The sequence below is a fragment of the Mycobacterium florentinum genome (assembly GCF_010730355.1).
GTDB lineage: Bacteria > Actinomycetota > Actinomycetes > Mycobacteriales > Mycobacteriaceae > Mycobacterium > Mycobacterium florentinum.
Map to the genome: position 1 here is coordinate 1603796 of NZ_AP022576.1, position 112279 is coordinate 1716074.

The 112279-nt window shown below is 67.4% G+C and carries 112 protein-coding genes and 3 pseudogenes (2 of these 115 cut by a window edge); 49 read left to right on the top strand and 66 right to left on the bottom strand.

Annotation, left to right across the window (positions count from 1 at the left end; genetic code table 11):
* The 4 genes in view from G6N55_RS07555 to G6N55_RS07570 are tightly spaced (at most 13 nt apart) and all read left to right on the top strand, a layout consistent with a single transcriptional unit that may run on beyond the window.
* Positions 1-656 carry the 3' portion of a hydroxypyruvate isomerase family protein gene (locus tag G6N55_RS07555; RefSeq protein WP_085227104.1) on the top strand. It extends 205 nt beyond the left edge of the window, so only the last 656 of its 861 coding nucleotides appear in the window; its start codon lies off the left edge, out of view; its stop codon occupies positions 654-656.
* Positions 620-1546 carry a 2-hydroxy-3-oxopropionate reductase gene (locus G6N55_RS07560; RefSeq protein ID WP_139827070.1) on the top strand — a complete coding sequence of 309 codons (927 nt, stop codon included), beginning with the start codon at positions 620-622 and terminating at the stop codon, positions 1544-1546. Before G6N55_RS07555 ends, G6N55_RS07560 begins: the two co-directional genes overlap by 37 nt.
* Entirely contained in the window at positions 1543-3336 is a 1794-nt protein-coding gene (gene gcl / locus G6N55_RS07565; RefSeq protein WP_163667228.1) for a glyoxylate carboligase, read from the top strand. The genes G6N55_RS07560 and gcl overlap by 4 nt, the downstream gene beginning before the upstream one ends.
* Positions 3337-3349: 13 nt before the next feature.
* Positions 3350-4120: an IclR family transcriptional regulator gene (locus tag G6N55_RS07570; RefSeq protein ID WP_264001401.1), complete on the top strand. Its 771-nt coding sequence runs from the start codon at positions 3350-3352 to the stop codon at positions 4118-4120.
* Here G6N55_RS07570 and G6N55_RS07575 read toward each other — a convergent pair.
* From G6N55_RS07575 to G6N55_RS07585, 3 genes are read right to left on the bottom strand one after another with little or no spacing between them, the layout of a single operon-like run.
* Positions 4117-4425, bottom strand: coding sequence for a PE family protein (locus G6N55_RS07575; protein ID WP_085226526.1), 309 nt, complete (start codon positions 4423-4425; stop codon positions 4117-4119). The two genes, G6N55_RS07570 and G6N55_RS07575, sit on opposite strands and share 4 nt — an antisense overlap.
* A gap of 12 nt (positions 4426-4437) precedes the next feature.
* Positions 4438-5619: a pyruvate kinase gene (gene pyk, locus G6N55_RS07580; RefSeq protein ID WP_085226525.1), complete on the bottom strand. Its 1182-nt coding sequence runs from the start codon at positions 5617-5619 to the stop codon at positions 4438-4440.
* Between the two features lie 17 nt (positions 5620-5636).
* On the bottom strand, positions 5637-6662 hold the full coding sequence (locus tag G6N55_RS07585) for a 2-dehydropantoate 2-reductase (protein ID WP_085226524.1): 1026 nt from the start codon (positions 6660-6662) through the stop codon (positions 5637-5639).
* A 186-nt stretch (positions 6663-6848) separates the two neighbouring features.
* Between G6N55_RS07585 and G6N55_RS07590 the strand changes: the two genes are divergently transcribed.
* The 5 genes from G6N55_RS07590 (at position 6849) to G6N55_RS07610 (ending at position 11909) form a co-directional block, all read left to right on the top strand.
* Positions 6849-7940 carry a Re/Si-specific NAD(P)(+) transhydrogenase subunit alpha gene (locus G6N55_RS07590; protein WP_085226522.1) on the top strand — a complete coding sequence of 364 codons (1092 nt, stop codon included), beginning with the start codon at positions 6849-6851 and terminating at the stop codon, positions 7938-7940.
* Positions 7937-8251: an NAD(P) transhydrogenase subunit alpha gene (locus tag G6N55_RS07595; RefSeq protein WP_085226520.1), complete on the top strand. Its 315-nt coding sequence runs from the start codon at positions 7937-7939 to the stop codon at positions 8249-8251. Before G6N55_RS07590 ends, G6N55_RS07595 begins: the two co-directional genes overlap by 4 nt.
* Positions 8248-9636, top strand: coding sequence for an NAD(P)(+) transhydrogenase (Re/Si-specific) subunit beta (locus G6N55_RS07600; RefSeq protein ID WP_085226518.1), 1389 nt, complete (start codon positions 8248-8250; stop codon positions 9634-9636). The genes G6N55_RS07595 and G6N55_RS07600 overlap by 4 nt, the downstream gene beginning before the upstream one ends.
* Positions 9637-9739: 103 nt before the next feature.
* A complete protein-coding gene (locus tag G6N55_RS07605; protein ID WP_085226516.1) occupies positions 9740-10915 on the top strand; it encodes an NAD-dependent formate dehydrogenase in 1176 nt (391 codons plus the stop codon).
* Between the two features lie 289 nt (positions 10916-11204).
* Positions 11205-11909 (top strand): GntR family transcriptional regulator, encoded by a 705-nt coding sequence (locus G6N55_RS07610; RefSeq protein WP_085226514.1) that lies wholly within the window; start codon positions 11205-11207, stop codon positions 11907-11909.
* On the opposite strand, the gene G6N55_RS07615 is transcribed toward G6N55_RS07610, so the two are convergent.
* Complete coding sequence (locus G6N55_RS07615; RefSeq protein ID WP_085226512.1) at positions 11879-13264, bottom strand: OFA family MFS transporter; 1386 nt, start codon at positions 13262-13264, stop codon at positions 11879-11881. The genes G6N55_RS07610 and G6N55_RS07615 overlap by 31 nt on opposite strands.
* 316 nt (positions 13265-13580) lie before the next feature.
* On the bottom strand, positions 13581-14810 hold the full coding sequence (gene frc / locus G6N55_RS07620; RefSeq protein ID WP_085226511.1) for a formyl-CoA transferase: 1230 nt from the start codon (positions 14808-14810) through the stop codon (positions 13581-13583).
* 588 nt (positions 14811-15398) lie between these two features.
* Between frc (G6N55_RS07620) and G6N55_RS07625 the strand changes: the two genes are divergently transcribed.
* Positions 15399-16658 carry an OFA family MFS transporter gene (locus G6N55_RS07625; protein WP_232078942.1) on the top strand — a complete coding sequence of 420 codons (1260 nt, stop codon included), beginning with the start codon at positions 15399-15401 and terminating at the stop codon, positions 16656-16658.
* 106 nt (positions 16659-16764) lie between these two features.
* Here the strand turns inward: G6N55_RS07625 and frc (G6N55_RS07630) are convergent, their stop codons facing one another.
* From frc (G6N55_RS07630) to G6N55_RS07640, 3 genes are all read right to left on the bottom strand, one after another.
* Positions 16765-18021, bottom strand: a complete 1257-nt coding sequence (gene frc, locus G6N55_RS07630; RefSeq protein ID WP_085226507.1) for a formyl-CoA transferase — start codon at positions 18019-18021, stop codon at positions 16765-16767.
* A gap of 81 nt (positions 18022-18102) precedes the next feature.
* The gene (gene oxc, locus G6N55_RS07635) at positions 18103-19827 is read right to left on the bottom strand and encodes an oxalyl-CoA decarboxylase (protein ID WP_085226505.1); all 1725 of its coding nucleotides are present in this window, start codon (positions 19825-19827) and stop codon (positions 18103-18105) included.
* Between the two features lie 173 nt (positions 19828-20000).
* Positions 20001-20993 (bottom strand): LysR family transcriptional regulator, encoded by a 993-nt coding sequence (locus G6N55_RS07640; protein ID WP_085226503.1) that lies wholly within the window; start codon positions 20991-20993, stop codon positions 20001-20003.
* 165 nt (positions 20994-21158) lie between these two features.
* Here G6N55_RS07640 and G6N55_RS07645 point away from each other — a divergent pair, with 165 nt between their 5' ends.
* From G6N55_RS07645 to G6N55_RS07655, 3 genes are all read left to right on the top strand, one after another.
* Positions 21159-21659, top strand: coding sequence for a PAS domain-containing protein (locus G6N55_RS07645; protein WP_232078943.1), 501 nt, complete (start codon positions 21159-21161; stop codon positions 21657-21659).
* A 73-nt stretch (positions 21660-21732) separates the two neighbouring features.
* On the top strand, positions 21733-22479 hold the full coding sequence (locus tag G6N55_RS07650; protein ID WP_085227100.1) for an enoyl-CoA hydratase: 747 nt from the start codon (positions 21733-21735) through the stop codon (positions 22477-22479).
* Between the two features lie 202 nt (positions 22480-22681).
* Complete coding sequence (locus G6N55_RS07655; RefSeq protein WP_085226500.1) at positions 22682-23263, top strand: hypothetical protein; 582 nt, start codon at positions 22682-22684, stop codon at positions 23261-23263.
* Between the two features lie 7 nt (positions 23264-23270).
* Here G6N55_RS07655 and G6N55_RS07660 read toward each other — a convergent pair whose 3' ends face one another.
* From G6N55_RS07660 to rimP, 6 genes are all read right to left on the bottom strand, one after another.
* A complete protein-coding gene (locus G6N55_RS07660) occupies positions 23271-24281 on the bottom strand; it encodes a DHH family phosphoesterase (protein ID WP_085226498.1) in 1011 nt (336 codons plus the stop codon).
* A complete protein-coding gene (gene rbfA / locus G6N55_RS07665; RefSeq protein WP_085226496.1) occupies positions 24256-24753 on the bottom strand; it encodes a 30S ribosome-binding factor RbfA in 498 nt (165 codons plus the stop codon). The genes G6N55_RS07660 and rbfA overlap by 26 nt, the downstream gene beginning before the upstream one ends.
* Positions 24753-27602, bottom strand: a complete 2850-nt coding sequence (gene infB / locus G6N55_RS07670; RefSeq protein WP_085226494.1) for a translation initiation factor IF-2 — start codon at positions 27600-27602, stop codon at positions 24753-24755. Before infB ends, rbfA begins: the two co-directional genes overlap by 1 nt.
* Before the next feature lie 63 nt (positions 27603-27665).
* Complete coding sequence (locus G6N55_RS07675; protein WP_179968130.1) at positions 27666-28028, bottom strand: YlxR family protein; 363 nt, start codon at positions 28026-28028, stop codon at positions 27666-27668.
* Positions 28029-28159: 131 nt separating this feature from the next.
* Entirely contained in the window at positions 28160-29215 is a 1056-nt protein-coding gene (gene nusA / locus G6N55_RS07680; protein WP_085226492.1) for a transcription termination factor NusA, read from the bottom strand.
* A complete protein-coding gene (gene rimP, locus G6N55_RS07685) occupies positions 29212-29745 on the bottom strand; it encodes a ribosome maturation factor RimP (RefSeq protein WP_085226490.1) in 534 nt (177 codons plus the stop codon). Before rimP ends, nusA begins: the two co-directional genes overlap by 4 nt.
* 205 nt (positions 29746-29950) lie before the next feature.
* Here rimP and G6N55_RS07690 point away from each other — a divergent pair, with 205 nt between their 5' ends.
* Entirely contained in the window at positions 29951-30493 is a 543-nt protein-coding gene (locus G6N55_RS07690; protein ID WP_085226488.1) for a hypothetical protein, read from the top strand.
* Positions 30490-30936 (top strand): ferritin-like domain-containing protein, encoded by a 447-nt coding sequence (locus G6N55_RS07695; RefSeq protein ID WP_085226486.1) that lies wholly within the window; start codon positions 30490-30492, stop codon positions 30934-30936. Before G6N55_RS07690 ends, G6N55_RS07695 begins: the two co-directional genes overlap by 4 nt.
* An 82-nt stretch (positions 30937-31018) precedes the next feature.
* Here G6N55_RS07695 and G6N55_RS07700 read toward each other — a convergent pair whose 3' ends face one another.
* Both G6N55_RS07700 and G6N55_RS07705 read right to left on the bottom strand, forming a co-directional pair.
* Positions 31019-32767, bottom strand: a complete 1749-nt coding sequence (locus tag G6N55_RS07700; protein ID WP_085226485.1) for a proline--tRNA ligase — start codon at positions 32765-32767, stop codon at positions 31019-31021.
* Positions 32768-32812: 45 nt separating this feature from the next.
* Positions 32813-33379 carry a CGNR zinc finger domain-containing protein gene (locus G6N55_RS07705; protein ID WP_163667231.1) on the bottom strand — a complete coding sequence of 189 codons (567 nt, stop codon included), beginning with the start codon at positions 33377-33379 and terminating at the stop codon, positions 32813-32815.
* Positions 33380-33561: 182 nt separating this feature from the next.
* On the opposite strand from G6N55_RS07705, the gene G6N55_RS07710 reads away from it, so the two are divergent.
* Positions 33562-34425: an SDR family NAD(P)-dependent oxidoreductase gene (locus tag G6N55_RS07710; protein ID WP_085227096.1), complete on the top strand. Its 864-nt coding sequence runs from the start codon at positions 33562-33564 to the stop codon at positions 34423-34425.
* A gap of 86 nt (positions 34426-34511) precedes the next feature.
* Here the strand turns inward: G6N55_RS07710 and G6N55_RS07715 are convergent, their stop codons facing one another.
* The 7 genes and pseudogenes from G6N55_RS07715 to mqo all read right to left on the bottom strand — a co-directional run bounded on the left by G6N55_RS07715 (position 34512) and on the right by mqo (position 43211).
* Positions 34512-36116, bottom strand: a complete 1605-nt coding sequence (locus tag G6N55_RS07715; RefSeq protein ID WP_085226481.1) for an MFS transporter — start codon at positions 36114-36116, stop codon at positions 34512-34514.
* A 22-nt stretch (positions 36117-36138) separates the two neighbouring features.
* Positions 36139-37346, bottom strand: a pseudogene (gene cobA / locus G6N55_RS07720) (uroporphyrinogen-III C-methyltransferase).
* Positions 37347-37380: 34 nt separating this feature from the next.
* On the bottom strand, positions 37381-38796 hold the full coding sequence (locus G6N55_RS07725; RefSeq protein ID WP_139827069.1) for a cobyrinate a,c-diamide synthase: 1416 nt from the start codon (positions 38794-38796) through the stop codon (positions 37381-37383).
* Positions 38793-39407, bottom strand: a complete 615-nt coding sequence (gene cobO / locus G6N55_RS07730) for a cob(I)yrinic acid a,c-diamide adenosyltransferase (RefSeq protein ID WP_085226476.1) — start codon at positions 39405-39407, stop codon at positions 38793-38795. The genes G6N55_RS07725 and cobO overlap by 4 nt, the downstream gene beginning before the upstream one ends.
* A 25-nt stretch (positions 39408-39432) precedes the next feature.
* Positions 39433-41271, bottom strand: coding sequence for a magnesium chelatase subunit D family protein (locus G6N55_RS07735; protein ID WP_085226474.1), 1839 nt, complete (start codon positions 41269-41271; stop codon positions 39433-39435).
* On the bottom strand, positions 41268-41738 hold the full coding sequence (locus G6N55_RS07740; RefSeq protein WP_085226472.1) for a GNAT family N-acetyltransferase: 471 nt from the start codon (positions 41736-41738) through the stop codon (positions 41268-41270). The genes G6N55_RS07735 and G6N55_RS07740 overlap by 4 nt, the downstream gene beginning before the upstream one ends.
* Positions 41739-41786: 48 nt before the next feature.
* Complete coding sequence (gene mqo, locus G6N55_RS07745) at positions 41787-43211, bottom strand: malate dehydrogenase (quinone) (protein WP_276072007.1); 1425 nt, start codon at positions 43209-43211, stop codon at positions 41787-41789.
* A 153-nt stretch (positions 43212-43364) separates the two neighbouring features.
* On the opposite strand from mqo, the gene G6N55_RS07750 reads away from it, so the two are divergent.
* Together G6N55_RS07750 and mtr are read left to right on the top strand one after the other, a co-directional pair.
* Positions 43365-44390 (top strand): alpha/beta hydrolase, encoded by a 1026-nt coding sequence (locus G6N55_RS07750; protein ID WP_085226470.1) that lies wholly within the window; start codon positions 43365-43367, stop codon positions 44388-44390.
* A gap of 4 nt (positions 44391-44394) precedes the next feature.
* Entirely contained in the window at positions 44395-45774 is a 1380-nt protein-coding gene (mtr, locus tag G6N55_RS07755) for a mycothione reductase (protein WP_085226468.1), read from the top strand.
* A 2-nt stretch (positions 45775-45776) separates the two neighbouring features.
* On the opposite strand, the gene G6N55_RS07760 is transcribed toward mtr, so the two are convergent.
* Positions 45777-46259 carry a Fur family transcriptional regulator gene (locus G6N55_RS07760; RefSeq protein ID WP_085226466.1) on the bottom strand — a complete coding sequence of 161 codons (483 nt, stop codon included), beginning with the start codon at positions 46257-46259 and terminating at the stop codon, positions 45777-45779.
* Positions 46260-46374: 115 nt separating this feature from the next.
* Between G6N55_RS07760 and nicT the strand changes: the two genes are divergently transcribed.
* From nicT to G6N55_RS07860, 21 genes are all read left to right on the top strand, one after another.
* On the top strand, positions 46375-47493 hold the full coding sequence (nicT, locus tag G6N55_RS07765; RefSeq protein WP_085226464.1) for a Nickel transporter NicT: 1119 nt from the start codon (positions 46375-46377) through the stop codon (positions 47491-47493).
* Between the two features lie 79 nt (positions 47494-47572).
* Positions 47573-47908, top strand: a complete 336-nt coding sequence (locus tag G6N55_RS07770; protein WP_085226462.1) for a hydrogenase maturation nickel metallochaperone HypA — start codon at positions 47573-47575, stop codon at positions 47906-47908.
* Positions 47909-47953: 45 nt separating this feature from the next.
* Positions 47954-48730, top strand: a complete 777-nt coding sequence (gene hypB / locus G6N55_RS07775; protein WP_085226461.1) for a hydrogenase nickel incorporation protein HypB — start codon at positions 47954-47956, stop codon at positions 48728-48730.
* 313 nt (positions 48731-49043) lie between these two features.
* Positions 49044-50099 (top strand): NADH-quinone oxidoreductase subunit B family protein, encoded by a 1056-nt coding sequence (locus G6N55_RS07780; RefSeq protein ID WP_085226459.1) that lies wholly within the window; start codon positions 49044-49046, stop codon positions 50097-50099.
* A gap of 70 nt (positions 50100-50169) precedes the next feature.
* Positions 50170-51969, top strand: a complete 1800-nt coding sequence (locus G6N55_RS07785; RefSeq protein ID WP_085226457.1) for a nickel-dependent hydrogenase large subunit — start codon at positions 50170-50172, stop codon at positions 51967-51969.
* A 3-nt stretch (positions 51970-51972) separates the two neighbouring features.
* Positions 51973-52884, top strand: coding sequence for a NifU family protein (locus G6N55_RS07790; RefSeq protein WP_085226456.1), 912 nt, complete (start codon positions 51973-51975; stop codon positions 52882-52884).
* Positions 52881-53522 (top strand): DUF5947 family protein, encoded by a 642-nt coding sequence (locus G6N55_RS07795; protein WP_085226454.1) that lies wholly within the window; start codon positions 52881-52883, stop codon positions 53520-53522. The genes G6N55_RS07790 and G6N55_RS07795 overlap by 4 nt, the downstream gene beginning before the upstream one ends.
* Complete coding sequence (locus tag G6N55_RS07800; RefSeq protein WP_085226453.1) at positions 53519-54160, top strand: DUF6084 family protein; 642 nt, start codon at positions 53519-53521, stop codon at positions 54158-54160. The genes G6N55_RS07795 and G6N55_RS07800 overlap by 4 nt, the downstream gene beginning before the upstream one ends.
* Complete coding sequence (locus G6N55_RS07805) at positions 54157-55512, top strand: hypothetical protein (RefSeq protein ID WP_085226451.1); 1356 nt, start codon at positions 54157-54159, stop codon at positions 55510-55512. The genes G6N55_RS07800 and G6N55_RS07805 overlap by 4 nt, the downstream gene beginning before the upstream one ends.
* Positions 55500-55619, top strand: coding sequence for a DUF6893 family small protein (locus G6N55_RS30305; RefSeq protein ID WP_372517572.1), 120 nt, complete (start codon positions 55500-55502; stop codon positions 55617-55619). The genes G6N55_RS07805 and G6N55_RS30305 overlap by 13 nt, the downstream gene beginning before the upstream one ends.
* Positions 55620-55636: 17 nt before the next feature.
* Positions 55637-56134 (top strand): hydrogenase maturation protease, encoded by a 498-nt coding sequence (locus G6N55_RS07810; RefSeq protein WP_085226449.1) that lies wholly within the window; start codon positions 55637-55639, stop codon positions 56132-56134.
* A gap of 1 nt (position 56135) precedes the next feature.
* Positions 56136-56399: a HypC/HybG/HupF family hydrogenase formation chaperone gene (locus tag G6N55_RS07815; protein WP_085226447.1), complete on the top strand. Its 264-nt coding sequence runs from the start codon at positions 56136-56138 to the stop codon at positions 56397-56399.
* 1 nt (position 56400) lies between these two features.
* A complete protein-coding gene (hypF, locus tag G6N55_RS07820) occupies positions 56401-58728 on the top strand; it encodes a carbamoyltransferase HypF (protein ID WP_085226445.1) in 2328 nt (775 codons plus the stop codon).
* Positions 58725-59444, top strand: a complete 720-nt coding sequence (locus tag G6N55_RS07825; RefSeq protein WP_085226443.1) for a HypC/HybG/HupF family hydrogenase formation chaperone — start codon at positions 58725-58727, stop codon at positions 59442-59444. Before hypF ends, G6N55_RS07825 begins: the two co-directional genes overlap by 4 nt.
* Positions 59441-60109 carry a D-sedoheptulose-7-phosphate isomerase gene (locus tag G6N55_RS07830; protein WP_085226441.1) on the top strand — a complete coding sequence of 223 codons (669 nt, stop codon included), beginning with the start codon at positions 59441-59443 and terminating at the stop codon, positions 60107-60109. The genes G6N55_RS07825 and G6N55_RS07830 overlap by 4 nt, the downstream gene beginning before the upstream one ends.
* Complete coding sequence (hypE, locus tag G6N55_RS07835) at positions 60106-61218, top strand: hydrogenase expression/formation protein HypE (protein WP_085226440.1); 1113 nt, start codon at positions 60106-60108, stop codon at positions 61216-61218. The genes G6N55_RS07830 and hypE overlap by 4 nt, the downstream gene beginning before the upstream one ends.
* Before the next feature lie 12 nt (positions 61219-61230).
* The gene (locus G6N55_RS07840) at positions 61231-61503 is read left to right on the top strand and encodes a HypC/HybG/HupF family hydrogenase formation chaperone (RefSeq protein WP_085226438.1); all 273 of its coding nucleotides are present in this window, start codon (positions 61231-61233) and stop codon (positions 61501-61503) included.
* 10 nt (positions 61504-61513) lie between these two features.
* On the top strand, positions 61514-62644 hold the full coding sequence (hypD, locus tag G6N55_RS07845) for a hydrogenase formation protein HypD (RefSeq protein WP_085226436.1): 1131 nt from the start codon (positions 61514-61516) through the stop codon (positions 62642-62644).
* Positions 62641-63372: a DUF6390 family protein gene (locus tag G6N55_RS07850; RefSeq protein WP_264001428.1), complete on the top strand. Its 732-nt coding sequence runs from the start codon at positions 62641-62643 to the stop codon at positions 63370-63372. Before hypD ends, G6N55_RS07850 begins: the two co-directional genes overlap by 4 nt.
* An 18-nt stretch (positions 63373-63390) precedes the next feature.
* Complete coding sequence (locus G6N55_RS07855) at positions 63391-64521, top strand: alkaline phosphatase family protein (protein ID WP_085226434.1); 1131 nt, start codon at positions 63391-63393, stop codon at positions 64519-64521.
* Between the two features lie 752 nt (positions 64522-65273).
* Positions 65274-66203 (top strand): PPE family protein, encoded by a 930-nt coding sequence (locus G6N55_RS07860; protein ID WP_085226432.1) that lies wholly within the window; start codon positions 65274-65276, stop codon positions 66201-66203.
* On the opposite strand, the gene G6N55_RS07865 is transcribed toward G6N55_RS07860, so the two are convergent.
* The 10 genes from G6N55_RS07865 to dxr all read right to left on the bottom strand — a co-directional run bounded on the left by G6N55_RS07865 (position 66200) and on the right by dxr (position 77288).
* On the bottom strand, positions 66200-66955 hold the full coding sequence (locus G6N55_RS07865) for a gamma-glutamyl-gamma-aminobutyrate hydrolase family protein (protein WP_232078944.1): 756 nt from the start codon (positions 66953-66955) through the stop codon (positions 66200-66202). The genes G6N55_RS07860 and G6N55_RS07865 overlap by 4 nt on opposite strands.
* A 5-nt stretch (positions 66956-66960) precedes the next feature.
* Positions 66961-67515: an alpha/beta hydrolase gene (locus G6N55_RS07870; RefSeq protein ID WP_085226429.1), complete on the bottom strand. Its 555-nt coding sequence runs from the start codon at positions 67513-67515 to the stop codon at positions 66961-66963.
* A gap of 62 nt (positions 67516-67577) precedes the next feature.
* Entirely contained in the window at positions 67578-69077 is a 1500-nt protein-coding gene (locus G6N55_RS07875; RefSeq protein ID WP_085226427.1) for a cobyric acid synthase, read from the bottom strand.
* Positions 69078-69090: 13 nt separating this feature from the next.
* Positions 69091-69948 carry a type I methionyl aminopeptidase gene (gene map, locus G6N55_RS07880; RefSeq protein WP_085226425.1) on the bottom strand — a complete coding sequence of 286 codons (858 nt, stop codon included), beginning with the start codon at positions 69946-69948 and terminating at the stop codon, positions 69091-69093.
* 148 nt (positions 69949-70096) lie between these two features.
* On the bottom strand, positions 70097-70684 hold the full coding sequence (locus tag G6N55_RS07885; RefSeq protein WP_085226423.1) for a DUF1707 SHOCT-like domain-containing protein: 588 nt from the start codon (positions 70682-70684) through the stop codon (positions 70097-70099).
* Between the two features lie 42 nt (positions 70685-70726).
* Positions 70727-72556, bottom strand: coding sequence for a penicillin-binding transpeptidase domain-containing protein (locus tag G6N55_RS07890; protein WP_085226421.1), 1830 nt, complete (start codon positions 72554-72556; stop codon positions 70727-70729).
* Between the two features lie 172 nt (positions 72557-72728).
* Entirely contained in the window at positions 72729-73583 is an 855-nt protein-coding gene (locus G6N55_RS07895) for a GNAT family N-acetyltransferase (protein ID WP_085226420.1), read from the bottom strand.
* Between the two features lie 55 nt (positions 73584-73638).
* Positions 73639-74811, bottom strand: a complete 1173-nt coding sequence (gene ispG, locus G6N55_RS07900; RefSeq protein ID WP_139827067.1) for a flavodoxin-dependent (E)-4-hydroxy-3-methylbut-2-enyl-diphosphate synthase — start codon at positions 74809-74811, stop codon at positions 73639-73641.
* A gap of 35 nt (positions 74812-74846) precedes the next feature.
* Positions 74847-76070 (bottom strand): M50 family metallopeptidase, encoded by a 1224-nt coding sequence (locus G6N55_RS07905; RefSeq protein WP_085226418.1) that lies wholly within the window; start codon positions 76068-76070, stop codon positions 74847-74849.
* A gap of 6 nt (positions 76071-76076) precedes the next feature.
* On the bottom strand, positions 76077-77288 hold the full coding sequence (dxr, locus tag G6N55_RS07910) for a 1-deoxy-D-xylulose-5-phosphate reductoisomerase (protein WP_085226416.1): 1212 nt from the start codon (positions 77286-77288) through the stop codon (positions 76077-76079).
* A 218-nt stretch (positions 77289-77506) separates the two neighbouring features.
* On the opposite strand from dxr, the gene G6N55_RS07915 reads away from it, so the two are divergent.
* Positions 77507-77761 carry a DUF2631 domain-containing protein gene (locus tag G6N55_RS07915; protein WP_085226414.1) on the top strand — a complete coding sequence of 85 codons (255 nt, stop codon included), beginning with the start codon at positions 77507-77509 and terminating at the stop codon, positions 77759-77761.
* 14 nt (positions 77762-77775) lie between these two features.
* Here the strand turns inward: G6N55_RS07915 and G6N55_RS07920 are convergent, their stop codons facing one another.
* From G6N55_RS07920 to pyrH, 6 genes are read right to left on the bottom strand one after another with little or no spacing between them, the layout of a single operon-like run.
* Positions 77776-78633 carry a cytochrome c biogenesis CcdA family protein gene (locus tag G6N55_RS07920; protein WP_085226412.1) on the bottom strand — a complete coding sequence of 286 codons (858 nt, stop codon included), beginning with the start codon at positions 78631-78633 and terminating at the stop codon, positions 77776-77778.
* The gene (locus G6N55_RS07925; RefSeq protein WP_085226410.1) at positions 78630-79139 is read right to left on the bottom strand and encodes a protein disulfide oxidoreductase; all 510 of its coding nucleotides are present in this window, start codon (positions 79137-79139) and stop codon (positions 78630-78632) included. The genes G6N55_RS07920 and G6N55_RS07925 overlap by 4 nt, the downstream gene beginning before the upstream one ends.
* A gap of 56 nt (positions 79140-79195) precedes the next feature.
* On the bottom strand, positions 79196-80290 hold the full coding sequence (gene rlmN / locus G6N55_RS07930; protein WP_085226408.1) for a 23S rRNA (adenine(2503)-C(2))-methyltransferase RlmN: 1095 nt from the start codon (positions 80288-80290) through the stop codon (positions 79196-79198).
* A gap of 29 nt (positions 80291-80319) precedes the next feature.
* Complete coding sequence (locus G6N55_RS07935) at positions 80320-81243, bottom strand: phosphatidate cytidylyltransferase (protein WP_085226406.1); 924 nt, start codon at positions 81241-81243, stop codon at positions 80320-80322.
* Positions 81244-81263: 20 nt separating this feature from the next.
* Positions 81264-81821, bottom strand: a complete 558-nt coding sequence (frr, locus tag G6N55_RS07940) for a ribosome recycling factor (RefSeq protein ID WP_085226404.1) — start codon at positions 81819-81821, stop codon at positions 81264-81266.
* Positions 81822-81833: 12 nt separating this feature from the next.
* The gene (pyrH, locus tag G6N55_RS07945) at positions 81834-82619 is read right to left on the bottom strand and encodes a UMP kinase (protein WP_085226402.1); all 786 of its coding nucleotides are present in this window, start codon (positions 82617-82619) and stop codon (positions 81834-81836) included.
* 373 nt (positions 82620-82992) lie between these two features.
* Here pyrH and mbp1 point away from each other — a divergent pair, with 373 nt between their 5' ends.
* Together mbp1 and G6N55_RS07955 are read left to right on the top strand one after the other, a co-directional pair.
* Complete coding sequence (gene mbp1, locus G6N55_RS07950; protein ID WP_085226401.1) at positions 82993-83232, top strand: microaggregate-binding protein 1; 240 nt, start codon at positions 82993-82995, stop codon at positions 83230-83232.
* A 249-nt stretch (positions 83233-83481) separates the two neighbouring features.
* On the top strand, positions 83482-84207 hold the full coding sequence (locus tag G6N55_RS07955; RefSeq protein ID WP_085227086.1) for a winged helix-turn-helix domain-containing protein: 726 nt from the start codon (positions 83482-83484) through the stop codon (positions 84205-84207).
* A 111-nt stretch (positions 84208-84318) separates the two neighbouring features.
* Here the strand turns inward: G6N55_RS07955 and G6N55_RS07960 are convergent, their stop codons facing one another.
* Together G6N55_RS07960 and G6N55_RS07965 are read right to left on the bottom strand one after the other, a co-directional pair.
* Positions 84319-84900: an MPT63 family protein gene (locus G6N55_RS07960; protein WP_085226399.1), complete on the bottom strand. Its 582-nt coding sequence runs from the start codon at positions 84898-84900 to the stop codon at positions 84319-84321.
* A gap of 296 nt (positions 84901-85196) precedes the next feature.
* Entirely contained in the window at positions 85197-85670 is a 474-nt protein-coding gene (locus tag G6N55_RS07965; protein ID WP_085226397.1) for a DUF1942 domain-containing protein, read from the bottom strand.
* Between the two features lie 199 nt (positions 85671-85869).
* Between G6N55_RS07965 and G6N55_RS07970 the strand changes: the two genes are divergently transcribed.
* Positions 85870-86289 (top strand): MarR family winged helix-turn-helix transcriptional regulator, encoded by a 420-nt coding sequence (locus G6N55_RS07970; protein WP_085227084.1) that lies wholly within the window; start codon positions 85870-85872, stop codon positions 86287-86289.
* A 6-nt stretch (positions 86290-86295) separates the two neighbouring features.
* Here G6N55_RS07970 and G6N55_RS07975 read toward each other — a convergent pair whose 3' ends face one another.
* Genes G6N55_RS07975 through rpsB form a run of 3 tightly spaced genes read right to left on the bottom strand, consistent with a single transcriptional unit; the run spans position 86296 to position 89400 of the window.
* Positions 86296-87705, bottom strand: coding sequence for an amidase (locus G6N55_RS07975; protein ID WP_085226395.1), 1410 nt, complete (start codon positions 87703-87705; stop codon positions 86296-86298).
* A 32-nt stretch (positions 87706-87737) separates the two neighbouring features.
* Complete coding sequence (gene tsf / locus G6N55_RS07980) at positions 87738-88553, bottom strand: translation elongation factor Ts (RefSeq protein WP_085226393.1); 816 nt, start codon at positions 88551-88553, stop codon at positions 87738-87740.
* Position 88554: 1 nt separating this feature from the next.
* Positions 88555-89400 (bottom strand): 30S ribosomal protein S2, encoded by an 846-nt coding sequence (rpsB, locus tag G6N55_RS07985; RefSeq protein ID WP_085226391.1) that lies wholly within the window; start codon positions 89398-89400, stop codon positions 88555-88557.
* 294 nt (positions 89401-89694) lie between these two features.
* On the opposite strand from rpsB, the pseudogene G6N55_RS07990 reads away from it, so the two are divergent.
* Positions 89695-90189, top strand: a pseudogene (locus tag G6N55_RS07990) (M23 family metallopeptidase); the annotation flags it as partial.
* 50 nt (positions 90190-90239) lie between these two features.
* Here G6N55_RS07990 and G6N55_RS07995 read toward each other — a convergent pair.
* The 3 genes from G6N55_RS07995 to G6N55_RS08005 are packed head-to-tail and all read right to left on the bottom strand — an operon-like array spanning position 90240 to position 93211.
* On the bottom strand, positions 90240-91136 hold the full coding sequence (locus G6N55_RS07995) for a tyrosine recombinase XerC (RefSeq protein WP_085226388.1): 897 nt from the start codon (positions 91134-91136) through the stop codon (positions 90240-90242).
* A gap of 32 nt (positions 91137-91168) precedes the next feature.
* Positions 91169-92329: a lactate 2-monooxygenase gene (locus G6N55_RS08000; RefSeq protein WP_085226386.1), complete on the bottom strand. Its 1161-nt coding sequence runs from the start codon at positions 92327-92329 to the stop codon at positions 91169-91171.
* A 24-nt stretch (positions 92330-92353) separates the two neighbouring features.
* The gene (locus G6N55_RS08005; RefSeq protein ID WP_085226384.1) at positions 92354-93211 is read right to left on the bottom strand and encodes a siderophore-interacting protein; all 858 of its coding nucleotides are present in this window, start codon (positions 93209-93211) and stop codon (positions 92354-92356) included.
* Between the two features lie 183 nt (positions 93212-93394).
* Here G6N55_RS08005 and G6N55_RS08010 point away from each other — a divergent pair, with 183 nt between their 5' ends.
* On the top strand, positions 93395-94147 hold the full coding sequence (locus G6N55_RS08010) for an IclR family transcriptional regulator (protein WP_232078945.1): 753 nt from the start codon (positions 93395-93397) through the stop codon (positions 94145-94147).
* A gap of 1 nt (position 94148) precedes the next feature.
* Here the strand turns inward: G6N55_RS08010 and G6N55_RS08015 are convergent, their stop codons facing one another.
* From G6N55_RS08015 to G6N55_RS08030, 4 genes are all read right to left on the bottom strand, one after another.
* Positions 94149-95336: a PPE family protein gene (locus tag G6N55_RS08015; protein WP_085226382.1), complete on the bottom strand. Its 1188-nt coding sequence runs from the start codon at positions 95334-95336 to the stop codon at positions 94149-94151.
* A 10-nt stretch (positions 95337-95346) separates the two neighbouring features.
* Positions 95347-95646: a PE family protein gene (locus tag G6N55_RS08020; protein ID WP_085226381.1), complete on the bottom strand. Its 300-nt coding sequence runs from the start codon at positions 95644-95646 to the stop codon at positions 95347-95349.
* A 132-nt stretch (positions 95647-95778) separates the two neighbouring features.
* Positions 95779-96867 (bottom strand): PPE family protein, encoded by a 1089-nt coding sequence (locus G6N55_RS08025; RefSeq protein WP_264001459.1) that lies wholly within the window; start codon positions 96865-96867, stop codon positions 95779-95781.
* A gap of 16 nt (positions 96868-96883) precedes the next feature.
* The gene (locus G6N55_RS08030; protein ID WP_085226379.1) at positions 96884-98266 is read right to left on the bottom strand and encodes an MFS transporter; all 1383 of its coding nucleotides are present in this window, start codon (positions 98264-98266) and stop codon (positions 96884-96886) included.
* A gap of 156 nt (positions 98267-98422) precedes the next feature.
* Here G6N55_RS08030 and G6N55_RS08035 point away from each other — a divergent pair, with 156 nt between their 5' ends.
* Both G6N55_RS08035 and G6N55_RS08040 read left to right on the top strand, forming a co-directional pair.
* A complete protein-coding gene (locus G6N55_RS08035; protein ID WP_085226377.1) occupies positions 98423-99679 on the top strand; it encodes a CaiB/BaiF CoA transferase family protein in 1257 nt (418 codons plus the stop codon).
* On the top strand, positions 99676-100590 hold the full coding sequence (locus G6N55_RS08040) for a beta/alpha barrel domain-containing protein (RefSeq protein ID WP_085226375.1): 915 nt from the start codon (positions 99676-99678) through the stop codon (positions 100588-100590). Before G6N55_RS08035 ends, G6N55_RS08040 begins: the two co-directional genes overlap by 4 nt.
* On the opposite strand, the gene dprA is transcribed toward G6N55_RS08040, so the two are convergent.
* The 4 genes from dprA to fdhD all read right to left on the bottom strand — a co-directional run bounded on the left by dprA (position 100583) and on the right by fdhD (position 104613).
* Positions 100583-101752, bottom strand: a complete 1170-nt coding sequence (gene dprA / locus G6N55_RS08045) for a DNA-processing protein DprA (RefSeq protein WP_085226373.1) — start codon at positions 101750-101752, stop codon at positions 100583-100585. The two genes, G6N55_RS08040 and dprA, sit on opposite strands and share 8 nt — an antisense overlap.
* Complete coding sequence (locus G6N55_RS08050) at positions 101749-103260, bottom strand: YifB family Mg chelatase-like AAA ATPase (RefSeq protein WP_085226371.1); 1512 nt, start codon at positions 103258-103260, stop codon at positions 101749-101751. The genes dprA and G6N55_RS08050 overlap by 4 nt, the downstream gene beginning before the upstream one ends.
* Positions 103260-103655 (bottom strand): YraN family protein, encoded by a 396-nt coding sequence (locus tag G6N55_RS08055; protein WP_085226369.1) that lies wholly within the window; start codon positions 103653-103655, stop codon positions 103260-103262. The genes G6N55_RS08050 and G6N55_RS08055 overlap by 1 nt, the downstream gene beginning before the upstream one ends.
* 136 nt (positions 103656-103791) lie before the next feature.
* Positions 103792-104613 carry a formate dehydrogenase accessory sulfurtransferase FdhD gene (gene fdhD / locus G6N55_RS08060; RefSeq protein ID WP_085226367.1) on the bottom strand — a complete coding sequence of 274 codons (822 nt, stop codon included), beginning with the start codon at positions 104611-104613 and terminating at the stop codon, positions 103792-103794.
* Positions 104614-104852: 239 nt separating this feature from the next.
* On the opposite strand from fdhD, the gene G6N55_RS08065 reads away from it, so the two are divergent.
* Entirely contained in the window at positions 104853-105620 is a 768-nt protein-coding gene (locus G6N55_RS08065; protein ID WP_085226365.1) for a GAF and ANTAR domain-containing protein, read from the top strand.
* A 1-nt stretch (position 105621) separates the two neighbouring features.
* Here G6N55_RS08065 and G6N55_RS08070 read toward each other — a convergent pair whose 3' ends face one another.
* The 4 genes and pseudogenes from G6N55_RS08070 to rplS form a co-directional block, all read right to left on the bottom strand.
* The gene (locus tag G6N55_RS08070) at positions 105622-105927 is read right to left on the bottom strand and encodes a DUF2469 domain-containing protein (RefSeq protein WP_007171389.1); all 306 of its coding nucleotides are present in this window, start codon (positions 105925-105927) and stop codon (positions 105622-105624) included.
* A pseudogene (locus G6N55_RS08075) lies at positions 105924-106749 on the bottom strand (ribonuclease HII). Before G6N55_RS08075 ends, G6N55_RS08070 begins: the two are co-directional and overlap by 4 nt.
* A gap of 2 nt (positions 106750-106751) precedes the next feature.
* On the bottom strand, positions 106752-107645 hold the full coding sequence (gene lepB / locus G6N55_RS08080; RefSeq protein ID WP_085226361.1) for a signal peptidase I: 894 nt from the start codon (positions 107643-107645) through the stop codon (positions 106752-106754).
* A gap of 78 nt (positions 107646-107723) precedes the next feature.
* The gene (rplS, locus tag G6N55_RS08085) at positions 107724-108065 is read right to left on the bottom strand and encodes a 50S ribosomal protein L19 (RefSeq protein ID WP_085226359.1); all 342 of its coding nucleotides are present in this window, start codon (positions 108063-108065) and stop codon (positions 107724-107726) included.
* Positions 108066-108409: 344 nt separating this feature from the next.
* Between rplS and G6N55_RS08090 the strand changes: the two genes are divergently transcribed.
* The gene (locus G6N55_RS08090) at positions 108410-109375 is read left to right on the top strand and encodes a hypothetical protein (protein WP_085226357.1); all 966 of its coding nucleotides are present in this window, start codon (positions 108410-108412) and stop codon (positions 109373-109375) included.
* On the opposite strand, the gene trmD is transcribed toward G6N55_RS08090, so the two are convergent.
* The 6 genes from trmD to G6N55_RS08120 form a co-directional block, all read right to left on the bottom strand.
* Positions 109372-110064: a tRNA (guanosine(37)-N1)-methyltransferase TrmD gene (gene trmD / locus G6N55_RS08095; RefSeq protein WP_085226355.1), complete on the bottom strand. Its 693-nt coding sequence runs from the start codon at positions 110062-110064 to the stop codon at positions 109372-109374. The two genes, G6N55_RS08090 and trmD, sit on opposite strands and share 4 nt — an antisense overlap.
* Positions 110065-110067: 3 nt before the next feature.
* Positions 110068-110601, bottom strand: coding sequence for a ribosome maturation factor RimM (gene rimM, locus G6N55_RS08100; RefSeq protein ID WP_085226353.1), 534 nt, complete (start codon positions 110599-110601; stop codon positions 110068-110070).
* A 12-nt stretch (positions 110602-110613) separates the two neighbouring features.
* Positions 110614-110856 (bottom strand): RNA-binding protein, encoded by a 243-nt coding sequence (locus G6N55_RS08105; protein ID WP_025736282.1) that lies wholly within the window; start codon positions 110854-110856, stop codon positions 110614-110616.
* Between the two features lie 9 nt (positions 110857-110865).
* Positions 110866-111420, bottom strand: a complete 555-nt coding sequence (rpsP, locus tag G6N55_RS08110; RefSeq protein ID WP_085226351.1) for a 30S ribosomal protein S16 — start codon at positions 111418-111420, stop codon at positions 110866-110868.
* Positions 111421-111632: 212 nt separating this feature from the next.
* Positions 111633-111950: a hypothetical protein gene (locus tag G6N55_RS08115; RefSeq protein WP_085226349.1), complete on the bottom strand. Its 318-nt coding sequence runs from the start codon at positions 111948-111950 to the stop codon at positions 111633-111635.
* An 83-nt stretch (positions 111951-112033) separates the two neighbouring features.
* A protein-coding gene (locus G6N55_RS08120; RefSeq protein ID WP_085226347.1) for a nuclear transport factor 2 family protein crosses the window boundary here: on the bottom strand, positions 112034-112279 show its 3' portion. The gene runs 186 nt beyond the window's last position; only the last 246 of its 432 coding nucleotides appear in the window; its start codon lies beyond the right edge, outside the window; its stop codon occupies positions 112034-112036.

The following is a 112279-nucleotide window of genomic DNA, read 5'->3' on the forward strand; positions in this document are numbered from 1 at the left end:
TCTTCGCCGGTTACATGGCCGGTGGCGACCGGGGAATCCTGTCGGATCCCGCACTGACAACCGAGTTCCGCGAGAATGTGCATGTCGCTGTCGACATCGCCGAAAGCCTGGGCACCCGGGCCTTCAACGCCTTGTACGGCAACCGAATCGAGGGCATCGCGCCGGCGGTGCAAGACGAGGTCGCGGCCAAGAATCTTGCCTACGCGGCGCAAGCTGCCCAGCGCATCGGCGCGACGGTGCTCGTCGAGCCGGTCAGCGGCGCGCCCCGCTACCCCCTCAAGACGGCGGCCGACGCGATTCGCGTCATCGACCGCGTGCATGCCGAATCGGGTACCACCAATCTGCGGCTGTTGGCGGACCTCTATCACCTGCATGTCAACAACGACGATGTGACCGCGGCCCTGCTGTCCAACTACGAGCAGATCGGGCACATTCAGATAGCCGATGCGCCCGGGCGCGGGGAACCGGGCACCGGTGAGGTCCCGCTGGGCGAATATCTCGCCATCCTGCTGGGACGTGAATACAGCGGCTACATCGGTTTGGAATACAAGTCTTCTCGGCCCGACACCTTCGACTGGCTGCCGAAGGCCGAACGAGGTCGCGGCGGCGTCAACGTCGAATCCCTGAAAACACTGACAGGAACGAGGAATCAGTGAGCACGATCGGCTTTATCGGACTGGGCATCATGGGCAGCCCGATGGCTTGCCATCTCGCCCGCGCCGGCCACACCGTCATCGGCTACAACCGCTCGCCGGGCCGCGCCGCGGAGCTGCTCGAAGCCGGCGGGACGGAAGCGGACTCGATTGCCGACGCCGTGAAGAACGCCGACGTGGTGGCGGTCATGGTGCCCGACTCCCCCGACGTGCGAAACGTATTGCTCTCCGAGGAAGGTGTTTTCGCCCACGCTCAACCCTCGACGCTGGTGATCGACTTCTCCTCCATCCGCCCCGACGTCACCGCCGCGCTGGCCAAGGAAGCCGCCCAACGCGGCCTGCGTCTGATCGACGCCCCGGTGTCCGGCGGTGAACCCGCCGCCAAGAACGCGACGCTGTCGATCATGGTCGGCGCCACGGATGACGACTTCGCCGCTGCCAAACCGATTCTCGAGATCGTCGGTAAGACCATCGTTCACGTCGGCCTCAACGGCGCGGGGCAAACCGTCAAGGCCGCGAACCAGCTGATCGTCGCGGGCAATATCGAACTGCTTGCCGAAGCGATCACCTTCCTGCGTGCCTACGGCGTCGACCTGGACGCGGCGGTCAAAGTGCTCGGCGGCGGGCTGGCCGGCTCGGCGGTGCTCGACCAAAAAGCCCCGAAGATGCTGGCACGCAACTTCGATCCAGGTTTCCGGATCGCACTGCACCACAAAGACTTGGGCATCGTCACCAGCGCCGCCCGCCAGGCCGGCGTGGTCATCCCGCTGGGCAGTGCCGTTGCGCAGCTGATGGCCTCCGCCCTGGCGAACGGGGACGGCTCTCTCGATCACTCCGGCCTGCTGCGGGGTGTCGAACGCCTCTCCGGGCACCAGGAAGGCGGAAACCGATGACCCGGATGCGTACGGTCGACGCGGTCGTCAAGATCCTCGAAATCGAAGGCGCTACCCAGGCATTCGGGTTGCCCGGCGCGGCCATCAACCCGTTTTACTCGGCGATGCGGGCGCACGGTGGAATCCGGCACCTGTTGGCCCGCCACGTCGAGGGCGCCAGCCACATGGCAGAAGGCTACACCCGTGCCGCACCCGGCAACATCGGTGTGTGCATCGGCACCTCGGGCCCGGCGGGAACCGACATGGTGACTGGATTGTATTCAGCCAGTGCCGATTCCATTCCCATCCTGGCGATCACGGGCCAGGCCCCGGTCGACAAGCTGCACAAAGAGGACTTTCAGGCAGTCGACATCGCGGCGATCGCGGCACCCGTGACGAAAATGGCCATGACGGTTCTCGAACCCGGGCAGGTCCCCGGTGCCTTCGCCAAGGCGTTTCACCTGATGCGCTCGGGCCGGCCCGGCCCCGTCCTGATCGACCTGCCCATCGACGTCCAGCTGGCCGAAATCGATTTCGACCCGGCGGCATACGCCCCCCTCCCGGTCTACCGGCCCAAGGCCACCCGGACGCAGATCGCCAAAGTGCTCGACATGCTGGTCACCGCGCAACGCCCGCTGATCATCACCGGTGGGGGGATCATCAACGCCGACGCCGCCGAACTACTCGTTGAGCTGGCCGAGCTACTCGACGTCCCCGTGGTGCCCACCCTGATGGGCTGGGGCAGCATTCCCGACGACCACCGGCTGGCCGCCGGCATGGTCGGGTTGCAGACCGCCCACCGCTACGGCAATGCCACCCTGCTCGAATCGGATTTCGTGCTGGGCATCGGCAACCGGTGGGCCAACCGCCACACCGGCGGGCTGGACACCTACCGGCGAGGGCGCCGCTTTGTTCACATCGACATCGAACCCACCCAGATCGGCCGGGTCTTCGCCCCCGATCTCGGCATCGTCTCCGACGCGAAGGCTGCGCTGGAGCTCCTGGTGGTCGCGGCGTCGAAGCGACGTGCGGCGGGCGACCTCCCCGATTGGACCGGCTGGGTCCGCGACTGCCAAGATCGCAAAAAGACGATGCACCGCAAGACCCACTTCGACGACATACCCATCAAGCCCCAACGCGTCTACGAGGAGATGAACCGGGCGTTCGGCCGTAATGCACGCTACGTCACCGCGATTGGGCTCTCCCAGATCGCCGGAGGCCAATTCCTGCAGGTATTCAAACCCCGGCACTGGATCAATTGCGGACAGGCCGGACCGCTGGGATGGACGATTCCCGCCGCGCTGGGCGTGGTCGCCGCGGACCCCACCGCCACCGTGGTGGGATTGTCGGGTGACTACGACTTCCAGTTCCTCATCGAGGAACTGGCCGTCGGCGCGCAATTCAACCTGCCCTACGTCCATGTCGTGGTCAACAACTCCTACCTCGGGCTGATCCGGCAGGCTCAGCTCAACTTCGACATGGACTACTTCGTTTCCCTGGCGTTCGACAACATCAATTCCCAGGAATCCGGTGACAGCGATCTGCCCAAGGGCTACGGTGTCGACCATCGTCGGGTCGCAGAAGGATTGGGCTGCAAAGCGATTCAGGTCACCGACCCCGCACTGATCGCGCCGGCGCTCACCCGCGCCCAGCAACTCGCCCGCGAACACAAGGTGCCCGTAGTGGTCGAGGTCTTCCTGGAACGCATTACCAACATCGCGATGGGCACCGATATCGACAAGATCACCGAGCACAATGAATTGGCAACCACCATCGACGATTCCCCCACCGCCGCAATGCTGTTCGACTGACCCGTCGCCTGCCGTGCCCTGCCCCGCCGACCGCACCAGCGGCATCCAGTCGGTGGAGCGCGCGTTCGGGGTACTCGAGATACTGGCCGCCATGGGCGGGACGGGCCCGCTCGGCGAGCTCGCGGCACGCGCGGATCTCCCCCAACCCACGATGCACCGGCTGGTCCGGACGTTGCTGAGCATGGGGTATCTGCGGCAGCTGCCCAACCGGCACTACTCGTTGGGGCCCGGGCTGATCCGATTGGGCGAGAGCGCGGCTGCGCTCATCGGCAGCTGGTCACGTTTGCATCTGAGCGAGTTGGTCGACCGCACCGGTGAGACGGCGAACATGGCGGTGATGGACAACGATATGGCCGTCTACGTTGCTCAGGTCCCCTCCCCGCATTCGATGCGGATGTTCACCGAGGTCGGCCGGCGGGTCTACCCGCATTGCACCGGTGTGGGCAAGGCGCTGCTGATGCAACTGCCCGACGACGCAATGCGGGCGCTGGTGGCACGAACCGGGATGCCCGCAGCGACCGAGAATTCGCATACGACGGCCGACGGATTACTGCAAGACCTCACGTTGTGTCGCGCCCGTGGTTATGCGGTCGACGAAGGTGAGCAGGAAATCGGCGTCCGATGCTTCGCCGTGCCGGTGCCCGACGCACCGTCCCTGACGGCCATTTCGATCTCCGGGCCCGCGGTGCGAGTCACGTTGAACTCCGCACCGACAATTACGCCGCTGTTGAAGCGGGTCGCCCGCGACATCGCCGCCGAGTTCGACAAGGGCGCCGCCCTCTAGGCCCCCCGCCCGGTGGCGGCGGCGTTGACGGCCTCGGCCACGGCATACGAATCCGCGCTTTCCGCCATCGTTTTGACCAACGTCTCGTGGACCTCGGCAGCCTGTGCGCTGACCGACCGGTACATCTGGGCGAGCATCATGAATTGTGCTGCGACAAGCGCGGAAACCTCGTCGGCCGCCGCGGGGACCACTGCGCCGGTGACGCCCGCCGCGGCCGCATTCTGAGCATTCATCGCACCACCGACGGCACCCAGCTGTGCGGCCGCTACCGCCAGGGCTTCGGGGTGGACAGTGAGGAACGACATGTGCTGTTCTCCTCAGCGCTTGGCAACCGACGGGCCCAGTGCCGCGGTCCCACCCGCGATGGCGTAGCGCACCGCGACCGCCCGCAGCCGCCGTAGCACCAAACGGGTTGCGGCCAAGACGACCTCACCCAGGAGGTCGCGGTGGGCGTCCTCACGGCCGGCCCAGTACGGCGGTTCTCCCCGGTCGATCGCCGCCTCCGCCTCGTCGACGATGCGCGCCATCGTGGTCACGGTGTGCGCCGGATACGCCCCGACGCTGGTCTCCGCGGACAACATCACCGCGTCCGCGCCGTCGAGCACCGCATTGGCCACGTCGGAGACCTCGGCTCGGGTCGGGCGCCGATCGGAGACCATCGAGTCGAGCATGTGAGTCGCGACGATGACCGGCTTGTCGGCATCGCGGCATAATCGGATGACTCGCTTTTGGACCAGCGGTATCTGCTCCAGCGGCATCTCGACCCCAAGATCACCGCGCGCGACCATCAATCCGTCGAAGGCCGCGACGATCGCCGGTAGGCACGAGACGGCCTCTGGTTTTTCCAGTTTGGCGATGACGGGCACCCGCCTGCCGACCTCCGCCATGATGGTGCGGGCCAGCTCCGCCTCCCCGGGTGCCCGCACGAACGACATGGCGATCATGTCCACACCGAGGTTCAGGGCGAACTTCAGGTCGTCAATGTCTTTGTCGGACAACGTCGGAGCGCTGACTGCGACGCCGGGCAATGAGATGCCCTTGTTGTCGCTGACCGGTCCGCCATGAATCACCTCGCAGTCGATGTCCGTGCCGTTGATCTCCACCACCGCCAGGTCGATTCTGCCGTCGTCGACCAGCAGCCGATCACCGGTTTTCACATCGGAGGCCAGGCCGCCGTAGGTGGTGGAGACCCGGTCGTGATCGCCCGGGCAGGCGTCGGTGGTGATCGCGACTTTCTCGCCGACGTTCCACACCACCGGCCCGTTGGCGAAGCGCCCCAGCCGAATCTTGGGGCCTTGCAGGTCGGCGAGCACCCGCACCGGCCGTCCGCGCCGGGCGGCGATCTGACGGACCAGGTCGTAGCAGGCCGAATGCTCCGCATGCGTGCCGTGGCTGAAATTCAGCCGGGCGACATCCATTCCGGCGTCGATGAGTTCGGTCAGGCCCCCAGCGGTGGCGGTTGCGGGTCCCAGCGTGCAGACGATCTTCGTAGTGCGCATACCAAGTGTCCTTTCCCTTAATGCAGGGCGGCTTGTGGTTGTTGTTGCGAAATCTCGGCACTGTGCGACGGCGCCAATCCACTGGTGCGGGCGAGCAGGCTGGTCGCGGCGTGCACCGTGCGAAGCGTCGGCGCGCCCGCTCCGGTCAGATCGGCGAGCTCGACCACCGCGGACACGATCGCATCCAGTTCCAGCTGCTTGCCCGCTTCCAGATCTTGCAGCATGGAGGTCTTGTGGTGACCCACGTTTTCGGCACCCCGCAACCGTTTCTCGATCGAGATATCCGGTGTACTGCCCAATCTCGCGGCGATGTCCAGGGTCTCCTCCATCAGCTGGATCACCACCCGCCGCGTGTTCGGGTCCTGGCACATCTGCACCATCGTCGATCTGGTCAGCGCGCTGAGCGGGTTGAATGCCACGTTACCCATCAGCTTGATCCAGATGTCGTTGCGCAGATCCGGCTCCACGGGGCATTTCAGCGCGCCGGCGATCATCGCTTCGCTCAGCGCCTTACAGCGCGCGGACAGCTCTCCCGAGGGCTCACCGATGGAAAAGCGTGTCCCCTCGAGGTGACGAACCACGCCTGGCGCCTCCAGCACCGTCGCCGGGTACACCACGCAACCGATCGCTCGCTCCGGAGACAGCACGGCGCTGGTGGCGCCACCGGGATCGACGGCCTCGATCCGGTGTCCCCGATACGGACCCGGCAGCTGGTGGAAATACCACCAGGGAATACCGTTCTGCGCGGCCACAATTGCCGTGTCCGGCCCCATCAACGGCTCGACCAGCGGACCGCACGTCGGGTAGCTGTGCGCCTTGAGGCCCAAAAAGACGTAGTCAACCGGCCCGATCTCGGCCGGGGAGTCCGTCGCGGCCGGATGCGCCACGAAATCACCGCGCGAGCTGAGCACGCGGACACCATTTTTCCGGATGGCCCGCAGGTTGTCGTTTCGCGCGATCAGATGAACGTCGGCACCGCCGCGGTGCAACGCCGCGCCCCAATAGGCGCCGATGGCTCCGGCTCCAACGACTGCAATCCTCACAGAGTCCCCTCTCGCATCCCGCATGCACAGAGCCGTCTGGCGACTCAGGTTCCGGTCATCATTATTGCATACAGTATGCGATCCGCGTATGTTGAACCCAACGCGCTCTCTGCGGAGACGTCGCGGACTGTCACCCGTGCCGGACGGCGATCAGCGTGCCTTGTCGCCGAGCCAAGGAAGAGGAATATGCCTGCGATCGGAGTGCCTCGCGAAACCGCCTCTGGCGAAAGCCGAGTCGCCCTGGTACCCGCCGTCGTCGAACGCTTGCGTGCCGCCGGCCACCATCTCGTCGTCGAGACGGGTGCGGGAGAGGGAGCGTTGATTCGCGACGAGGACTATCGCAAGGCCGGGGCCGTGATCGGTGACCCGTGGTCGGCCGACGTCGTAGTCAAGGTGAACCCGCCGACCGCACTGGAGATCGGCCGGTTGAAGCAGGGCGCCCGCCTGATCGGCTTCCTGGCACCCCGCACCCGGCCGGAGCTCAGCGATCAATTGCGACGAGCGGGTGTCTGCGGTTTCGCGATGGAAGCCGTGCCCCGGATTTCGCGTGCGCAGACCATGGATGCACTTTCTTCCCAGGCCAACGTCGCGGGCTACAAGGCGGTGCTGTGTGCCGCGCAATGCTCGACCCGCTTTTTCCCGATGATGACCACGGCCGCCGGAACAGTAAAGCCGGCAACGGTTTTGGTGCTCGGCGTCGGCGTCGCCGGACTTCAGGCGCTGGCCACGGCCAAACGGCTGGGCGCGCGCACCACCGGATTCGACGTTCGCCCCGAGGTGGCCGAGCAGGTCCGGTCCCTGGGCGCCAAGTGGCTCGAACTCGGCGTCACCGCGGCGGGCGAAGGTGGATACGCCCGCGCTCTGACACCCACCGAGCAGGCCGAGCAGCAACGCCAACTGACCCAGGCGATCCAGGGCTTCGACGTGGTCATCACCACCGCTTCGGTCCCCGGTCGCGCCGCACCCAAACTGGTCACCGCCGAGGCGGTGCGGCTGATGCGCAGCGGCAGCGTGGTCGTCGACCTCGCCGGCGAAGCGGGCGGCAACTGCGAACTCACCGTGCCGGGCGAGACGGTGCTGCGGCACGACGTCACGATCGCGGCGCCGTTGAACCTTCCGGCCAGCATGCCCGAGCACGCCAGCGAGCTCTACGCCCGCAACATCGCGGCCCTGCTGGAACACATGCTCGACGGTGCGGATGCGCGCGATCTGTCCGACGAGATCCTCGACGCCTGCTGTGTCACCAAATCCGACAACGAGTTGACGGGAATCCGATGACGCTGGTCGCCAACCTGGCAATCCTCACGCTGGCCGGCTTTGTCGGCTTCGCGGTGATCTCCAAGGTGCCGAACACGCTGCACACACCACTTATGTCCGGCACCAACGCAATTCACGGCATCGTGTTGCTCGCCGGCCTGGTACTCGTCGGCCGGTCGGCCACCGATGCATTCGACCGGCTGTTGCTGGTCATCGCCATCGCCTTCGGTGCGATCAACGTCGTGGGTGGCTTCCTGGTGACCGATCGCATGCTCGGCATGTTCAAGAAGAAGCCCAGCGCCCAGACCGGAAAGGTTGCGTCGCCGAAGTGAATGAACTCATCGCGGTTCTCTATATCGTCGCGTTCGCACTGTTCATCCTCGGCCTCTCGGGCCTGACCGGCCCCCGCACCGCCGCACGCGGCAATCTGACTGCGGGCGTTGGCATGACGATCGCGATCGTGGCCACCCTGCTGACGCCCGGCACGAACAACTGGTGGCTGATCGCGTTCGGGCTACTGCTTGGGTCGGTGGTCGGTGTGCCCGCCGCGCAGCGGGTCAAGATGACCGCGATGCCTCAGATGGTGGCACTGTTCAACGGCGTGGGCGGCGGTGCGGTGGCTCTGGTGTCGTGGGTGGAATTCCGCGACAGTCACGGCTACGCCGCCGCGCCGGTCTATGTGGCGATCGCTTCGCTGTTCGCCGCCATCGTCGGCTCACTGTCGTTCTGGGGATCGCTGATAGCTTTCGGAAAATTGCAAGAAGTGTTGCCGGGCAGGCCGATCGGGCTCAGACGAGCGCAGCAGCCGCTCAACCTGGTACTGCTGCTCGCCTCCGTCGCCTGCGCGGGCGCCATCGGAGCCGGCCAGCGCGCACCGGTCGTCTTCATCGGTGTGCTCGTCTTCGCGGCGGTGCTCGGCGTGATGGTGGTGCTGCCCATCGGCGGCGCCGACATGCCGGTGGTGATCTCGCTACTCAACGCGCTCACCGGCCTGTCGGCCGCGGCGACCGGACTGGCGCTGGACAACACGGCGATGATCGTCGCCGGAATGATCGTCGGAGCATCGGGAACGATCTTGACCAACCTGATGGCCAAGGCGATGAACCGTTCGATCCCCGCCATCGTCGCCGGCGGATTCGGTGGCACCGGCGCGAGCGCGGACGGCCGGGACGGGGCCGTCGACCAGACCGTGCGCCAGACCAGTGCCGCTGACGCGGCATTGCAGATGGGCTATGCCAGCCAGGTGATCATCGTGCCCGGCTACGGCATGGCGGTGGCACAGGCCCAGCACGTGGTGCGCGAAATGGCCGGCCTCCTGGAGGGACGGGGCGTGGAGGTTCGGCATGCCATCCATCCGGTGGCGGGTCGGATGCCCGGGCATATGAACGTCTTGCTCGCCGAGGCCGATGTCCCCTACGAGCAGCTCAAAGAGATGGACGAAATCAACGGCGAGTTCAGCCGCGCCGACGTGGCCCTGGTGATCGGCGCCAACGACGTGACAAACCCTGCCGCACGGTCGAATCCGGCATCCCCGATCTACGGCATGCCGATCCTCGACGTAGACCAGGCCAGGTCCGTCATCGTGCTGAAGCGCTCGATGAATCCCGGGTTCGCCGGCATCGAGAACGAGCTGTATTTCAACGAGAAGACCTCGATGCTATTCGGCGACGCGAAGTCGTCCGTCGCCGAAATCACCCAGGAACTAAAGGTTTTATGACACTGCGGCGCGATCGCCCCGCGACCGAAACGCTTGACCGCCACATCTCCGCGGCGGCAGGAAAAGAGCCGAGGATCGGCGGCAAGAAAGGAATCGAGATTCAATGTCAAAAGTGGTTTGCGTCCTCTACGACGACCCGGTAACCGGATATCCCACCGAATTCCCGCGCGACGGCCTGCCTCACCTGGACCGCTACCCGGACGGGCAAACGCTGCCGACACCGTCGGCCATCGACTTCGCGCCGGGCACGCTGCTGGGCAGCGTCTCCGGCGAACTCGGCCTGCGCCCCTACCTCGAGGGTCTCGGTCACGAATTGGTCGTGATCTCGGACAAGGAGGGCAAGAATTCGGAGTTCGACAAGCACCTGCACGACGCGGAAATCGTTATTTCGCAACCGTTTTGGCCGGCGTACCTGACCGCCGAACGGATCGCGCGCGCCCCCAAGCTCAAGTTGGCGGTCACCGCGGGCATCGGCTCGGATCACTACGACCTGGACGCGGCGATCGATGCCGGCATCACGGTCGCCGAGGTCACGTTCTGCAACAGCATCAGCGTCGCCGAGCACGTCGTCATGATGATCCTGTCGCAGGTCCGCAACTACCTGCCGTCCCATCAGTGGGTGCTTGGCGGCGGGTGGAACATCGCCGACTGTGTGCAGCGCTCCTATGACGTCGAGGGAATGCACGTCGGCACCGTCGCCGCAGGCCGGATCGGCCTGGCCGTACTGCGTCGCATGGCGCCGTTCGACGTGCACCTGCACTACACCGACAAGCACCGCCTGTCCGCGCAGGTGGAAAAGGAACTGAACCTGACCTTCCACCCCAGCGTGCAGGACATGGTGCCGCACCTCGACGTCGTGACGATCAACGCTCCGCTGCACCCGGAGACCCGTGGACTGTTCGACGACAAGCTGCTCGCGACGATGAAACGCGGTGCCTACCTTATCAATACGGCACGCGCGCTGATCTGCGACCAGGCCGCCATCGTCCGCGCCCTGGAAACCGGCCAGTTGGCCGGCTATGCCGGTGACGTGTGGTACCCACAGCCGGCACCCGCCGACCACCCGTGGCGCACAATGCCCCACCAGGGCATGACGCCGCACATCTCGGGTTCCACGCTCTCGGCGCAGGCTCGCTACGCGGCCGGCACCAGGGAGATCTTGGAGTGCTACTTCGGCGGCAAGCCGATCCGCGACGAGTACCTCATCGTCGACGGCGGTGCACTAGCCGGTGTCGGGGCGCGGTCGTACACCGCGACCGCCAAATCCGGTGCGGCCTAGCGGCGGATAGGTTCCCGCGCTTACCTGGCGACGGGGTTGGCGAGCAGTATTTTGCTCGTCAACCCCGTCACTGGTTTTCTTGACCGTGCAAGTGCGGCGAATCACGTCGCAATGTTTGCAATTCTGGCGTCTACCAGCTCAGCCCAGCCGTATCCTGTATACAACCTTGAGAGATACTGCATATTTCAAGCGCCGACCGGCGCCGTTGGATGTTGTGGACTGTATGCTATGTACGCGATCTCTCAGGTAAATCGCGATTAACCAGGAGACGGGAGCGAGGGAAGACTTCATGGCCACCACCAGCGCGCCGAGCCAGGCTGGGTCGCGGATGAGGCTGGAGCGTCCGGCGCCGTTACGCGAGGCCGCCTACGAGGCGCTGATGGAGCTGATCATCACCCGTGAGCTGCGACCCGGACAGCACTTGGTGGAGAACGAGTTGGCGGCCCAACTCGGCGTAAGCCGCCAGCCCATTCGAGAGGCGTTGCAGCGCTTGCAAAGCGAGGGATGGGTCGATCTGCGCCCGGCGTTGGGCGCGTTTGTGCACGTGCCCACCGACGCCGAGGCCGATGAGCTGTTGGGAGTACGCACCCTGCTCGAAGCGGAGTCGGCCAGGTTGGCCGCTCGCGCCGCCAAGCCCCCGCAGGTGGACCATCTCTGGGACCTGCACCGCACCGGAGAGAAGGCGCTCGCCAGCGGTGACAAAGAAGGCCTTGTCACCGCCAACGATGCCTTCCACTCCTATATCGTTGCGATGTCCGGCAACAGCGTGCTGGCCAACCTCATCGGCCAGGTCGGTCGCCGGGTGCGCTGGTATTACGAGCCCATCGCGTTAGCCCGCGGCAAGGACGCCTGGGACGAACACTCCGAGCTGATCGAGGCCATCGCCGGACGCAGTGGCAAGCGTGCCGGAGACCTGATGCGCCGCCACACCGAGCGCACCCGCGAGATTTACCACGAGCGACGTCAGGAAGCCGCCGACGAGGGTGTGGCCTGACTGACCGGCTGGGGAACTCGGGCATCCTTGTGCCGCCGTCCCGGCTGCCGCAGCAACGCCGCGGTTGCGGCCGAGAGCAGCGCGCTTGCGGCAGCCAGCCAGTAGGCACCGGTGTAGCCCCAGGCATCAATCACGCTGGCGCCCACACCAATTCCCAAGATCGAGCCGACCAGCTTGGCGCTGTAGACGATGCCGTAATTGCTGGCGTTGTTGTTTTCGCCGAAGTAGTCGGTGGTCAGCGTGGCGAACAGCGGATAGAAAGCACCGCCGCCGAACCCGACGAGAACGGCAAAGAAGATGAAGGCGATCTCGTTCTTGGCAAGGCCGGTGTAGAGCAGGCCGATCAGGGCGACGACCGACACCAGCAGCACAACCAGCAGCGTCTGCTTGCGACCGATCCGGTCTGAGACAAAGCCGGTTACCGCGCGGCCGACGCCATTGATGATCGAAAGGGCGCCCGCCGATGAGGCCACGATCATCGCGCCGAAGCCGAGGTGCTTGGCGAACGGAACCATGTAGCTGATGCCGAACAGCGAGACACCGGTGGTGATCCCCAACGACACCCACATCAGGGGCAGCATGCCGGTCTCGATGGCCTCGACCGGGCCGTACTGGCGCACCGCCGGTGGGTTCTTCTGCAAGCTTCTGGCGTTTGCGTTGACGGCGGCGTGCTGCAGCGGGTCGACGTCCGCCGGCCACCAGTTCTTGGGCGGGTCCTGAAAATACAGGCCGCATACCGTGACAACCACCAGCATGAATGCCCCCACCAGGTCGAGAACCCACTCATAGGTGTCGGGATGCAGCGCATAGCTGAAGATGAAGATGAAAGGTACTGCGCCGTAGGCGAACCCGCCGCACACGAAACCGGTCTTGGCGCCGCGCCGCTCGGGGTACCACTTACCGACGATCGTGATTCCCGTCGAGTACACCAAACCGACGCCGCAGCCGCCGCATACGGCGAATCCAAGGAAGGCCACGACCAGATTGCTGCTGTGCGCGACGGCGACGAAACCCAGCGCGGACAACACGGCGGCGACCAGCATGGTGGATCTCGCCGACGTGATGCCCTTCTCCCGCAGCCGGCCGGCGGGATAGGCAACCGCCGCCTGGAACACCGCCCACACCGAGAGCAGCCAGAAGGTCTCGGACAGACTCCAGCCATGGGCATGGCGCAGGGTATCGGCGGCCGCGCCGTAACCGTATTCAAAAACGCTGACTGCCATCATCGCGATCCACGGCAGCCAGACCATCGAAGCTCGGGATCTGCCGAGCAGGTCGTGATCAGTTTCGCCGACGCGGTAGATGCGACCATTCGCGTCGATCACCTCGCGATAGGTGGCGAGAGTTGAGGACATCGTTGACTCACTTTCGGAAAATGGGCATGAAGGGGTGACTCGATGGCTGCTCGCGTCCAACGACACGACGACCATCGAGTTGATGGTTGGGTTCTGATTTCGGGGAATCTTCGGACCCGTTGCGCCTAAGGCGGTGCGCGGCCGGCGATTTCGCCGGTACAGCGCACCCCGTTAGCCACGCCGGATATCCGAAGCCGTGACCGGCCAGTCATGACCCACCTCGGTCTTGCACCGAGTCGCGCGCGGCTCTGTCCCACAACCGGGTCCTTCTCTACCGAGCCGGGGGTCTCTAGATGCGTCTCATGCCGGTGTCAGTTCAGATCACGCCGGCGCTTCTGAAGCGCTGCAACTGATCTGGCGAATACCCGAGTTCGGTACAGATTTCCTCGGTGTGCTCGCCGAGCAGCGGTGAACGCACGACATCGACGGGTGAGTCGGAAAGCCGCAGCGGGCTACCGACCGTCTTGAACGTCCCGCGCTCGGGGTGCTCGACGGTGACGATCGCGTCCAGATCCGCCAGGGTCTGGTCCTCGATCAGCTCTTTGGTGCTCAGCACCGGACCACAGGGCACGTTGAGGACATTGAGCGCCTCCATGGCCTCCCATTTGGTGTGCCGCTGACTCCAGTCCTCGATCAGCGCGAAGACCTTGTCCAGCTTGGGTAGTCGGTCTTCCGGCCGCGCCCAGTCCGGATGATCGGCAAGGTCGGGCCGCCCGATCAGCTCCGCGAGCGCCGCCCACCCGGCGGGCTGGACGATGACATAGATGTAGTCGTTGGGGCCGCCACCTTTGGTGCGAACGGCCCAACCCGGTTGGCCTCCCCCGGACGCGTTGCCCGACCGTGGCACCTCGTCGCCGAAGCGCTCGTTGGGATACTCGTGCAGCGGGCCATGCGCCAGCCGTTGCTGATCGCGTAGCTTCACCCGGCAAAGGTTGAGTACAGCGGCCTGCATCGCGACCTCGACACGTTGCCCGCGGCCCGTGTTGGTGCGCTGGAACAGCGCGGCCAGGATGGCGGCGACGAGGTGAATCCCGGTGCCGGAGTCGCCGATCTGGGCGCCCGTGGCAGTCGGTGGACCATCCTGGAAACCCGTGGTGGCCATCGCGCCACCCATCGCCTGGGCGATGATCTCGTACGCTTTGAAGTTGAAGTACTTGCCCGGCCCGAAACCCTTGATCGAGGCATAGATCAACCGCGGGTTGATCTCCTGCAGCCGGGCCCAACTGAACCCGAACCGGTCGACGACGCCGGGGCCGAAGTTCTCCACCAAAACATCGGAGCGCGCTACCAGTCTGCTGAAGATCTCCTGACCGTCTTCACTTTTCATGTTCACCGTCACGCTGCGCTTGTTGCAGTTCAGCATCGTGAAGTACAGGCTGTCCACCTCGGGGAGGTCGCGCAGCTGGCCCCGGGTGACGTCTCCGCCGTTCGGTGTTTCGAGTTTGACGACGTCGGCGCCCAACCAGGCGAGCATCTGCGTCGCAGAGGGCCCCGACTGGACATGAGTCATATCGAGCACCCGAACGCCGTCTAATGCCTTACCCATGAGATCTCCCCTGCGAGTTGTCGTAGTGACTAAAAAGCCGTCTCGTGCCGGGCGCCGAGTGGTCCACTGCCCGTTGGGATTCGGGTGACCGATGACTGGGACGCGATGCCGACCATTACCTCAGCTTCCTAAGGCCTGCTGCCCGCCCGGTTCGCCGCACAGCAGGAAACCACGAAGCAGTGGATGTGGCTGCAACGGCCGGAAGGACGTGCTGTCTTCTGCAGACTGTATACCGTATACGACCAGTGTCCCCAATCACAGGCGAATTGTCTAGCGCCGATCCGTTCGTCAATGCCTATCAGCCCCCGTCGCCGATGGAATGGACGCCGCCGAGCGCCGGTGGGCAACGAATTAGCCGGACAAAGTTGTTTGCCGAATAATGTTGCGCCAGGGTCGCTCACGCGCTGTAAGCCGCCAGGTCTCGGGGTTGCTCCCCTGCCTCTGGACACACAGTGTGATCAGGAGTACAACAAATGCATACTGTATGCATTAGGGGTGATTGATATGTCCGGTGGTGATGGAATCTCGGTTCTGCAGATTCGAGCGCATGGCTGCTCGTACCGTATCGGCGAACGGCCACAGGACATCATGGCGCGCTCGAGACGCTGGATGCTGTGGCTGCCGTGGACGGCGATGGCTGCGATCAGCGTGCTCCAATTTGGTTACGGGGTCGCGGTTATCGCCGTGCAGCAGCCGCATCACCCGGTACCCGCCGGCGCCTTCTGGGTGCTGGCTCTATGGGTGATCTTCCAGGCGGGCGCCACCGCGGCTACCCCAACACTGCGGCGGCGGTGGGGAATCCGCCCGGCAACCACGATGTCGATCGGCGCTGTTTTGTCCGCCATTGGCCCACTGACGCTTTCGTACACCCGCAATCTCGGAGCCGCCGCACTGGGCTACTCCGCGCTGTGCGGTGTCGGCGCCGGGATGGTTTACGCCACTTGCCTTTCCACTGTTGCTCGTTGGTACCCTGAGCAACGCGGCGCGAAGGTTTCACTGGTATCGGGTGCATTCGGTTGCGGCGCGGTCCCCTTTGTCGTGTTGTTCGCTTTCGTGCTTCACCCCCGCAACATCGGGCCCGTCCTCATGGCCGTCGGCCTCGGTGTTCTTGTCGTAGTGAAGTTGTGCGGCGCCTTTTTTCGCGATCCACCGCCGGACTGGTGGCCGGCCGAAGTCGACCCACGACGCTGGGGCTTCGACAAGCGCATGAACCGCAGTCTGTTGGGCAACGCCCCGGCGATACGCCAGTATCGGCCCGGCGAGACCGCACGGACTTCGGCCTTCTTCCTCGTGTACGTCATCGTGGTGGTGGCGTCGGCCGCGGCACTGCTCACCATCGTGTACGTGCCGAGCATCGCGATAGCCCATGGCTTGCCGCTGACCGTCGGCGCGATCGCCGTTGCGGTGCTCGCCTCGGTCAATGGCGGCGGACGCATCATCGCCAGCCGGTTCTCGGACCGATACGGCAGACGTCAGACGTTGAGTCTCGCGCTGGGGATCGAGGGCTTTGCGCTGTTGGGCCTGGCGTCCTCGGCATCGGCGGAATCCACCGTCGCATTCGTTGCCTTTGCCGGGCTCGGCGGATTGGCCGGCGGCGCCTTCTATTCGCTGTTCATCAACCTGGTCGCGGATTACTTCGGCGAGCACAGTGCGGTCGGCAACTTCGGGCTGGTGTACAGCGCCAAGGTCTTCGGCGGTCTGATCGGAGTGGGACTGCCGGCTCTGCTGATCCCTTCCGGACGGCTGGGCGGGGCTTTCGTCGCCTTCGGCTTGCTCTGCTGCTGCACCGCCATCGCACCTCGGTGGCTGCAGCGGCCCGGCTATCCCGTTTGCCGCCTGCCGAATTGACACATCGCACTCGACATCGAAATGGCCCCAGGGAGACAATCCCTGGGGCCATTCCCGCCGTGACCCGGCGATTTGAGGGGCTCGCAGGCGCTCGGCGCGCCCCTCGCTAAACGACTATCGCGTTCTGCCGCCATCCGGCGATGGTGTCCGAGTCGTAGCCCAATTCGGCCAAGACCTCGTCAGTGTGTTCACCCAGCAGCGGCGCACCCTTGATGTCGGGCTTGAAGGACGAGAACTTGATCGGGCTGCCGACCGTCAGGAAAGTACCGCGCCCCTTCTGCTCCACCTCGACGATGGTCCCGCTCTTGCGCAGATCCTTGTCCTCGGCGAGATCCTTCATGGACATCACGGGCGCGCACGGCACCTCCCACTCGCGCAAGATGTCGACCGCTTCCCACTTCGTCTTGTCCGCCAGCCACTTCTCGATCTCCGCGAAGATGTCGAAGAGTTTGTCCTGACGGGCCCGCGCGGTGTTGTAGCCCGGGTCCTCGACCCACTCGGGGCGACCGATGGCCTCGGCAGTGCGCTTCCAGTTCTGCTCTTGGATGGTGAAGTAGATGTAGGCGTTGGGGTCGGTCTCCCAACCCTTGCACTTGACCACCCAGCCGGGCTGTCCGCCGCCGCCGGCGTTTCCGCCACGCGGCACGGCCTCGCCGAATTCGCCATTGGGGTATTGCGGGTACTCCTCCAGGTAGCCGACCCGCTCCAGGCGCTGTTGATCGCGCAGCTTGACCCGGCACAGGTTCAGCACGGAGTCTTGCATCGAGGCGGACACCTTCTGGCCCTTACCGGTCTTGTCGCGCGCGATCAGCGCGGTCAGGATCCCGATCAGGAGGTGCATACCGGTGTTGCTGTCACCCAAGGCGCCCCCGGCCACGGTCGGCGGGCCGTCCCAGAATCCCGTGGTGGAGGCGTTGCCGCCGGCGCACTGCGCGACGTTCTCGTAGACCTTGAGGTCATTCCACGACGAGTCGTCGTTGAAGCCCTTGACCGAACCGAAGATCAGTCGCGGGTTCCACTCCTGGATCTTGTCCCAGGACAACCCCATTCGGTCCATCGCTGCGGGAGCGAAGTTCTCCACCAGCACGTCGGCCTGGCGGATCAGCTTTTCCATCACCTCGAGACCTTCTGGAGATTTCGTGTTGATGGCCAGAGAACGCTTGTTGCTGTTGAGCATGGTGAAGTACAAGGCGTCGATGTCTGGTATGTCGCGCAATTGATTACGCGTCACATCGCCACCGGTCGTCCGCTCGACTTTGAGGACGTCCGCTCCAAACCAGGCGAGCATCTGGGTACAGGCGGGACCCGCCTGTACCCCGGTGAAGTCAATGACCTTGATGCCGGACAACGGCAGTTCGCTCATCACAGATTTCCTTTCCTTGTCGTGCTTCCGAGTTGTTTTGTATCGACGTTTCGACTGGTGGGCAGGCAGGCCGGCGCACTTTCAGCCCGGGTTGGTGATGCCCTTGGGATTGAGGTGAGCGATGTTGCCGCTCTCGGTCCCGTCGGACGGATCGATCAGGCAATCGATCAGTGCCGGCCGGCCGGACGCCAGGACCTCCCGCAGCGCCGCGGAAACCTCGTCGGGCGTTTCGGCGCGATAGCCCGCACCACCGAAAGCCTTGATCATGAACTCGTGATGGGCCTCCAGCGCCGTCGGCGCCGGGTCCTCAGACCCCGACAGCTCGTCGCCGCGATAGACACCGCTGTTGTTGAGGATGACGGTGACGATCGGCAGCTTGTAGCGGCAGATTGTCTCCAATTCCATTCCGCTGAAACCGAAGGCGCTGTCGCCTTCGATCGCCACCACGGGCTCGCCGGTCTCCACGGCAGCCGCGATCGCATACCCCATCCCGATGCCCATCACGCCCCAGGTCCCGCTGTCCAGGCGCCGGCGCGGTCGGTACATACCGATCGTGTTGCGTGCCAGGTCCAGAGCATTGGCGCCTTCGTTGACGACGCATACTTGCGGATTGTCTCGGAGCACATCGCGGATGGCCTGCAGCGCGCCAAGGAATTTCATCGGCGCAGCGATGCGGGCGGCCGCCAGGCGGTCCGCCATTTTCGCGACGTTCTGCTCCGCCTTGGCCGCGAGTTCGGCACGCCATTGCGGCGACGTGCTGATCTGACCCGGCTTGGCCCGGTCCACCAGAGCCTGCATCACCGAGCCGATGTCGCCGACGAGCGGAGCCGCAATCGGTTGGTTGCTGTCCATCTCGCTGGCCTCGATGTCGATCTGGATGAACTTGGCGTCGGGATTCCACTGCGGCGCATCGCCATGCCCGAGTAGCCAGTTCAACCTCGCACCGACCAGCAGGACGACATCGGCCCGGCGCAGAGCCAGCGATCGCGACGTCGCCGCCGACTGCGGATGGTCATCAGGCAGCAGCCCTTTGGCCATCGACATCGGTAAGTAGGGCACTCCGGTGCTTTCCACGAATTCTTTGATCTGCTCGTCGGCTTGTGCGTACGCCGCGCCCTTGCCCAACACGATCAGGGGTCGCTGGGCGGTGGCGAGCAGTTCGATTGCCGTATCCACCGAATCGAGATCGGGCAGTTGCCGTGGCGCCGGATCGATTACGCGCCAGAGTGTTTCGGCAGCGGACTTCGCATCGAGGACCTCACCCAACACCGCTGCCGGTATGTCGAGGTAGACCCCGCCCGGCCGCCCGGAAGCCGCCGTGCGAATTGCCCGCGCCACACCACGGCCGATGTCCTGGGCCCGAGACACCCGGTAGGCCGCCTTGACGAAGGGCCTGGCCGCGGCAAGCTGATCCATTTCTTCGTAGTCACCGCGCTGCAGATCGACGAGGTGGCGCTCGCTGGAACCCGAAATCTGCACCATAGGAAAGCAATTGGTGGTCGCATTGGCCAGAGCCACGAGGCCGTTGAGGAATCCGGGCGCCGACACCGTCAGGCAGATGCCGGGTTTCTGGGTCAGGAAGCCGGCAGCCGCCGCGGCGTGCCCTGCGGCGCTCTCGTGGCGAAAACCGATATAGCGGATGCCCGATGCCTGTGCGGTCCGCGCCAAGTCGGTGATGGGAATGCCCACCAGCCCGTAGATGGTGTGCACGTTGTTGAGCCGGAGCGCGTCGACCACCAGATGTATCCCATCGGTGAGAGCCCTGGCGTCGGTAGCCTCGGTGTCATCGATGGTAGCGGCGGTCATTGCGACTTCCCTTTCCGGCAGCAACTGCCTGGGTCGAATTTCTCTCTTGCTCTTCACTTTTCCCCTATTCAACGGTCGCGTCCAAGACCTGCTGGCACTCACGAGATAACTGGGAGTTATCACGGTCCGCAGCGGTCCGGGAACTTCAGACACCTCGGATATTCGCGACACCCTCAGGCCACGAAGGATCCCCTTATCGCGGTACTCGCGGCGATCACGTCCGCATCCGGATCGAATTCACCGTCGATGTCCCGGCCCGGGTAGGTGAGGTCCTGGCGACCAAGGGGCGCGCCCACCGCCACGTTCAAAAACGCCCGTGCCGCAGCCGAACCCGCCGCGGAGGCATGGATTGCGATCGCAATCGGCGCCCGTTGATCGGGCTCGACCAAGCGCAAACCCCGCATTGCGCCGGCCATCGGAATCGAACGAAACCAGGTGTGCGGCACCACGCTTGCCCACGCTCCCGTGGCGACGTGAGCGTAAAGCGACGCCATCGAGTCGGTCTCGATTTGCGGTACGACCGCGGCACCGACGTTGGCGAACGCGCTGTCGATGAACTGACGAAACCCGACTTCGGGCGCCAGGAGTGCGAGCGGCAGCTGGGCCGCCTCCGACCATGTGATGGTGGCCCCCGGCGGCACCAGCTGCTTTCCCGCCACCAGCAAGACGCACTGCTCCTCATAGAGCGGAACCATCTCCAGGCCCGAGTGCTCACGCACATCAAAATGTGCAATGGCGGCGTCGAGCTCGAAACAGCGCAGCTGGCGCACCAATTCGTTTGTCGGATAATGGGATATGACCTTCACCCGGGCCAGTGGGTGCAACGAACAAAAGGCCGCGATCGGAAGCGCCGTCGTCGTCGATACCGTCGGCCCGGCCCCCAGCCGCAGCACCCCGGAAATGCCCGACCGCAATGCGGCCGCTTCCGCTACCAGACCGTCGTGTACCGCGAGAACCCGTTTGGCCCACACGACGAGCCGCTCGCCCTCCACGGTGAGACCCTCGAAGTTTCGCCCGCGATTGATCAACATGACGTTGAGTTCGCGTTCGAGCTTGGCGATGGACGCCGACAGCGCCGGCTGGGAGACGTAGCAGGCCTCGGCCGCGCGCGCGAAGTGTCGTTCTCGCGCTACCGCAACGAAGTACTCGAGTTGACGTAGCAGCATGAAGACTCCTCCTTGCCTGCCGACCGCGCCCCCTTGATGGCCAGTCGCAAATGACATAGCAGACTGTATGCAGTATGCATTATCCATTAGACTACTCGCCAGTACAGACCTCGTTCAGCGATGAACCTCACTCATCGCCGGCAGCGACAGAGAAAGGGAACAAATGTGAACAGCCCGCATTCAGACCCGGCGGCACCGATCGCCGTGGAACCGGAGATGAGTCAGGAATGGCTCGCCCGGGCGGTGGTGGCCGCGTCGCCGGAGGCGCTCGTGGTGTGTGACGCGAATGGGACCATCCGGTTATGGAACAACGGAGCGCAGCGCGTGTTTGGCTACTCGCCGTCCGAGGCGATAGGACACAACCTCGACATCATCATCCCGGCAAAGCTGCGTAAACGACACTGGGACGGCTATCACCAGACGATGGCCACCGGGCAAACCCGTTATGGCGACCAGCTACTGAGCGTGCCCGCGACTCACCGGGACGGACACCGGCTGTCGATCGAATTCAGCGTCGCCCTGCTGCGCAACGATGACGGTCGCATCGTCGGGATTTCCGCGATCATGCGCGAGGTCACCGGACGACGCAACGAAGAGAGGGCGCTGCGCGGCCGGCTCGCCGAACTCGAGGCACGTCTGGCCGACCCCGAGGGCGCGACGCATTGACCCGTCGTGGGGCCGGGTGTCGCAAGCCCGGCCGACCGCATTGAGGTCCATCGCGACCCTCTACGGTGATGCCATGAGCGACATTCTGTTGATCACCACCGACGAGCGGGTGCGCACCCTGACCCTGAACCGGCCGCAGTCGCGTAACGCGCTGTCGTCGGCGCTGCGGGATCGGTTCTTCGCGGCGCTGACCGAGGCCGAGACCGACGACGACGTCGACGTCGTGATCGTCACCGGGGCCGATCCGGTGTTCTGCGCCGGACTGGATCTCAAGGAGCTGGGTGATTCGACGGCACTGCCCGACATCTCCCCGCGGTGGCCGTCGATGACCAAGCCGGTGATCGGCGCGATCAACGGAGCCGCCGTCACCGGGGGGCTGGAGCTGGTGCTGTACTGCGACGTCGTGATCGCGTCGGAACAGGCACGCTTCGCCGACACGCACGCCCGGGTGGGCCTGCTGCCGACCTGGGGGCTGAGTGTGCGGCTGCCCCAGAAGGTGGGCGTTGGCCTGGCCCGGCGCATGAGCCTCACCGGCGACTACCTGTCGGCCGCCGAGGCGCTGCGGGCCGGGCTGGCCACCGAGGTGGTGCCACACGACAAGCTACTGCCGGCCGCGCGCGCCGTGGCCGCGTCGATCGTCGGCAACAACCAGAACGCGGTGCGCGCACTGCTGGCCTCCTACCACCGCATCGACGAGTCGCAGACCAACGAGGGTCTGTGGCTGGAAGCCATGGCGGCCCGGCAATTTCGGACCACCGGCGACGACATCGCCGCCAATCGCGAAGCGGTGCTGCAACGCGGTCGGGCGCAAGTCCGCTAACTGCGATCCGCGCAATCATCGCGATGGCGGAATTCGCCCACCCCGGGCAAATGAAAATGGCCCGACCGTGGGCCGCCCATCGCCACAATTCCGCTTTATATGCCGTTGACCTGTATCGAGAAACTTTTAATCGCCAGCCGCACCAACAGCCAATACGATCCGAACAACGACCCGAATCCATTCGGCAGAGCAGGAGGAATCGATGCGCATTATCGTCGACCTCACGATGCGGTTTCTCGGCGTCCTGGCCCTGGTCACCGCGGCGGCGATCGCGACCGGACAGCACGCGACCGCACAGCCGCCGCCTCGTTTTCCCAATCTCGACGGATTCACCGCGGTTCCGGCCGACGGATATCGCACGACGCCCCTGCCGGGCAGCCCGCCCCGGATAAGTTTCTCGGCCCCGAACTCGGTGGTGTGCGACTTCTATGGCGGGCCGCCGCCCGCGCCGCAACCGTCACAAGACATTAAGTGCAATGGCGAAGTGCCCGGAATAGACGACGTTCTCTTCCCCGGCGGTGGCCACCCGAAACCGGGCGACTGCGTGGAGGGCGCGGTGGATTTCAAGGGTCCCGGCTACGAATTGAGCCGGATGTCCTACGGCGGCTGCGGTGGCAGCCCGGCCGCGCTGCCGAATGCCGGTAAGGCATTGGCCGCCGGGCAGAAACTGTCCTACCTCAACGTCACCTGCGCGGTGGGCGCCGACAACCTCATCGCCTGTCTGGACACCACCAGCGGGGACCACGGATTCGTCCTGCAGTCCGTGGGAAGCTGGGCGTTCTAGCCCAGCCTCAGCCCAACGCCGCCCGCAGCGAGGCCACCACGTCGTCGATCGACCCGGAGGTCGAATAGCCGGCGGCCAGCCGGTGGCCACCGCCACCGAACACGGACGCGACCGCGGCCAGATCCACATCGGCCTTGGCCCGCATCGACACCGACCACTGTTGCGGGTCAACCTCTTTGAACACCGCGGCCACCTCGGCCTGCTGCGTGGTGCGCACGATGTCGACGATGCTCTCGACTTCCTCCGGACGGGAGTTGGTCCAGTCGTGGTTGTCGACGACCGCGTAGACCAGCCCGCGGCCCTCGACCGCGTCCGGAACCAGTTGTGCCGAGCCGAGCACCCGTGACAGCAGCGGTAGCCAGACGAACGGGTGGGTGTCCATCAGCGTTCGGCTGATCTTGGCGTTGTCCACGCCGAGCTCGACCAGCCGGGCGGCCAGCCGGAACGCGCGGGCGCTGGCCCAGCGGAACGAACCGGTGTCGGTGGTCAGCCCGGCGTAGATGCAGTGCGCGACGTCGCGGTCGATCGGCTTGCCCCAGGCGTCGAGAAGTTCGGCCACCAGCAGCGTCGTGGAATCCGCCGACGGGTCGACGTAGTTCGCGCTGCCGAACATCTCGTTGGAGGCGTGGTGGTCGATCACCAGCAACGGCTGGTCCGGGCCGATCACGTCACCGAGCGCGCCCAGCCGCTTGCGGCTCGGAACATCCACCGTCACAAACAGATCGACGTCGCGGCGCATCTCCTCCGGGCTCACCAGCAGCTCGCACCCGGGCAGCGAACGCAGCGACTCCGGCAGCGTCGCCGGCGCGGCGAAGCTGACCTCGACCTGTTTGTCGCTTCGGTCGAGCACCGTGGCCAATGCCAATCCCGCGCCGATGGTGTCGGCGTCGGGATGGACGTGGCAGATCACCCCGATTGTCGTTGCCGCCGAAAGCAATTCGGCGGCGGCGACCGCGTCTACCCGCGTCCCCGCGATCGGGGCGCGGGCCAGCTCAGTCTTCGGGTCGATGGTCGTCACCGGTGTCTCCAGCGTCGTGCCCGCCCGCTGCCCCCGTTGCCGCCCCGCTCTCACGGTATGGATCCGCCTCCCCGGCCGGCTTGGCTCCCACCCGAACCCGCGCCACGTCCTCGTCGGCGGCGCGCGCACGCGCCAGCAGCTCGTCCAGCCGCTGCACGGTGTCCGTGGTCGTGTCCCGGGTGAACGTCAACGTGGGAGTGAAGCGCACACCGGTGCCCGCACCGACCATGGTGCGCAGCGTTCCCTTGGCCCGGTCCAGCGCGGCCGCGGCCGCCTCGTAGTCGGGCTCGTCATCCAGCGTGGGTCCCATCACGGTGTAGAACAGCGTCGCGTCGTGCAGGTCGGCGGTCACCTTCGCGTCGACGATGGTGACCCCGTCCAGTCCCGGATCCTTGATCTCGAATTCGATCGCCGAGGCGACGATCGTGTTGATCCGTTTGGCCAGCCGGCGCGCCCGTCCGGGGTCGGCCATCAGGCGCGCTCCTTCTCGACGAGCTCGAAGGACTCGATGACGTCGCCTTCCTTGATGTCGGAATAGGTCAGCGTCATACCGCATTCGAACCCGTCGCGAACCTCGGTCACGTCGTCCTTCTCCCGGCGCAGCGAGGAGATCGTCAAGTTGTCGGCGACCACGATGTTGTCCCGCAGCAGTCGGGCCTTGGCGTTGCGGCGCACGATGCCGGAGGTGATCAGGCAGCCGGCGATGACACCGACCTTCGAGGACCGGAAGATCGCCCGAATCTCGGCACGACCCAGCTGGTTCTCCTCGTAGATCGGCTTGAGCATGCCGCGCAGGGCCTTCTCGATCTCGTCGATGGCCTGGTAGATCACCGAGTAGTACCGGATGTCCACGCCTTCACGGTTGGCCAGCTCCGTCGCCTTGCCTTCGGCACGCACGTTGAAGCCGATGATCACCGCGTCCGAGGCCGACGCCAGGTTGACGTTGGTCTCGGTGATGCCACCGACGCCGCGGTCGATGACGCGCAGCTCCACCTCGTCGTCTATCTCGATTCCCATCAGGGCCTCTTCGAGCGCCTCGACGGTACCGGCGTTGTCGCCCTTGAGGATCAGGTTCAGCTGGCTGGTTTCCTTCAGCGCCGAGTCCAGGTCCTCCAGGCTGATCCGCTTGCGCGAACGTGCCGCGAGCGCGTTGCGCTTGCGGGCACTGCGCCGGTCGGCGATCTGGCGGGCGATGCGGTCCTCGTCGACGACCAGCAGGTTGTCCCCGGCACCTGGCACCGACGTGAAACCGATGACCTGCACCGGCCGCGACGGCAGCGCCTCGTGGACGTCCTCGCCGTGCTCGTCGACCATCCGGCGGACGCGGCCGTAGGCGTCGCCGGCGACGATCGAGTCACCGACGCGCAGCGTGCCGCGCTGGATCAGCACGGTGGCAACGGGTCCGCGACCGCGGTCCAGGTGTGCCTCGATCGCCACACCCTGGGCCTCCATGTCGGGGTTGGCCCGCAGGTCCAGGGCGGCATCGGCGGTCAGCAGCACCGCCTCCTCGAGCGCCTCGATGTTGGTGCCCTGCTTGGCCGAGATGTCGACGAACATCGTGTCGCCACCGAAATCCTCTGCCACCAAACCATATTCGGTGAGCTGGCCGCGGATCTTGGCCGGGTCGGCACCTTCCTTGTCAATCTTGTTGACTGCCACCACAATCGGCACGTCGGCCGCCTGCGCGTGGTTGATGGCCTCCACCGTCTGCGGCATCACGCCGTCGTCGGCGGCGACCACCAGGATCGCGATGTCGGTGGCCTTGGCACCACGGGCACGCATGGCGGTGAACGCCTCGTGACCCGGGGTGTCGATGAAGGTGATCAGTCGTTCGCTGCCCTCGAAGTCGACCCCGACCTGGTAGGCACCGATGTGCTGGGTGATGCCACCGGCCTCGCCCTCGCGCACGCTGGCGTTCCGGATGGTGTCCAGCAGCCGCGTTTTACCGTGGTCGACGTGACCCATCACGGTCACCACCGGCGGACGGGTCTGCAGATCCTCCTCGCCGCCCTCGTCCTCGCCGTAGGTGAGGTCGAACGACTCCAGCAGCTCACGGTCTTCGTCCTCCGGGCTGACGACCTGGACGACGTAGTTCATCTCGCTGCCCAGCAGTTCGAGCGTCTCGTCGCCGACCGACTGAGTGGCGGTCACCATCTCGCCGAGATTGAACAGCGCCTGCACCAGCGAGGCGGGGTTGGCATTGATCTTGTCGGCGAAGTCGCTCAGCGATGCGCCGCGGGCCAGCCGGATGGTCTCGCCGTTGCCGTGCGGCAACCGCACGCCACCGACGACCGGGGCCTGCATGTTCTCGTACTCGGCGCGTTTCGCCCGCTTCGACTTGCGACCACGCCGCGGCGCGCCACCGGGACGGCCGAACGCACCGGCCGCACCGCCACGCTGGCCGGGACGGCCACCGCCGCCACCGCCGCCACCCGGGCCACCGCCACCGGGACGGCCGCGGAAACCGCCGCCGGCACCGGGTGCGGCTCCGACGCCACCACCGCCACCGCCGCGGTAGTTACCGCCGCCGGACCCGCCACCGGGACCACCGCCGGGACCACCGGGACGTCCACCGCCGGGACGGGGGCCGCCGCCACCGGGACGTGCTCCCGATCGCTGGAAGCCGCCACCGGTGCTGCCGCCGGGGCGGGGCGGCATGCTGCCGGGCGAAGCACCACCGGGTCGCGGTGCGCCGGGCCGGGGCGCACCCGGGCGGGGCGCCTGCGGACGCGGAATGGGCCGGTCGACGGGCTGCGCCGACGAGAACGGGTTGTTGCCGACGCGCGGGGTGCGCGCCGCCGGCTTCGGGGCCGGGCCGGGCCGCGGGCCGGGCGTCGCACCGGGCGCCGGGGCCTCTTGGCCGGGCGCCTGACCGCCGGCTGCCGGCGGTTTCGGCTGCCCGGGGGCCGGCGCCGCGGGAGCCGGCGCGGGCCGTCGGGGCGCCGGTGCCGGTGCGGCGGGTGCTTCTGTCGCCCCGGCCGAGGAAGCCGCCGGGGCAGGATTGGCGGCCTGACCAGCCGCTTCGCCGTTGTCGGCGGGCTTCGCCGGCGCGGCGGTCGCCTCGCCGTTTCCGGACGGCTTTTGAATCGCCTTGTCCAGGGCCCGGTCGAGCGAGCGGTCCGGGCTCTTCGGGGCGCTCTTGGCGCCGGCCGCGGGCTTGCTGCCGCCGAACGACTCACGCAGCCGGCGAGCAACCGGCGCTTCTACGGTCGAGGATGCGGATTTGACGAATTCGCCCTGTTCATTCAGCCGGGCGAGAACTTCCTTGCTGGTGACACCGAGTTCCTTAGCCAACTCGTGTACGCGGGCCTTACCTGCCACTACATCTCCTGTCTATGAGGCGACAGCAGCGGGCCGCGCCTCGGGTTTAGCTATGACGCATGGTCATCGGGACTTCACGGTGTGCTCATGTTCTTCGCTACCTGTTCTGTTGCCGGGCGAGTCGAGCACCCCTAAGTGCTCGACCAACGCGGATGTGTCCGGTGGACGGTCGATGCGCAGCGCTTTGGTAAAAGCCCGCCGCCGAATCGCTTCGTGTACGCACCGCGGTACGGGATGCAGCCACGCACCCCGCCCCGGCAGGCGAGTCGCCGTGTCAACGATTACGGCGTATTCGCCGTTCCCGGTTGACACCGCCACCACTCGGAGCAATCCGACGGCCAACTCTCGCTTTCGGCACCCGACACACGTCCGCACGGGTCCGCCCGTGTGAGTGCGCGCCGAGGCCGAAGGCTCGCGCTGGATCACGGCTCAGTCTAGCGTCACGGAACCGATGGTCAGAACCACCCGCAACCGCACCGTAACCTGCGCGTCCGATCACGCAGGCGGCCGCGAAAAACCGGCCTCGCAAAATTCAACGGCGCACCGGTGACGTCGGACTAGTGATCGTGGGCCATCGGGTGGCTGGCACCGTGTTCGGGCTGGTCCTCCGATCCCCCCGCGGAACCGGCGGACGAATCGCCGCGAATGTCGATGCGCCACCCGGTGAGCCGGGCGGCCAGCCGCGCGTTCTGCCCCTCCTTGCCGATGGCCAGGGACAGTTGGAAGTCGGGCACCACCACGCGAGCGGCGCGGGCGGTCTGGTCGATGACCGACACCGAAACCACCTTCGCCGGCGACAACGCGTTGGCGACGAACCGGGCCGGGTCCTCGTCGTAGTCGATGATGTCGATCTTCTCGCCGGACAGCTCACTCATCACGTTGCGGACCCGCTGGCCCATTGGACCGATGCAGGCGCCCTTGGCGTTGAGGCCCTGCACCCGGGATGCGACCGCGATCTTGGAACGGTGCCCCGCCTCGCGTGCCACGGCCACGATCTCCACCGACCCGTCGGCGATCTCGGGGACCTCCAGCGAGAACAACTTGCGGACCAGGTTGGGGTGGGTGCGCGACAACGTGATCAGCGGCTCCCGCGAACCCCGGGTCACGCCGACCACGTAGCAGCGCACCCGGTTGCCGTGCTCGTAGCTCTCGCCGGGAACCTGTTCGGCGGCCGGGATGACGCCCTCGGAGGCCTTGGTCTCGCTGCCCATCCGCACCACGACCAGACCGCGGGCGTTCGCGCGGCTGTCGCGCTGAATCACGCCCGCGACGATTTCGCCCTCACGAGTGGAGAACTCGCCGTAGGTGCGCTCGTTCTCCGCGTCGCGGAACCGCTGCAGCATCACCTGGCGTGCGGTGGTGGCGGCGATGCGGCCGAAACCCTCAGGGGTGTCGTCCCATTCGCTGATGACGTTGCCGTCCTCGTCGACCTCGCGGGCCATCACCTTCACCACGCCGGTCTTGCGGTCGATCTCGATCCGCGCATCGTTCTGGTGGCCCTGGGTATGCCGGTAGGCGGTCAACAACGCCGACTTGATCGTCTCGAGCAGCTCGTTGACCGAGATACCCCGGTCCACCTCGATCGCGTGCAACGCCGCCATGTCGATATTCATGCTCCGGCCTCCGTTCTCCGGGCCTCACCGGCACCCGCCAAATCCAGCTCGGCTGCCGATGGCGACGAAAATTCAACCTGGACAACAGCTTTCGCGATCTCGGCGAACGGGATCTCGCGCACCGCCCAGCCGCGGCCGTCGCGGACCACCAGCGCCACCGCGTCGCCGCGGGTCTCCCCCACCCGGCCGGTCAACTGCGAACCGTCCGACATCGCCAGCTCGACCTTGCGGCCCCGGGCGCGGCGGAAGTGCTTCTCACTGGTGAGCGGACGGTCCACACCGGGCGAGGAGACCTCGAGAACATAGCTGTCACCGATGCCGTCCAGACCATCCAGCAAAGCCGACGCCGAACGTGACAGGGTCGCTACGGCGTCCAGGTCCAGCGCGGTGTCGCCGTCGGCAACCACCGTGATTCGGGGCGGACGCACCCGGGAATCGATGACCACGTCTTCGATTTCATAGCCAGCACGCGCGAACTCACCACCGAGTAGCTCGATCACCTGCGTCTGCGACGGTAGCCCGGTGGTCACGGCGAGCTCCTCATCTTGAGTTGTCCGGTCATCTGGCTGATGTCGCCGCCCAGCCATCTTCGGGCGGCTTCCGGCGTCCCGGTGAACGCACAGCGGCCGTTCGGCGAGAACCAGCTACTAACGATACGCCAGGAATCGCGTATGACGAGGTGATCGCGTAGGTCGAGGTCCTCCGCAGCATGCCCGGCCCGCGGCCAATGGCAGGATGTTGGGCGTGCATAGTGCTGTACCCGTCACCAGCAGGCGGGGTGTGCTCGCCGGGGGTGCCGCGCTTGCTGCGCTCGGGGTGGTCGTCTCCGCCTGCGGTGAGTCCCCGCCGAAACCCCCCGCGGTCGAACAGCTGCTCGGTCCGTTAGACCAGGCCAGACACGACAGCGTGCTCGCCGGTGCCGCCGCCGCGGCCGTCGGCGTCGCGCCGCAGATCGCGGCCGCGCTGTCGGTGGTCGCCAACCAGCGCGCCGCGCACGCCCGCGCGCTGTCCACCGAGATCGCCCGGGCGGCCGGCAAGCTCACCGCCTCGTCCAGCGAGACGACCAGCCCCAGCCCCAGCCCGGCCGCCCCCGCGGGGCCACCGCCACCGCCACCCCCGGTGTCCGACGTGATCAACGCGCTGCGCACCTCGGCGGACAATGCCACTCGCCTGGTGTCCTCCGAATCGGGCTACCGGGCGGGGCTGCTCGCCTCGATCGCGGCGTCGTGCACGGCGTCCTACCTGGTTGCACTCGTACCCGGGGGGCCGTCGATATGACCTCCGGCCAAGACGCCGACAACGCGGCGCTCTGCGATGCGCTGGCCGTCGAGCACTCGACCATCTACGGCTACGGCATCGTGTCCGCGTTGTCGCCACCCAGCGTCAACAACCTGGTGGTGGAGGCGCTGCTGCAGCACCGTCAGCGTCGCGACGACGTGATCGCCATGCTGGCCGCCCGCAAGGTCACCCCGCCGCCCGCCGCCGCCGGCTATCAGCTGCCGCTGCTGGTGGGCAGTCCGGCCGACGCGGCCCGGCTGGCGGTGCGGATGGAGAACGACGGCGCGACGGCCTGGCGCGCGGTCACCGAACACGCCGAGACCGCCGAGGACCGTGCGTTCGCCGCGACGGCCCTGACGCAGAGCGCGGTCATGGGCGCCCGCTGGAGCCGCATCCTGGGCGCCTGGCCGATCACGGCCAGCTTCCCGGGCGGCAACGAGTAACCGGCGTAGCGATCGCAAGCGCGGCGCAGCCGGGGGTATGGGGGTACCTCCCGCTTGCGGGGGAGGGTCGCCACCATCGGCACTAGCCGGTCAGCGCCGCCACGATGTCGGTGGCCAGCGAGGCGCCGGCCGCCAGCTCGCGAGTCTGCCCGCCGAAGCGGTCGCGCAGCTCCACCACACCGTCGGCCCAACCCCGCCCGACCACGACGACCCAGGGCATCCCGAGCAGCTCGGCGTCCTTGAACTTGACCCCGGGCGAAGCCGTGCGGTCGTCCAGCAGCACCTCGAGCCCCAACCGATCCAGGTCGGCGGCCAGCGCCACGGCCCCTTCGCGCGCCTGCGCGTCCTTGTTCGCGATCACCACGTGCACGTCGAACGGCGCGATCGACGCCGGCCAGCGCAGGCCCAGCTCGTCGTGCTGCTGCTCGGCAACCACGGCGACCAGTCGCGACACCCCGATGCCGTAGGAACCCATCGTCAGCCGCACCGGCTTGCCGTCCTCGCCGAGCACATCGGCGGTGAAGGCATCGGTGTACTTGCGGCCCAACTGGAAGATGTGGCCGATCTCGATGCCGCGCGCCATGACCAGCGGGCCGGCGCCGTCCGGCGACGGATCGCCTTCGCGCACCTCGGCGGCCTCGATGGTGCCGTCGGCGGTGAAGTCACGCCCGGCCACCAGTCCGACCACGTGGCGGCCCGGCTCGTCGGCCCCGGTGATCCAGCTGGTGCCGTCCACCACCCGGGGGTCGAGGAGATAACGAACTTCGTTGTCCCGCAACGCCTTCGGGCCGATATAGCCCTTGACCAGAAACGGATACTTGGCGAAGTCCGCATCGTCGAGTAACGCGTATTCGGCCGGCTCCAGCGCGGCGCCCAGCCGTTTGTCGTCGACCTCGCGGTCACCGGGCACGCCGATGGCCAGCAACTCCCAGTCGCCGCCGGGCTGGCGTACCTTGACCAAAACGTTCTTCAACGTGTCCGCCGCGGTGACGGTGCGGCCCAGGCCGGCGCCGTTGGCCCACTGCACCAGCGTGGCGATGGTCGGGGTGTCGCCGGTGTCGTGCACGACGGCCTCGGGCAGCCCGTCGATGGGCCGGGCCTCGGGCTGGGCGGTGATGACCGCTTCGACGTTGGCCGCGTAGCCGGATTCCACGCACCGGACGAAGGTGTCCTCGCCGATCGGGCTCTCGGCCAGGAACTCTTCGGACGCGCTGCCACCCATCGCGCCCGACACCGCCGAGACGATGACGTAGCGCACCCCGAGCCGGTCGAAGATGCGCTGATAAGCCTCGCGGTGCGCGTGGTAGGCCGACTTGAGCCCGGCCGCGTCGATGTCGAAGGAATAGGAGTCCTTCATCACGAACTCCCTGGCCCGCAGGATGCCGGCCCGCGGCCGCGCCTCGTCGCGGTACTTGATCTGAATTTGGTACAGCGTGAGCGGGAAGTCCTTGTAGGAGCTGTACTCACCTTTGACGGCGAGGGTGAAAAACTCTTCATGCGTGGGAGCGAGCATGTAGTCGTTACCGCGACGGTCCGTTACGCGGAACACGCCGTCGCCGTATTCGGTCCAGCGATTCGTCGTCTCGTACGGTCCACGCGGCAGCAGCCCGGGGAACAGAATCTCCTGCCCGCCGATCGCGTTCATCTCCTCGCGGACAACGCGTTCGATGTTGCGCAGCACCCGCAGCCCCAGCGGCAACCAGCTGTACAGCCCGGGGGCGACCTGCCGGATATATCCGGCCCGCACCAGCAGTTTGTGGCTGGGCACTTCGGCGTCGGCGGGGTCGTCGCGCAGCGTGCGCAGGAACAGCTCGGACATCCGGGTAATCACAGCGGGCCAGCCTACTTGCCGGACGTTCGTGCGATCCGTCCGCGGCTAGCCGTCACCGTCGGGCCGGTGACGGCTGCGGTAGGCCCGCATCCCGGCTTGCGATCGGCATTGCGCCCGGCAGAAGGTCCCTGACGAGTTGCGACTGTGATCGACGAAGCCGTGGTGACAGTTGCGGCACGCTTTCACCCGCTCCCACTCGCCCGACTGGGACAGCTCGACCACCGCGGCCAGCATCGAGCCCATCGCACCCGCCAGTCCTGCCTGCGTGGACACCAGCCCCGCCCCGTCGCGAGTGATGTTGGCTTCCAACGGATATCGATGCGCCGCCCGGCGCAACGCATGTTCTGCGGCGCCGAGTTCCTCTTCGGCCGCCCCGTCGGCATCTACATGGGTGAGCAGGACCGTCACCAGGGCGTCGCGAATCTCACGTGCCTCGATCACATCGGCCGGGGTGATCGACATCGCGCCGTCCACACCTTGGGTGGTCAACCAGGCTTGGAGTCCGGCGGTATCGGAGAAACGATCGGGAACGCGCCCGCGGTGATCGTGAGTATTGGCGAAGGCCAGTATCAGCTCCGCCGGATCAACGGCGGCAGCCCCGGAACCCGCCACGACGCACCTCCTCGCCATCCTCCGCGCCACATCGGCGTTAAAGCCTATCCGTCGACGCCGTTCACCCACGGACGCGTCACTCGACAGTATGAGACGCTCCGTTATCAATAACAGCATTTTGACAGTTACTTTTCTTCCCGATTATGTTGACGCGTTATCACCAACAGGCTTACGGTGATCACATGACACACAGCACTCCACATCGCAATTGGTTCATCACCGGCGCCAGCTCCGGCATGGGGTTGGCACTGACAAAGGCCGCAATCAACCGCGGCGACAACGTAGTTGGGCTCTCCCGCAACCCAGAGCCGCTCAAGGACATCGCGGGCGCGCACCCGGAGCAGCTGCTGACGCTGCGGGCCGACATCCGTAATCAGTCGGAAGTGGATGCCGCGGTCGAACAGGGACTCGCGAAGTTCGGGCGCATCGACGTCCTGGTCAACGGCGCCGGCTATGGCATTTGGGGCGCAGTCGAAGAAGCCACCGACGCGCAGGTGCGCGCCGCCTTCGGGACCAACGTCTTCGGCACGCTCAACGTGCTGCGGGCGGTGCTGCCATCGCTGCGCACGCAGCGGTCGGGGCACGTCGTTCAAATCGCCGCCTACCGGGGCCAGAGCTCGTCCCCCGGCATGGGCTTGATCTCCGCGTTCAACTACGCGAAGGAAGGCTTGTCTGATGGTCTCTACGAGGAACTCAAACCGCTTGGCATCCACGTGACCATCGTGGAGCCCGCGCCGTCGGCAACCGGGTTCCGGGCCAACCTCGACCGGGCACCCGAGATCGCCGACTACGACCAGACGGTGCGTGCAGCGCTCGCGGCCATCAGAGCGCTACCGGCCGAGCATTTCAGTCTGCCCGAGCCGATCGCCACGGCAATTCTGGCCGCCGTCGACGCCGATGAACCCCCACTGCGGCTGGCGACCGGCAGCGTCGCGGTCAACACCATCCGCAAGACGCTGCAGTCACGACTGGCCAACCTCGAAGCGTGGGAGGCCGTCAGCGTTGCGGTGGACGGCGACCCCGACCGGGTCTGTCCGCTCGATTGACGCCAATGAACTGGCCCCGTCGCCGGGCGGGGCCAGTTCAGCGAGAGACGTTGGAAATGGCCGTGATACGCACGGCCAGCCGGGAGCTACAGCTCGCCGGCGTCGATGGCTTCCTTGACCTCTTGGGCGTGCGCGACCTGCTCCGGGGTGTACCCGATGAACAGTGCGGCGAGGCCGACGATGACGGCGGTTCCCGCCACCCACAGCAGCCCGTAGGTGTAGCCGTGGTCAAGCGCCTGTAATTGCGCGTCGTTCATCACCTTCACCGGGCCGGTGGTGCCGCCCAGGTACAACGTGCGCGAGGTGATGACGGCCTGGATGACGGCCAGCACCAGCGGCCCGCCCAGGCTTTGCAGCATCAGCGTCATGGCCGACACCGGGCCGATCTGGTCGAACCCGACGCCCGCGATCGCGGCGAGCGTGAGCGGGACCACGACCATGCCGATGCCGATTCCGCCGACGACGATCGGCAGCACCAGGTTCGGGAAGTAGGGCACGCCGCGGTGCATGAACGCCGAGCCGTAGATCATCGCGAGCAGCAGCAGCCACCCACCGCCGATGGTCAGCACTCGCGGGGAGAACCGTGCCACCAGCTGCGAGGAGATACCGAGGCCGATCCCCATCGCGATGACGAACGGGATGAATCCGACGCCCGCGCGCAGCGCGCTATAGCCCAGGATGTCCTGAACGTACAGGCCGATGCAGACGGTGAGGCTGAACATCACGCCGCCGGCCAGCAGGATCGCGGCGAACGTGACCAGCCGGTTGCGGTCGCGGAACAACTCGAACGGCACGACGGGGTTTTCGGCGGTGCGCTCCACGATGGCGAACGCGATCGCGGCGGCCACGGCCACCACACCCGAACCGAGGGTGATCGCCGACATCCAGCCCTTTTCCGGGCCCACCGAGAAGGCGAAAACCGCGGCGGTGCAGGCCAGGGTGGCCAGCATGGCTCCGGTGGCGTCGAGCTTCATCCGCTCCCGGTTGGTCTCGCGCAGCGCGGTGCGGGCCAGGTAGATCATCACCAGCCCGATCGGCACGTTGACCAGGAACGCGAGCCGCCACGACCACTCGGTCAGCGCCCCACCCACGACCAGGCCCATCACCGAACCGATCGCGGTCATCGCGGCGAACACCGCGGTGGCCGCGTTGCGCGCCGGACCCTTGGCGAATGTGGTGGCGACCAGGGCCAAACCGGTCGGCGATGCGATGGCCGACCCGACACCCTGCAACAGCCGGGCGATGACCAGCGTGACCTCATCCCAGGCCACCGCGCACAGCACCGAAGAGATGGTGAACAGCGTGACGCCGACGATGAAGGTGCGTTTGCGGCCGATGGTGTCGCCGAGACGGCCGCCCAACAGCATCAGCCCGCCGAAGGTGAGCACATACGCGGTGATCACCCAGCTACGGCCGGCGTCGGACAGGCTCAGCTCGTTTTGAATCTTAGGAAGCGCGACGATGGCGACGGTGCTGTCCATCGTTGCCAGCAGCTGCATACCGCCGATGGCGATCACGGCCGCAATGAAGCGGCGAGAGGGCAACCAGGTCGGGTAATACCTGCTAGTGCGCGTGGTGGCGGTCCCGGAGGAGGTCTCGGACGGGCGCTCGGTGCGCTCCGGGGCCGGACGATCGGCGCGCGCAGCAGACCAATTCTGGGCCGCACGCTCGGTCTCGTTGAGGGCCGTCATAACGGGTTACCTTACAGTAATCTTAAGAATCGTTTAAACCCCGAATGCCGCTACGGGCCCGATCACGATGATCGCGGGAGGTCTGATCCCCTCCGCCCGAACCTTCTGCGGCGTGTCGGCCAGCGTGGCGCGCAACGTGCGCTGCGCCGGCGTCGTCCCATGTTGAACCACCAGCACCGGCGTATCCGCAGGTCGACCGCCTTTTAGCAGGACGTCGACGAAGAGTTCGATGCGTTCGACGGCCATCAGCAAGACGATCGTGCCCGACAGTGCTGCCAGCGCATTCCAATTCACTAACGATTCGGGGTGCCCGGGCGCCAGGTGGCCGCTGACCACCACGAACTCGTGATTTACCGCCCGATGAGTGACCGGAACACCTGCCAGCGCGGGCACCGCTATGGCGCTTGTCACACCGGGGACCACCGTGACCGGAATGCCGGCGTCGACGCACGCGATGACTTCCTCGTAACCGCGGGCGAACACGAACGGGTCGCCGCCCTTGAGGCGGACCACGAAGCGTCCGGCGCGGGCCCGCTCGATCATGACGTCGTTGATCGCGTCCTGGGCCATGGCCCGCCCGTACGGGATCTTGGCGGCATCGATGACCTCGACGTGCGGCGCCAGCTCGGCGAGCAGTTCGGGCGGAGCCAGGCGGTCGGCGACCACGACGTCGGCCTGGGCGAGCAGCCGGCGTCCGCGGACGGTGATCAGCTCGGGGTCGCCGGGGCCGCCGCCGATCAGCGCCACCCCGCCGCGCGCGACATCGGAACTCTCCGCCGTGATCAGCCCCTGCTGCAGCGCCTCGCGGATGGCCGACCGGATGGCCGCCGACCTGCGGTGCTCGCCGCCGGCCAGCACCCCGACCGACAGCCCGGCGTACTCGAACGATGCCGGGGTCACCGCGCTGCCCTCGATGGCGATGTCGGCGCGCACGCAGAAGATCTGCCGGCTGTCGGCCTCGCCGACGACGGCCTCGTTGACCGCCGCGTCGTTGGTGGCCGCGATCGCATACCAGGCTCCGTCGAGGTCACCGTCGCGGTATTCGCGCACCGTCAAGGTGATTCCGCTCATCGCCTCGACGGCGGGGGTGGCGGTCCGGGTGATCACGTGAACGTTGGCGCCGCTGGACATCAGCAGGGGTAGCCGGCGCTGGGCGACCGACCCTCCGCCGACCACGACGACCTTCTTGCCGGTCAGCCGCAATCCCACGAGGTAGGGGCTCTCCGTCACGCGGCAAGCCTAGTGAAGACGGTCGGCGCGGTGATCATGCCGGGCCCGACGGGTCGCCCACTTGCGGGGCAGGGCCGCCCGCTTGCCGTCGCGCGGCGCGTGCGACGAAACGCGCCACCGCGTCCGGTACCGCGGCCGGGTGAGTGTGCAGATACGACGCATGTACGCCGTTGTGCACGACGCCGTCGCGCATCGGCGCCGCATCGTGGTCCGCGGCCCGGTAGACCCACGCGGGTTGGTAGCTCTCGGTGAAGGTGATCACGGTCCGGTGGAATTCGTGCCCGACCACCCGGGCCCCGGCGGCATACAGCGCCGAATCGGCCACCGCGACCGCGTCGCGATACGCCAGCTTCAGCTGCGGGGTGAAGCGCGCCGATCCGCCCAGCACCCCGCACATCGGGTACCCGTCGAGTTCGGAAGCCAGGTAGATCAGGCCCGCACACTCGGCGTGCACCGGAGCGCCGGCGGTAGCCAGCTCTCGAATCTGTTGTCGCACAACGTTATTAGCGGACAGATCGGCGGTGAACTGCTCGGGGAAGCCGCCGGGCAGCAGCACGGCGTCGGTGCCGTCGGGCAGCGTATCGACCAGCGGGTCGAACTCGACCACGTCGGCACCGGCGGCACTCAGCAGCTCGGCGTGTTCGGCGTAGCCGAAGCTGAAGGCCTTCCCGGCGGCCATCGCGACCGTGGCGCGGCGACCGGGCGTCTCCCCCACTGCCGCAACGGGATCCCACGGTGCGCTGGTGTTCTGGCTTCGTGCGACCGCCAGCACCGCGGCGAGGTCGATGTGCCGCGCGATCAGGTCGGTCATCGCCTCAACCGCCAGCCGGGCCCGCCGCCCGTATTCGACCGCGGTGACCAGGCCCAAATACCTTGTCGGCAGCTCTAATTCGGCGGTCCGCGGAATAGCGCCCAACACCGGGATACCGGTCTGCTCGCAGGCCTGGCGCAACACCTGCTCGTGCCGGGGCGATCCGACCCGGTTGAGGATCACGCCGGCGATCCGGGTTGCGGTATCGAACGTTGAAAAACCATGCAGCAGTGCGGCAATGCTGTGGCTCTGACCGCGCGCGTCGACCACCAGGATCACCGGCGCACCCACCAGGGCGGCGACATGAGCGGTGGAGCCCGGCGGCGGGGACGTCGGGTCGGGCCCGATCCGACCATCGAACAGCCCCATCACGCCCTCGATCACCGCGATGTCCGCGCCGGCGGCACCGTGCGCGTAGAGCGGGCCGATCAGCGCTTCCCCCACCATCACCGGGTCGAGGTTGCGTCCGGGCCGGCCCGCGGCCAGCCCGTGGTAGCCGGGGTCGATGAAGTCCGGGCCCACCTTGAACGGCGCGACCGTATGCCCGGCTTGGCGCAGCGCCCCGATCAAACCCGTTGCGATCGTTGTCTTTCCGCTGCCCGACGCCGGCGCGGCGACGACGACCGCGGGGGCGTTCACCACTCGATGCCCTTCTGGCCCTTGCGTCCCGCATCCATCGGATGCTTGACCTTGGTCATCTCGGTGACCAGGTCGGCGGCCTCGACCAGCCGCGGCGCGGCGGCACGCCCGGTGATCACCACATGCTGATGGCCGGGCCGGGCCGCCAACACGTCCACCACCTCGTCGACGTCGACCCAGCCCCACTTCAGTGGGTAGGTGAACTCATCGAGCACATAGAAGTCGTGACGCTGCTCGGCCAGCCGGCGTGAGATCTCCGCCCAGCCGTCGGCGGCCGCGGCCGCGTGATCGTCCTCGCTGCCGGATTTACGCGACCAGGACCAGCCACTGCCCATCTTGTGCCACTCGACCGCTGCGCCGACGCCGTGTTCGTCGTGCAGCTGGCCGAGCCGGCGAAAGACGGCTTCCTCCCCTACCTTCCACTTCGCGCTCTTGACAAACTGAAACACCGCGACGTCGAGGCCCGCGTTCCACGCGCGCAACGCCATTCCGAACGCCGCGGTCGACTTCCCCTTGCCGTCGCCGGTGTGCACCGCCAGCAGCGGCAGGTTGCGCCGGGCCCGGGTGCTCAGTCCGTCATCCGGAACCTGCAGTGGGGTTCCCTGTGGCATAGCGGCACACCTCCTTGTCGCGAACCTAGGCGGCGCTGCGGACGGCTCGCGTCAAATGGTCGGCGTGCAGCTGCTCGAGCCGCACAGTAGGTGCGCCGAGCTGGCGGGCCAGCTGCCCGGCCAATCCCAGTCGCACGTAGGACGTTTCGCAGTCCACGACCACCGCCGCCGCGCCCTCGGCCACCAGACGCGAGGCCGCGATTCGGCTGCGGCCCAACGGGTCCGGGCCCGCGGTGGCTCGCCCGTCGGTGAGCACCACCACCAGGGGGCGCCGCGCCCGATCGCGCGCACGTTCCCGGACGATCAGCTCACGCGCGGCCAGCAGGCCCTCGGCCAGCGGGGTCTTGCCGCCGGTATCGAATCGCGCCAGCCGGCGCCCCGCGATGTGCGCCGACGACGTCGGCGGCAACAACAGCCGCGCGTCGTGCTGCCGGAAGGTGATCACCGCGACCTTGTCGCGCCGTTGGTAGGCGTCGCGCAGCAGCGACAGGGTGGCACCGCTGACCGCGGCCATCCGGTCCCGGGCGGCCATCGATCCGGACGCGTCGACGACGAAGATCACCAGGTTGCCTTCGCGTCCCTCCCGCACCGCGCGACGTACGTCGTCCGGGCGAAGGCGCAGCGGCCCGGCTCCGGCGCGCTCGGCGGCCGACAGCAGGCTGGCGAACAAGTGCAGTCCGTGCGCCGAGGGATCGTTGACTTCGGCGGCGGCCACCACGCTGCCGGACAGATTGCGGGCCCGCGAGCGCCGTCCGGGGGCTCCCTCGCCGACGCCGGGGACCGTCAGCGCCCGGGTGCGAAAGGTTTTCGACGGCGGGGCGCTCGGCCGCGCCCGGGGTTGCTGTGGCTTCGCGTTGGAAGGCGACTCCTGTTGCGAGGCAGGATCATCGGCGGATTGCCCGCCGCCGGGCGGATCGGGATCGGGATCGGGATCGTTGCCGGCCTGCTGCAGGGCTTCGTCGAGCTGCTCGCGGTCGATGCCCGGATCGTCGAACGGGTCGCGGCGGCGCCGATGCGGCAGCGCCAGTTCGGCCGCCACCCGGATGTCCTGCTCCTCGACAAGGGTCACGCCGCGCCAGGCGGCGTGGGCGACGGCGGTGCGGGCCACCACCAGGTCGGCTCGCATCCCGTCGACATCGAACGCCGCGCACAGTGCCGCGATACGCCGTAACTCGTTGTCCGGCAACACCACATCGTCGACGAGCGCGCGCGCCGCGGCGATCCGCTGCGCCAGCTCGGCGTCGTCGGCGGCATAACGCGTGGCGAACCCATCCGGGTCGGCCTCGTAGGCCATCCGCTGGCGGATTACTTCCACCCGCACGTCGACATCGCGCGAGGCATGCACGTCGACCGTCAGGCCGAACCGGTCCAGCAGCTGCGGGCGCAGTTCGCCTTCCTCCGGATTCATCGTGCCGATCAGCACGAACCGGGCCTCGTGCGAATGCGAGATGCCGTCGCGTTCGATGTGCACCCGCCCCATTGCGGCGGCGTCGAGCAGCACGTCGACCAGGTGATCGTGCAGCAGGTTGACCTCGTCCACGTAGAGCACGCCGCCGTGGGCTCGTGCCAGCAACCCGGGCGAAAAAGCATGCTCACCGTCGCGCAGCACCCGCTGCAGATCCAGCGAGCCGATCACCCGGTCTTCGGTTGCGCCGAGCGGCATTTCGACCAGGCCCGCTCCGGCGCCGTTGTTTCCGGTCGCCGCGGACAACAGCGCGGCCAGGCCCCGCACGGCCGTCGACTTGGCGGTGCCCTTCTCGCCGCGAATCAGCGCGCCGCCGATTTCCGGACGCACCGCGCACAGCAGCAGCGCCAGCCGCAACTGATCGTGACCGACGATCGCGCTGAACGGATAGGGCTTCACGGCTTCGCCGTCAGGCCCGAACCGGGCCGCAGCATCGGGACGTGCGGAACGCCGTCGTCCAGGAAATCGTCGCCCTCGCGGACGAAACCATGGTGGGCGTACATTTCGGCGAGGTAGGTCTGCGCGTTGATCCGGCACGGATAGTTACCGACCTCGGCCAGCGCGGCGCGCAGCAGCCGGGTGGTGTGGCCCTGTCCACGCGCACTGCGTTTGGTGCACAGCCGCCCGATCCGGAACACCTTCTCGCCGCCGGCATGCTCCTCCATCAGCCGCAGCGTGCAGATCACCTCGCCGTCATGCGTTTCCAGCCAGAAGTGCCGGGTCTCGGCGAGCAAATCGCGCCCGTCGAGCTCCGGATACGGAATGGCCTGCTCGACGACGAATACCTCTACGCGCAGCTTGAGCAGCTGATAAAGGGATTGCGCGTCAAGGTCTTTGGCCCAGATGCGGCGTAGCGCTTCGGTCATTGGGCGCCGCTCCTCCTAATCACTTTTCGCATCGCTGTCCGGCGCGGTTCATGAGGCGTTCAACTGTAATACCTTGGCGCTCCACGTTCTCACCTCGTCGTAGAGTGCCGGTTCTTCGGATAGCCGGGTCCCCAACGAGGGCACCATCTCTTTGAGCTTGGGCAGCCAGGACTGGTAGCGACCGGCAAAGCAACTCGCCAGCACGTCGAGCATGATCGGCACGGCGGTCGAGGCGCCGGGTGAACCGCCGAGCAGTCCGGCGATGCTGCCGTCGGCCGAGCCGACGACGGTGGTGCCGAATTCGAGCGCCCCGCCCCTGCCCTTGGCCCGCCGGATCACCTGCACGCGCTGACCGGCCACCGTCAGCTGCCAGTCCGAACCCTGGGCGCCGGGGGCGAATTCGCGCAGCGCGTGCATCCGGTCGCGTTCGGTGCGCCTCAGTTGGCCGATCAGGTAGTTGACCAGCGTCATCTCGGTGATGCCGACCCCCACCATCGACACCACGTTGTCGCTCCTGATTGATCGGGGCAGATCGCTGACGTGACCATGCTTCAAAAACTTGGGCGACCAGCCGGCGTACGGCCCGAAGACCAGCCACGATTTGCCGTTGACGAAGCGCAGGTCCAGATGCAGCGCGCCCAGCGGCGGGGCACCGGGCGCGGGGGTGCCGTAGACCTTGGCCCGGTGCGCGGCGGTCAGCGCTGGGTTGTCGGTGCGCAGGAACTTCCCGCCGATCGGGAAGCCGGCGAAACCCTTGACCTCGTCGATGCCGGAGTTCTGCAACAGCGGCAGCGCGTCACCACCGGCGCCGACGAATACGAACTTTGCATTCAGCTTGCGTTTTTCGCCGGTGCGGCGATTGGCGATCCGCAGCGTCCAGCCGCCGGAATCACGGGTCAGGTTGCGGACCTCGTGGCCGAACAGCGCCGTCGCGCCATTGCGCACGCAGAAGCCGATGAGCTGTTTGGACAGCGAGCCGAAGTCGACGTCGGTGCCGTCGGGCGCCCAGTTGAGCGCGACCGGCTCGGAGAAGTCGCGTTTGGCGGCCATGAAGGGCAGCCGGCGGGCGAACTCGTCCGGGTCGACGATCAATTCCGTGCCGGCGAACAGCGGGTTGGGGGCCAGCGCCTGCTGGCGCCGCCGCAGATAGTCGATCCGGTGCGCGCCGTGCACGAAACTGACGTGCGGGACGGGGTTGAGGAAGCGTCGATCGTTGAGGATGCCGTTCTCGACGGCGGAGGCCCAGAACTGCCGGCTCACCTGGAATTGCTCGTTGATCGACACCGCCTTGGCGATGTCGATCGCACCGTCTCGCTCCGGGGTGTAGTTCATCTCGCACAGCCCGGCGTGCCCGGTGCCGGCGTTGTTCCAGGGGCTGCTGCTTTCGGCGGCGACGGCATCGAGGCGCTCGATCACGGTGATCGACCAGTCCGGCTCGAGCCTGCGCAGCAATGCGGCCAGGGTGGCGCTCATGATCCCGGCGCCGACCAGGACGACGTCGGTGCGCGCCGTTGTGTCAGACACCGGAATGCTGGTCCTTTCTTGGCCGGTCACCCAGGCTATCCCGACCAGCGCTCCGGCACCTGCCGTGACCAGCAAAAGCCTTCGTCACGCTAAGCTGGCCTGGTGACTGGCTGGGTCCCCGATGTCCTGCCTGGCTACTGGCAGTACACCATCGCATTGGGACCCGATCCCGCCGGCGAGGGCGACATCGTCGCAACGCTGATCCGGCGCGGCCCCGGAACCGGGGATGCCGCCGGCCCCGCGCACGCGGTGCTGACGGTGCACGGTTACACCGACTACTTCTTCAACACCGCGCTGGCCGATCACTTCGCCGGCCGCGGCTTCACCTTCTACGCATTGGACCTGCAGAAGTGCGGCCGGTCGCGGCGCGATGGCCAGACCCCGCACTTCATCACCGATCTCGCCCACTACGACGCCGAACTCGAACGCGCCCTGGCCATCATCGGCGAGCAGGCGCACGACGTCCGGGTCCTGATGTACGGCCATTCCGCCGGCGGCCTGATCGTGCCGCTGTGGCTGGACCGATTGCGTCGGCGAAACCCCAAGGCACACAACGGCATCGGTGGCTTGGTGCTCAACAGCCCCTTCCTGGATCTGCCCGGCCCGGCGGTGCTGCGCCTCGGGATCACCGCGGCGGTGATCGCGGGCCTGTCGCGGGTGCGGTCCAACGTCGTGCTGCGAGGCACCAGCAAGGGCGGTTACGGCACCACCCTGCACCGCGACTACGACGGCGAGTTCGACTACAACCTGGAGTGGAAACCGTTGGGCGGCTTCCCGATCACCGCGGGGTGGCTACACGCCGTGCGCCGCGGCCAGGCCCGGCTGCACCGGGGACTCGACGTCGGCGTGCCCAACCTGATCCTGCGCTCGGACCACAGCGTGACCGAATCCGAGGACCCGATGTCCATGCAACGCGGCGACGCGGTGCTGGCCGTCAGCCAGATCGCCCGGTGGGCGGGCTGCATCGGGAACCGCAGCACCATCGTTCCGGTGAAAGACGCCAAACACGACGTGTTCCTGTCCCGACAGGGGCCGCGCGACGTCGCGTATCGCGAAATGGATCGCTGGCTGGACGGCTACCTGCGCACCACGAACATCGACGCCTCGGCATCATTCGGAAAGGGGTGACGGCGTGGAGACCTACGACCTCGCGATCATCGGAACCGGTTCGGGCAATACCATTCTCGATGACCGATTCGCCGACAAGCGAGTGGCGATCTCCGAGCAGGGCACCTTCGGCGGCACCTGCCTGAACGTCGGGTGCATCCCGACCAAGATGTTCGTCTACGCCGCCGAGGTCGCCCAATCGATCCGGGAGGCGTCGCGCTACGGCATCGACGCGCACGTCGACCGGGTGCGCTGGGATGACATCGTCTCGCGCGTCTTCGGGCGTATCGATCCGATCGGGGTCGGCGGCGAGGACTATCGCAACTCCGAACCCAACATCGACGTGTACAAACAGCACACCCGATTCGGTCCGGTCCAGGCCGACGGGCGCTACCTGTTGCGCACCGACGCCGGCGACGAGTTCACGGCCGACCAGGTGGTGATCGCCGCGGGAGCACGGGCGATCATTCCCCCGGCGATCCCGGAGTGCGGCGCGCGGTACTACACCAGCGACACGATCATGCGAATCTCGGAGTTCCCAGAGCATCTGGTGATCGTCGGCGGTGGTTTCGTGTCCGCCGAATTCGCGCACATCTTCTCCGCACTGGGCGCGCGGGTCACACTGGTGGTCCGCGGCTCCGCCCTGCTGCGGCATTGCGATGACACCCTCTGCAAACGCTTCACCCGCCTCGCGTCGAGCAAATGGGAACTGCACACCCACGCCAATGTCGTGAGCGCCGAGGACGAGGGTTCGGGCATCGCGGTGCGACTCGACAACGACCACACCATCAACGCCGACGCCCTGCTGGTCGCGACCGGCCGGGTCTCCAACGCCGATCAACTCGACCTCGAGCAGGCCGGTATCGCCGTCGAGGACGGTCTCGTGGTTGTCGACGAGTACCAACGAACCACGGCGCGTGGGGTTTTCGCCCTCGGCGACGTCTCCTCGCCGTATCAGCTCAAGCACGTCGCCAACCACGAGGCACGCGTGGTACAGCACAACCTGTTGTGCGACTGGGACGACACCGCGGCGATGAAGACCACCGACCACCGCTACGTGCCGTCCGCGGTATTCACCGATCCCCAGATCGCCTCCGTCGGTCTGACCGAAAATGAAGCCATTGCACAGGGTTTCAAAATCTCGGTGAAGATCCAGGACTACGGCGACGTCGCCTACGGCTGGGCGATGGAAGACACCACCGGAATCGTCAAGCTCATCGGCGAGCGTGGCACCGGGCGCCTGCTGGGTGCCCACATCATGGGCCACCAGGCCTCCTCGATCATCCAGCCGTTGATCCAGGCGATGAGCTTCGGGCTGACCGCCCCGGAAATGGCCGGCGGGCAGTACTGGATCCATCCGGGACTGCCCGAGGTGGTGGAGAACGCGTTGCTGGGCCTGAGCTGAGCTCAGCGCCGGGCCGGCGACTCGCCGCGCTGGCACCGCGGGCACAGGCCGCGCAGCGTCAGCCCGGCCCGCTCCGACAGGGCGAACGCACTACCCTCCATCGCGTGCTCGAGCGCGGAGCTGAGCTGTCGCGCGGGCACTTCGATGATCGAGTCGCACCGCGTGCATACCGCGTGGTGATGCGGGGCGGTCGCCAGACCGTAGGTCGTGATGCCGCCGTCGAGGGTCAGCGCGTGCAACACCGCCTGCTCGACCAGGGTGGTCACCGTGCGGTAGATGGTGGCCACGTCGGGTGGCTGGGCGCCGGGTGGCAGCGTGGCCCGTACCCGCTGATGGATCTCCGCGACGGAGAGGTGTCCGTTGACGGGTTCAAGCACCGCGAGCACCTGAATCCGTGACGTCATCCGCCGCAGGCCGCGGGCACGCAGGAAGTCACCGATGCGTTCGGCGACCGCGGGGTCGAGTGCCGACCGGTTGGACGTCACCCGCTCAGTCTCGCGCCGGATATCCCGGATTACCAGTCTTGCGCGCCGCCCAAACGGGGATGTCGTCCTGCAAGTCACTTGCATCCAGTTCGCGCCCGAACCTAGGGTCGAGGCGATGGCCAGTACCGAGCTCCACGCGCCGCGGACCAGATTCAGCTTCCTGACACCCGCGGAATGGGGGCGTCTGGCGGCGATGCTCGCGGTGATCGTCGCACTGCATCTCATCGGCTGGTTCACTTTGCTGCTGATCGTCGAACCGGCACGACTAAGCGTGGGCGGCAAAGCCTTTGGCATCGGCGTCGGCCTGACGGCCTACGCCCTCGGGCTGCGGCACGCCTTCGACGCCGACCACATCGCCGCCATCGACAACACCACCCGCAAGCTGATGAGCGACGGCCAGCGCCCGCTTGCCGTCGGGTTCTTCTTCTCGCTGGGCCACTCCACCGTGGTGTTCACCCTGGCGATGCTGCTGGCCATCGGGGCCAAGGCGATCGTCGGGCCGGTCGAGGACGACTCGTCGGCGTTGCACCACTACACCGGCCTGATCGGCGCCGGCGTCTCGGGCGTGTTCCTCTATCTGATCGCCCTGCTCAACGTCGTCGTCCTGGTCGGAATCCTGCGGGTGTTCCTGCGGTTGCGCCGCGGCGAATACGACCCGCAAGCCGACGCCGCCGAGCTGGAGCGGCAATTGGGCAACCGCGGGTTTCTTAACCGCTTCCTGGGCCGCTTCACGCGATCGATCACCAAGTCCTGGCACATGTACCCGATCGGCCTGCTGTTCGGTCTGGGCTTCGACACCGCCACCGAGGTCGCGCTGCTGGTGCTGGCCGGCACCAGCGCGGCGGCCGGGCTGCCGTGGTACGCGATCCTGTGTTTGCCGGTGTTGTTCGCCGCGGGCATGTGCCTGCTGGACACCATCGACGGCTCGTTCATGAACTTCGCGTACGGCTGGGCGTTTTCCAACCCGGTGCGCAAGATCTACTACAACATCACCATCACCGGGCTGTCGGTCGTCGTCGCGTGGGTGATCGGCAGCGTCGAACTGCTCGGCCTGCTCGCCGACCAGCTGGGGTGGCGGGGTCCTTTCTGGGACTGGCTGGCCGGGCTCGACCTCAACACCGTCGGCTTCGTCGTCGTCGGCATCTTCGTGGTCACCTGGGTGGTCGCGCTGCTCGTCTGGCGCTTCGGGCGCATCGAAGAGAAGTGGGTCGTGCCCGCGCAGAGCACGCCCTAGCTCTGCGACGGGTATTCGTCGCGACCGCACGGGTGTAGAAACGAGTTCATGGGCGCGCGCCCGACGCCGGTGACCGGCGATGCATGAGCTTTCGCTGTGCGAGGCGATCGCCGGCGTGGTCAAAACACATGCCGACGGGCGGCACGTCGACGTGGTCCGCGTCCGGATCGGCGCCCTTCGCCAGGTGGTGCCCGATTCGTTGTCGTTCTGCTGGGCGCTGGTGCGGGAATCGGAGAACATGCCGGACGCCGAGCTGGAACTCGAGTGCATCGGCGCCGAGGTGCGCTGCCGCGCGTGCGACCGGCACTCGGAGATCACCTCGGCCTGGTCGATCTGGTGCCCGCACTGCGACAGCGCCGACGTCGAGGTGCTGCACGGCAACGAGTTCCTGGTGACGTCGCTGGACGTCTCGTGAAAACGGGTCCGTGGCGGTTAGGCGCCACATCGAAAGGTGTTGAGCATGGGTAGATTTCATCGCCACGACGACGGCACCGTGCACACCCACGAACACGATCGCGCTCCCCACGAGCACGATCACGGCGATCACCGTCACTACGAAACCGGCAAGCAGCGCATCGACGTGCTGGAGGCGATCTTCGCCGAGAACGACCTGCTCGCCGACGCCAACCGGGCCGCGTTCGAGAGCAACGGGATCCGCGCGCTCAACTTGATGAGCTCACCGGGGTCGGGAAAGACGACCGTCCTCGCCGCAACGCTCGACGAGCTCGCCGGTCAGTTCGCGATCGGGGTGGTCGAGGGTGACATCGCCACCGACCTCGATGCGGCCAAGCTCAGCGGTCGCGGCGCCCAGGTGTCGCTGCTGAACACCAGTAACGGCTTTGGCGGTGAATGCCATCTCGACGCACCCATGGTCAGGCGCGCACTTCCCGGCCTCGACCTTTCCAGCCTGGACCTGGTGATCATCGAAAACGTCGGCAACCTGGTCTGCCCGGCGGAGTTCGACGTCGGCGAACACGCCAAGGCCATGGTGTACTCCGTCACCGAGGGCGAGGACAAGCCACTGAAGTATCCGGTCATGTTCAGATCGGTGGATGTGGTGTTGCTCAACAAGATTGACCTGGTCCCCCACCTGGACGTCGAGGTGGACACCTACATTGCACACGTCCGCGAGGTCAATGCGACCGCGACGATTCTGCCGGTAAGTGCGCGCACCGGCGCCGGCATGGCTGCCTGGTTCGGTTGGCTGAAAAGATTCGCCGAAGGCGCCGCGGACTGAACCCTTCACCGTCTTGCAAATCATTTGCATGACAATGCCATTGCCCATGACGCGCTTTGTCCTACTCTACCTCGTAGTACTTAGCCGAACTCGGCGGTTCACAATGCCGATACGTGATTCCCGAAACCTTTTGCCGCACAGTGCAAAAGTACCATCCGCGGGGTCGGGAAAACGTTTGTCTAACTGCCGGCCAAGGGGGAACCGTTGACAACCCGTGAGGGCGGGAGTAGACCCAAAAACAGCGCTGCGCAAGTGGGCCGACGGTCGACTCCGGCGGCGCAGGGGCCCCAGCCCGGCCCCGGAAAGCTGCAGCATGCCGACGGAAGCAGCAGTCAAAGCAGAAGAAACGTTGATCCATGTGCTGTGGATCAACGCGGGCCTCAGTTGTGACGGTGATTCGGTGGCGTTGACTGCCGCCACCCAGCCCAGCGTCGAGGAGATCGCTCTCGGAGCTCTTCCCGGTCTCCCCAAGGTCGCCGTGCACTGGCCTCTGATCGACTTCGAATGCGGGCCCAACGGGGGCGCGGACGACTTCCTCGAGTGGTTCTTCAAGGCCGACCGCGGTGAATTGGAACCGTTCGTGCTTGTCGTCGAGGGATCCATTCCCAACGAGAATATCAAGGACGAGGGGTATTGGTGTGGGTTCGGCAACGATCCCGCCACCGGCCAGCCGATGACCACCAGCGAGTGGCTCGACCGGTTGGCCCCCAAGGCCACGGCGATCGTCGCCGTCGGGACCTGCGCCGCCTACGGCGGCATCCACGCGATGGCCGGCAATCCGACCGGGGCGATGGGCGTACCCGACTATCTCGGCTGGGGCTGGAAGAGCAAGGCCGGCATCCCGATCGTCTGCGTACCCGGTTGCCCGATTCACCCGGACAACCTGTCCGAGACGCTGACCTATCTGCTGTACATGGCCACCGGCCAGGCGCCGATGATCCCCCTCGACGACGCGCTGCGTCCCAAGTGGCTATTCGGCAACACCGTGCACGAGGGGTGCGACCGCGCCGGCTACTACGAGCAGGGTGATTTCGCCACCGAGTACGGGTCACCGAAATGCATTGTCAAACTTGGCTGTTGGGGCCCGGTCGTGAAATGCAACGTGCCCAAGCGCGGGTGGATCAACGGAATCGGTGGTTGCCCGAACGTCGGCGGGATCTGCATCGGGTGCACGATGCCGGGGTTCCCCGACAAGTTCATGCCGTTCATGGACGAGCCGCCGGGCGGCAAGCTGTCCAGCACCGCGTCAGGGTTATACGGGTCCGTGATTCGTAGTTTGAGGGGTATCACGGCCCGAACCGTCGACAAGGAACCGCGCTGGCGACACAAGGGCACCGAGCTCGTCACCGGAGCCCGCCGCACCTGGTAGGTCGCGGCGCGCTCGTCTTGTTTCAGCGATCTTCACGCCACAAGCCCTTGGGGCAGAGAGCAGTAATGCGATGACAACCATCATTCCCAAGCCGACGCAAGAAAAGAAGGAACCGGGCCAGCTCGTCGAGATGGCGTGGGATCCGATCACCAGAATCGTTGGCAGCCTTGGCATTTACACCAAGATCGATTTCGATAACAAGGAAGTCGTCGAGTGTCACAGCACCTCGTCGATCTTCCGCGGTTACTCGATCTTCATGAAGGGCAAGGATCCCCGCGACGCCCACTTCATCACCAGCCGGATCTGCGGCATCTGCGGCGACAACCACGCCACCTGCTCGTGCTACGCGCAGAACATGGCCTACGGCGTCAAGCCACCACACCTCGGCGAATGGATCGTCAATCTCGGCGAGGCCGCGGAATACATGTTCGACCACAACATCTTCCAGGAGAACCTGGTCGGCGTGGACTTCTGCGAGAAGATGGTCGCCGAGACCAACCCGAGCGTGCTGTCCCAGGCCGAGAAGACGGCCGCACCACACGCCGACGCGCACGGGTACAAGACCATCGCCGACATCATGCGGTCGCTCAACCCGTTCAGCGGCGAGTTCTACCGCGAGGCGCTGGTGGTGAGCCGCTGGACGCGAGAGATGTTCTGCCTCATGGAAGGTCGCCACGTGCACCCGTCCACGCTGTATCCGGGCGGCGTCGGCACCGTCGCGACCATCCAGCTGATGACGGACTACATGACGCGGCTGATGCGCTACGTCGAGTTCATGAAGAAGGTCGTGCCCATGCACGACGACCTGTTCGACTTCTTCTACACTGCGCTGCCCGGCTACGACAAGGTCGGCCTGCGCCGCACCCTGCTGGGCTGCTGGGGATCCTTCCAGGACCCCGAGGTGTGCAACTTCGATTACAAGGACATGGAGCGTTGGGGCAACGCCATGTTCGTCACGCCGGGCGTGGTGGTCGACGGCAAGCTGGTCACCCACTCGCTGGTCGACATCAACCTGGGCATCCGGATCCTGTTGGGCAGTTCGTATTACGACGACTGGACCGACCAGGAGATGTTCGTCAAGACCGATCCGCTGGGCAACGCGGTGGACCGGCGGCACCCGTGGAACCAGCACACCAACCCGCATCCGCAGAAGCGCGACATGGCCGGCGGCAAGTACAGCTGGGTGATGTCACCGCGCTGGTTCGACGGCAAGGACCACCTGGCGCTCGACACCGGCGGCGGCCCACTGGCCCGGCTGTGGTCGACCGCGCTGGCCGGGCTGGTCGACATCGGCTACGTCAAGGCGACCGGCAACAGCGTCAAGATCAACCTGCCCAAGACCGCGCTGAAGGGACCGGTCGAGTTCGAGTGGAAGATCCCGGCGTACGGCAGCAACACGATCGAACGCGATCGCGCGCGCACCTACTTCCAGGCCTACGCGGCCGCGTGCGCTCTGCACTTCGCCGAGAAGGCGCTCGAGGAGATCCGTGCCGGGCGCACCAAGACGTGGGAGAAGTTCGACGTCCCCGACGAGGGCATCGGATGCGGCTTCACCGAGGCGGTGCGCGGCGTGCTCAGCCACCACATGGTGATCCGCGACGGCAAGATCGCGAACTACCACCCGTACCCGCCCACCCCGTGGAATGCCAACCCGCGCGACAGCTTTGGCACGCCGGGCCCCTACGAGGACGCGGTCCAGGGTCAGCCGATCTTCGAGGAGAACGGCCGCGAGAACTTCAAGGGCATCGACGTGATGCGCACCGTGCGCAGCTTCGACCCCTGCCTGCCGTGCGGCGTGCACATGTATCTGGGGAAGGGCAAGACCCTGGACAGACTGCACACACCAACGCAATCACCCGCCGGGGAGTGACACATGGCGGATCGCCCGGAGCAACCCCGAGAAACCTCCGAAAGCGAAGTGCAGTGGCGAACTGCGGGCGATCGGATCCAGACACTCCTGGATTCCTGCGCGGCGGGTGGCACGGCCGCGTACGAGCGCGCCCAGCAGCTGGTTCGTGAAGTGGTCGGGCTCTACGGAGCCGGGCTCGATCGAATCGTGCAAATGGGTGATCCGGGCCTGACCGAGCGGCTGGCCACCGACGACCTGGTGGCCAGTCTGCTCCTCGTCCACGGCCTGCACCCGCACGACGTTCATCGCCGGGTATCCGACGCACTGGACCGGGTACGGCCATACCTGGGCTCCCACGGCGGCGACGTGGATCTGCTGGAGATCGTCGACGGCGACACCGTGCGGCTGGCGTTCGCCGGCAGCTGCAAGAGCTGCCCGTCGTCGGCGGTGACGCTCGAGCTCGCCGTCGAGGACGCGGTTCGCGCCGCGGCCCCGGAGATTTCGACGATCGAGGTGGTCGCGGCCCAACCCGCGTCCGAGCCGTCCGTGATTCCTGCGGAATCACTGCTGGCGCATGTGCATTCGAACGGCTCGACGGTGCATGCGAACGGCTCGAGCTGGCATCCGCTGCCCGAACTGGCCGAGCTGGAGCCCGGTGATGTCGGGGGGTTCCTGGTTTCGGGCACCACGGTGGTGGTGTGCCGGGTCGGCGACCTGCCGCTGGCCTACGTCGACCATTGTCCGGTGTGTGACGACTCGCTGGCGGGTGCACAACTGCGCGAGACGCTGCTGGGCTGCCCGCGCTGCGGCACCCAGTTCGACATCGTGCACGCGGGCGCCGGCCCCGACGGAGCTCACCTCGCGCCGCTCCCGCTGCTGCTTCGCGACGGGGTGCCGTCGGTGGCGCTGGCCGAACCGACGGGAGCCCGCTCATGACAACGCCCTATGACGTGCTGGCCCGCATCAAGAGCGGCCGAACAGCTCCGGATCCGGCCGACGAGCGCTGCGAAATGTGCTCGGAGATCATCGCCGACGAGCATCAGCACGTGGTGAATGTCGCCGGCCGGCAATTGATGTGTGTGTGCCGCGCCTGCTATCTGCTGTTCACCGACGCGCAAGCCGAATTGCGCTACCGCGCGGTGCCCGACCGATATCTGGCGTTCCCGGATTTCGCGCTGGACCGCCGCGCCTGGGACAGACTCCAGATCCCGGTCGGCGTCGCCTTCTTTTTCACCAACTCCGCACTGCTGCGCACCGTGGCGTTTTACCCCGGCCCCGCCGGGGCCTGCGAGTCCGAGCTCGACCTCGACGCGTGGAATGCCATCCGCGCGGCCGACTCCCGGGTGGGCCTGCTGACCGAGGACGTGGAGGCGCTGCTGGTCCGGGTCAGTGACGAATTCGCGCAGCCGCAAAGCTATCTCGTCCCGATCGACGCCTGCTACGAATTCGTCGGCCGGCTGCGCATGCTGTGGCGGGGGTTCGACGGCGGCCAGGAGGCGCGGCAGTTCATCGACGAGTTCTTCGCTCAGATCGCGGCCCGTGCCACCGAAACGCTCCCGGGGACGCCGCCATGACCATCGAGGTGACCTACGAGATCCTCGACGTCGCACCCGAACCGTACGCGGTCAGCCCGGTGCTCACCGCCCGCGTCGGCGTCGTCGCCGACGGGGACGACGCGGTGCACGCCATCGCGTTGCGCTGCCAGGTCCGTATCGACCCGCCGCGGCGGTCGTACTCCGACGAGGAAGCGGCCGGGCTGACCGACTTGTTCGGTCCGCGCGAGCGCTGGGCAAGCACCCAACACGGCTTCCTCTGGCAGCACTGCACCGCCATGGTGCCCGGTTTCGCCGGGCACACGACCGTGCCGCTGCCGCTGGATTGCACCTACGACTTCGAGGTCGCCGCCGCCAAGTATCTGCACGCCTTGCGCGACGGCACGGTGCCGCTGCAATTCCTGTTCAGCGGAACCATATTCGTCAAGTCCGAGCGCGGCTTCTCGGTCCAGCAGGTGCCCTGGGACCGTGAGCACCGCTACGACATGCCGGTGCAGGTCTGGCGGGCACTGATCGCGCAGCACTACCCCAACACCGGCTGGGTGCGCCTGAGCCACGAGACGATTGCTGCGCTGGCCAACTACAAGTCGGCGCGGGGGATGCTCGACCTCGACCATGCGGTCACCTCGCTGCTGGACGCCGAACGGACGACGGCATGACGACGTCGAGCCGGGACTCCGCGCGCGCCGTCGCCGACGCGGTGCTCTACGAGGGCTACCTGCTCTATCCGTACCGCGGCACGTCGAGCAAGAACCAATCGCGCTGGCAATTCGGCGTTCTGGGACCGCCCGGCGCGGCCGACGCGAGCCTGGGCGAAGACGATGCGATGGCGGCGCAGTTCCTGGTCGAGGGGGCCGAGGCGCTGACCCTGGTGGTGCGTTTCCTGCAATTGCAGCGCCGGCGGGCCGAACGCGAACACGACGGCCGATTCGAACCCGTCGCCGAGCTCACCACACCGGCCGGATCCTGGCTGACCTGGGACGAGGCCGTCGAGTGCGAACTATCTTTCGGCCCACTCGCGTTCGACGATCTCCCGGTGACGTTGCCGGTGGCGGCACCGGAAGCCACCGAGATCGAACGGCTCGCAAGTGGTCGCCTGGTCCGGGAACGCAAGCAGATCCGCGGCGAGCTGACCGTCTCGGCCCAACCCGATGGCGTCGTGTGCAGGGTCTCGGTGCGGCTGAATAATATCGGCGTCGCCGCGGCGGACAAGGACGATGCGATCGCGCGGGCGATGATCGGCAGCCACCTGATCGCCGAAGTGATTGGCGGCCAATTCGTGTCGATGCTCGATCCACCACCGGCCGCGGCCGACGCGGTGGCCCGGTGCGCTCAGCATCGCTGCTTCCCCGTGCTGGCCGGCCCGCCCGGCAGCCAAGACATGCTGCTGATCTCGCCGATCATTCTCTACGACCACCCCGAGGTCGCCGAGCAGAGCAACACCGCGCTGTACGACTGCACCGAGATCGACGAAATCCTCACACTGCGGGTGATGACGATGACCGACGAGGAGAAGGCGCAGGCCCGGGCCACCGATCCGCGGGCCGCGCGGATCATCGACCAATGCGACGCGATGTCACCCGACGCGATGGCACGCCTGCACGGCGTGCTGCGCGATCCGCACCGGCTCGACATTCCCGCCGGCCTGGTCCCCGAAATTCCCGAGGGCGTCGACTGGTGGGATCCGCTGGCCGACAACGCCGTTCGGCCCGAGATCGACGCGGTGCTGGTGAACGGGATCCGGGTCGCCCGGGACAGCCGGGTAAGGCTGCGCCCGCGGCGCAACGCCGACGCCCAGGACATCTTCGTCGCCGGCAAGTCCGCCCGCGTCACCTCGGTGCACGAGGACGTCGAGGGCAACAAGCACGTCGGCGTGGTGGTCGAGGACGACCCGGCCGCCGAACTGCACGACTGGTACGGCCGCTACCTGTACTTCTCCCCCGACGAAATCGAGCCGCTGGAAGAAGACAACAGCCCAACCCCTGAAAGGAGTTCGACATGGAAGTCTTAGGTTGGATATTCATCGCCGTCATCGCCCTGGTGGTCGGCATCGCGGTGATACTCGGGGTGGTGTCCATGCCCGATGCCCGCCGCTACCTCAAATTGAGGCGGATGTAGCCGCATCGGATAGTGCCATGACCGCGCGCATCCTGGTGGCCGGGATCGGCAATATCTTCCTGGGCGACGACGGATTCGGCTCCGAAGTGGTCCGGCATGCCGCACTGCCACAGCACAATCCGAGTGTCCGGGTGACCGACTACGGCATCGCGGGCATGCACCTGGCCTACGACCTGCTCGAGGACTGGGACACGCTGGTCCTCGTCGACGCGGTACCCAACCGCGGCCGGCCGGGCACCCTGCACGTATTCCAGGCCGACCACGACTCCGGCTGCGCCACGGTCGGTTTCGACGGTCACAGCATGGATCCGGCCGCGGTGTTCGCCAGCCTGCGAGCACTCGGCGGCAGCCCACCATACACGGTTGTCGTCGGGTGCGAGGCCGGCAGCGTCGAGGAAGGCATCGGGCTCACCGACCCGGTCGCCAGGGCCGTACCGCGGGCCGTGCACGCCATCGAGGAGATCGTCGCCGCCCTTCAGATTCCGGCGGCCTGCCCGGAGCACGAGGAGTGCTGAGATGTGTTTGGGGATACCCGGTCAAGTGATCAGGATGCTGGACGGCTACGAGGGCCAGCTCGCCCTGGTCGACGTCACGGGCGAGCAGCGCAAGGTCAACGTCGGCATGTTGCCGGACGAGACTTTCGAATGCGGTGACTGGGTGATCATCCACATGGGGTTCGTGGTCGAGAAGACGGACCGGGCCGGCGCCGAGCAGGCCATGGCCGGTCTCGAGCTGATGGGCCGGGGCGCCATCGATCCCGTGCTCCCGGAGGGCGGTTGAGATGACCGACGCCCCCGTGCTGCCGCGGTCCGGCTTCTCCGGCACACAGGTCCGGCAGCGCTTCACCGTGACCGGTGTGGTTCAGGGGGTCGGCTTCCGGCCGTTCGTCCACCGGATCGCGAGCGAACTCGGCCTGGCCGGGTTCGTCGGCAACGACTCCGGCGCGGTCTTTCTCGAGGTCCAGGGCGAACGCGCGCGAGTGGCGGAGTTCGGTCGCCGGCTGCGTGCGCAGGCCCCGCCACTGGCCCGCATCGCCGCGGTCAGCGTGACAGACCTGACCGCGGACACCGGTTGCGGGCCCGAATTCCGGATCGTGGCCAGTCGAACGAATGCCGGTGCCGCCACACCGATTCCGCCCGACATCGCGGTGTGCGACGACTGCGTCGCCGAGCTGTTCGACCCGCGCAACCGTCGCTACCGGCATCCGTTCGTCACGTGCACGAACTGCGGGCCGCGGTTCACCATCATCCGCGGGGTCCCCTATGACCGCCCGGCCACCACGATGTCGGCGTTCCCCATGTGCGCGCGTTGCGCGGCCGAATACCACGATCCCGCAGATCGCCGGTTCCACGCCCAGCCGATAGCCTGCCCCGAATGCGGCCCCTCGCTGTGGTTCTGGTCGCGGGCCGGACGCGTCGCCGGGTCGGATGCGGCACTGGCGGCCGCGCAGCGGGCGCTGGCGGCGGGCGCGGTGGTCGCCATCAAGGGCATCGGCGGCTACCACCTGGCGTGTGCCGTCGACGACGAGACCGCCGTCGGCGCCTTGCGGTCACGAAAAGCTCGGGGCGCCAAGCCCTTCGCCATGCTGGTCCGCGACTTGGGAGTCGCGCGCCGCTACGCCGTTATCGACGACGCCGAGGCGGCGGTGCTGCGCAGTCCCGCGCGCCCGATCGTGTTGCTGCGGCGCCGCCCGGACGCACCTGTTGCCGAGGCCGTCGCGCCGGCAAGCCCGCTGCTGGGACTGATGCTGCCGTACTCCCCCATTCACCACCTACTGCTGGCACCCGCACCCGACACGCTGGTTCTCACCAGCGCCAACCGCTCCGACGAACCCATCTGCTTCACCGACGACGATGCCACGTCCAGGCTTTCGGGACTCTGCGATGCGATCCTGGATCACGATCGGCCCATTCACGTGCCGTGCGACGACTCCGTGGTGCGCGTGGTCGACGGTCGCGAACTTCCGATCCGGCGCTCGCGCGGCTACGCCCCGCTGCCCGTCGACCTGGGGCGCACCGGTCCGGCGGTGCTCGCGGTGGGCGGCGAGCTGAAGAACACGTCCTGCCTCACCGACGGTTCGCGTGCCTACCTGTCGGGTCACATCGGCGACATGGCGACCTGGGAGACACTGCGGGCGTTCGAGCGGGCGGTGGGCCAACTCAGCGAAATCCGTGGTGAGCCGGCCCGATTGGCCGCCGACCTGCACCCGGGGTATCACACCCGAAGCTGGGCCGAGCGTCATGTCGGCAACCGGCCGCTGGACCTCGTCCAGCACCACCACGCGCATGTGGTGTCGCTGCTGGCCGAACACGGACGCCTCGGCGAACCCGTCGTCGGCGTCTCGTTCGACGGCACCGGCTACGGCCGCGATCAGACGATCTGGGGCGGGGAGATCCTAGTCCTCGGTCACGACAGTCACCGCTTCGTGCGAGCCGGCCATCTGCTCCCGGTGCCGCTGCCGGGCGGCGACGCCGCGGTGCGCAATCCGTGGCGGATGGCGCTGTCCCAGTTGTGGACGGCCGGCATCGACTGGGCACCGGAGCTCGCGCCGGTCGCCGCGGCCACAACCGCGGAATTGCGGCTCACCCGTTCGCAATTGGAGAGTGGGGCGGGATGTGTACCGTGCTCCAGCATGGGCCGGCTGTTCGACGCGGTCGCTTCCCTGCTGGGAGTGCGGCACCGCATCGACTACGAAGGCCAGGCCGCCATCGAGCTCGAGGCGCTGGCGCAGCGCGCGAGCGGCCCCGGGCCGGCGCTGCCGCTGACGGTGCGGGCCGACGGGGTGATCGATCCGGCCACGTGCATCCAAACGACGGTGTCGGCGCTGTACGCGGGCACCCCACCGGCGCTGCTGGCGGCCGCGTTCCACCGGGCGGTCGCGAACGCCGTCGCCACGGTGGTCACGCAGGTCGCCGGCCCGATCCGGCTGGTCGGCCTCACCGGCGGCGTGTTCCAGAACGTGCTGCTGTTACGCGCCTGCCGTGAGCTGTTGTGGCACAACGGGTTCGAAGTACTCACCCATCATACCGTTCCCCCCAACGACGGCGGTCTGGCGTTGGGTCAGGCGGCGATCTCGGTGTTGACCGCACTCGAGGAGACGGTGTCATGACGGCGATCACCGCGATCGACCGCGGGCTGGGTGCCGACTTGGCCGAAGACCTGGCGGCCACCGCGTTCACGTTGGCCAAGCGGTTCGCCGCGGGCGCCACCATGTGGTCCATCGCCCCGTCCTGGGAGCCGCATGCGCTCCACATCGCGGTCGAGTTCGTCCATCCGGTGATCATGGGGAAGCGGGCGCTGCCCGCCGTCGCGCTCACCGGGCCCGATCTGGTTGACCTGGTGCGGGTTTCGGTGCGTCCGGGCGACATCGTGATCGCGGTCTGCGGTGCCGACAACGCTGACGTTCGGTCGGTGATGCGCCGCGGCCCCGCGTGGGGTGCCACCACGATCTGGATCGGCAGCGGCGAACGGCCTCGGGCGGGAATGGCCGATCACGTGCTGTGGCTCGACGACCCCGATCCGCGCCTGCCGGCAACCGGTGGCTTCGTGTTGTTCTATCACCTGCTGTGGGAGCTCACCCACGTCTGTTTCGAGCACTCCGGTCTACTCAAACCCGAGTCCCCCGAAGACGTCTGTGTCACGTGTAGCGACGAGGGCCGCCTCGGCGAGGTGGCGGACGCCTCGCCCGACGGGACGGCCAGTGTGCGCACCGCGCATGGCGTCGAGAACGTGGTGACCACGCTTGTCGGCCCGGTCGCTCCGGGCGATTTGGTGCTCGTGCACGCCGGCACCGCGATCAGCCGAATCGACGAGGACGCTTCATGAGCCACGACGAACCCACCAACTTCCTCTATCCGTTCATCGACGCCGAAGAGGACGACCCCACCTCGCTGCTCGCCGACCTGGCCGCGTCGGCACGGGCGAAGGCGGCCGAGAGCCTGGCATTGCGGCACGCCACCCTGGAGGCCAACGCCGACCTGCTGGACGCGGCGGCCACCGAGACGGCACGCCGGTTCGCCGCGGGCGGACGGATGTTCACCTTCGGAAACGGCGGCAGCTGCACGGATTCCACGACCCTGGCCGGCTTGTTCGCCCGGCCGCCGGTCGGCAAGTCGCTACCGGCCTGGTCGTTGACCGCCGATCAGGCCATCGTGACCGCACTGGGCAACGACGTCGGCTTCGAGCTGGTGTTCGCCCGTCAGCTGATCGCCCGGGCGAAGGCCGGCGACATCGCCATCGCGATGTCGACCAGCGGCAACTCGCCGAATCTGCTCACCGCGCTGGCCGAGGCGCGTCAACGCGGGCTGTACACCATCGGATTCGCCGGCTACGACGGCGGTGCCTTCGCGAACAATCCAAATGTGGACGCCTGCTTTGTCGTTCGATCGCAGAGTGTGCACCGGATCCAGGAATCGCAAGCACTGCTCGGCTATCGACTGTGGTTGGCGGTTCACGAACGATCCGGCGAACCGGATTTGGGAGCGGCATGAAAAATAGAGCAGGAGAATACCTTTCATCGGGCCCACGCTTCGCCGAGGGCGAGGTGATCGAGCGGATCGAGTCGTTCCGCAGGCGACGGCCCCGGCTGCTGGACGACCACGTGACGCTGGCGCACGGCGCCGGCGGCAAGGCGTCGGCGGCACTGGTGGATGCGGTGTTCATGGAGGCGTTCCGCAATCCGGCGCTGGAGTCACTCGGTGACGGCGCGGTGCTCACGTTGCCCAGCGGCGAGCGGCTCGCGATGTCGACGGATTCTTTTGTGGTGCAGCCCAGGCGTTTTCCCGGCGGCTCGGTCGGTGAGCTCGCCGTCCACGGCACCTGCAACGACCTGGCGATGACCGGCGCCGTGCCGGCCTGGATTTCGGCGGCGTTCGTGCTCGAGGAGGGCTTCGCGATCGCCGAGTTGAAGGAGATCGTCGCCGACATGGCGGCCGCCGCCGCCAAAGCCGGCGTGCAGATCGTCACCGGCGACACCAAGGTGGTGCCCAGGGGCGCGGCCGACGGACTGTTCATCACCACCACGGGAGCCGGCGCCATCCCGGCCGGACGCACGCTGTCGGCGGATTCGGTGCGCGTCGGCGACAAACTGCTGTTGTCCGGGTCGATGGGGGATCACGGCATGGCCGTCATGCTCGCCCGCGGCGACCTGGCCATCGAGGCCGACATCGCGTCCGACACCGCCAGCCTCAGCCCGCTGGTGGAATTGCTGATGGCCGCCGCGCCGTCCACCCGCTGGCTGCGCGACGCCACCCGGGGCGGCGTGGGCACGGTGTGCAACGAGCTGGCTCAGGCCTGCGGTCTCGGGGTGGTGCTCGACGAGGAGCGACTTCCGTTGCAGCCTATGGTTAATGGCGCGTGTGAGCTGCTCGGCATCGACCCGCTCTATGTCGCCAACGAGGGCAAGTTCGTCGCCGTCGTCGCACCCGAGGAGGCCGAGGCCGGACTGGCCGCGCTGCGGTCGCATTCGCTGGGCGCGCAGGCGGCCGAGGTCGGGGAAATCGTCACCGAACCCGCGGAAAGCGTGGTACTGCGCACCGGATTCGGCGGGACGCGGATCGTCGACATGCTCGTCGGGGATCCGTTGCCCCGGATCTGTTGAGAGGAGCCGGACATGTGCCTTGGAATTCCGGGCCGGATCGTGGAAATCACCGATCCGGCAAACTATTTGGCGAAGGTCGACGTCAGCGGCGTCCAGCGCACGATCAGTGTGCGCCTGCTGGAAGGCGACTTGCCCGAGCCCGACGAGTGGGTGCTGGTCCACGTCGGGTTCGCGATGGCCACGATCGACGAAACCGAAGCGCTGCTCACCTTAGCCGCGATCAAGAAACTCGGCGACGCCTACACGACCGAAATAGCGGCCTTCGACTCGTCGGCCATTATTTAAGGGGACGGCAATGAAATTCGTTGACGAATTCCGTGATCCCGCGGCGGCCCGCAAGCTGCTCGCCGCCATCGAACACCTGGCCGGTGCCGGCGGCGATCAGTTCAAGTTCATGGAGGTGTGCGGCGGGCACACCCACACCATCTACCGGCACGGTATCGAGCACCTACTGCCCGAAAACGTCGAATTGGTGCACGGCCCGGGCTGTCCGGTCTGTGTGATCCCGATGGGCCGCATCGACGACGCGATGTGGCTGGCCGGCCGGCCCGACGTGATCTTCACCTGTTTCGGCGACATGATGCGGGTACCCGGTTCGAACGGAAGCCTGTTGGACGCCAAGGCCCGCGGTGCCGACGTCCGATTCGTCTACTCACCGCTGGACGCTTTGAAGATCGCGGTCGACAACCCGGACCGCCACGTGGTGTTCTTCGCGATCGGCTTCGAAACCACCGCACCGTCAACAGCGGTCACACTGGTGCGGGCTCGCGATCTGGGCCTCGAGAATTTCAGCGTGTTCTGCAACCACGTCACGATCGTGCCGCCGATCAAGGCGATCCTGGAGTCGCCGGATCTGCGACTGTCGGGCTTCATCGGCCCCGGGCACGTGTCGACCGTGGTCGGCAACCGGCCGTATCGATTCGTCCCGGAGGTGTATCGAAAGCCGTTGGTAGTAGCCGGGTTCGAGCCGTTGGACATCCTGGCCTCGGTCGCGATGCTGCTGCGTCAGATCCGCGAGGGCCGCTGCGAGGTGGAGAACCAGTACAAGCGGGTGGTGCCCGAGAATGGCAACCCGGCCGCGCTGGCGTTGATGGGCAAGGTGTTCGCGCTGCGTCCGCATTTCGAGTGGCGCGGCCTGGGCTTCATCTCGCAAAGCGCGCTGCGGCTGCACGACGACTTCGCGGAGTTCGACGCCGAGCTGCGGTTCGCGATGCCCGGCGTGCGGGTCGCCGATCCGAAGGCATGCCAATGCGGCGAGGTGCTCAAAGGTGTGTTGAAGCCTTGGGAATGCAAGGTTTTCGGTACCGCGTGCACCCCGGAGACCCCGATCGGGACGTGCATGGTGTCCCCCGAGGGCGCGTGCGCGGCCTATTACAACTTCGGTCGCATGCACCGCGATGCCGTCAAGCTGGTGGCGCGGCCTTGAACCACCAGGGCGCCGAGATGTTCGCCCGCTACGCCTATGCGCCCAACGCGCTGGGCTATTGCGGTCCGCCCCTGGGCGCGACCCTGCGCGACGGCTCGGTCGATCAGTTGCGCGCCGCGGCGGCGACGTTCTCCGGGGCGTGGCCGTACCTGCGGGTGCTGTCCGCGCTGACCGGCATCGCCGACCCGCTGGATCATCGCCTGGTCGAATCGTATTGGCTCGGTGGCGGAATCGGCGCCGGCATCGATCCGCGGGCCTTCTTCGACGAGTTGCTGGCGATCATCGGTCCGCAGGCCGGCCGGTACTGGTCACACCTGACACCGGAGTTGGCCGGCGAAGCCGCCGGCAACCACTGCTTCCACGTGTTCGGGGTGTATCCGTGGACGCGGTTTTTGGGCCGGGGTATGGACGATCACCCGCTCAGCGTGCTGGACAACTGCCGGATCACTTGGGGCACAGTCGTTTCCCGAACGGCAGACGATGTCGAGGTGAGGTGCCGACGGCTGGTGTGCGACGGGTCGGTGCTCGCGCTCGCCCAACCGTCGGTGCGAGCACTCGACGTCTGGGCCGACGGGTACAGCGCGGTGCCCGATGTGGCCGTCGGTGACGAAGTCGCGGTGCACTGGGGCCGGCTGTGTGGCCGGCTGGACCCGCGGCAGGTGCGCGCGCTTTCCGAGAGCACCGACCGGCAGCTGCGGGTGACCAGCCGACGGCTGGCGCACGTCTAGCCATGCCAGACTGGGGCCATGTCTGGTCCAGCGCCCGGGTCCCTGTGCGATGTGCTTCCCGCGGCGGCGGCACTGCTCGGAGTACCGGATGCCGTCGACCGGTTGGCGGTCACGGAATCGGTTGCCGAACAGGTTGATCGGGTCGCCGTCGTGCTGGTCGACGGCCTGGGCTGGCACCTGTTGCCGGAATTGGAGGGTAGCGCGCCGCTGCTGGCCTCGGTTTTGGCCGGCGGCGTCGGGCAGATGAGCCAGCTCCTGTGTACCTTTCCGTCGACGACGCCCAGCAGCCTGGTGTCGCTGGGCACCGGCGCTCGGCCGGGTGAGCACGGCATTCTCGGCTTCACCCTCAACGTCCCCGGCACCGAACGGGTACTCACCCACATCTATTGGCGTGACGACCCGCCGTCGGCGCAGTGGCAGCCGTTGCCGACCTGGTTTCAGCGGCTGCAGCGCCGCGGGGTGGCCGCGCGGGCGGTGCTGCCGGCGTTGTTCATGGGCAGCGGGCTGACGGATTCGGCGTATCGCGGTGCCGACTTTCGCCCGAGCGGCCCCGACGACGACTACGCCCAGCTGGTCATCGACGAGTTGCGCGCGGCACCCGGGCTGGTCTACGGCTACACCGCCGACCTGGACACCGCCGCGCACCTGTTCGGTATCGGATCGCCGCACTGGCACGCGGCGGCCGCGCGGGTCGACGCGCTGCTGACCCGCCTGGTCGACACCCTGCCCGCGAACGCGGCGCTGCTGGTGACCGCCGACCACGGCGGCCTCAACGTCCCGCCGCAGGCCCGTGTCGACCTGGACACCGACACCCGGCTGAGCGAGGGCATCCGGGTGGTCGCGGGCGAACCGCGGGTGCGCTACCTGCACACCGTGCCGGGCGCGGCGGCCGACGTGCAGGCGACATGGAGCGGGCTGCTGGACGGCCGGGCCGAGGTCTACGGTCGCGACCAGGCGGTGGCCACCGGGATGTTCGGGCCGGTCGACCCGGGGCATCTGGCGCGCATCGGCGACGTCGTCGTGATCTGCACCGGCGACACCGCGGTGCTGGCCACCAAGCGCGAGCCCCCGGAAGCGGCCCGGCTCATCGGATTTCACGGTGGGGCCACCGCGGCCGAAATGGCGATCCCGCTGATCGTTTTCGGATAGCCGGCGCATCCGACATCGCGATTCAAAACGGTTGCAGCACAGCTTTATTGGTGTCGACGTGTGACGCAGGACACGTTGATCGCCGACAGTGCACAACAGACTCGGATCGACCTCACAGCTGGCGACGGCCGATCACCAGTTTCGTCCTGTACAGTCGGGCCACTGTGAACGTTCGAGGCGCTTGTCACTCTCGACGGTGGCAGCCTGCCATCGCTGTCATTGCCGCACTCAGTCTGTTTGCCAGTCTCATCGCCGGTTCCGCGTTGCGGTCCCAATTTTCGGCGGCCACCCTGCCCGAGCCGGCGGCCTGGTCGCACACGATCCCGAATTCCGCACACTCGCATACCGATAGCGCGTCGGCGGCAACGGTGCACCTTCAACACGCCCGATCATGGGATTCGTCACCGGCGACCAAAAAGCCATTCCACAGCATGTGGATGACACACGACCGCCCGGACACGTGGACGCCCTCGCCGTCACAATCGCCGCGGTCTGTGCTGCCGGATTCGTTTGCCAGCACGGTTTTTCAATTCGGCGATGTAAGCACCCGCTCCTCCGCGGCCGAATGCGGCGGCCAAGAAATATTGGCGCTGTTGTGCGTAACTCGTACCTGATAGCACGGCGCTAACCTGTTGGGTCGCCTCACCTGTACCGGTGAGGTGTTGTGAGGCCTATTACAACTTTCACAAATGGAAAACGCGACAGCCCTTTGCGGCGTTCTATTTCGCGTCGACATCTTGAGGGGGAAGTCCATGGATTTCGCAGCGCTACCGCCGGAAATCAACTCGGGGCTGATGTATTCGGGCCCCGGCTCGCGATCGATGATGGACGCCGCCACGGCGTGGGACGGGCTGGCCACACGCCTGTACGGCGCAGCGGCGCAATGCAGTTCGGCAACCGCAAACCTGGCGGCCGCGCCCGCCCACGCAGATTGGCTGAATGGCGTTGCGGCACAAGCCGCACAGACGGCCACCCAGGCTACTAAAGCCGCAAGCGCCTACGAGCTGGCATTGGCGGCGACGGTGGCTCCTGCCGCGATCCAGGCCAACCGCATGCTGCGGACGTGGCTGGCCGAGACGAACTGTCTGGGCCAATCGAGCCCGGCGATCGCGGACGCCGAGAGTGACTACGACCACATGTGGGCCCAGGACGTCGACACGATGCACACCTACGCCCGGGCCAGCGCGGATGCCGCGGCCGTGACACCGTTCGTCTCACCGCCGCCGGCCGGTGTGAATTCCGGCCAGGGCGGCTGGGGGCTGCGGGTGGCCCCGCAGGTGATCTCGGCCGGCCGCCAAGTGATCTCAGCGATTCCCCACGCTCTCGATGCCCTGTACGCGGCACCGCCGACGGCTTTCGACGAGTTCCTGTCGCCGGTGACCCCGGCGCTGTCGAAGCTCGGATCGCTGTGCGCGCCATCGGACTTCGCGATCAACCACCTGAATTCCCTGAACAAGGCCGCGGCGCTGAGGCAGGCGGCAATGTTGTTGTCCCGCTTGCCGAACCGCGGTCGCAGCGCGACGTCGGGCGTTGGCCGCGCGGCATCGATCGGGACGCTGTCGGTGCCCCAGGCATGGATCGCCAAGACCCCACGCCCGGCCACCCCGGACCGCGGCCGGGGGTACGAGCCAATGCATTTGGTCGGAACCGGTGAGCGGCCCAAATGGCCGCAGACCCGCTAGCGGCCCGACGCGATCCGCGTGCTGGACGCATAGGAGCCGGCGGCGTCGACGATCGCGTGGAACAGTCGCAGGTCGTCGAGGAACTGCTCGGGATGCCACTGCACCGAGACCACGAAGTTGTCCCCGGGCACCTCCAGCCCTTCGACGACGCCGTCGGCGTCCCAGGCGCTGACGACCAGGCCGTCGCCGACCTTGTCGACGGCTTGGTGGTGATAGCACCATGCATCGGCGGACTCGCCGAGCAGCCCGGCCAGCTTGGTCCCCGCAACGGTGCGGACTCCCAACTTGGTGAAGCGTCCGTAGCCCGCGTGATGCCCGCGGTGGCCGAGAACGTCGGGCAGGTGCTGATGCAGCGTTCCCCCGAATGCGACATTGAGCATCTGCGTGCCGCGGCAGATGCCCAGCACCGGCAGGCCGCGGTCCAGCGCGCCCCGCAACAGCGCGAATTCGAACGCGTCGCGGACCGTGCGGGGTGCGTCGGTCTTCGGATGCGGTTGCTGGCCATAGGCGGCCGGGTCGACGTCATAGCCGCCGGTGATCACCAGCCCGTCCAGGTGGTCGAGCAGGCTCTCGGTGATGTCGGGGTCCACCGGCTGCGGCGGCAGCAGCACCGCGACGCCGCCCGCCTTGATGATGCCCTCGAAATAGTTCGCGCCCAGGTATCCCGCCGGGATATCCCAGCCGTCGGACTGCACCTGCTCGAGATAACTGGTCAGGCCGATGACCGGCCGCGGTGTTCCGGAGGGGTTCACGCGCGCTACCAGGTGCTGGTGCGCAGGACGATCTCGGCCGCCAACTGCGCGGTCGACTCTTGGGCATTGCGTCGTCCCAGCAGGTCCACGCTGCGGTAGTCGGCGTAGACGAACCGCTGGCTGTTGGTGGCGACGGTGCGTCCGGCCGGCGTGCTGACCAGCACGGTGGTGCCGATCTCCACCGGCGGGCAGTGGTCGTCGCGAATCACGCCGTTGACGTCGGCCACGCGCGGATGTCCGCGGTCGACGACGACCAGACCGACAAACCGGCCCAGTTTGGTAGCCGCCAGCTCCCAGGCGATGTCGCCGCCCGCGCGGTCGCCCACCACCACCGCCCAGCTGATGCCGAGCCCGTCGAGAATGCCGATCACCGACTTCGGGGTCAGCCGGGGGTCGAGGCCGATGACGACGGTGCGCAGCGACGCGGTATGGAGGCGCTCGCAGACCGCGTCGTACGCGGCTAACTCGCGCTGTTCGTCGCCGAGGATGACGACGACGACACCCTTCTCAGGACCGGACACGCCCACCGGGACGGGAAACCCGTCGAGCGTGGTCATCATCGAGGGCACTTACGCACGCTACAGGCAATATTGGCACTGCGCGAGGTTTCTCGCGCGCGGTGCTACGGTCGCAGCCGGCTCGCGATGTGTGGTCGTGGTGGCGGGCCGTCGAGCAGGTCGAGGACGGCGTCCAGATCGAGGTGAGACGCCAGCAACTCGGCGGCCACATCCAGTTGGGCGTCGCGTCGCGCCGCGACGTCGGTGTCGTCGGCGACTACGAACCTTGTCCGCCCGGCGGCCTCCGCCGCTTCGGTCAGCCAGTCACGGCGAAAGCCGTCGTTGTCGAGCAACCCGTGCCAGTGGGTGCCGAACACCGCGCCGTGCGCAAGGCCGTGCAGGTCGTCGCCCGCCTGGAACCACGGCTCGTTGATGTAGCGGGCAAGCCGGCCGTGGTGGATTTCGTAGCCGCGCAGCGGCCGCTCCCAGCGCCGCAGCACCTTGTCCGCGGCGAACACGATGTCGGCGTCCAGCAGGCCCAGCCCGTCGACCACCCCGGCGCCCGACTCGACGCCGTCCTCGATGCGCCGGCACAGCATCTGGAATCCCCCGCAGATGCCCAGCACCGGTTTGCCGGCCGCGGCGTGCTCGGTGATCGCGGCGGCCAGGCCTTGATCGCGCAGCCACCGCAGGTCGGCGACGGTCGCCTTGCTGCCCGGTAGCACCACCAGGTCGGCGTCGGCCAGGTCGGCCGGGTCGCTGATCCAGCGCACCAGCACACCCGGCTCGCAGGCCAGCGCCTCGATGTCGGTCGAGTTGGAGATCCGGGGCAGCCGGACGGCGGCCACCCTGAGCCACTCGTCACCGCGCGGCGGGGCCGGTCTGCCGACGACGCGATGCGCGACGACCGAGAGCGAGTCCTCGGCATCCAGCCAGAGCTCGTCGGTGTAGGGCAACACCCCGTAGGTTGGGCGGCCGGTCATGTCGAGGAGTTGGCGCAGCCCGGGCTCGAGCAGCGCGGGGTCGCCGCGGAACTTGTTGACGACGAAACCCGCGATCAGCGCCTGGTCTCCCGCCTCGAGCACCGCGACCGTCCCGAACAGATGGGCCAGCAAGCCGCCACGGTCGATGTCGCCGACCAGGATGACCGGCAGGTCCGCCGCCCTGGCCAACCCCATGTTGGCCAAATCCGTTGCGCGCAGATTGATTTCAGACGGCGAACCGGCCCCTTCACAGATCACCACATCGAATTCTTCACGCAGCGAAGCCAATTCGTCGGTGACGATCCGAGCGAGCAGGTCGCGATGCTCGAAATAGCTTGCAGCACTGACTGAGTCGGCGACGTGCCCGCGTATCACCAACTGCGACGTCCGGTCACTGCCCGGTTTCAGCAGGATCGGGTTGAACCGCACGCTGGGCTCCAGCCCCGCGGCCCGGGCCTGAATCGCCTGGGCGCGGCCGATTTCGCCGCCCTCGGTGGTGACCACCGAGTTGTTCGACATGTTCTGCGCCTTGAACGGCGCGACCCGCACACCCTTGCGGGCCAGCAACCGGCACAGGCCCGCGACCACGACCGATTTCCCGGCATCGGAGCTGGTGCCCGCGACCAGCAGAGCGCCGTTCACGTGTGCGAGCGGCTCAGGCGACCGTGAGGATTTCGGCGCCGGTGTCGGTGACCAGCAGGGTGTGCTCGAACTGTGCGGTCCACTTGCGGTCCTTGGTGACCACGGTCCAGCCGTCGTCCCAGATCTCGTAGTCCAGCGCGCCGAGATTGATCATCGGTTCGATCGTGAACGTCATCCCCGGCTGGATCTCGGTGGTGACGGACGGCTGGTCGTAGTGCAGCACGACCAGACCGTTGTGAAACGTGGTGCCGATACCGTGGCCGGTGAAGTCGCGAACCACGTTGTACCCGAAGCGGTTTGCGTATGCCTGGATGACGCGGCCGACGACCGACAGCGCCCGCCCCGGCTTGACGGCGTTGATCGCGCGCATCGTCGCCTCACGGGTCCGCTCGACCAGCAGCCGGTGTTCCTCGGACACGTCGCCGGCCAGGAACGTCGCGTTGGTGTCGCCGTGCACCCCGTCGATGTAGGCGGTGACGTCGATGTTCACGATGTCGCCGTCTTCGATCACCGTCGAGTCCGGGATGCCGTGGCAGATCACCTCGTTGAGCGACGTGCAACACGACTTCGGGTAGCCCTTGTAGCCCAGGGTCGACGGATAGGCGCCGTTGTCGACCATGTACTCGTGTGCGATGCGGTCCAGCTCGTCGGTGGTCACCCCGGGCGCGACGGCCTTGCCCGCCTCCTCGAGCGCGCCCGCCGCGATCCGGCCGGCGACGCGCATCTTCTCGATCACCTCGGGTGTCTGTACCCACGGCTCGGTGCCCTCTTTGGCGGTGGGCTTCCAGGCGTATTCGGGGCGCGGGATGCGGTTGGGCACCGGCAGAGTCGGGGACAACACTCCGGGCGAAAGCGCGGTGCGAACAGGCATCCCACTAGTTTAATCGGGTTCTCGCTGCGACGATGCCGGCAGCCAACGCAGCGTGGAGTGGTGCACGGCCGCGTTGAGTGTGAACGTAGGGCGGAAATTCTTCGGTTTTCCCGCCCTCAACGCACACGCGACGCCGTAACCCGCGCCGTCAACGCACCCGCGACGGCCAGCGCAGCGAGCGGCGCGGTCCCCGGATGGTCACCGAGCCGCACACCACCCGCCCGGTCAGCACCACATGCGGCCTGCCCTCGCCGGGTGCATCCTTGCGGCGGTCGCGGGCACTGCCGCCGTAGACCTCGACGTCGTCGATCGAGGCGCTAGCGCCCTCCGGGAGCCAGATGTCGACCGAGCCGAACCGCACGTCGAGCTCGACAACCACCACCGGGCCGGCGAACCGGGCCTTGGTGAGCTCGAGCTTGACCGATCCCAGCCGGCGGACCAGCGCCAACCGGGTGGGCACCGTCCATTCGCCGTGTCGGCGCAGCGAACCGGCCCAGCCGCGCAGCTCGACCCGATCAGCCGCCGAGGTGACGATCGCGCCCGGCCCGGGCAGGTCACCGACCAGGCCGTCCAGCTCGACCTGGGTGCGCGCGTAGGACACCCGCGACGAGCGCTGCTCGAACTCGTCGATATCGATCAGACCGAGCGCAACGGCGTTGTGCAGCCGCCGCATCGTGCCGTTGCGGTCCGCATCGGACACGCGCAGCGTCACCATGTCCCCGCCGCTATCGGTCATCTACGCAATTTACCGCTGCCGCGGGCCTGGCGAGCCGGCGCTTCAGGTCAGATAGCCCGGCGGCAGCGACTCGAACATGAACTTGGTCATCCGGACCGCCCACTCGGAGCTGCCGCCGCCGACGATCAGCGCGGCGAAGGCCAGATCGCCGCGATACCCGGCGAACCACGAGTGCGACCCGCCCGGGAACTCGGCCTCACCGGTCTTCCCGTAGATCTCGCCGCAGCCGTTGATCTCCTTGGCGGTCCCGTTGGTGACCACCAGCCGCATCATCGGCCGCAGCGCATCGATCATCTTCGGGCTGATCGGGGTGCTGTCGCCCTCGACCGTCGTCGGATGGCCCGCGATCAGTTGCGGCACAGGCGTTTTCCCGGCCGCGACGGTGGCCGCGACCAGGGCCATGCCGAACGGACTGGCCAGCACCCGGCCCTGGCCGAAGCCGTCCTCGGTGCGCTCGGCCATGTCCACCGTCGGCGGCACCGAGCCGGTCACCGTGGTGATGCCGTCGACGGTGTAGTCGATGCCGATCCCGTATTCGGCGGCCGTCTGCGTCAGGCCGCGCGGCGGCATTCTGCTGCTCAGCTCGGCGAACGTGGTGTTGCACGAACTGGCGAATGCCCGGGACATCGACACCACGCCGAGGTCGAAGCCGCCATAGTTGGGAATGGTGCGGTGCCCGATGTCGAGATGCCCCGGGCAGCCGAGCATCGAGTTGGGCGTGGCCATGTCGCGGTCGACGGCGGCCCCGGCGGTGATCATCTTGAACGTCGACCCGGGCGGGAAGAGGCCGTTGGTGGCGGGCAGGCCGTCGGCGTCGGCCGCGCCATTCTGGGCGATCGCGAGGATCTCCCCGGTCGACGGCTTGATCGCGACGATCATCGCCTTGCCGCCCTTGTTGTCCACCGCGCGCTGGGCGGCGTTCTGCACCAGCCGGTCCAAGGTGATCGACACCGACGGGGCCGGCGCCCCTTCGACCTCATGCAGCACCGCGACGTCGACGTTGTTCTGGTTGACGCTGACCACCCGCCAGCCCGCCTGACCGTCGAGCTGGTCGATCACGGCCTTCTTGACCTGGCCGACGACGGCCGGCGCGAAATGTGGGTCGGTGGCCAGCATGTCGGCCTGCGGTGTCACCACGATGCCGGGCAAGCGGCCGATCACGGGAAACACCTTGTCGTTGTCGGCGGGAAGCAGGGTGACGCCCAGATCCACCTGGTTGGGTGTCGAGCTGGCGCGCTCGGCGAGCAGCTGCGGGTCGGTCAGCGTGTCGTTGAAGGGCCGCAGCACGTCGACGATCGAGTGGGTGGTGTAGCTCAGCGACTGCGGCGATCCGGCCTGAGTAGCGTCCAGCGTGTAGTGGTAGCGGTAGCCCGGCGCCAGCACGTCGCTGCCGCCGAGTTCGTTCACCGAGGCGCGCCGCGGCGGGTCGGCGCGCAGCGCGAACGTCTGGTGCTCGCCCAGCTTGGGATGCAGCCCGCTGGGCGCCCAGCGGACCTCCCAGTGCCCCTCGTCGCGGGCCATCTTCAGCTGGCCGTCGTAGCTCCACACCCGGTTCTTGGGCAGATGCCAGCTGAACCGATAGTTGACCGTGCCGGTGTCCTCGGCGTACTTCGAGCTGAGGATCTGCGCGTCCAGGTGGGTCGCCTGCAGCCCGGCCCAGGCCGCGTTGAGCGCCTCGCGCGCCTCGTTGGGGTTGTCGCTGAGTTGGGCGGCCGTCGCGGTGTCGCCGACGGCCAAGGCGCGGAAGAACTTCTCCGCGGCGGGGCCCGGGCCGTCGGGCCGCGGCGTGCATCCAGACAGCGCGGCGGCCGCGACGAGCAGCAGGGTCGCGGCGACCGAAACAGCTGATACTGGTGAGGTTTTTGTGGCCATCGTTGCTGATGTTAAGAACTGAGGCTTGGACTGCGGCGCCGACACACCGAGACCCAAGCGTTATGTAACGCAGCCGACTTCCGTTTCTGCCAAATGTGCGGACCGGCGCACATTCGATGGCGAGTGCCCGGATAGCCGCACACTCGCGAGCGGTGCGGGTTGTTCCCGAACCTCAGTCGAGCAGCACGGTTGCGAACGTGCCGACCTCGGCGAAGCCCACCCGGGCGTAGGCGGCCCGCGCCACCTCGTTGAAGTCGTTCACGTAGAGGCTGGCGATGCGCCCACTGCCGACGATCACGGCGGCCAGCATCGCGGTGCCGCGGGCGCCGAGCCCCAGGCCACGCCACTCAGGGTGCACCCAGACGCCCTGGATCTGGCCGACCGCGGGCGATTGCGACCCCACCTCGGCCTTGAAGACGACCTGACCGTGCTCGAAGCGGGCCCAGGCGCGCCCGGCGGCGATCAGGCTGGCCACCCGGCGCCGATAGCCTCGACCGCCGTCGCCGAGCCGCGGGTCGATGCCGACCTCGCCGATGAACATGTCCACCGCGGCGACCAGGTAGGCGTCCAGCTCCTCGGGCCGCACCTGGCGCACCTCGGCGTCGAGATCGCACATCGGGTGTTTGGTCAGCGCCATCAGCGGCTGGCGTTCGCGCACGTCACGCGCCGGCCCCCAGGCCGTCGCGAGCCGCTCCCACATCGGCAGCACCAGGCTGGCCCGCCCGACCAGCGAGGAGCAACGCCGCGTGCCGCTCATCGCCTCGTCGGCGAACGCATTCAGGTCGGCCGGCAGCCCGCGCAGCGGGATCAGGTTGGCGCCGGCGAAGCACAGCGACTCGTCAGCGCCACGGCGGGTCCACAGCTCCCCACCGATCGCGCCGGGGTCGATGCCGTGATCGGCGACGCGGGAGGCGACCATGCAGGACCCGATCGGGTCCTCGTCCAAAACCCGCCCCACCGCGGCGGCGTCACGCACCACGGACACCCGTCTGTCGCCAACGAGGCGAAACAGGGGCGGAGCCGACATCTGGCGAACTCTCTGTGGTGCGAACTGAGGGGCCAGCAAGAGCGAACTGGTCTTATCAGCTTACGGTGACAATTGGCGTCCCGCTTGCTGTTGTGCCAGGACCGTTATCACTTTCCTCGCCCATTTCGGAGGCCAGCCGCATCGCCTCTTCGATCAAGGTCTCGACGATCTGGGCTTCGGGAACGGTCTTGATCACCTCGCCCCGAACGAAGATCTGGCCCTTGCCATTTCCGGAGGCAACGCCGAGATCGGCCTCGCGGGCCTCCCCCGGACCGTTGACGACGCAGCCCATCACCGCGACCCGCAACGGCACGTCGAGCCCGTCCAGGCCCGCGGAGACGGCGTTGGCCAGGGTGTAGACGTCGACCTGCGCACGACCGCACGACGGGCAGGAGACGATTTCCAGCCCGCGCGGCCGCAGGTTCAGCGACTCGAGAATCTGAATGCCGACCTTGACTTCCTCGACCGGCGGCGCCGACAGCGACACCCGGATGGTGTCGCCGATACCCCGCGACAGCAGGGCGCCGAAGGCCACCGCCGACTTGATGGTGCCCTGGAAGGCCGGTCCGGCCTCGGTCACGCCCAGGTGCAGCGGGTAGTCGCACGCCGCGGCCAGCTGCTCGTAGGCCGCGACCATCACGACGGGATCGTTGTGCTTGACGCTGATCTTGATGTCGCCGAAGCCGTGCTCCTCGAACAGCGAGGCCTCCCACAGCGCCGACTCGACCAGCGCCTCGGGCGTGGCCTTGCCGTACTTCTCCATGAACCGCTTGTCCAGCGAGCCGGCGTTGACGCCGATGCGGATGGGGATCCCCGCCGCGCCGGCCGCCTTGGCGACCTCACCGACCCGGCCGTCGAACTCCTTGATGTTGCCCGGATTGACCCGCACCGCAGCACATCCGGCGTCGATCGCGGCGAAGATGTACTTCGGCTGGAAGTGGATGTCGGCGATCACCGGGATCTGGCTGTGCCGGGCGATCTCGGCCAGCGCGTCGGCATCCTCCTGACGCGGGCAGGCCACCCGGACGATGTCGCAGCCGGCGGCCGTCAGCTCGGCGATCTGCTGCAGCGTCGTGTTGACGTCGTGGGTCTTGGTGGTGCACATCGACTGCACCGAAATCGGGGAATCGCTGCCGACGCCGACGTCGCGGACCATCAATTGGCGCGTTTTGCGCCGGGGCGCAAGTGTGGGCGCCGGAGCCTCCGGCATGCCCAGGCCAATGTCCACTGTTCGACTTCCTTCGGTTTGGTTACTGAAGTTGATTACTGAAAGAGCCTGATCGGGTTGACCAGGTCGGCGGTCACGGTCAGCAACATGTAGCCGACCACGAACACCAACACCACATAGGTCGCCGGCATCAGCTTGAGGTAGTTCACCGGCGCCGCCGCGACCATGCCGCGGGCCGAGCGGATGACGTTGCGGATCTTTTCGAACACCGCGACGGCGATGTGGCCGCCGTCGAACGGCAGCAGCGGCAACAGGTTGATCGCGCCCAGGATCAGGTTCAGCTGCGCCAGGAAGAACCAGAACGCCACCCACAACCCGTGGTCGACGGTGTCACCGCCGATGATGCTGGCGCCGACGACGCTCATCGGCGTCTGCGGGTCGCGCTGTCCACCGCCGATCGCATGCACCAGCGCGCCGACCTTGCCCGGGATGGCGACCAACGCCTTGCCCACCTCGGCGGTCAGGTCGCCGGTGAAGGCGAAGGTGGCGGGGATGGCGCCGAGCGCGCCGTAGTGCGTGGGCGCGACCTTGACGCCGCCGACGCCCATCGCGCCGACCGTCGAGGGTGCGGGCTTTGCGTCCTGACCGTTGCCTCCGCTGGGCAAGTAGCGCTGCGTTTGGGCGATATCGACGTAGGCGGTGATCGGGGTGCCGTCGCGTTCGACGACAACCGGGACGGTGCCGTGCAGCTTGCGGATCGCGGCGGCCATGTCGTCGAAGGTGGACACCTGGGTGTCTCCGACCTTGACGACGACGTCGCCGGGGCGGATGCCGGCCAGCGCGGCCGGACCGGGACCGGTGCAGTCCCCGAGCTTGCCTGGCGCGACTTCCGGTGCGATACAAGCGGTTTCGCCGACGATCGCCCGAGTGGGCGGGTGCAGGTTGGGCAGTCCCCAGACCAGTGCGATCACGTAGATCAGCACCACGCAGATGATGAAGTTCATGCCCGGGCCGGCGAAGAGCACCGCGACCCGCTTCCACGTCGTCTGCTTGTACATGGCCCGGTCGGTCTCGTCGGGCGCCAGGTCCTCGACCGGGGTCATCCCGGCGATGTCGCAGAAGCCGCCCAGCGGCACGGCCTTGACGCCGTACTCGGTCTCGCCGCGCCGGGTCGACCACAGCGTGGGACCGAAGCCGACGAAATAGCGGCGCACCTTCATACCGGTGGCACGAGCGACCCACATGTGGCCGCACTCGTGCAAGGCCACCGAGATCAGGATGGCCAGCGCGAACAGCACAATGCCGATTGCGAACATCATCAGGCGCTAGGACCTTTCTAAAACCATTCCCGAGACCTTGGCTGGGGCTGTAGTCGCGACCGCGCGCTGCGCTCGCTCCCGCGCCCAGCGCTGCGCGTCTAGTACCTCTTCCACGTTAGCCGGTGAAACGGCCCATTGGTCGGCGGCGCTCAGCACGTCGGCGATTGTTCCGACGATGGCCGGAAAGCCGATACGGCCGTCCAGGAAGGCCGCCGCGGCCTCTTCGTTGGCGGCGTTGTACACGGCGGTCATGCAGCCGCCGGTCTCGCCGGCCTGGCGGGCCAGCTCGACGGCCGGGAAAACGTCACTGTCCAACGGCTCGAATTCCCAGGTAGAGGCGGTGGTGAAGTCGCAGTAGGCGGCCGCGCCGGGCACCCGCCGCGGCCAGCCCAGCGCCAGCGAGATGGGCAGCTTCATGTCCGGCGGGCTGGCCTGGGCGATCGTCGAGCCATCGATGAACGTGACCATTGAATGAACAATCGACTGTGGGTGCACCACGACCTCGATGCGGTCGTAGGGGATGCCGAACAGCAGGTGGGTTTCGATGAGCTCGAGGCCCTTGTTCACCAGCGACGCCGAGTTCAGCGTGTTCATCGGGCCCATCGACCAGGTCGGATGGGCACCGGCCTGCTCCGGGGTGACGGCCTGAAGATCGGCGGCCGCCCAGCCGCGAAACGGTCCGCCCGAGGCGGTCAGCACCAGCTTGGCGACCTCGTCGGGCTCGCCGCCGCGCAGGCACTGGGCCAGTGCGGAGTGTTCGGAATCGACCGGCACGATCTGCCCCGGTCGCGCGGCCTTCAGGACCAGCGGACCGCCGGCGATCAGCGATTCCTTGTTGGCCAGCGCCAGCCGGGCCCCCGAGTGCAGCGCCGCCAGGGTCGGCCGCAGTCCCAGCGCCCCGACCAGGGCATTGAGCACGACGTCTGCCTCGGTCTCCTGGACCAGCCGGGTGACCGCTTCGGGGCCGTGGAAGGGCACGTCACCGAGCGTCGCGGCGGCGCGCTCGTCGGCGACGGCGATGTTGGTCACCCCGGTCTCGCCGCGTTGGCGGGCCAGCAGGTCCGGGTTCGACCCGCCGGCCGCCAGCCCGACCACCTCGAAGCGGTCCGGGTTGGCGGCGATGACCTCGAGCGCCTGGGTGCCGATGGAGCCGGTGCTGCCCAACACGAGCACGCGGATGGGGCCGTCGACCTGCGCTGCGGTGGTAGGCGTGGTCACTCACTCATTGTGCCTCCCGGTGGGGGGCCGCGGGCCATGGTGGCGCGAGTCTGCGCTTGCGGACTCCACCCTGCGCTTAGGGCGGGCAAACCGCGGAAGTCACGCCGTGGACGCAGGGTCGACGCCCCGCGACGCACACTCGACGCGACGAGTGCCGCCAGTGACGGCGTGTGCCAGAATCTCTGATCAGAAGACGATCCGATCCGAAGGGAATCGCCGTGGCCAGTACCGAGGTGGAGCACTACGACGGCGTCGACCCGGCCGAGGTGCCATCCGCCGGGTGGGGATGGAGCAAGATCAACATCCGCACCTGGCACGGCGTCGGCGTGTTCGGGGTCATCTTCCTGCTGGCGATGCTGCGCGGCAATCACGTCGGCCACGTCGAGGACAACTTCCTGATCGGGTTCGCCGTCCTCACCCTCTTCATCCTGATCCGAGACATCTGGGGCCGCCGGCGCGGCTGGATCCGCTAGCGCTCAGCCGCTGCTCAACGCCGCGCTCGTCGGTGCCAGGCGCTCACCAGCGCCGCGGCCACCAGTGCGACCAACGCCACAACCCACGGCCAGACGCCGTGCTGGTGCACCCAACCGGCCAGCGTGCCCTGTAGCCGCCCCGCCGCGAGGATCACCGCGTCCCGGGGATCGGCCGCGGCGTTCAGCAACCGCAACTCGTAGAGACCGTAGTAGCCGACGTAAAGCCCGACCAGGATCAGCAGCGCGCCGCCGATCCGGTTGACGAACGGCAGGATTCGGCGCAGCCGATCGGCCAGCGCCGAGCTCGCGGTCGCGGCGGCGATGGCGAGCACGCCGACCACCAGGGTCAGGCCCGCGACATACGCCAGATAGATCGACACCCCGGTGAGCACCGACCCGCTGCGCAGGCCCGCGGCGGTGACCGCCAGGAACGGCCCGATCGTGCACGACAGCGAGGCAATCGCGTAGCTGATGCCGTAGCCGTACATGCCCGTTATTCGCGTCGGGGCCCACCGCGGCCCCAACGACCGAGGCGTCAGCGCGGTCAGCTCCCGACCCGCGAGCAGCCAAATCCCAAGCGCGACAAGCACAATCCCGATCACCACGGTCGCGTACGGCAGGTATCGCTGCACCGCCGTGGCCGCCGAGATGGTCAACGCGCCGAACACCGCGAACACCGTCAGGAAACCGAGCGCCATGCCGGCGGTGGCGGCCAGCGCACGACCCAGGCCGCCAAGCGGACTGGGTCGCTCCCCGTCGCGCTGGCCGCGCACCACGAGCAGCAGGTAGGCGGGCAGCATGGCGAACCCGCACGGGTTCACCGCGGCCACCAGCCCGGCAGCGAATGCCAGACCGACGAGCCCCTGGTTCACTTCAGCGCGGCCACCCGGCCGGCCAGTTCCTGCTGGGACATCGCCGAGGTGGGGTTGTTGACGAACGTCGAGCTGCCGTCCGCCCGGTAGAACACGTACGCCGGCTGCCAGGGCACGTTGTAGCGCGCCCAGATCGAGCCGTCGGCGTCGTTGAGGTTGGTGAAGTTCAGGCCGTACTTGGAGACGAAAGCCTGCTCCGCGCCGACATCGGAGTGCCCCGCGATGCCGACGAAGGTGACACCCGGGTTGGCGGCCGCCACCTGGGCGACTCCGGGAGCTTCGGCGTTGCAGAACGGGCAGAACGGCGCCCAGAACCACAGCACCGCCGGTTTTCCTTGCAGGCCGGCGCCGTTGAACGGCGCACCACTCAGTGTGGTTCCGCTGAACTGCAGTCGATCGTCGGCGGCCTGTGCCCGCGGCGCGGCCGATACCAGGACAACCGCGACAAGGCCTGTCGCGATGGCCGCGGCAAACATCTTGAAGCGTGCTAACAAGCGAATCGTCATGCCAACCCCCTTCGCTGGACTGCTACCTCACAACACGTCGTAGCCGACCGCCTGGTTCAGCCCCTCTCGGCGGCCAGCTGTCCGCAGGCAGCGCTGATCTCGCGGCCACGGGTGTCGCGGACCGTGCACGAGACGCCTTTTGCCCGGACCCGCCGGACGAACTCGCGCTCGGTGTCCTTGGGGCTGGCGTCCCAGTCACTGCCCGGCGTCGGGTTGAGCGGAATCAGGTTCACGTGCACCAGCGGTCCGAGGGCGCCGTGCAGTCGCTTGCCGAGCACGTCGGCCCGCCAGGGCTGGTCGTTGACGTCGCGAATCAACGCGTATTCGATCGACACCCGCCGACCGGTCACGTCGCCGTAGTAGCGGGCGGCATCGAGCGCCTCGCTGATCTTCCAGCGGTTGTTGACCGGAACCAGCGTGTCGCGCAGTTCGTCGTCCGGCGCGTGCAGCGACAGCGCCAGCGTCACACCCAGCCGTTCGTAGGCGAGCTTGCGAATCGCCGGGGCCAGGCCGACCGTCGACACCGTCACCGAGCGGGCCGAGATGCCGAAGCCGTGCGGCGGCGCCTCGGTGATGCGCCGCACCGCGGCCAGCGTCCTGGCGTAATTGGCCAGCGGCTCCCCCATGCCCATGAACACCACGTTCGACAGCCGGTCACCGAACTCGTCGCGCAGCGTCACCGCAGCGGCGCGCACCTGCTCGGCGATCTCCGCCGTCGACAGGTTGCGGGTCAATCCGCCCTGGCCGGTCGCACAGAACGGACACGCCATGCCGCAGCCGGCCTGCGACGAGATGCACACGGTGTTGCGCTGCGGATAGCGCATCAGCACCGATTCGAAGGTGGTGCCATCGATGGCCCGCCACAACGTCTTTCGCGTCTGACCGGCGTCGCAGGTGATTTCGGTGGCGACGGTGAGCAGGTTCGGGAACATCGTCTCGGCGATCACATCGCGCACCGCCGCCGGCAGGTCGGTCATCTGCCGCGGGTCGGCGATCAGCCGGCCGTAGTACTGGTGGGCGAGCTGCTTGGCCCGAAACGCCGGCAGGCCGAGCTCCGCGACGGCCGACGCCCGGCCACCCGCGTCGAGGTCGGCGAGGTGCCGCGGCGGCCTGCCCGCGCGCGGTGCTTCGAATACCAGTTGTTGGACCATGACCCGTCCAGTATCGGTCAGTGATGGGCCTAGGGAACCAGGGTGAGCACGATCCAGGCCGCGACCGCCGAGGGCAGCACGCCGTCGAGCCGGTCCATCAAGCCGCCGTGACCGGGCAGCAGGCGCCCCATGTCCTTGATGCCGAGGTCCCGCTTGACCTGGGACTCGACCAGGTCGCCGAGCGTGCCGCTGAGCACCAGGACCAGACCCAGCAGCGCGCCGATCCACGCGGGTTTGCCCGCCAGCAGAGTCGCGGCCAGGATCGCCGCGGTGATGCCGCACACCAACGAGCCGACGAACCCCTCCCAGGACTTCTTCGGGCTGATCGTGGGGACCATCGGATGCTTGCCGAACAGCGCCCCCACGGCATATCCGCCGGTGTCGGAGGCGACGACGGTGAGCATCAGACAGAACACCCGTCCGGCGCCGTCGTGGGGATAGACGAGCAGGACGCCGAAGGAGGCGAACAGCGGGACCCAGGCGGCCAGGAAGACGGTGGCCGACGCGTCCCGCAGGTAGTTCGACGACGAGCCGGCGGTGGAATCACTGCGGCTGGGATCCGGCATGAACAACCGCCAGACATTGCAGGCCACGACGGTGGCGCCGAAGCCGGCCAGCGCGCCCGCGGCATGGAACGGCCAGGTCAGCCAAACGGTGACCTGGCCACCGACCAGCAACGGGATCACGGCAATGACGTAGCCGGCCTCGCGCAGCCGTCGCACCACCTCGTGGCTGGCGACCAGAATCGCGATGGCCACGATGAGCACCCAGAAGCGCGGAGCGAATACCAGCGTGGCGACGAGGGTGCCGCCGATCGCCGCGCCCACCGCGATCGCGGCGGGCAGGTCGCGTCCGGCCCGTGATGCCTTCTTGGCCGGTTGCGCCACGGTACTCTTGCCCCCCCGCGCGGACTCGCCGGGCGGGGTGCCTGGGCCGGCATCGAAGGTTGACACTGACTCGGTTGCTGAGCGGCCTAGACCTCCAGCAGCTCGCCTTCTTTGTGCTTGACCAGCTCGTCGATCTGGTTGACGTACTGCTGGGTGGTTTTGTCCAGGTCCTTTTCGGCGCGGCCGACCTCATCCTCGCCGGCCTCCCCGTCCTTGCGAATCCGGTGCAGTTCTTCCATCGACTTGCGACGGATGTTGCGCACCGAGACCTTGGCGTCCTCGCCCTTGCCCTTGGCCTGCTTGACCAGCTCGCGGCGGCGCTCCTCGGTCAGCTGCGGTACCGCCACCCGGATCAGGGTGCCGTCGTTGCTGGGGTTCACCCCGAGGTCGGAGTTGCGGATCGCCGTCTCGATGGCGTGCAACTGGTTGGCCTCGTACGGCTTGATCACCACCAGCCGGGCCTCCGGGACGTTGATGCTGGCCAGCTGGGTGATCGGGGTGGTGGTGCCGTAGTAGTCGATGACGATCCGGGAGAACATGCCCGGATTGGCGCGGCCGGTTCGGATGGTCGACAAGTCGTCACGGGCCACAGACACGGCCTTTTCCATTTTCTCTTCGGCGTCGAAGAGAGCCTCATCAATCATCGCGTCTTCCCCTCAAGTGGTAACCAGCGTTCCGATCTTCTCACCAGCGACCGCCCGAGCGATATTGCCGTTAGTCAGCAGGTTGAACACGAGGATCGGCATGCCATTGTCCATACACAGACTGAACGCGGTGGCATCGGCCACCCGCAGGCCCCGGTCGATGACTTCCCGATGACTGATGGCGGTGAGCAACTCGGCCTGCGGATTCACCCGCGGGTCCTCGGTGAACACACCGTCGACGGCCTTGGCCATCAGGACGACATCGGCGCCGATCTCCAGGGCGCGCTGCGCGGCCGTGGTGTCGGTGGAAAAGTACGGCAACCCCATGCCGGCGCCGAAGATGACCACGCGGCCCTTCTCCAGGTGGCGGACGGCCCGCAACGGGATGTAGGGCTCGGCCACCTGGCCCATCGTGATCGCGGTCTGGACTCGGGTGTCGATGCCTTCCTTCTGCAGAAAGTCCTGCAGCGCAAGGCTGTTCATCACGGTGCCGAGCATGCCCATATAGTCCGACCGGGTGCGCTCCATACCGCGCTGCTGAAGTTGTGCGCCACGGAAGAAGTTGCCGCCGCCGATCACGACGGCCACCTGCACCCCGTCGCGGACCACTTCGGCGATCTGGCGGGCCACCTGCGCCACGACATCGGGATCCAGCCCGACCTGGCCGCCGCCGAACATCTCGCCGCCGAGCTTGAGCAGCACCCGCGAATACTTGGCGCGCGGCTGGCCGGAGGATTGTCCGTCGTCGGTTGAAGAGGTCGGCACGCCGTTGGTGCTGGTGGGCTCGGGCTGCGTCATCAGACTCCTCGCATGACAGTGCCATCCCAGGCTCGGTAGCACAGCGACCCCACCCGGAACGGCAGTTCATATCCTGCCCCATCGCAGCACAATCTGGCGCCAGCGGGGTGATTTATTTGCGCGGTTGGCGAGCCGGATCGCTACCGGGGGCCGTCGGCGCAGGTCACAGTCGAATGCGCCACCGTCGCGACTTTGCTTCCGGTATCAAATGTTTGAGCTCCCAACCGGCTGGGAATCCGCACCAACGCGGCGGGGAAATTGTGGTCTTGAGAAGCAGGGCCGGAACACGCCGTATCACGGAATCGATCGTTAGCCGATCGTACGAGCGCATCAGTCGCTCGCCTCTCGTACGCCACTGAGGAGGAGTTAGTTCATGGCGGACAAGGAAAACTCTGGACCCGCGGAAGCCGTCAAGGGCGTCGTCGAAGACGTCAAGGGCAAGGTCAAGGAAGCCGCCGGCGCGCTTGCCGGTCGCGACGACCTCACCCGTGAAGGCCAAGCCCAGCAGGACAAGGCGGAAGCCCAGCGCGACGCGGCCAAGAAAGAAGCCGAGGCCGAAGCCGCCCGCGGCGCCGCGAAGGTAGCCGAGGAGCGCCAGAAGGCCAACCAATAGCTTGATTCGAAGATGGGTCCGGCCCGTATTGACGGGCCGGACCCATCTACATTTCCGGGGCCGTCTTGGGGCCCACTCAGGCAAATCCATCTCCATCAACCGTCGACTTCACCGGGCATTCGCCCGTACCCGAGCAACAAAGAAGGCATAGTTAACTCCCGAATGGGGTACTCAGCGCTGCGCTGGCGGACATCTCCCTGAGGTGCCGACGCGGTCGGGGGCGGCGACAGACCCTCATGAGGTATGGAGATGTCTTTGGACGTGCTACTTCTTTCCAATGCCGACGATTTCGCATCGGCGTTGCCGACCCTGGAGACGTTGACGCAAACGATTCGCCGGGTGCCGCTCTCCGACGAACTCGACGGACATCATGACAGTGCTGACGTGGCGATCATCGACGCGCGCACCGACCTCGCGGCAGCCCGCAGCGTCTGCCGCGGCCTGACGGCCAACGTGCCGGCCATCGCCGTCGTGGCCGTGGTCGCCCCGGCGCACTTCGCGTCGGTGGACGTCGACTGGCGCCTCGACGACGTGATGCTGCCGGCCACCGGCGCCGACGAGCTGGAGGCGCGGTTGCGCCTCGCGATCAAGCGGCGCCGCAGCGCGGTGGACGGCTGCTTGAAGTTCGGTGACCTGGTACTGCACCCCGCAAGTTTCGCCGCGTCGCTGTGCGGCAAGGACCTCAGCGTGACGGTCACCGAGTTCAGATTATTGAATTTCCTTGTGCAACATGCCGGTCGGGCATTCAGCCGCACTCGTCTGATGCACGAAGTGTGGGGATACGACTCCAACGGACGCGTCCGCACCGTCGACGTGCACGTGCGACGGTTACGCGCAAAGCTTGGCGCCGAGCACGAATCGATGGTCGACACCGTGCGCGGTGTGGGCTACATGGCGGTGACGCCGCCGCATCCGCAATGGATCGTCAACGACGTCGCGCCGAGCCCCGACCTCAACGGCCGCGCTCACCACTGAATCGCATTGCTGTTCGGCATATCTCGTAAGCAGCTCTGCCATTACGCAGACCTCCCCGCGCCACGGTCTGTGACGCGGGGAGGGTGTGCGGCAACTAGCCTCTGAACGGGCTTAGGTGTTCGCGTGCTCGTTGGGAGCCGGGCTCGGCAGCGCGCCAGGTGCCGGGGTGGTGTTCGGCATGTTCGGTGCCTCCGCCGGCGCCGAGCTGCCCTGCATGTTCGACGTCCAGATCAGGATGTCTTGCGTGCCCTCGTTGTACACAACGCCGTTCGGCGGTGCGCCGGTCACGTCGAAGTACAGCGTGCCGGTCGACTCGCTGCCCTGCTGAATCGGCGCGGGGTTGAGGCTGCCCGGGGCACCAACCTTGTCGATCACCCGGTAGTTCTGGCCGTTGGGCCCGCGGGCGATGAAGTCGTTGACCATCGGGGTGACCAGCCCGCCCTCGGACCGAGCGGTGACATCCGCCTGGTAGAGCGTGCCCTTCGGGGTGTAGCCCGGGATGGCGGTAGTGCTGGGCTGCAGGTTGCTCACCGTGTAGTTGGTGATCAGCGGCCCCTCAATGAGCTGCTGGCTGGTGCCGAAGCCCTGGATGTTGGGCGGCGCCGCGGAGGCGGTCGCCGCGGAGAAAAGGCCGACAGCAGCAATACCCGCGGTTCCGATCACCGATTTCATAGCAGTAGAAGTGAACTCCATAGCTAAATACCTTTCAGTCGAATCGTTACCATTGATTTCTCACGATGATTTCCCCCTGCACGGGTTATCACCGCACCATTGCCGCATAGCCAGTTACCGACAGCCCCAAACATCAGGGCCGTTGAACTGCAGAAACACCATTTCTGCAGCAAAATCGTGTGCGCCCCAGAATGCGCATACACCTCAAAAGGTCAGTTCAGCCCCAAATACCTCAATGGGCCTCAACAGTACAAACGACAATCTCGCCGCGCTAAACAAAACGGGGAGATTCGTTGCAAATTTGCAGTTCGCGCGGTCTAAACGTGACGCGTCCAGACGAGGAAATCGTCGTCGCCATCGGTGTACACCACACCGATGGGCCGCTGGCCGGTCACGTCGAAGTACAGTTCGCCGGAAGTCTGCCGGCCTGGATCGATAGGACTGGGGTCGAGGCCGTTGGGAACGGGTCCGATGTTGACGGGTGGATAGACCGTGCCGTTGAACGCCCTCGCCGCGAAGCGAGAGATCTGCGGCTGGACGGTTCCGGCATCCGATTTCGCCGTCACGTCGACCTGGTAGAGCCGCCCGGCGGGGTGGAAGCCGGGAATCGTCGCATCACTCGGGCGCAGGTTACTCACCGTGTACTCGGTGACCAGCGGGCCATCGACCGCCTGTTCGGTGGCGCCCAGGGCCTGAACGTTGGCGTCAGCCGTTGCGGCGGTGAAGATACTCGCCCCGGCTAACCCAGCGGCGCCGAGAGCCGCTTTCAGCGTCGTCGTGGTGAATGTCATTGTGAACCCCTGTCTCTGGTATCCCTCCAGTAGGCGGTGATACCCGACGGCGTCCGCGGGCCAAACGACGCGGCGCCGTGAGAGCACCGAATTGAGGCGCCGTTCAAGCACCGGTTACTTCGCATTCACCACCGCGTAACCACATCTCGTGGGCGGTGCCTACGTCGCGCCGCCGCGCGGATATGTCAATATCGCTGATATGGCTGCGACCGAAGATGCTCCGCTTGGATACCTGCTCTACCGAGTGGCAGCCGTGCTGCGACCCGAAGTTGCGGCCGTGTTGAGTCCGCTCGGCCTGACACTTCCCGAATTCGTTTGTCTGAGAATACTTTCCATGACGCCGGGGATGTCCAGCGCCGAGCTGTCGCGCAGCACCAATGTCACGCCGCAGGCGATGAACACGGTGTTGCGCGGGCTGGAAGAGGTTGGGGCGGTGGAACGGCCGACGTCGGTGTCCTCCGGGCGCGCGCTGCCGGCCACCCTGACCAGTCAGGGGCGCACGCTGCTGAAACGCGCGGAGGCCGCGGTCCGCAACGCCGATGACCGCATCCTGGGCAAGCTGACCGCGACGCAGCAGCGCGAATTCAAGCGGATGCTGGAAAAACTCGGCTCCGACTGACTCGGGTTATCCGGCCGCCTGGATGCGTGCCCACGGCCGCGCCTCTTCGAGTTCGTAGGCCAGTTCCAGCAGCAACGCGTCCTGCCCCAGGTCCGCGGCGAGCATCATGCCGACCGGCATACCCTCCGCCGACTGGGCCATCGGCAACGAAATCGCCGGGTCTCCGGTGACATTCTGCAGCGGTGTGAACGCCACCCAGTCGATCAGCCGATCCATGACCTGCTGGTACTCGGTGGGCGCCAGGTGACCGACTCGCGGGGTCAGGTCGGCGAGCGTGGGGGTCAGCAGCGCGTCATAGGTCTGGTAGAAATCCGCGCTGCGCCGCCGCATTCTGCGCAGTCGCATGATCGCCCCCGGCAGCCGGTGCAGGTTGCGGCCGGTGTGCCGCTCCAGGCCGAGCGTCAAGGCGTCCAGCCGGGTGCGGTCGAACGTGTCGCCGAACACGCGCCGCCCGGTGCGCACCTGCATCAGCGCGAGAAATCCCCAGTACAAGACGAAGTCGTCCACGAAGCTGTCCGGCACCGGGTGGTTGTCGATGTGTTCGACGCGGTGTCCCAGCTCTTCGAGCACCCCGGCGGTCTTGAGGGTCAGCTCCCGCAACTCCGGGCCGCACTCGCGCCGGACCGAACGAGTGGCCACCGCGATCCGCAACCGCTGCCGGCCCGGCCCGGTGACGTCCCCGATCGGCGCCAGCTTGGAGTTACGCCAGATGCGTTCGGCTTCCCGATAGAACGCCGCGGTGTCGCGCACGGACCGGGTGAGCACGCCGTTGGCGACGATGCCCACCGGCATCCGGCGCAGCTCCGCGTCGAGCGGCAACCTGCCGCGCGACGGCTTGAGACCGACAATCCCGTTGCAGGCGGCCGGAATTCGGATCGAGCCGCCGCCGTCGTTGGCGTGTGCGATCGGCACCACTCCGGCCGCGACGAACGCGCCCGATCCCGACGATGAGGCCCCGGCCGTGTAGTCGGTGTCCCATGGGTTGCGCACCGGCCCCAGGCGGGGATGCTCGGCGGCCGCGCTGAACCCGAACTCCGACATCTGGGTTTTCCCCAGCGGCGTCGGCCCGGTGGCCAGATACACCTGAGTGAATTCGCCGTCGGCAACGGCATTGCGCGGCGCCCACGCATCGGCGCCCCGCATCGTCGGCTGGCCCGCCACATCGACGTTGTCCTTGAGGAACGTCGGCACCCCGCTGAAGAAGCCAGTTGCGGGTGTGGCCGACGCGGTCGCCCGCGCCCGCTCAAATGCCTTGTACGCCAAGCCGTTCAGGGCAGGGTTGACGGCCTCGGTGCGAGCGATCGCCGCCTCGACTACCTCGGTTCTGTCGGCCCAGCCGGCCCGGATGGCATCGCTGAGGCCAATGGCGTCGAGATCACCGAGGGCGTCGTCACCGAAAGCGTGCACGCGTCGCATGGCACTGACGCTAGCCGCTGACGCTGGGCGCTTTAGGCCTGACCCACCTCGAAGCGGACGAACCGGGTCACCGTGACACCGGCCTCGTCGAGCAGGGCCTTGACGGTCTTCTTGTTGTCGGACACCGACGGCTGCTCGAGCAGCACGGCGTCCTTGAAGAAACCGTTCAGCCGCCCCTCGACGATCTTGGGCAGCGCCTGTTCCGGCTTGCCCTCGGCCTTCGCGGTCTCCTCGGCGATGCGCCGCTCGCTGGCCACGACGTCCGCGGGCACGTCCTCGCGGGTGAGGTAGCGCGCCTTGAGCGCGGCGATCTGCAGCGCCACGGCGTGCGCGGCCTCGGCCCCGTCGCCGGTGTACTCGACGAGCACACCCACGCCCGGCGGCAGGTCCGCTGCGCGCTTGTGCAGGTAGGTCTCGACGGTGCCGTCGAAGAAGGCGGCCCGGCGCAGTTCCAGCTTCTCGCCGATCTTGGCGGACAGGTCGGCGACGGCCTGCTCGACCGTCTTGTCGCCCACCGAAGCGGCCTTGAGCGCGTCGACGTCGGCAGCCTTGGATTGCGCTGCGGCGGCGACGATCTCGTCGGCCAGCTTCTGGAACTCCGCGTTCTTGGCGACGAAGTCCGTCTCGCTGTTCAGCTCGATCAGCGCGCCGTCCTTGGCCGCGACCAGACCCTCGGCCGTGGCGCGCTCGGCACGCTTGCCGACATCCTTGGCGCCCTTGATCCGGAGTGCCTCGACGGCCTTGTCGAAGTCGCCGTCGCTTTCGGCCAGCGCGTTCTTGCAGTCGAGCATGCCGGCACCGGTGAGCTCACGAAGACGCTTGACGTCGGCAGCGGTGAAGTTCGCCATATCAGCCTTCCGTGGGGGTTGTTTCGGTTGCAGCTCCAGCGGCGTCGGTGGTGGCTGTGGTGGTCGCGGTCGTGGTCGCCGAAGCCAGCAGCTCCTGCTCCCACTCGGCGAGCGGCTCGGCGGCCTCCGCGTCGGGCTTGCCGTCGCTGCGGCCCGCGCCGGCGCGGGCCTGCAGGCCCTCGGCAACCGCGGAGGCGATCACCTTGGTCAACAGCGCGGCCGAGCGGATCGCGTCGTCGTTGCCCGGAATCGGGTAGTCGACCTCGTCGGGGTCGCAGTTGGTGTCCAGGATCGCGATGACCGGGATGCCCAGCTTGCGGGCCTCGCCGACGGCGATGTGTTCTTTGTTGGTGTCGACGACCCAGATCGCCGACGGCACCTTCGCCATGTCGCGGATACCGCCGAGGCTGCGGTCCAGCTTGTTCTTCTCGCGGGTCAGCATCAAGATTTCCTTCTTGGTGCGGCCCTCGAAGCCACCGGTCTGCTCCATCGCCTCGAGCTCCTTGAGGCGCTGCAGCCGCTTGTGCACGGTGGAGAAGTTGGTGAGCATCCCGCCCAGCCAGCGCTGGTTCACGTACGGCATGCCGACGCGGGTGGCCTCGGCGGCGACGGACTCCTGCGCCTGCTTTTTGGTGCCGACGAACAGCACGCTGCCGCCGTGGGCGACGGTTTCCTTGACGAACTCGTACGCCTGATCGATGAAGGTCAGCGTCTGCTGCAGGTCGATGATGTAGATGCCGTTGCGGTCGGTGAAGATGAACCGCTTCATCTTGGGATTCCAGCGACGGGTCTGGTGCCCGAAGTGGGTGCCGCTGTCAAGCAGCTGTTTCATGGTCACGACGGCCATGGTGATGTGATTCCTTTATGTCGGTTGTCGCCCGGCGACGGGTGTAGCCGGACCCTGGCGTCTGCTGCGATGCCGGACCCTGTTACGGGACCGCCCGGCACGCGATGCGAACTCCTAGTGGAACGGGAGACGCGGGGCAGACGCGCGAAGTCAGCCCGCGAACGAGCTGCGTCGAGCAGTTTACACCGACTCAGCTGGTGCTTTTTCCCCAGCACGTATCCACAGTGCGGCGGGTGTGCACAGATTGGGCAAACGCGGGTGGCCGTGTCGCCGAAGCCACGCTGAACTCGTGGGGTGCGATGGGCGGCGCTGATCGTGTGCGTGGTGCTGATCAGCGCATCCCCGGCGGCGGCCGAGGACGTCCGGCTGCAGTGGCCGCTGCGGCCGGTCCCGACGGTCGTCCGGGGCTTCGACGCGCCCTCGCCGAACTGGAAACCCGGGCACCGCGGCGTGGACCTGGCCGGACGTCCCGGCCAGCCGGTGTACGCCGCCGGCAGCGCCACCGTGGTGTTCGCCGGGCTGCTGGCGGGACGTCCGGTGGTGTCACTGGCTCATCCCGGCGGCTTGCACACCAGCTACGAGCCGGTGCGTCCCGCCGTCCGGGTGGGCCAGCAGGTGAGCGCGCAGACAGTGCTCGGCGAGCTGATGGCCGGGCACCGCGGGTGCCGGGCCTCGCGAGCTGGAAGGGCGTGTCTGCACTGGGGCGCGATGTGGGGTCCGGCGTCGGGCGCCGAGTACATCGACCCGTTGGGCCTGCTGAAAGCCACCCCGGTACGGCTCAAGCCGCTCGACGGCTAGGTCCGGCGCGTCAGTTCGCACTCAACGTCGCGGGAGGCGCGCTAGGCGCGCGGGTGGGCCTGATCGTGCACCGCCCGCAGCCGCGACACCGCGACGTGGGTGTAGAGCTGGGTGGTCGCCAGGCTGGAATGTCCCAGCAGCTCCTGCACCACCCGCAGGTCGGCGCCGCCTTCGAGCAGATGCGTCGCGGCGCTGTGCCGCAGGCCGTGTGGCCCCATGTCGGGCGCGCCGTCCACCGCGGCGATCGTCTGGTGCACCACGGTGCGGGCCTGGCGGACATCGAGCCGGCGGCCCCGCGCACCCAGCAGCAGCGCCGGCCCGGAATCCGCGGTGACCAGGGCGGGGCGCCCGTCGGCCAGCCAGTCGCGCAGCGCCTCGGCGGCCGGCACCCCGTACGGCGTGGTGCGCTGCTTGTTGCCCTTACCGAGGACTCGGACCGTCCGCTGGCGGGTGTCCACATCGTCGACGTCCAGGCCGCACAGCTCGCTGACCCGAATCCCGGTGGCGTACAACATCTCGACGATCAGCCGGTCCCGCAGGGCCAGCGGATCTCCTTGTTCGGCACCGGATTTCGCCGCGGCCATGGCGTCGAGGGCCTGATCCTGACGCAGCACGGCCGGCAGCGTGCGGTGCGCCTTGGGCACCTGTAGCCGCGCGGCGGGGTCGACGGTGAGCAATCCGCGCCGAACCGCCCACGCGGTGAACGTCTTGACCGCCGAGGTGCGGCGGGCCAGCGTCGTGCGGGCGGCCCCGGCCTGCGCTCCGCTGGACAACCAGGTGCGCAGCAGCGGCAGGCTCAGGCCGTCCAGGGCCGCGCCGTGGCCGTCGAGAAACGCGAACAACGAGCGCATGTCGCCCAGATACGCGCGACGAGTATGCGCGGAACGCAGGCATTGCAGTTCCAGGTACTCGTCGAACTCCTCGAGAATCGCCTGCACTCCCCCACGGTCGCAGGCGCAGCGCGCCGCCCTTAGCCGACGCGCCGAAGCGTGTCCGGGGTGAGATCTTTCAGCGCCGGATAGCCGTCGACGGCCATGATCAGGTCCGCTTCGGCGAGCAGGGTGCGCAGCACATGCACGATGCCGTCGACGCCGCCCAGCGCCAACCCGTAGGCGTACGGCCGGCCGATCCCCACCGCGGTCGCACCCAGCGCCAGCGCCTTGATCACATCGGCGCCGCTGCGGATCCCTGAGTCGAACAGCACGGGCAGCCCGTCGGCCGCCTCCACCACCCCGGGCAGGCAGTCCAGTGCGGGCAGACCGCCATTGGCCTGGCGGCCGCCGTGGGTGGAGCAGTAGATGCCGTCCACGCCGCCGTCCTTGGCGCGCCGGGCGTCGTCGGGGTGGCAGATGCCCTTGACCAGCAGCGGCAGCTTGGTCAGCGACCGCAGCCAGGGCAGGTCATCCCAGGTCAGGGGGTTTCCGAACACCTGAGCCCAGCGCAAGATGGCGCCCTGCGGGTCTTCCTCGGGTGGGCGTTGCAGGCTGGCGCGAAAGACCGGGTCGCTGAAGTAGTTGTTCAGGCAGTGCCCGCGCAGCTGCGGGAAGTTCGAGGTGCGCAGGTCACGCGGGCGCCAGCCGGTCACCCAGGTGTCCAGGGTGACAACGATGCCCTTGAATCCGGCCGCCTCGGCGCGCTGGACGAAGCTGGCGGCCAGATCGCGGTCGGTCGGGGTGTAGAGCTGGAAGAATCCGGGGGTGTCGGCGAATGCGGCCGCGATGTCTTCCAGCGGGTCGACGGTCAGCGTCGAGGCGACCATCGGGACGCCGGTACGCGCCGCCGCGCGTGCGGTGGCCAGGTCGCCGTGGCCGTCTTGAGCGCATAGCCCGATGACGCCGATCGGCGCCATGAACACCGGCGACGGCAGGGTGTGGCCGAACAGCTCCACCGTGAGATCGCGATCCCTGGTCGCGTTGAACATGCGCGGGATCAGACCCCAGTGATCGAACGCCTCGCGGTTGGCCCGCTGGGTGCGTTCGTCGCCGGCACCACCGGCGACGTAGGACCACACCGAGGGCGGCAGGGCCTGCTCGGCCCGGGCCTCCAACTCCGCGAAGACCATGGGTAGCGTGGGCACCACCCCGGCCAGGCCCTGGAAGTAGATCTCGTTCTGATAGTCGCCGAATGCCATGGGATCGAGAATGCCAGGCGGCCGTCAGGCTGACGAGCTTGCCGACTCCGCCTCGGCCAGTTCCTTCTTCCACTGCCGGAAGGTCTCTTCGGTGCGGCCGCGTCGCCAGTAGCCGGAAATCGACGACGCCCACTTCGCGTCCACGCCACGATCTTTGCGAATGAAGGGCCGCAAATTGTGCATGACGGCTTGGGCTTCACCGTGGATGAAGACGTGCACCTGCCCGGGCAGCCACAGCGTGGTAGTGACCGCCTCGATCAACGGGGCGAAATCGCCGGCGCGATCGTCGCCCACCAGGTCGGCGCGTCCGCCGCGATAAACCCAGTTGACCTGCACGCCCTCCGGCGCGGTCAAGTCGATTTGGTCGTCGGGGCCGGACACTTCGATGAACGCCTTACCAATTGCGTTGGGGGGCAACGCTTCCAGAGCGGTAGCGATGGCCGGCAGCGCCGACTCATCACCGGCCAGCAAATGCCAATCGGCCGCGGGGTCGGGTGTGTAGGCCCCGCCGGGGCCCATCAGATAGATCACCTGACCGGGCTGGGCCGACGCCGCCCAGGCACCCGCCACACCGTGCTCGCCGTGCACCACGATGTCCAGCGAGATCTGGCAGGCCGCGGCGTCGACCTTGCGAACGGTGATCGTCCGGACCGACGGGCGTTTCTCCGGGGGCAGAACGGCAAAGCTGTCCTGGGTCAGCGGCTGGGGCAACCCGGCCACGTCGATGTCGTCGGCGACGAAAACCAACTTGACGTAGGAGTCGGTGAAGTTGCTCGGCACGAAGGTGTCGAACTGACTGCTTCCCAACGTCACACGCCTCATGTGCGGCGTGATTTGTTGCGTACCGACGACTTCGAAACGTTGAAGTGGTCGTCCTGCCACGTGTCCTCCTGTTCCGACCCGGCCCCAGCCGACTATACGAGCCGGGTCGCCGCCGCAGGTCGGCCGCCACCGCGGCGCGCAAATGCGCCGTTATGCGCGTCAATATCCGGACAATGGGGGGTATGAGCGAGGCCGAGGGTCTGGACATTCCGCCATTGGCCGTCGCGGACGTTGTCCGGAGGCGTGAAGCCGCTGCTGGTGTTGGCGAAGATTCGCGGCATCATGGACGCCTTCACGTTGTCCGAGCCCGAGTTGACGCTCGGCGAGATTCGCGCCCGGACCGGGTATCCGACGTCGACGGTGCAGCGACTGGTGGCCAATCTGGTGGCCGAGGAATTCCTCGATCGGGTCGGCGACCGGTTCCGGATCGGGGCTCGCATCGCGTATTGGGCGGCGCCGGTCGCAAGCAGCATGGGCTTGCTGGACGCGGTGTCACCGGCGCTGGAATCGTTGCGCGACGCCAGCGGTGAGACGGCGTGCTTCTTCCGCCGCGAGGGACATTTCCGGGTGTGCGTCGCCATCGCCGAGAGCCGCCACGGAATCCGTCGCGAGATGCATGTCGGCAAGATCATCCCGCTCTACGTCGGCTCGGCGGGCCGGGTGTTGATGGCGTGGGATGACGAGGCCTTGCAACAGGTGCTGGCGTCCGAGTTGGTGCGGTTCACCGAGTCGACCGTCGTCGATCCAGAGATGTTGCGCACCAAGGTAGAACAGACGCGACGCATGGGCTTCGCGATCACCAGCGGTGAACGCGACGAGGGCGCCACCGGTGTCGCGGCGCCGGTGTTCGATTCACACGCTCGCGTACTGGGCGCGCTGATGATCAGCGGGCCCAGCTTTCGTTTCTCATCCGAGCTCGCAGAACTGTGGGCCGACAACGTCGTCGGCGCCGCCGACCAGGTGACGCGCACACTCGGCGGTCGACTGCCGTATTGAGCTAGCCCGCGAAAGGCGGGCGCGCCATCACCGTCAGGCGCAGGCCGTATCTGGGTGTTCGGAGTCCCCCGCCGTCTCCCCCACCGGCGCGTGGCAGGCCACCGATAACGTTTCCGCTTCCCACCCCTGCATCCGGCGCTTCTCGGATATTGCTGATCGCATGCGGCGTCGCGGCGTGCTCCGCTCCCACCAGGCTGCCGTTGGCCCAGACCGGCGGAACCGACAAACTCCCGACCGTGCCCGCGTTGCCAAGGCCCGCGGCAACCGCACTGCCACCACCGATTAACGCCGGGGTCGCAGCGGGTAGGGCGGCGGGCACGGCAGCAGCAGCGGCCCCGCCGAGTGCGCCGGTGGATTTCGCGATGGTCATAAAGGTGTTGGCGATGCCGGCGGAGAAGAAGGGCAGGCCCTCGGTGTTGTAGAACGTGGTGGAAAACGGCGCATAGAAGGTAAAGAGATCACCCAGCCAACCCAGCGGACCAGTGGTCAGCGCGTCCTTCACCGGATCATCCGCCGGTGCGGCAGCCTGCATACCGGTGGCCAGCTTTCCCAACGCCGAGGTGATGTGGCTCATCCTGCTCTGCAACGAATTTTGCGCCGTGCCCGCCGAGGTGCCGGCGGCCGCGGTGACCGCGGATTCCTGGTTTCCGGTACCGGCCGGGTTGGTCATGCGGGGTGCCGAGGTAAACGGTTTGACCGCCGAGGTGTTCGCAGCTTGGCCCGCATAGTTGTACATCGTGGCCGAGTCGGATGCCCACATCTCCCCGTACTGGGCTTCCAAAGCTGCTATGGCCGCGGTGTTTTGGCCCAGCACGTTGGTGGACAGCAGCTTCGTCAGATTGACACGGTTGGCCGCGATCACCGGCGGCGGCACGATCGCGGCATGCGCCGTCTCGAAGGCCGACGCAGCGGACATGGCTTGACTTGCCGCATGCTCGGCCGCAGCGGCAGTGGTCCTCATCCATTGCACATAGGGGGTGACGGCGTCGGCCATCGATGCCGAGGCCTGTCCCAACCACTCCTCACTGGACAACGTGTTCACCACCCTGTCGTAGGCTAAGGCGGCCGAATTAAGCTCAGCGGCAAGGGTATTCCACTCAGAAGCCGCCCCCATCATCGACGACGAGCCCGCACCCGAGTACATCAGCTCCGAGTTGATCTCCGGTGGTAACGCCCCAAAGTCAAGCATTACGAGCCCCTTAACCAGCAGCGATCGCGTTAGCGGCCTCGGTGGCCGCATACGATCCCGAGCTGAAATCCAATGCGTTGACAAACATTTCGTGAATCGCCATCGCCTGTGCACTGAACTGCTGATACAGCTGTGCATGGGCTGCAAACTGCGCCGCGGTCAGTATCGACACGTGGTCCGCGGCAGCGGGAATCACCCCCGTGGTCGGTGCCGCCGCCGCCGCATTCTGAGCCGCAAGCGCCGAGCCGACAGCCCGCAATGCTCCAGCCGCTGCCGTCAACGCTTCCGGTTGCGCAGTAACAAAGGACATGTGATCTCCTTACTCAATAACCTTCCGGCTCAATGAGCCTCGAGAGTTTTCGGTACCGACAGCGAGTGGATCGCATTTCGGACGATCACATTCGTAGGCTTTGGCATTCGAATTGCGTTTCGGGCCATGGCGTTATCCGGCCGATGGTGGACGAGCAGTAAAGCGGGGGCGAAATCCGTATTCGCGGGGCGGTAAGCCGCCGCGGCCACGTCGGCCGCGAGCCGGCACTATCTGGCGGAGCAGGGACTCTGGTCCGTTCGACGGCCCGCCGACACCCCCGATGCCGCTCGCCGCGACGATGGGCTCTGCTGCTGCCTTGGGTGCTGTCGCGGACCAGCTCGTCGGCACCGATAGCGCACCAATCTTGGTTGACGAAGCCAAATTTGCCGAGATCAGCCCACCGCCGAGGTGGACCGGCGCGGCAAGGGCGGGCGTTGCGGAGAAACCAACTGCGGCCCCGGCGGCGAGGTGCTCGGGCCACAGCGCACCGATCTGCTGGAAAATCAGAGATCCCACATAGATCATCGGCCAGTAGATAACGTCCAGGGGGCCGAACAGAAGTCCCTTTATCTGACTGGACAACATATTGATGATGTCGTTGAGCGATGTCTGCGTCGCCGTCGGTGCGTCGGTCCCCGCCGCTTCGGCCGCGGCCGCAGCGACCGCAGCTTGCTGTTGGGCCAGTCCGGTTTGGTCGGTGGTCTGGGTCGGTTCGGAGAACGGGGCCAATTGCGAAGAAGTTGCCACGAAGCCGGCATAACCGTTCATGGCGGCGGCGTCTTGCGCCCACATCTCGGCGTAGCCGGCCTCGGTGGCGGCGATCGCGGGCGTGTTCTGACCCAGAAAGTTCGTCGCGATGAGCATCAGCAGCTGCGCGCGGTTCTCGGCGATCGCCGCCGGTGGGACCGTCATCGCAAACGCCGCGTCGAAGGCCGACGCGACCGCCTTGGCCTGATCGCTGGTCTGCTCGGCCAGCGCCGCGGCCGCGCTGAGCCAAGAGATGTAAGGGGTGGCCGCCTCCAGCATGGATCTCGATGCCGGGCCGAACCATGACGAAGAGGTCAGCTCGGCCGTCACCGACGAATAGCTGGCCGCGCTCGATGCCAGTTCGGCCGCCAGGTAATCCCAGGCCGCGGCCGCGGCCATCATGGGCCCCGGTCCCGCACCGGCATACATACGGGCCGAGTTGATTTCCGGCGGTAGGGCGCCAAAGTCGAACACCGCTACTCCTGGCCTGTCATGCGGGGTTGATTTCCTCGAGGCTGCGCCGCGATGTGCGCGGACCCAGCATGAGGACGGCCGCGATGACGACGGCCAGAGCGGTTGCCACGACGGTGAACATCGCACCGGCGCCGTAGTGCTCCAAGATGGGAATCAGAACGAAAGGTGAAGCGCCACTGGATAACCGAGACAGCGAGTACGTCCATCCCACGGCCGTCGCGCGCACGCTGGTCGGGAAAATCTCCGCCTGATACACGTGATAGACGTTGGAAAAGATGTTGCTTGTCGCGGTGGTCAAGAAGCCGAACAGCACGATCAGGGCGACCGATGACTGCGTGGCGAACAACAGACCGAACACCGCGACGGCCACGATCGAGCCGACCAGCAGAAACTTGCGCTCGAACCTCGCCAACAGCGGGATCGCTATCAGGGAACCGATGGGATATCCCACAAACGACAACGCGCTGAACAGCATTGAGGACGTGACGTCGTAGCCCCGACTGACCAACACCAGCGCGGCCAGGGTGCCGAAGCCGTAGTAGCCGTAGGTCTGAAACAAGTGGAACACCGTCAGCATCGCCAACCGGCGGCTATACGGGGCCCGGCGCAACAACACCAGTCCCGATTGAGTTGGCCTCCCGACGCCGGCGCGGGTGGCGCCGGGAGGAGTACTGGTTTGCGCCGCAATCGCATTCGACCCGGCCGCAAAGATTTTCAGTGTCCGCTGCGCCTCCTCGAGCCTCCCCGCCGACGCAAGCCAGCGCGGCGACTCCGGCAACCAGCGGTTGAGGACGAACACGATGACGGCACCACCGGCGCCGAGGGCCAGTAGCCAGCGCCACCCCGCGATGCCCAGCGGCGAGTGCTGGGTCAACCACCACGCCAAAAATGCTGCGAACGGCACGGCGAGGAACGAACAGGTGTAGGCGTAGGAGGCCATCCGGCCCCGATGCTCTTTGGGCAAGACGTCGGCAAGGTAGGAGTCGGCCACCGGATATAACGCGCCGATCCCCACGCCGGCCAGGAATCGTGCGAGCACCAAGAACGCGGTGTCCGGCGCGAACGCGCCCGCCAGCGAGAAGGCCGAAAACCAGCTGAGCCCGACCAGGAACGCTTTGCGGCGACCTATCCGGTCGGCGAGCCGGCCGAAGACCGCGGCGCCGATGAACATGCCGATGAACGATGACGCCAGCACCAACTTGAGCGCGGTACCCCGGACACCGAAGTCGTGGCTGAGCGTGGCGCTCAGGGTGCTGGACAAAAAGATTTCGTACATCTCGAAGAACAGGCCGAGGCCTACCGCAACGACGACCTTGCGGTGCGCCGCCCCGACGGGCAGGCGATCCAATTGCGCACCGACAGAGTCGGTGGTCACTGCCGCGATCGGCGATGCGGTCATTCCTAGCCTCTCGTCATCGAGAGCCCGCTGCTGTCGCTACGGGTCTTACAACGTGGTTTGTCACTTGCATTGTGAGCCAAGCAACAGTGTCCGACTGTAGCGGCTCCGGTCACCGGATGGAAGGGGCTCTTGCCGTATTGTGGGTATCAATGCACGATGTGGGTTACAGAGAGGAGTCCAGTGAACAATGCCAATGGGCCGCTCGACCGAGTACGCGTCCTCGAGCTGGGCAATTACATCGCCGCACCCACCGCGGGCCGGCTACTGGCCGATTTCGGCGCGGAGGTCATCAAGATCGAGCGGCCGGAGACTGGTGACGAGTTACGCACCTGGCGGCTGTACTCGGGAACTACCTCCATGCTGTTTCGCACCATCAACCGCAACAAGAAATCGGTGGTGGTCGACCTCAGGAGCGAGCGGGGTCAGGCGATCGTGCGCGATTTGGCCCGCAGCTGCGACATCGTGCTGGAGAATTTCCGCCCGGGCACCCTGGAACGGTGGGGCATCGGCCCGGACGAGCTCGCCGCGCAGAACCCCGATCTGATCATCGTGCGGGTGTCCGCCTACGGGCAGACGGGCCCGCGCCGGCACCAACCGGGTTTCGCCGCGGTGGCCGAAGCAATGGCCGGTCTGCGCGGGCTCACCGGCGAACCGGACCGTCCACCGGCACGCACGGGCGTGTCCATCGGTGACTCGATCGCCGGCATCTATGCCGCGTTCGGCGCGCTGGTCGCATTGCATCAACGCCAAAAAGACCGTGTCGCAGGACGTTCCACGTCGGCGGCCGACCGTACCGTGGACGTCGCGCTGACCGAGGCGATCTTCTCGGTGATGGAATCGTTGGTTCCGGAGTACGACGCCTACCACGTCACGCGGACCCGCACCGGCGGGCGCATGGAAGGGATCGCCCCTTCGAACGCCTACCGGTGCGGCGACGGACGCTGGGTGGTGATCGCCGGCAATGGCGACGGGATCTTTCGCCGGTTCATGAACCTGATCGGCCGGGCCGACCTGGCCGAGAGTCCGCGTCTGGCCAACAATGCACTGCGCTGGCAGGCTCGCGACGAGCTCGACGAAGCGATCGGCGCGTGGACGGCCACCCAGCCTGCGGACAAGGCACTGTGGGCGCTCGAGGGCGCCGGCGTGCCCGCCGGCCCGATCAACACCGCCGCCGACATCAAGGCCGACGAGCAGTTCCTGGAGCGCGGCATGATCCAGCACCTGCCGGTGTCCACCGGCACCGAGTTCCTGCCCGACGTGGCATTCCCAGGCATCGTGCCCCGGATCGGCGAGGGTGCGCGCCCGATCCGTACCCTCGGCCCGGATCTCGGTGAGCACACCGAAGAAATACTTGGCGCCGCCGCGGCGGGACCGGACCTGAACCCTCCCAATATCGAGGAGTTGACCGGATGACGACCTCGGCGCAATTGCGCGACGTCACGTTGCGTGACGGCCTGCAGCTCACCGGCAAGCTGCTCGACACGGACACGAAGGTCGAGTTGGCGCGGGTACTGCTGGACTCGGGCGTCGACGCGCTGGAGATCGGGGCGATGGCGCGCCCCGACAAGGTGCCGCCGATGGCCAATACCCTCGACGTCATCGAGGCGCTGACTCCCGAAGAGCTGCAACGGTGTTGGGTGTGGACGGCCACCCCGCGCGGCATCACCCGGGCAATCGAAGCCGGCGCGCGCAACGTCGAATACTGCCTCTCGGTCAGCGACCAGCACAACTACGCCAACGTCGGGCGTACCACCGAGCAGAGCATGGCCGCGCTGCCCGAGGCCGTCGACTTTGCCGCGGTCGCCGGTGCCCGGCTACAGCTGTCGCTGGCCACCTCGTTCACCTGCCCGTACCGCGGGGAGGTCGATCCGCAACGCGTCGTCGACCTGGTGCGCGACAGCCGCGCGGCGGACATCGCGAGTGTGGTGCTGTGCGACACCCTCGGCCAGGCCACGCCCGAGCAGGTGCGGCAACTCATCAAGCGCGTCCGCGACGCGGCGCCGCAGCACGAGATCGTCTTCCACGGGCACGACACCTGGGGTCTGGGAGTCGCCAACACCATCGCCGCCATCCAGGCGGGCGCCGCGATGGTGGACGGAGCGCTGGGCGGGCTGGGGGGCTGTCCTTTCGCTCCGGGGGCAAGCGGCAACACGTCGACCGAGGATCTGCTGTTCGCGCTGCAACCCTCGTGGCTCACTCCGCCGATATTCGCCGGCATCGTGGCCGCCGGCGGGCGGCTTCTGGAGGAACTCGGCGAGCCGAACCGCTCCCGCGCCGCCGAGGGCGCGCGATCCACCGTCGACGCATTTCCCTGGGTCACGTAGTCTGCATCGGCGCCTCCCCCGCTCGATTGCGGGTGCGAACGATTCGCCAGCACCCACCGTCGCGCTCGGCCAACCCGGCCACCTCGAGGATCGCCAGCGGTCCCAGCACCTGCTCGGGCAGCAGCCCCGAGGCGACGGCAATCTCGTCGACCGTCGCGGCCCCGCGACCGGGCAACGCCTCGTACACCTGACGTTCGGCCTCGCCCAGCCCATCCAACGCCGTTGCGCGCCGGGGTTCTTCGAAGGCGAGTTCGCCGATGCTGCCGACAAGTTCGACGATGTCGTCGGCCCGGGTGACCAGCTCGGCGCCATTGCGCAGCAGCGCGTGACAACCCGCCGACGCCGACGAGGTGACCGGCCCGGGCACCGCGGCCACCACCCGGCCCAACGCCCGCGCCCAGGCGGCGGTATTCGCGGCGCCGCTGCGCAGACCCGCCTCCACCACCACGGCGGCCCCCGCGACGGCGGCGACCAGGCGGTTGCGGGTTAGAAACCGGTGCCGGGCGGGGCGCAGGCCGGGCGGGTATTCGCTGAACAGCAGGCCGTGCTGACCGATGCGATGCAGCAAAGCCGAATGCCCTGCCGGATAAGGGATGTCGATCCCACCGGCCAGCACCGCCACGGTGATTCCGTCGCTCGCCAGCGCGGCGCGGTGGGCCGCTCCGTCGATCCCGTAGGCGCCGCCGGAGACTACCGCGACGTCACGCTCGGCCAGCCCCGCCGCCAAGTCGGCGGTCACCTGTTCGCCGTAGGCGGTGGCCGCGCGGGTGCCGACCACCGCCGCCGCGCGTGGCGTCACCTCGTCCAGGCGTACGGGCCCCAGCGCCCACAACACCAGCGGCGGCGCGCCGCGCGGCCTCGACCCGGCGGCGCCGCTAAACGCCGAAAACGCGACCAGCGGCCACTCCGGGCAATCTGGCGTGATCAACCGGCCACCGCGACGGGCCATCAGCTCGAGATCCGCAGCTGCGGAGTCTATTTCGCGCCTGGCCGCGGTGCGCCTCGCCAGCTCGTCGCTGACCAATCCGCGCCGGACCCGGTCGGCCGCCTCGACCGGGCCAACGCATCGCACCAGGGCGGCGAGTTCCGGGCACGGCGGCTCGGCCACTCGCGACAGATACGCCCAGGCCGGCCAACTGGGATCGTCGAACGCCCCGGTCATCGTTGTGCTCCCAGCTGCCGGAAGCTCAGCGCTGCGGCCACCTCGTCGAGCCCGGGCGCGCTGCGGCCGGCCAGGTCGGCCAGGCTCCACGCGACGCGCAAAGTGCGATCGAGCCCGCGAATGCTGAGCAGCCCACGCTCGACCGCGAGGCGCAGCGGATCCATTGCCTGACGACCGGGCCGGAATTTTCGCCGCAACAGCGTTCCGCTGACTTCGGCGTTGGTGGTGAAACCGTATGGCCGCCAACGGGCGGCGGCGGTGTCGCGGGCCTGCGCCACCCGCTCGCGCACCTGCGCGGAGGATTCGCCGTCGACGGCGGCGAACGCGCCGGTGCGCACCGAATGCATCTGCACCCGCAGATCCACCCGATCCAGCAGGGGGCCCGAAAGCTTGCCCAGATAACGCCGTTTAGTCGCGGCGGGACACATGCAGTCCTGCGGATCGGCGGGCGCGCACGGGCACAGGTTGGCGGCCAGCACCAACTGGAAGCGGGCCGGGTAGCACGCCACCCCGTCGCGGCGAGCGAGACGAATGAGCCCGTCCTCCAACGGTGTTCGCAACGCTTCCAACGCGCTGACGCTGATCTCGGCACATTCGTCGAGAAACAGCACTCCGCGATGGGCCCGGCTGACCGCCCCCGGGCGGGCCATCCCCGAACCTCCGCCGACGAGTGCGGCGACGCTGGAACTGTGATGGGGCGCCACGAATGGCGGCTGGGTGATCAGCGGCGTGTCCCCGGACAACAACCCGGCCACCGAGTGAATCGCGGTGACCTCCAGGGCCTCACCGTCCGTCAGACGGGGTAGTAATCCCGGAAGGCGTTGCGCCAGCATTGTTTTGCCGATGCCCGGCGGCCCGGTCAGCATCAGGTGATGCGCCCCGGCGGCGGCCACCTCGACCGCGAAACGTGCCTGCGCCTGGCCCACCACGTCGGCCAGATCCCCCGCCGGCTCCGGGCCGGTGGCCCCCGCGCTGATCCGCTCGTCCAACCGGGCCGACCCACCCAGCCAGCTCTGCAGTTGACCCAGCGTGCGGACACCCCAGACGTCGATACCGTCGACCAGGCTGGCCTCGGCCAGGTTGTCCGCCGGGACCACGACGGCGGGCCAACCGTCGCGCTTGGCGGCCAGCACCGCGGGCAGCACCCCACGCACCGGCCGCACCCGGCCGTCCAGCGACAGCTCGCCCAGCAACACCGTCTTCTCCAGGCGTTCCCACGGATTCTTGCGCTGCGCCGACAGCACGGCCGCCGCGAGGGCGATGTCGTAGACCGATCCCATTTTCGGCAGCGTCGCCGGAGACAGCGCGAGCGTGAGTCTGGCCATGGGCCAGCTGTTTCCGCAGTTGGTGACGGCCGCCCGCACCCGGTCGCGCGACTCCTGCAACGCGGCGTCGGGCAGGCCGACGAGGTGGACACCGGGCAGCCCCGAGGTGATGTCGGCCTCGATCTCCACGATGTGGCCGTCGAGCCCGCGCACCGCGACCGAGAACGCGCGTCCCAGCGCCATCAGCCGATCCCCTGCAGGTGGGAGATCTCCGGCGTGCGCCGGCGCCCGACCCGCACCCCGATCACGTCGATGCGGACCGCCGCCCAGCGCCCGTCCTGCCCGGCCAGCCACAGGCCCGCCAACCGCCGCAATCGGCGGACCTTGCGAGGCGTGACGGCGTGCGCCAGACCCCCGTACCCGTCGCCGGTGCGCGTCTTGACCTCCACGAACACCACCGTGCGGGAGGCGTCGTCGGCGGCGATCACGTCGAGTTCGCCGTAGCGGGAGCGCCAATTGCGCTCCACGATGCGCAGCCCCATCCGGACCAGGTATGCCACGGCGAGCGCCTCACCGAGCGCTCCCAGCTCGATTCGGGTCATCGTCTTTTCGGCCTCGCAGGCCTTTGCGGTCGTCATGTGACCAACCTGCCCGCCCGACCCGACATGGCGCCCCGCGACGGGCGCCCGACGGTCACTGCAAGCGCCGGTTATCCCCAGTCGGGTATCCATCCACAGGCGCGGGCGGAATTGATCTGCACCGCAGCGGAATCGGCTACGTGATCCGGTCCGCCCGGGTGTAGACGTTCATCGAGTCGGCGCGCAGGAACGCGACCAGGGTGAGCCCGGATTCCTCGGCCAGCGACACCGCCAGCGACGACGGCGCGGACACCGCGGCCAGCACGGGAATCCCCGCCAGCACGGCCTTCTGCGTGATCTCGAACGACGCCCGCCCGCTGACCAACAGCACCGCACCGGCCAGCGGTATCCGTTCGTGCTCCAGCGCCCAGCCGACGACCTTGTCGACGGCGTTGTGCCTGCCGATGTCCTCGCGGACCATCAGCATCGCGCCTTCGGCGTCGAACAGCGCTGCGGCGTGCAGTCCGCCGGTGCTGTCGAAAACCTTTTGCGCACTGCGTAGTTGGCCGGGCAAGGCTTTGAGCGTGGCGGGTGTGACCGTGACAGGATCGTCGCCCGGTGAAAAGTTGCTGATCACCCGGACCGCGTCCAGTGACGCCTTGCCGCAGACCCCGCACGACGAGGTGGTGTAGAAGTTGCGGGTGACGTCGAGACCGGGTGGTTCCACACCGGGGGCCAGCGTGACGTCCAGCACGTTGTGCGTGTTGGCGCCGTCCTCGCCGCGGCCGCCGCAGTAGCGGATGGTCTGCACGTCGTCGCGGCGCACGATCACGCCCTCGGTGAGCAGAAAGCCTTGCGCGAGTTCGATATCCGAACCGGGGGTCCGCATCGTCACGGTGACCGGGGTGCCGTTGACGCGGATCTCCAGCGGCTCCTCCACGGCCAGGGTTTCGGGCCGGCTGATCGCCTGACCTGCATTGAGGTGCGTTGCGCGCCGCCGCGCGGTTACGTTCCCCACGGCATTGTCACTTCGGCCGAATGCTGAAACCTCACCAAGCCAAACTACATTGGCCCGCGGGCCGGCGGGCAAGCACGCCGCCTGACGTGCACCCATTCGGGCACCGGGTGGTCCCGATTGCTCTAGGGTCGATGTGGCTCGTCGGTCGGGCGAGTATGGGGAACACAGCGGGGAGGGCGTACGTTGACTCGGGCTCGACGGGCGTCGCGCCGGTGCTATTGCCGGAAATGAGGCACGACATGGCAGAGAAATCACCAGGCGACGCGTCGGTGCCGGGCGGCGAGAAGGCCGATCCGGCGACGGTTTTCGCGGCCCTCGCCGAGATCATCTATCAAGGCTCGGACGCCAAGGAGATGTACGCGGCCATCTGCATCGCCGCGACCCTGGCCATCCGCGGCTGCGACCATGCCAGCCTGTTGGTGCTCGACGGCGATCGCTACGTCACCGTCGGCGCCAGTGATGCGATCGCCAGGAAAATCGATGCGATGGAACTGGAAGCCGGCGACGGCCCGTGCCTGGACGCGATCGAGGAGGAGACCCCTCAGATCGATACCGACCTGACGACGCCGTCGCATTGGCCCAAGTTGGCAGCCAGGCTTATCGCGGAGACGCCGGTGCGCGGGGCCATGGGGTTTCGGCTCCTGGTCAACAAGCGCAAGGGTGCTGCGCTGAACCTGTTCAGCGACACCCCCAACATGTTCGACGACGAATCGGCCGGACGGGCGGCGGTGCTGGCCTCGTTCGCCAGCGTGGCCATCAATGCCGTGGCCGAGGGCCAAGACGCCGCCAGCCTGCGCCGGGGACTGCTCAGCAACCGCGAGATCGGCAAGGCGGTCGGCATGCTGATGCTGCTGCACGACCTGACCGAAGACGAGGCGTTCGACCTGCTGCGCCGGCACTCGCAAGCCCTGAACATCAAGCTGGCCGACGTCGCGCGGGAGGTCATCGCACGCCGCGGCGGGCTGCCGCCGTCCAACGGCGAGCAGGAGCTGCCGCCCGACAAATGACCTATTCGGGGAGCCGCAGCTCGGGCTTCTCGACCTCTTCGATGTTGACGTCCTTGAAGGTGACCACCCGCACCTGCTTGACGAACCGGGCCGGCCGGTACATGTCCCAGACCCAGGCGTCGGACAGCCGCAGCTCGAAGTAGACCTCGCCGTCGGCGTTGCGCGGCACCATCTCGACGCTGTTGGCCAGGTAGAAGCGCCGTTCGGTTTCCACGACGTAGCTGAACTGGCCGACAATGTCCTTGTATTCGCGGTAGAGCGAGAGCTCCATCTCGGTTTCGTACTTTTCGAGATCTTCGGCACTCATCTGCTCAGACGTCCTTTTCCCTGCCCGTTTTCCTGACTCCCCGTTCGCGACACGATGGTCGCCGGGCGAGCAGTCTGCCCCCATCTTTCCTCACGAGGGTTCGCCACGCTCGTCCGGAGGGTCCGGTTTGCATTCGGCCACCACCCGCGTGTGGGAACCGTCCCCCGATAGCGAGGCCACCCGCCGGACGTTGATGAACGAATAGCGGTGCTCAGCGCAGGGCCCGAGCCGGTTCAGCGCCGAACTGTGCGCGGCGGTGCTGTAACCCTTGTGGTCGGCGAAGCCGTAGCCGGGGTGGTCGGCGTCCATCGCGACCATCAGCCGATCCCGGCTGACCTTCGCGAGCACGCTGGCAGCGGCGATGCAGGCCGCGGCCGCGTCCCCACCAACCACCGGCAACGACGGCATCGGCAGCCCGGGCACGCGAAAGCCGTCGCTGAGCACGTAGCCGGGGCGCACCGACAGGCCGGCCACCGCGCGCCGCATGCCCTCGATGTTGGCGACGTGCACCCCGCGCCGGTCGACTTCGACCGACGGGATGAACACCACGTGATACGCCACCGCGTAGCGGCAGATCAGCGGGAACAGCTTCTCCCGCATCTTCTCGGTGAGCTTCTTCGAATCATCAAGGGCGGCAAGACTTTCCAGCCGGTTTGGCCCCAGCACACAGGCCGCCACCACCAGCGGGCCCGCGCAGGCGCCGCGGCCCACCTCGTCCACCCCGGCCACCGGGCCCAGCCCGCTGCGGTGCAGTGCGGACTCCAGGGTGCGCAGGCCCGTCGATTTGCGGATCACCGTCCGCGGCGGCCACGTCGTGGCCACGGCTACTGGCCTTGCTGCGGGTTCACCGAACCTACTCCACCCCATCGCGTCGGCGGCCAGACGATGAACCTGGCCTTGCCGATGACGTTGGCCACCGGCACCGTTCCCGACGCCGGATCACCGGTGCACAGAATGCCTTTGAGCGCGTCGGTCGGGGTGCTGGTGCAGTGGGCGCGCGAGTCCGCCGAGTGGGTGCGGTTGTCACCCATCACCCACAACCGTCCGTCCGGGACGGTGACCGGCCCGAACTCGCTGCCCAGGCACGGGTACACCGCCGGGTCGGCCATCATCGTGGCCGACTTGAGGTAAGGCTCCTTGAGCGGCTTGCCGTCGACGGTCAACCCGGTGTCGGCCCGGCACTGCACGGTCTGGCCGCCGACCGCGATGACCCGCTTCACCAGGTCGTTCTCGTCCGGGGGCACGAAACCGATAAACGACAACGCGTTCTGGATCCAGCGCAGCGCGGTGTTGGCCGACCGGATCGACTTGTATCCGGTGTTCCAGTTCGGCGGTCCCTTGAAGACGATGACGTCGCCGGGATGCGGCGAGCCGAAGCGATAGGTGAGCTTGTCGACCATGATCCGGTCACCGACACAGCCCGAGCAGCCGTGCAGCGTGGGCTCCATGGACTCCGACGGAATCAGGTACGGACGCGCCACGAACGTCAACATGACGTAGTAGAGGACGATCGCGGTGACCGCCAGGATGGTCAGCTCGCGCAGCGCGGACTTCTTCTTGGGTTCCGGCTCGTCCGAGTCGGACTCTTCGGTGTCCGCTTCCGGCACACCGGCCTCGGCTGTTTCGTCGGCCGGCGTGTCCGCAGCGCGAGTGGAGACCTTGGGCTCCGACTGACCAGGCTCGGACTGGGGCTCCGGTGAGTCCGTGGAATCCGTCACGAGATCAGCGTAGCCAGGGCGCGGTGGGTGCCGGTAAAGCGTCTGGGCGTGCCGCAGCGACCGCCGAGACGCGCGCGGTCAGCGCTTTTCCTTGATCTTGGCCTTCTTGCCACGGAGTTCACGCAGGTAGTAGAGCTTGGCGCGGCGGACATCGCCACGGGTCACCACCTCGATGTGGTCGATGGTCGGCGAGTGCACCGGGAAGGTCCGCTCGACGCCGACGCCGTAGCTCTCCTTGCGCACGGTGAACGTCTCGCGGATGCCACCGCCCTGCCGGCGGATCACCACACCCTTGAACACCTGGATACGCTCCTTGGCGCCCTCGATGACCTTGACGTGCACGTTGATGGTGTCGCCCGGGCTGAAGGCCGGGATGCCGTCGCGCAGCGACGCCTGATCGACGAAGTCCAGCCTGTTCATGCGAGTGACACTTCCTTGAGGTCGCGGCGTGCGGCAACTGCCCGCACGCTGGGGTGGTCGTTAAGCCGATTTCGGGCTTTGGGTCGTATCTCGCAGCTGGCAGGAAGCGGCCCGGCCGGCCGGCAGCCGCTGGAGACAACTGGTCAATTGTGCCAGACACCCGGCGTGCATTGAAAATCACAGGTAAACCCTGCGGTTCATGCCGCGCCGAAGACGCTGGTGAGTGGTACATATAGCTGGGGTCAAAACACGCTAGTCACTACCCGAACTCGAAGACGCCCGGGCAGATTGCGCAACGGCCGCCCACATGCAGGTCTACGTCAGAGGACTTGGGAGAAGAACAGATGCGTGTACGCCCGCACACCGCACTCGCCGCCATCGCGGCGGTGACGCTGGTGCTGGCCGGGTGCGACGAGGCAAGGCTCGCGGCAAAAGCCCAGAAGACGGTATCCAGCAAGTCCTCCGGCGCGTCCGATCACCAACCGCAACTCATTCAGCTGCTGCTGGACACCATCGACGCGCCCGGGTTGCCCGAGGCGCCGCCGGTTCTGCCCAGCGGCTCGTTCGGCGGGCTGCAGGCGCGCATTCAGCAGGCGACCGACCAGGCCGCCGCCGCCGGGGCCACCCTCTCGGTGGGCATCCTGGACCGCAAGACGCATGAGCTGATCTCCAACGGCAACACCCAGATCATCGGCACCGCGTCGGTGGCCAAGCTGTTCATCGCCGACGACCTGCTGCTGCAGGAAGCCCAGGGCAGGACCACCCTGTCCCCCGACGACCGTGCGGCGCTCGACGTCATGTTGCAGTCGTCCGACGACGGCGCCGCCGAGCGGTTCTGGGGCCAGGGCGGCGGCGACAACATCATCACGCAGGTGGCGAACCGCTACGGGCTGTCGTCCACCACCCCGCCGTCGGACGGGCGCTGGTGGAACACGATGAGCTCGCTGACCGACCTGATCCACTACTACGACGAGCTGCTCGACGGCGCGGGTGGCCTGTCCGCGGACCGGGCCAAGATCATCGTCAACGACCTGGCCCGCTCCACGCCGACCGGGATCGACGGGTACCCGCAGCGGTTCGGCATCCCCGACGGCCTGTTCGCGGAGCCGGTGGCGGTCAAGCAAGGCTGGATGTGCTGCATCGGCACGGAATGGATGCACCTGTCGACCGGCGTGGTGGGCTCGGACCGCCGCTACATCGTCGTCGTCGAGTCGCTGCAGTCCTCCGACGACGCGACGGCACGCGACACGATCACCCAGGCCGTCAAAACGATGTTCCCCACCGGGCGCATCGAGCCCGCGCGCACCTAGTCGCCGGGCTGCAGATCGGGGCGGCGCTCGCGAGTGCGCTGCAGCGAAACCTCCCGGCGCCAGGCCGCAATGCGCGCGTGATCGCCGGACAACAGCACGTCGGGGACCTCCAGCCCGCGCCAGCTCGGCGGCCGGGTGTAGCTCGGCCCCTCCAACAGGCCGCCCAGCACCGGCGAGTGCGAATCCTCGCGGTGCGAGGCGGGATTGCCCAGCACGCCGGTCAGCAGCCGCAGCACGGATTCGATCATCACCATGGCCGCCGACTCGCCGCCGGGCAGCACGTAGTCGCCGATCGACACCTCCTCGACCCGCATCCGGCGCGCGGCGTCCTCGACGACGCGGTGGTCGATGCCCTCGTAGCGCCCGCAGGCGAACACCAGGTGCTTCTCGGCGCTCCAGCGCGCGGCGGTGGCTTGCTTGAACAGCGCGCCGGCCGGGGTCGGAACAACCAATAGCGTTTCACCCGAGCAGATCTCATCCAGCGCCTCGCCCCACACAGGGGCCCTCATCACCATTCCCGGGCCGCCACCGTAGGGTGCGTCGTCCACCGAGTGGTGCACGTCGTGGGTCCACCCCCGCAGGTCATGCACCCGCAGATCGACCAGGCCCGACGCAATCGCCTTGCCGGGCAACGACTGCTGCAGCGCGTCCAGGTAGGCCGGAAAAATCGTCACCACGTCTATGCGCACCGGTTACCCCAGATCCAGCAGACCCTCGGGCGGATCGATTTCGATCATCCGGTCGTCCAGCGACACCGACACGACTATCGCGTTCACGAACGGCACCAGTACTTCCCGGGTTTCGGTGCCGTCATGTCGGTGCACCGCCAGCAACTCCCCGGCCGCGGTGTGCAGCACCTCGGCGACGATCCCGAGATCCTGTCCCGCGGTGGTCCGCACCGCTAGGCCTTCGAGCTGGTGGTCGTAGTAGGTATCGGCCTCGTCGATCGGCGGCAGGTCGTCGGAGTCCACCACGAACAAGCTGCCGCGCAACGCATCGGCGGTATCGCGGTCGTCCACTCCGGCCAACCGCACCAGCAGCCGCCCGCCGTGCTCGCGCGCGGCGGCGACGACATAGCTGCGTTCTTCGCCGCGGCCGCGGGATGGCTTGGCGCGCAACGTGCTACCCGATGCGAAGCGATCGGCGGGGTCGTCGGTGTGAACTTCCACCACCACCTCGCCGGCGATGCCGTGTGCTTTCACGACGCGCCCGACGAGCAGCTCCATGAGTGGGGTGACCTACTGGTCGGTGTCCACCACGTCGACGCGGATACCGCGGCCGCCGATACCGGCGACCAGCGTGCGCAACGCCGTTGCGGTACGTCCCCCGCGACCGATCACCTTGCCCAAGTCTTCGGGATGGACGTGGACCTCGACGGTGCGCCCGCGCCGGCTCGTCACCAGATCCACCCGGACATCGTCCGGGTTGTCCACGATTCCGCGAACCAAATGCTCAACAGCGTCGACGACGACCGTACTCATTGCGGTGGGTCAGCTTTCCGTAGAAGACTCGGTCGGCTCGCCGCCCTGGGCGGGCGCGTCGGCGGCCGGCTCGGCCGGGGCGTCGGCGGCCAGCTCGGCCGGGGCGTCGGCGGTTTCAGAGGCGGTTTCAGCCGGGGCCTCGGCCGGGGCCTCGGCGGCCTTCGCGGCCTTCTTGGCCGGGGCCTTCTTCTTCGGCTTGGCGGCCTCGGTGGTCGGTCCGCCGTCCGCCTCGGCCAGCGCGGCGTTGAACAGCTCCAGCTTGCTGGGCTTGGCCGCGGCGACCTGCAGGCTGCCCTCGGTGCCGGGCAGGCCCTTGAACTTCTGCCAGTCGCCGGTGATCTTCAGCAGCTTGACGACCGGTTCGGTCGGCTGCGCGCCGACCGACAGCCAGTACTGGGCCCGCTCCGAGTTGATCTCGATCAGGCTCGGGTCTTCCTTCGGGTGGTACCGGCCGATCACCTCGATCGAGCGGCCGTCGCGCCGCGTGCGTGCGTCGGCGACGGCGATGCGGTACTGGGGATTGCGGATCTTGCCAAGCCGGGTGAGCTTGATCTTCACAGACATGGTTGAGCGAATTCTCCTGTGTGTGTCACGCTGCAATTCAGCGACCAGGGCGGAATGCCCGGATCCGGTTTTGCCTCGCGTGTATGACCGGGGCGCGATCGTAATCGCGCGGCGGACAGCCGCCCATTGTGCCAGAACGAGGGCCTTCGGCAGAAATTCGCCCGCCCGCGGGTGGTTTGGGTCAGCCAGTCAGACGCCGGTGACGGCCCGCGTCAATGCCCTTCGCCGCGCGGTTGGTTGGCCAGAAAACACCGCACCCGGGTAGCGGCATCTTTCGGCGCGACTCCCATATCGATCAGCCGCTGAGTTATCTGGGCGGAAGGCACGCCGGAATCGAAATCGTTGGTGATCACGTGCATGCCGGGAAACCAGACTTCCGCGTCTACCCCCGGCGGCGGGGGCTTGGCGTCGCCACCCACGCAACTGACGTAACCATCGATGCCGGTGTCAGCCTGAGCGGACGCCGGCATCGGTACGAGCGGGACGGTGATGGCCATGCCGACCGCCGCGGCGACAGAGATGAGACGCATGCTCAACAAATTATCGCGATAGGTAACCGCCCACCAGTGATTTGCTGCAGGTTGGCAGAAAATCGCCCGGCCACGGCGCCCGCTCACATGATCTTCTGGAAGACCTTCGTCTCGACCCGGCGGGTCATCCGCCAGCCTTGCGGGGTGCGCACGAACTCGTCGTCGTACCAGAGCCCGCAGAACATCACCTGGTCTCCCGGTTTGCCGGAGTCGCCGGGAAAGACCATCGGGTTGAAGCAGATCACCCGGGATGCCGCCTTGTCCCCGTCGATCTGGACCGAGAAGTTCCCGAGCATGTGCGCATACACCGGGAAGGTCGGCAGCACCTC

Bases quoted from the DNA above. Each gene is read 5' to 3' on its own strand.
- rbfA (WP_085226496.1), bottom strand. From the start codon at position 24,753: ATGGCCGACCCCGGACGGGCGCGCCGGCTGGCCAAACGGATCAACACG.
- G6N55_RS07960 (WP_085226399.1), bottom strand. From the start codon at position 84,900: ATGGAGTTCACTTCTACTGCTATGAAATCGGTGATCGGAACCGCGGGT.
- G6N55_RS07690 (WP_085226488.1), top strand. From the start codon at position 29,951: ATGTTGGGCGTGCATAGTGCTGTACCCGTCACCAGCAGGCGGGGTGTG.
- G6N55_RS08055 (WP_085226369.1), bottom strand. From the start codon at position 103,655: ATGACGACCGCAAAGGCCTGCGAGGCCGAAAAGACGATGACCCGAATC.
- gcl (WP_163667228.1), top strand. From the start codon at position 1,543: ATGACCCGGATGCGTACGGTCGACGCGGTCGTCAAGATCCTCGAAATC.
- dprA (WP_085226373.1), bottom strand. From the start codon at position 101,752: ATGACCGGGGCGTTCGACGATCCCAGTTGGCCGGCCTGGGCGTATCTG.
- G6N55_RS07955 (WP_085227086.1), top strand. From the start codon at position 83,482: ATGTCTTTGGACGTGCTACTTCTTTCCAATGCCGACGATTTCGCATCG.
- G6N55_RS07780 (WP_085226459.1), top strand. From the start codon at position 49,044: ATGCCGACGGAAGCAGCAGTCAAAGCAGAAGAAACGTTGATCCATGTG.
- hypE (WP_085226440.1), top strand. From the start codon at position 60,106: ATGAAAAATAGAGCAGGAGAATACCTTTCATCGGGCCCACGCTTCGCC.
- oxc (WP_085226505.1), bottom strand. From the start codon at position 19,827: ATGACCGCCGCTACCATCGATGACACCGAGGCTACCGACGCCAGGGCT.
- G6N55_RS07715 (WP_085226481.1), bottom strand. From the start codon at position 36,116: ATGACGGCCCTCAACGAGACCGAGCGTGCGGCCCAGAATTGGTCTGCT.
- G6N55_RS07785 (WP_085226457.1), top strand. From the start codon at position 50,170: ATGACAACCATCATTCCCAAGCCGACGCAAGAAAAGAAGGAACCGGGC.
- G6N55_RS07830 (WP_085226441.1), top strand. From the start codon at position 59,441: ATGAGCCACGACGAACCCACCAACTTCCTCTATCCGTTCATCGACGCC.
- nusA (WP_085226492.1), bottom strand. From the start codon at position 29,215: ATGAATATCGACATGGCGGCGTTGCACGCGATCGAGGTGGACCGGGGT.
- G6N55_RS08065 (WP_085226365.1), top strand. From the start codon at position 104,853: ATGGCAGAGAAATCACCAGGCGACGCGTCGGTGCCGGGCGGCGAGAAG.
- G6N55_RS08015 (WP_085226382.1), bottom strand. From the start codon at position 95,336: ATGCTTGACTTTGGGGCGTTACCACCGGAGATCAACTCGGAGCTGATG.
- G6N55_RS07905 (WP_085226418.1), bottom strand. From the start codon at position 76,070: ATGATGTTCGCAATCGGCATTGTGCTGTTCGCGCTGGCCATCCTGATC.
- G6N55_RS08030 (WP_085226379.1), bottom strand. From the start codon at position 98,266: ATGACCGCATCGCCGATCGCGGCAGTGACCACCGACTCTGTCGGTGCG.
- map (WP_085226425.1), bottom strand. From the start codon at position 69,948: ATGCCTGTTCGCACCGCGCTTTCGCCCGGAGTGTTGTCCCCGACTCTG.
- hypF (WP_085226445.1), top strand. From the start codon at position 56,401: ATGACCGACGCCCCCGTGCTGCCGCGGTCCGGCTTCTCCGGCACACAG.
- G6N55_RS07825 (WP_085226443.1), top strand. From the start codon at position 58,725: ATGACGGCGATCACCGCGATCGACCGCGGGCTGGGTGCCGACTTGGCC.
- G6N55_RS07800 (WP_085226453.1), top strand. From the start codon at position 53,519: ATGACCATCGAGGTGACCTACGAGATCCTCGACGTCGCACCCGAACCG.
- G6N55_RS07710 (WP_085227096.1), top strand. From the start codon at position 33,562: ATGACACACAGCACTCCACATCGCAATTGGTTCATCACCGGCGCCAGC.
- G6N55_RS07695 (WP_085226486.1), top strand. From the start codon at position 30,490: ATGACCTCCGGCCAAGACGCCGACAACGCGGCGCTCTGCGATGCGCTG.
- G6N55_RS07805 (WP_085226451.1), top strand. From the start codon at position 54,157: ATGACGACGTCGAGCCGGGACTCCGCGCGCGCCGTCGCCGACGCGGTG.
- G6N55_RS07795 (WP_085226454.1), top strand. From the start codon at position 52,881: ATGACAACGCCCTATGACGTGCTGGCCCGCATCAAGAGCGGCCGAACA.
- G6N55_RS07575 (WP_085226526.1), bottom strand. From the start codon at position 4,425: ATGTCGTTCCTCACTGTCCACCCCGAAGCCCTGGCGGTAGCGGCCGCA.
- G6N55_RS07610 (WP_085226514.1), top strand. From the start codon at position 11,205: ATGGCCACCACCAGCGCGCCGAGCCAGGCTGGGTCGCGGATGAGGCTG.
- G6N55_RS07975 (WP_085226395.1), bottom strand. From the start codon at position 87,705: ATGCGACGCGTGCACGCTTTCGGTGACGACGCCCTCGGTGATCTCGAC.
- G6N55_RS08040 (WP_085226375.1), top strand. From the start codon at position 99,676: ATGACGACCTCGGCGCAATTGCGCGACGTCACGTTGCGTGACGGCCTG.
- G6N55_RS07815 (WP_085226447.1), top strand. From the start codon at position 56,136: ATGTGTTTGGGGATACCCGGTCAAGTGATCAGGATGCTGGACGGCTAC.
- rlmN (WP_085226408.1), bottom strand. From the start codon at position 80,290: ATGGTCCAACAACTGGTATTCGAAGCACCGCGCGCGGGCAGGCCGCCG.
- frc (WP_085226511.1), bottom strand. From the start codon at position 14,810: ATGGGTAAGGCATTAGACGGCGTTCGGGTGCTCGATATGACTCATGTC.
- G6N55_RS07890 (WP_085226421.1), bottom strand. From the start codon at position 72,556: ATGGCCACAAAAACCTCACCAGTATCAGCTGTTTCGGTCGCCGCGACC.
- tsf (WP_085226393.1), bottom strand. From the start codon at position 88,553: ATGGCGAACTTCACCGCTGCCGACGTCAAGCGTCTTCGTGAGCTCACC.
- G6N55_RS08105 (WP_025736282.1), bottom strand. From the start codon at position 110,856: ATGAGTACGGTCGTCGTCGACGCTGTTGAGCATTTGGTTCGCGGAATC.
- G6N55_RS08115 (WP_085226349.1), bottom strand. From the start codon at position 111,950: ATGCGTCTCATCTCTGTCGCCGCGGCGGTCGGCATGGCCATCACCGTC.
- rplS (WP_085226359.1), bottom strand. From the start codon at position 108,065: ATGAACAGGCTGGACTTCGTCGATCAGGCGTCGCTGCGCGACGGCATC.
- G6N55_RS30305 (WP_372517572.1), top strand. From the start codon at position 55,500: ATGGAAGTCTTAGGTTGGATATTCATCGCCGTCATCGCCCTGGTGGTC.
- frr (WP_085226404.1), bottom strand. From the start codon at position 81,821: ATGATTGATGAGGCTCTCTTCGACGCCGAAGAGAAAATGGAAAAGGCC.
- G6N55_RS07860 (WP_085226432.1), top strand. From the start codon at position 65,274: ATGGATTTCGCAGCGCTACCGCCGGAAATCAACTCGGGGCTGATGTAT.
- G6N55_RS07595 (WP_085226520.1), top strand. From the start codon at position 7,937: ATGACGCTGGTCGCCAACCTGGCAATCCTCACGCTGGCCGGCTTTGTC.
- G6N55_RS07810 (WP_085226449.1), top strand. From the start codon at position 55,637: ATGACCGCGCGCATCCTGGTGGCCGGGATCGGCAATATCTTCCTGGGC.
- G6N55_RS07965 (WP_085226397.1), bottom strand. From the start codon at position 85,670: ATGACATTCACCACGACGACGCTGAAAGCGGCTCTCGGCGCCGCTGGG.
- G6N55_RS08050 (WP_085226371.1), bottom strand. From the start codon at position 103,260: ATGGCGCTGGGACGCGCGTTCTCGGTCGCGGTGCGCGGGCTCGACGGC.
- pyrH (WP_085226402.1), bottom strand. From the start codon at position 82,619: ATGACGCAGCCCGAGCCCACCAGCACCAACGGCGTGCCGACCTCTTCA.
- mqo (WP_276072007.1), bottom strand. From the start codon at position 43,211: ATGAGCGCCACCCTGGCCGCATTGCTGCGCAGGCTCGAGCCGGACTGG.
- G6N55_RS07615 (WP_085226512.1), bottom strand. From the start codon at position 13,264: ATGTCCTCAACTCTCGCCACCTATCGCGAGGTGATCGACGCGAATGGT.
- G6N55_RS07650 (WP_085227100.1), top strand. From the start codon at position 21,733: ATGAGCGACATTCTGTTGATCACCACCGACGAGCGGGTGCGCACCCTG.
- G6N55_RS07870 (WP_085226429.1), bottom strand. From the start codon at position 67,515: ATGATGACCACGCTCGACGGGTTTCCCGTCCCGGTGGGCGTGTCCGGT.
- pyk (WP_085226525.1), bottom strand. From the start codon at position 5,619: ATGCGCACTACGAAGATCGTCTGCACGCTGGGACCCGCAACCGCCACC.
- rpsB (WP_085226391.1), bottom strand. From the start codon at position 89,400: ATGGCCGTCGTGACCATGAAACAGCTGCTTGACAGCGGCACCCACTTC.
- G6N55_RS07640 (WP_085226503.1), bottom strand. From the start codon at position 20,993: ATGCTGCTACGTCAACTCGAGTACTTCGTTGCGGTAGCGCGAGAACGA.
- G6N55_RS07840 (WP_085226438.1), top strand. From the start codon at position 61,231: ATGTGCCTTGGAATTCCGGGCCGGATCGTGGAAATCACCGATCCGGCA.
- G6N55_RS08070 (WP_007171389.1), bottom strand. From the start codon at position 105,927: ATGAGTGCCGAAGATCTCGAAAAGTACGAAACCGAGATGGAGCTCTCG.
- G6N55_RS08035 (WP_085226377.1), top strand. From the start codon at position 98,423: ATGTGGGTTACAGAGAGGAGTCCAGTGAACAATGCCAATGGGCCGCTC.
- G6N55_RS07970 (WP_085227084.1), top strand. From the start codon at position 85,870: ATGGCTGCGACCGAAGATGCTCCGCTTGGATACCTGCTCTACCGAGTG.
- rpsP (WP_085226351.1), bottom strand. From the start codon at position 111,420: ATGTCTGTGAAGATCAAGCTCACCCGGCTTGGCAAGATCCGCAATCCC.
- mbp1 (WP_085226401.1), top strand. From the start codon at position 82,993: ATGGCGGACAAGGAAAACTCTGGACCCGCGGAAGCCGTCAAGGGCGTC.
- G6N55_RS07655 (WP_085226500.1), top strand. From the start codon at position 22,682: ATGCGCATTATCGTCGACCTCACGATGCGGTTTCTCGGCGTCCTGGCC.
- nicT (WP_085226464.1), top strand. From the start codon at position 46,375: ATGGCCAGTACCGAGCTCCACGCGCCGCGGACCAGATTCAGCTTCCTG.
- G6N55_RS07625 (WP_232078942.1), top strand. From the start codon at position 15,399: ATGGCGCGCTCGAGACGCTGGATGCTGTGGCTGCCGTGGACGGCGATG.
- cobO (WP_085226476.1), bottom strand. From the start codon at position 39,407: ATGCCACAGGGAACCCCACTGCAGGTTCCGGATGACGGACTGAGCACC.
- G6N55_RS07740 (WP_085226472.1), bottom strand. From the start codon at position 41,738: ATGACCGAAGCGCTACGCCGCATCTGGGCCAAAGACCTTGACGCGCAA.
- rimM (WP_085226353.1), bottom strand. From the start codon at position 110,601: ATGGAGCTGCTCGTCGGGCGCGTCGTGAAAGCACACGGCATCGCCGGC.
- G6N55_RS08000 (WP_085226386.1), bottom strand. From the start codon at position 92,329: ATGGCATTCGGCGACTATCAGAACGAGATCTACTTCCAGGGCCTGGCC.
- G6N55_RS07770 (WP_085226462.1), top strand. From the start codon at position 47,573: ATGCATGAGCTTTCGCTGTGCGAGGCGATCGCCGGCGTGGTCAAAACA.
- G6N55_RS08090 (WP_085226357.1), top strand. From the start codon at position 108,410: ATGCGTGTACGCCCGCACACCGCACTCGCCGCCATCGCGGCGGTGACG.
- G6N55_RS07790 (WP_085226456.1), top strand. From the start codon at position 51,973: ATGGCGGATCGCCCGGAGCAACCCCGAGAAACCTCCGAAAGCGAAGTG.
- G6N55_RS08020 (WP_085226381.1), bottom strand. From the start codon at position 95,646: ATGTCCTTTGTTACTGCGCAACCGGAAGCGTTGACGGCAGCGGCTGGA.
- G6N55_RS07925 (WP_085226410.1), bottom strand. From the start codon at position 79,139: ATGACGATTCGCTTGTTAGCACGCTTCAAGATGTTTGCCGCGGCCATC.
- G6N55_RS07605 (WP_085226516.1), top strand. From the start codon at position 9,740: ATGTCAAAAGTGGTTTGCGTCCTCTACGACGACCCGGTAACCGGATAT.
- G6N55_RS07855 (WP_085226434.1), top strand. From the start codon at position 63,391: ATGTCTGGTCCAGCGCCCGGGTCCCTGTGCGATGTGCTTCCCGCGGCG.
- G6N55_RS07885 (WP_085226423.1), bottom strand. From the start codon at position 70,684: ATGACCGATAGCGGCGGGGACATGGTGACGCTGCGCGTGTCCGATGCG.
- hypB (WP_085226461.1), top strand. From the start codon at position 47,954: ATGGGTAGATTTCATCGCCACGACGACGGCACCGTGCACACCCACGAA.
- frc (WP_085226507.1), bottom strand. From the start codon at position 18,021: ATGAGCGAACTGCCGTTGTCCGGCATCAAGGTCATTGACTTCACCGGG.
- hypD (WP_085226436.1), top strand. From the start codon at position 61,514: ATGAAATTCGTTGACGAATTCCGTGATCCCGCGGCGGCCCGCAAGCTG.
- G6N55_RS07590 (WP_085226522.1), top strand. From the start codon at position 6,849: ATGCCTGCGATCGGAGTGCCTCGCGAAACCGCCTCTGGCGAAAGCCGA.
- G6N55_RS07895 (WP_085226420.1), bottom strand. From the start codon at position 73,583: ATGTCGGCTCCGCCCCTGTTTCGCCTCGTTGGCGACAGACGGGTGTCC.